The 115,343-nt window shown below is 48.7% G+C and carries 114 protein-coding genes, 3 pseudogenes and 1 riboswitch (2 of these 118 cut by a window edge); of the genes and pseudogenes, 87 read left to right on the top strand and 30 right to left on the bottom strand.

The genetic code is table 11. The features are described from left to right. The 4 genes from GOM71_RS02190 to GOM71_RS02175 all read right to left on the bottom strand — a co-directional run. On the bottom strand, nucleotides 1-1,509 hold the 5' portion of the coding sequence (locus tag GOM71_RS02190) for a preprotein translocase subunit SecA (RefSeq protein ID WP_156278102.1). Its footprint begins 774 nt before the window's first position; only the first 1,509 of its 2,283 coding nucleotides appear in the window; its start codon is at nucleotides 1,507-1,509; its stop codon lies off the left edge, out of view. A gap of 7 nt (nucleotides 1,510-1,516) precedes the next feature. After that, entirely contained in the window at nucleotides 1,517-2,227 is a 711-nt protein-coding gene (locus GOM71_RS02185; protein WP_156278024.1) for an ABC transporter permease, read from the bottom strand. Then, the gene (locus GOM71_RS02180; protein WP_156278022.1) at nucleotides 2,224-3,069 is read right to left on the bottom strand and encodes an ABC transporter ATP-binding protein; all 846 of its coding nucleotides are present in this window, start codon (nucleotides 3,067-3,069) and stop codon (nucleotides 2,224-2,226) included. The genes GOM71_RS02185 and GOM71_RS02180 overlap by 4 nt, the downstream gene beginning before the upstream one ends. Nucleotides 3,070-3,207: 138 nt before the next feature. Further along, nucleotides 3,208-4,143, bottom strand: a complete 936-nt coding sequence (locus tag GOM71_RS02175) for a LytTR family transcriptional regulator DNA-binding domain-containing protein (protein ID WP_156278018.1) — start codon at nucleotides 4,141-4,143, stop codon at nucleotides 3,208-3,210. A 159-nt stretch (nucleotides 4,144-4,302) separates the two neighbouring features. Here GOM71_RS02175 and GOM71_RS02170 point away from each other — a divergent pair, with 159 nt between their 5' ends. The 6 genes from GOM71_RS02170 (at nucleotide 4,303) to GOM71_RS02145 (ending at nucleotide 10,210) form a co-directional block, all read left to right on the top strand. Next, nucleotides 4,303-4,875: a histidine phosphatase family protein gene (locus GOM71_RS02170; RefSeq protein WP_156278016.1), complete on the top strand. Its 573-nt coding sequence runs from the start codon at nucleotides 4,303-4,305 to the stop codon at nucleotides 4,873-4,875. Nucleotides 4,876-5,102: 227 nt separating this feature from the next. Then, a complete protein-coding gene (locus GOM71_RS02165) occupies nucleotides 5,103-5,501 on the top strand; it encodes a GNAT family N-acetyltransferase (protein WP_156278014.1) in 399 nt (132 codons plus the stop codon). A gap of 288 nt (nucleotides 5,502-5,789) precedes the next feature. Further along, the gene (locus GOM71_RS02160; protein WP_156278012.1) at nucleotides 5,790-7,454 is read left to right on the top strand and encodes an alpha-amylase family glycosyl hydrolase; all 1,665 of its coding nucleotides are present in this window, start codon (nucleotides 5,790-5,792) and stop codon (nucleotides 7,452-7,454) included. A 50-nt stretch (nucleotides 7,455-7,504) separates the two neighbouring features. Next, on the top strand, nucleotides 7,505-7,639 hold the full coding sequence (locus GOM71_RS25085; protein WP_483311018.1) for an SDR family NAD(P)-dependent oxidoreductase: 135 nt from the start codon (nucleotides 7,505-7,507) through the stop codon (nucleotides 7,637-7,639). Nucleotides 7,640-7,804: 165 nt separating this feature from the next. Continuing rightward, nucleotides 7,805-8,686: a phosphotransferase family protein gene (locus GOM71_RS02150; protein WP_156278010.1), complete on the top strand. Its 882-nt coding sequence runs from the start codon at nucleotides 7,805-7,807 to the stop codon at nucleotides 8,684-8,686. A 108-nt stretch (nucleotides 8,687-8,794) separates the two neighbouring features. Continuing rightward, nucleotides 8,795-10,210: a family 43 glycosylhydrolase gene (locus GOM71_RS02145; RefSeq protein WP_156278009.1), complete on the top strand. Its 1,416-nt coding sequence runs from the start codon at nucleotides 8,795-8,797 to the stop codon at nucleotides 10,208-10,210. 138 nt (nucleotides 10,211-10,348) lie between these two features. Here the strand turns inward: GOM71_RS02145 and GOM71_RS02140 are convergent, their stop codons facing one another. Genes GOM71_RS02140 through GOM71_RS02130 form a run of 3 tightly spaced genes read right to left on the bottom strand, consistent with a single transcriptional unit; the run spans nucleotide 10,349 to nucleotide 12,973 of the window. Then, nucleotides 10,349-11,578, bottom strand: coding sequence for an MFS transporter (locus GOM71_RS02140; RefSeq protein WP_216651692.1), 1,230 nt, complete (start codon nucleotides 11,576-11,578; stop codon nucleotides 10,349-10,351). A gap of 32 nt (nucleotides 11,579-11,610) precedes the next feature. Continuing rightward, nucleotides 11,611-12,582, bottom strand: a complete 972-nt coding sequence (locus tag GOM71_RS02135; protein WP_156278004.1) for a metallophosphoesterase family protein — start codon at nucleotides 12,580-12,582, stop codon at nucleotides 11,611-11,613. After that, the gene (locus tag GOM71_RS02130) at nucleotides 12,560-12,973 is read right to left on the bottom strand and encodes a GNAT family N-acetyltransferase (RefSeq protein WP_156278100.1); all 414 of its coding nucleotides are present in this window, start codon (nucleotides 12,971-12,973) and stop codon (nucleotides 12,560-12,562) included. Before GOM71_RS02130 ends, GOM71_RS02135 begins: the two co-directional genes overlap by 23 nt. A 205-nt stretch (nucleotides 12,974-13,178) precedes the next feature. On the opposite strand from GOM71_RS02130, the gene GOM71_RS02125 reads away from it, so the two are divergent. Then, nucleotides 13,179-14,069 (top strand): LysR family transcriptional regulator, encoded by an 891-nt coding sequence (locus GOM71_RS02125; RefSeq protein ID WP_156278001.1) that lies wholly within the window; start codon nucleotides 13,179-13,181, stop codon nucleotides 14,067-14,069. Here the strand turns inward: GOM71_RS02125 and GOM71_RS24220 are convergent. From GOM71_RS24220 to GOM71_RS02115, 3 genes are read right to left on the bottom strand one after another with little or no spacing between them, the layout of a single operon-like run. Continuing rightward, nucleotides 14,023-14,409, bottom strand: coding sequence for a CPBP family intramembrane glutamic endopeptidase (locus GOM71_RS24220; protein ID WP_253944640.1), 387 nt, complete (start codon nucleotides 14,407-14,409; stop codon nucleotides 14,023-14,025). The genes GOM71_RS02125 and GOM71_RS24220 overlap by 47 nt on opposite strands. Beyond that, complete coding sequence (locus GOM71_RS24215) at nucleotides 14,355-14,762, bottom strand: hypothetical protein (protein ID WP_253944651.1); 408 nt, start codon at nucleotides 14,760-14,762, stop codon at nucleotides 14,355-14,357. The genes GOM71_RS24220 and GOM71_RS24215 overlap by 55 nt, the downstream gene beginning before the upstream one ends. Nucleotides 14,763-14,799: 37 nt before the next feature. Then, complete coding sequence (locus GOM71_RS02115; RefSeq protein WP_253944639.1) at nucleotides 14,800-16,185, bottom strand: MFS transporter; 1,386 nt, start codon at nucleotides 16,183-16,185, stop codon at nucleotides 14,800-14,802. 124 nt (nucleotides 16,186-16,309) lie between these two features. On the opposite strand from GOM71_RS02115, the gene GOM71_RS02110 reads away from it, so the two are divergent. The 6 genes from GOM71_RS02110 to GOM71_RS02085 all read left to right on the top strand — a co-directional run bounded on the left by GOM71_RS02110 (nucleotide 16,310) and on the right by GOM71_RS02085 (nucleotide 26,941). Next, the gene (locus tag GOM71_RS02110; protein WP_156277999.1) at nucleotides 16,310-17,164 is read left to right on the top strand and encodes a helix-turn-helix transcriptional regulator; all 855 of its coding nucleotides are present in this window, start codon (nucleotides 16,310-16,312) and stop codon (nucleotides 17,162-17,164) included. A gap of 150 nt (nucleotides 17,165-17,314) precedes the next feature. Beyond that, nucleotides 17,315-17,401, top strand: a riboswitch (cyclic di-GMP riboswitch). A gap of 87 nt (nucleotides 17,402-17,488) precedes the next feature. Next, the gene (locus tag GOM71_RS02105; protein WP_156277996.1) at nucleotides 17,489-22,363 is read left to right on the top strand and encodes an OmpL47-type beta-barrel domain-containing protein; all 4,875 of its coding nucleotides are present in this window, start codon (nucleotides 17,489-17,491) and stop codon (nucleotides 22,361-22,363) included. Between the two features lie 162 nt (nucleotides 22,364-22,525). Continuing rightward, complete coding sequence (locus tag GOM71_RS02100; protein WP_156277991.1) at nucleotides 22,526-23,047, top strand: RNA polymerase sigma factor; 522 nt, start codon at nucleotides 22,526-22,528, stop codon at nucleotides 23,045-23,047. Beyond that, nucleotides 23,044-24,693 (top strand): DUF4179 domain-containing protein, encoded by a 1,650-nt coding sequence (locus GOM71_RS02095; RefSeq protein WP_156277989.1) that lies wholly within the window; start codon nucleotides 23,044-23,046, stop codon nucleotides 24,691-24,693. Before GOM71_RS02100 ends, GOM71_RS02095 begins: the two co-directional genes overlap by 4 nt. Before the next feature lie 360 nt (nucleotides 24,694-25,053). Then, nucleotides 25,054-25,320, top strand: coding sequence for a CD3324 family protein (locus tag GOM71_RS02090; RefSeq protein WP_156277987.1), 267 nt, complete (start codon nucleotides 25,054-25,056; stop codon nucleotides 25,318-25,320). 154 nt (nucleotides 25,321-25,474) lie between these two features. After that, a complete protein-coding gene (locus GOM71_RS02085) occupies nucleotides 25,475-26,941 on the top strand; it encodes an amidase family protein (RefSeq protein ID WP_156277985.1) in 1,467 nt (488 codons plus the stop codon). A 90-nt stretch (nucleotides 26,942-27,031) separates the two neighbouring features. On the opposite strand, the gene GOM71_RS02080 is transcribed toward GOM71_RS02085, so the two are convergent. After that, nucleotides 27,032-29,266, bottom strand: coding sequence for an S-layer homology domain-containing protein (locus GOM71_RS02080; RefSeq protein WP_156277983.1), 2,235 nt, complete (start codon nucleotides 29,264-29,266; stop codon nucleotides 27,032-27,034). A gap of 460 nt (nucleotides 29,267-29,726) precedes the next feature. On the opposite strand from GOM71_RS02080, the gene trpB reads away from it, so the two are divergent. After that, complete coding sequence (gene trpB, locus GOM71_RS02070) at nucleotides 29,727-30,887, top strand: tryptophan synthase subunit beta (protein WP_156277981.1); 1,161 nt, start codon at nucleotides 29,727-29,729, stop codon at nucleotides 30,885-30,887. Between the two features lie 131 nt (nucleotides 30,888-31,018). Here trpB and GOM71_RS02065 read toward each other — a convergent pair whose 3' ends face one another. Then, nucleotides 31,019-31,195: a DUF6892 domain-containing protein gene (locus tag GOM71_RS02065; RefSeq protein WP_156277979.1), complete on the bottom strand. Its 177-nt coding sequence runs from the start codon at nucleotides 31,193-31,195 to the stop codon at nucleotides 31,019-31,021. Between the two features lie 167 nt (nucleotides 31,196-31,362). Here GOM71_RS02065 and GOM71_RS02060 point away from each other — a divergent pair, with 167 nt between their 5' ends. From GOM71_RS02060 to GOM71_RS02015, 10 genes and pseudogenes are all read left to right on the top strand, one after another. Then, nucleotides 31,363-32,073 carry an ABC transporter ATP-binding protein gene (locus GOM71_RS02060; protein ID WP_156277973.1) on the top strand — a complete coding sequence of 237 codons (711 nt, stop codon included), beginning with the start codon at nucleotides 31,363-31,365 and terminating at the stop codon, nucleotides 32,071-32,073. Continuing rightward, complete coding sequence (locus GOM71_RS02055; protein ID WP_216651691.1) at nucleotides 32,054-33,667, top strand: hypothetical protein; 1,614 nt, start codon at nucleotides 32,054-32,056, stop codon at nucleotides 33,665-33,667. Before GOM71_RS02060 ends, GOM71_RS02055 begins: the two co-directional genes overlap by 20 nt. Nucleotides 33,668-33,710: 43 nt before the next feature. Then, nucleotides 33,711-34,283: a nucleotidyltransferase family protein gene (locus GOM71_RS02050; protein WP_156277967.1), complete on the top strand. Its 573-nt coding sequence runs from the start codon at nucleotides 33,711-33,713 to the stop codon at nucleotides 34,281-34,283. Between the two features lie 305 nt (nucleotides 34,284-34,588). Next, complete coding sequence (locus GOM71_RS02045; RefSeq protein ID WP_156277965.1) at nucleotides 34,589-34,963, top strand: BlaI/MecI/CopY family transcriptional regulator; 375 nt, start codon at nucleotides 34,589-34,591, stop codon at nucleotides 34,961-34,963. 3 nt (nucleotides 34,964-34,966) lie between these two features. After that, nucleotides 34,967-36,496 (top strand): M23/M56 family metallopeptidase, encoded by a 1,530-nt coding sequence (locus GOM71_RS02040; RefSeq protein ID WP_156277963.1) that lies wholly within the window; start codon nucleotides 34,967-34,969, stop codon nucleotides 36,494-36,496. A 408-nt stretch (nucleotides 36,497-36,904) separates the two neighbouring features. Continuing rightward, nucleotides 36,905-37,726, top strand: a complete 822-nt coding sequence (locus tag GOM71_RS02035; protein WP_156277961.1) for a GNAT family N-acetyltransferase — start codon at nucleotides 36,905-36,907, stop codon at nucleotides 37,724-37,726. Nucleotides 37,727-37,801: 75 nt separating this feature from the next. Continuing rightward, nucleotides 37,802-37,906: pseudogene (locus GOM71_RS02030) on the top strand (MerR family DNA-binding transcriptional regulator); the annotation flags it as partial. A 19-nt stretch (nucleotides 37,907-37,925) separates the two neighbouring features. Next, a complete protein-coding gene (locus GOM71_RS24800) occupies nucleotides 37,926-38,156 on the top strand; it encodes an SRPBCC domain-containing protein (protein ID WP_367649430.1) in 231 nt (76 codons plus the stop codon). A 105-nt stretch (nucleotides 38,157-38,261) separates the two neighbouring features. Beyond that, nucleotides 38,262-39,068, top strand: a complete 807-nt coding sequence (locus GOM71_RS02020) for a TetR family transcriptional regulator (protein WP_367649429.1) — start codon at nucleotides 38,262-38,264, stop codon at nucleotides 39,066-39,068. Between the two features lie 82 nt (nucleotides 39,069-39,150). Continuing rightward, a complete protein-coding gene (locus tag GOM71_RS02015; protein ID WP_156277957.1) occupies nucleotides 39,151-40,077 on the top strand; it encodes an alpha/beta fold hydrolase in 927 nt (308 codons plus the stop codon). A gap of 81 nt (nucleotides 40,078-40,158) precedes the next feature. On the opposite strand, the gene GOM71_RS02010 is transcribed toward GOM71_RS02015, so the two are convergent. Together GOM71_RS02010 and GOM71_RS02005 are read right to left on the bottom strand one after the other, a co-directional pair. Next, on the bottom strand, nucleotides 40,159-41,109 hold the full coding sequence (locus GOM71_RS02010; protein ID WP_156277955.1) for an SDR family NAD(P)-dependent oxidoreductase: 951 nt from the start codon (nucleotides 41,107-41,109) through the stop codon (nucleotides 40,159-40,161). 99 nt (nucleotides 41,110-41,208) lie between these two features. Further along, nucleotides 41,209-41,814, bottom strand: coding sequence for a TetR/AcrR family transcriptional regulator (locus GOM71_RS02005; protein ID WP_156277953.1), 606 nt, complete (start codon nucleotides 41,812-41,814; stop codon nucleotides 41,209-41,211). A gap of 168 nt (nucleotides 41,815-41,982) precedes the next feature. On the opposite strand from GOM71_RS02005, the gene GOM71_RS02000 reads away from it, so the two are divergent. The 7 genes from GOM71_RS02000 (at nucleotide 41,983) to GOM71_RS01970 (ending at nucleotide 49,642) form a co-directional block, all read left to right on the top strand. Further along, entirely contained in the window at nucleotides 41,983-42,162 is a 180-nt protein-coding gene (locus GOM71_RS02000) for a hypothetical protein (protein ID WP_216651690.1), read from the top strand. An 18-nt stretch (nucleotides 42,163-42,180) separates the two neighbouring features. Continuing rightward, the gene (locus GOM71_RS01995) at nucleotides 42,181-43,278 is read left to right on the top strand and encodes a GerAB/ArcD/ProY family transporter (RefSeq protein WP_173275078.1); all 1,098 of its coding nucleotides are present in this window, start codon (nucleotides 42,181-42,183) and stop codon (nucleotides 43,276-43,278) included. A 15-nt stretch (nucleotides 43,279-43,293) separates the two neighbouring features. Further along, nucleotides 43,294-44,763: a spore germination protein gene (locus GOM71_RS01990; protein ID WP_156277947.1), complete on the top strand. Its 1,470-nt coding sequence runs from the start codon at nucleotides 43,294-43,296 to the stop codon at nucleotides 44,761-44,763. Further along, nucleotides 44,760-45,992 (top strand): Ger(x)C family spore germination protein, encoded by a 1,233-nt coding sequence (locus GOM71_RS01985; RefSeq protein ID WP_156277945.1) that lies wholly within the window; start codon nucleotides 44,760-44,762, stop codon nucleotides 45,990-45,992. The genes GOM71_RS01990 and GOM71_RS01985 overlap by 4 nt, the downstream gene beginning before the upstream one ends. A 138-nt stretch (nucleotides 45,993-46,130) precedes the next feature. Then, on the top strand, nucleotides 46,131-47,306 hold the full coding sequence (locus tag GOM71_RS01980; RefSeq protein ID WP_156277943.1) for a glycosyltransferase family 4 protein: 1,176 nt from the start codon (nucleotides 46,131-46,133) through the stop codon (nucleotides 47,304-47,306). After that, the gene (locus GOM71_RS01975) at nucleotides 47,303-48,640 is read left to right on the top strand and encodes a UDP-glucose dehydrogenase family protein (RefSeq protein ID WP_173275075.1); all 1,338 of its coding nucleotides are present in this window, start codon (nucleotides 47,303-47,305) and stop codon (nucleotides 48,638-48,640) included. The genes GOM71_RS01980 and GOM71_RS01975 overlap by 4 nt, the downstream gene beginning before the upstream one ends. Nucleotides 48,641-48,673: 33 nt before the next feature. Continuing rightward, nucleotides 48,674-49,642: a metal-dependent hydrolase gene (locus tag GOM71_RS01970; protein WP_156277936.1), complete on the top strand. Its 969-nt coding sequence runs from the start codon at nucleotides 48,674-48,676 to the stop codon at nucleotides 49,640-49,642. Nucleotides 49,643-50,000: 358 nt separating this feature from the next. Here the strand turns inward: GOM71_RS01970 and GOM71_RS01965 are convergent. The 4 genes and pseudogenes from GOM71_RS01965 to GOM71_RS01950 form a co-directional block, all read right to left on the bottom strand. Then, a pseudogene (locus GOM71_RS01965) lies at nucleotides 50,001-50,492 on the bottom strand (transposase); the annotation flags it as partial. Nucleotides 50,493-50,736: 244 nt separating this feature from the next. Beyond that, the gene (locus GOM71_RS01960; RefSeq protein WP_156277934.1) at nucleotides 50,737-51,726 is read right to left on the bottom strand and encodes a ferredoxin; all 990 of its coding nucleotides are present in this window, start codon (nucleotides 51,724-51,726) and stop codon (nucleotides 50,737-50,739) included. A 24-nt stretch (nucleotides 51,727-51,750) separates the two neighbouring features. Next, a complete protein-coding gene (locus GOM71_RS01955; RefSeq protein ID WP_156277932.1) occupies nucleotides 51,751-52,542 on the bottom strand; it encodes a hypothetical protein in 792 nt (263 codons plus the stop codon). Nucleotides 52,543-52,556: 14 nt separating this feature from the next. After that, complete coding sequence (locus tag GOM71_RS01950; RefSeq protein ID WP_156277930.1) at nucleotides 52,557-53,924, bottom strand: hypothetical protein; 1,368 nt, start codon at nucleotides 53,922-53,924, stop codon at nucleotides 52,557-52,559. 187 nt (nucleotides 53,925-54,111) lie between these two features. Here GOM71_RS01950 and GOM71_RS01945 point away from each other — a divergent pair, with 187 nt between their 5' ends. The 14 genes and pseudogenes from GOM71_RS01945 to GOM71_RS01885 all read left to right on the top strand — a co-directional run bounded on the left by GOM71_RS01945 (nucleotide 54,112) and on the right by GOM71_RS01885 (nucleotide 68,206). Continuing rightward, nucleotides 54,112-55,272 (top strand): response regulator transcription factor, encoded by a 1,161-nt coding sequence (locus tag GOM71_RS01945; protein ID WP_156277928.1) that lies wholly within the window; start codon nucleotides 54,112-54,114, stop codon nucleotides 55,270-55,272. Nucleotides 55,273-55,290: 18 nt separating this feature from the next. Next, entirely contained in the window at nucleotides 55,291-57,096 is a 1,806-nt protein-coding gene (locus GOM71_RS01940; RefSeq protein WP_156277926.1) for a sensor histidine kinase, read from the top strand. After that, nucleotides 57,071-58,147: a response regulator gene (locus GOM71_RS01935; RefSeq protein ID WP_173275069.1), complete on the top strand. Its 1,077-nt coding sequence runs from the start codon at nucleotides 57,071-57,073 to the stop codon at nucleotides 58,145-58,147. The genes GOM71_RS01940 and GOM71_RS01935 overlap by 26 nt, the downstream gene beginning before the upstream one ends. Before the next feature lie 152 nt (nucleotides 58,148-58,299). After that, complete coding sequence (locus GOM71_RS01930; RefSeq protein ID WP_156277922.1) at nucleotides 58,300-60,012, top strand: ABC transporter substrate-binding protein; 1,713 nt, start codon at nucleotides 58,300-58,302, stop codon at nucleotides 60,010-60,012. 70 nt (nucleotides 60,013-60,082) lie between these two features. After that, the gene (locus tag GOM71_RS01925) at nucleotides 60,083-61,057 is read left to right on the top strand and encodes an ABC transporter permease (RefSeq protein WP_156277920.1); all 975 of its coding nucleotides are present in this window, start codon (nucleotides 60,083-60,085) and stop codon (nucleotides 61,055-61,057) included. 12 nt (nucleotides 61,058-61,069) lie between these two features. Beyond that, entirely contained in the window at nucleotides 61,070-61,990 is a 921-nt protein-coding gene (locus GOM71_RS01920; RefSeq protein ID WP_156277918.1) for a carbohydrate ABC transporter permease, read from the top strand. Between the two features lie 173 nt (nucleotides 61,991-62,163). After that, nucleotides 62,164-62,397 (top strand): small acid-soluble spore protein H, encoded by a 234-nt coding sequence (locus GOM71_RS01915; RefSeq protein WP_156277916.1) that lies wholly within the window; start codon nucleotides 62,164-62,166, stop codon nucleotides 62,395-62,397. Nucleotides 62,398-62,433: 36 nt separating this feature from the next. Next, nucleotides 62,434-62,532: pseudogene (locus GOM71_RS24210) on the top strand (type I methionyl aminopeptidase); the annotation flags it as partial. Between the two features lie 117 nt (nucleotides 62,533-62,649). Further along, nucleotides 62,650-62,847, top strand: coding sequence for a YgaP family membrane protein (locus GOM71_RS01910; RefSeq protein ID WP_156277914.1), 198 nt, complete (start codon nucleotides 62,650-62,652; stop codon nucleotides 62,845-62,847). A 179-nt stretch (nucleotides 62,848-63,026) separates the two neighbouring features. Beyond that, complete coding sequence (locus GOM71_RS01905; RefSeq protein ID WP_156277912.1) at nucleotides 63,027-65,477, top strand: hypothetical protein; 2,451 nt, start codon at nucleotides 63,027-63,029, stop codon at nucleotides 65,475-65,477. A 179-nt stretch (nucleotides 65,478-65,656) separates the two neighbouring features. After that, nucleotides 65,657-66,091 carry a YciI family protein gene (locus GOM71_RS01900; RefSeq protein WP_156277910.1) on the top strand — a complete coding sequence of 145 codons (435 nt, stop codon included), beginning with the start codon at nucleotides 65,657-65,659 and terminating at the stop codon, nucleotides 66,089-66,091. Further along, nucleotides 66,088-67,344, top strand: a complete 1,257-nt coding sequence (locus tag GOM71_RS01895) for an RNA polymerase sigma factor (RefSeq protein ID WP_367649428.1) — start codon at nucleotides 66,088-66,090, stop codon at nucleotides 67,342-67,344. The genes GOM71_RS01900 and GOM71_RS01895 overlap by 4 nt, the downstream gene beginning before the upstream one ends. A 27-nt stretch (nucleotides 67,345-67,371) precedes the next feature. Beyond that, complete coding sequence (locus tag GOM71_RS01890; RefSeq protein WP_156277908.1) at nucleotides 67,372-67,713, top strand: DUF1801 domain-containing protein; 342 nt, start codon at nucleotides 67,372-67,374, stop codon at nucleotides 67,711-67,713. Nucleotides 67,714-67,810: 97 nt separating this feature from the next. Beyond that, nucleotides 67,811-68,206, top strand: a complete 396-nt coding sequence (locus tag GOM71_RS01885; RefSeq protein WP_156277906.1) for a VOC family protein — start codon at nucleotides 67,811-67,813, stop codon at nucleotides 68,204-68,206. Nucleotides 68,207-68,288: 82 nt separating this feature from the next. On the opposite strand, the gene GOM71_RS01880 is transcribed toward GOM71_RS01885, so the two are convergent. Further along, complete coding sequence (locus GOM71_RS01880; protein ID WP_156277904.1) at nucleotides 68,289-69,218, bottom strand: DMT family transporter; 930 nt, start codon at nucleotides 69,216-69,218, stop codon at nucleotides 68,289-68,291. Nucleotides 69,219-69,409: 191 nt separating this feature from the next. On the opposite strand from GOM71_RS01880, the gene GOM71_RS01875 reads away from it, so the two are divergent. The 4 genes from GOM71_RS01875 (at nucleotide 69,410) to GOM71_RS01860 (ending at nucleotide 73,189) form a co-directional block, all read left to right on the top strand. Then, a complete protein-coding gene (locus GOM71_RS01875; protein ID WP_367649427.1) occupies nucleotides 69,410-70,756 on the top strand; it encodes an aminotransferase-like domain-containing protein in 1,347 nt (448 codons plus the stop codon). A gap of 224 nt (nucleotides 70,757-70,980) precedes the next feature. Continuing rightward, a complete protein-coding gene (locus GOM71_RS01870; RefSeq protein WP_156277898.1) occupies nucleotides 70,981-72,165 on the top strand; it encodes a serine hydrolase domain-containing protein in 1,185 nt (394 codons plus the stop codon). Between the two features lie 32 nt (nucleotides 72,166-72,197). Next, nucleotides 72,198-72,737, top strand: coding sequence for a LytTR family DNA-binding domain-containing protein (locus tag GOM71_RS01865; RefSeq protein ID WP_156277896.1), 540 nt, complete (start codon nucleotides 72,198-72,200; stop codon nucleotides 72,735-72,737). 11 nt (nucleotides 72,738-72,748) lie between these two features. Then, nucleotides 72,749-73,189, top strand: coding sequence for a hypothetical protein (locus GOM71_RS01860; protein ID WP_156277894.1), 441 nt, complete (start codon nucleotides 72,749-72,751; stop codon nucleotides 73,187-73,189). A gap of 61 nt (nucleotides 73,190-73,250) precedes the next feature. On the opposite strand, the gene pdxR (GOM71_RS01855) is transcribed toward GOM71_RS01860, so the two are convergent. Continuing rightward, entirely contained in the window at nucleotides 73,251-74,621 is a 1,371-nt protein-coding gene (gene pdxR / locus GOM71_RS01855) for a MocR-like pyridoxine biosynthesis transcription factor PdxR (RefSeq protein WP_156277892.1), read from the bottom strand. Between the two features lie 175 nt (nucleotides 74,622-74,796). On the opposite strand from pdxR (GOM71_RS01855), the gene GOM71_RS01850 reads away from it, so the two are divergent. The 7 genes from GOM71_RS01850 to GOM71_RS01820 all read left to right on the top strand — a co-directional run bounded on the left by GOM71_RS01850 (nucleotide 74,797) and on the right by GOM71_RS01820 (nucleotide 80,842). Continuing rightward, the gene (locus GOM71_RS01850) at nucleotides 74,797-75,387 is read left to right on the top strand and encodes a DJ-1/PfpI family protein (RefSeq protein ID WP_156277888.1); all 591 of its coding nucleotides are present in this window, start codon (nucleotides 74,797-74,799) and stop codon (nucleotides 75,385-75,387) included. After that, nucleotides 75,384-75,842, top strand: a complete 459-nt coding sequence (locus tag GOM71_RS01845; protein WP_156277886.1) for a RidA family protein — start codon at nucleotides 75,384-75,386, stop codon at nucleotides 75,840-75,842. The genes GOM71_RS01850 and GOM71_RS01845 overlap by 4 nt, the downstream gene beginning before the upstream one ends. A 120-nt stretch (nucleotides 75,843-75,962) precedes the next feature. Beyond that, on the top strand, nucleotides 75,963-76,553 hold the full coding sequence (locus tag GOM71_RS01840) for a GNAT family N-acetyltransferase (RefSeq protein WP_173275066.1): 591 nt from the start codon (nucleotides 75,963-75,965) through the stop codon (nucleotides 76,551-76,553). Nucleotides 76,554-76,598: 45 nt separating this feature from the next. Further along, complete coding sequence (locus GOM71_RS01835) at nucleotides 76,599-77,408, top strand: effector binding domain-containing protein (protein WP_156277882.1); 810 nt, start codon at nucleotides 76,599-76,601, stop codon at nucleotides 77,406-77,408. Nucleotides 77,409-77,458: 50 nt separating this feature from the next. Beyond that, a complete protein-coding gene (locus GOM71_RS01830; RefSeq protein WP_367649426.1) occupies nucleotides 77,459-77,824 on the top strand; it encodes a VOC family protein in 366 nt (121 codons plus the stop codon). Nucleotides 77,825-78,042: 218 nt separating this feature from the next. After that, nucleotides 78,043-79,449: a hypothetical protein gene (locus tag GOM71_RS01825; protein WP_156277878.1), complete on the top strand. Its 1,407-nt coding sequence runs from the start codon at nucleotides 78,043-78,045 to the stop codon at nucleotides 79,447-79,449. A 19-nt stretch (nucleotides 79,450-79,468) separates the two neighbouring features. Next, a complete protein-coding gene (locus tag GOM71_RS01820) occupies nucleotides 79,469-80,842 on the top strand; it encodes a DUF2252 domain-containing protein (protein ID WP_253944636.1) in 1,374 nt (457 codons plus the stop codon). 46 nt (nucleotides 80,843-80,888) lie between these two features. Here GOM71_RS01820 and GOM71_RS01815 read toward each other — a convergent pair whose 3' ends face one another. Both GOM71_RS01815 and GOM71_RS01810 read right to left on the bottom strand, forming a co-directional pair. Then, the gene (locus GOM71_RS01815; protein WP_156277876.1) at nucleotides 80,889-81,380 is read right to left on the bottom strand and encodes a hypothetical protein; all 492 of its coding nucleotides are present in this window, start codon (nucleotides 81,378-81,380) and stop codon (nucleotides 80,889-80,891) included. A 12-nt stretch (nucleotides 81,381-81,392) separates the two neighbouring features. Further along, a complete protein-coding gene (locus GOM71_RS01810) occupies nucleotides 81,393-82,895 on the bottom strand; it encodes a hypothetical protein (RefSeq protein WP_216651689.1) in 1,503 nt (500 codons plus the stop codon). 41 nt (nucleotides 82,896-82,936) lie between these two features. Here GOM71_RS01810 and GOM71_RS24645 point away from each other — a divergent pair, with 41 nt between their 5' ends. Continuing rightward, nucleotides 82,937-83,071, top strand: a complete 135-nt coding sequence (locus GOM71_RS24645) for a hypothetical protein (RefSeq protein ID WP_301539594.1) — start codon at nucleotides 82,937-82,939, stop codon at nucleotides 83,069-83,071. Between the two features lie 106 nt (nucleotides 83,072-83,177). Here the strand turns inward: GOM71_RS24645 and GOM71_RS01805 are convergent, their stop codons facing one another. Continuing rightward, the gene (locus GOM71_RS01805) at nucleotides 83,178-83,561 is read right to left on the bottom strand and encodes a PH domain-containing protein (RefSeq protein ID WP_173275063.1); all 384 of its coding nucleotides are present in this window, start codon (nucleotides 83,559-83,561) and stop codon (nucleotides 83,178-83,180) included. A gap of 293 nt (nucleotides 83,562-83,854) precedes the next feature. On the opposite strand from GOM71_RS01805, the gene GOM71_RS01800 reads away from it, so the two are divergent. The 3 genes from GOM71_RS01800 (at nucleotide 83,855) to GOM71_RS01790 (ending at nucleotide 86,608) form a co-directional block, all read left to right on the top strand. Further along, nucleotides 83,855-84,982, top strand: coding sequence for an amidohydrolase family protein (locus GOM71_RS01800; RefSeq protein WP_156277866.1), 1,128 nt, complete (start codon nucleotides 83,855-83,857; stop codon nucleotides 84,980-84,982). Further along, entirely contained in the window at nucleotides 84,979-85,998 is a 1,020-nt protein-coding gene (locus GOM71_RS01795) for a LacI family DNA-binding transcriptional regulator (protein ID WP_367649425.1), read from the top strand. The genes GOM71_RS01800 and GOM71_RS01795 overlap by 4 nt, the downstream gene beginning before the upstream one ends. A gap of 82 nt (nucleotides 85,999-86,080) precedes the next feature. Next, nucleotides 86,081-86,608, top strand: coding sequence for a DinB family protein (locus tag GOM71_RS01790; RefSeq protein WP_156277864.1), 528 nt, complete (start codon nucleotides 86,081-86,083; stop codon nucleotides 86,606-86,608). A 7-nt stretch (nucleotides 86,609-86,615) separates the two neighbouring features. Here GOM71_RS01790 and GOM71_RS01785 read toward each other — a convergent pair whose 3' ends face one another. After that, nucleotides 86,616-86,981, bottom strand: a complete 366-nt coding sequence (locus GOM71_RS01785; protein WP_253944634.1) for a winged helix-turn-helix transcriptional regulator — start codon at nucleotides 86,979-86,981, stop codon at nucleotides 86,616-86,618. 124 nt (nucleotides 86,982-87,105) lie between these two features. Here GOM71_RS01785 and GOM71_RS01780 point away from each other — a divergent pair, with 124 nt between their 5' ends. The 5 genes from GOM71_RS01780 (at nucleotide 87,106) to GOM71_RS01760 (ending at nucleotide 90,716) form a co-directional block, all read left to right on the top strand. Continuing rightward, nucleotides 87,106-87,768 (top strand): NAD(P)H-dependent oxidoreductase, encoded by a 663-nt coding sequence (locus GOM71_RS01780; RefSeq protein ID WP_156277862.1) that lies wholly within the window; start codon nucleotides 87,106-87,108, stop codon nucleotides 87,766-87,768. 120 nt (nucleotides 87,769-87,888) lie between these two features. Further along, nucleotides 87,889-88,542, top strand: a complete 654-nt coding sequence (locus tag GOM71_RS01775; RefSeq protein ID WP_156277860.1) for a YfbR-like 5'-deoxynucleotidase — start codon at nucleotides 87,889-87,891, stop codon at nucleotides 88,540-88,542. A gap of 128 nt (nucleotides 88,543-88,670) precedes the next feature. Beyond that, entirely contained in the window at nucleotides 88,671-89,132 is a 462-nt protein-coding gene (locus GOM71_RS01770; RefSeq protein WP_156277858.1) for a DinB family protein, read from the top strand. A gap of 69 nt (nucleotides 89,133-89,201) precedes the next feature. Further along, nucleotides 89,202-89,780 (top strand): TetR/AcrR family transcriptional regulator, encoded by a 579-nt coding sequence (locus GOM71_RS01765; protein WP_173275060.1) that lies wholly within the window; start codon nucleotides 89,202-89,204, stop codon nucleotides 89,778-89,780. An 87-nt stretch (nucleotides 89,781-89,867) separates the two neighbouring features. Next, nucleotides 89,868-90,716, top strand: coding sequence for an SDR family NAD(P)-dependent oxidoreductase (locus tag GOM71_RS01760; protein ID WP_156277854.1), 849 nt, complete (start codon nucleotides 89,868-89,870; stop codon nucleotides 90,714-90,716). A 9-nt stretch (nucleotides 90,717-90,725) separates the two neighbouring features. On the opposite strand, the gene GOM71_RS01755 is transcribed toward GOM71_RS01760, so the two are convergent. Beyond that, complete coding sequence (locus GOM71_RS01755; RefSeq protein WP_156277852.1) at nucleotides 90,726-91,601, bottom strand: LysR family transcriptional regulator; 876 nt, start codon at nucleotides 91,599-91,601, stop codon at nucleotides 90,726-90,728. 112 nt (nucleotides 91,602-91,713) lie between these two features. Here GOM71_RS01755 and GOM71_RS01750 point away from each other — a divergent pair, with 112 nt between their 5' ends. The 4 genes from GOM71_RS01750 (at nucleotide 91,714) to GOM71_RS01735 (ending at nucleotide 96,371) form a co-directional block, all read left to right on the top strand. After that, the gene (locus tag GOM71_RS01750; protein ID WP_156277850.1) at nucleotides 91,714-92,223 is read left to right on the top strand and encodes a GNAT family N-acetyltransferase; all 510 of its coding nucleotides are present in this window, start codon (nucleotides 91,714-91,716) and stop codon (nucleotides 92,221-92,223) included. A gap of 83 nt (nucleotides 92,224-92,306) precedes the next feature. Beyond that, nucleotides 92,307-93,083 (top strand): RNA ligase family protein, encoded by a 777-nt coding sequence (locus tag GOM71_RS01745; protein WP_156278086.1) that lies wholly within the window; start codon nucleotides 92,307-92,309, stop codon nucleotides 93,081-93,083. 14 nt (nucleotides 93,084-93,097) lie between these two features. Then, a complete protein-coding gene (locus tag GOM71_RS01740) occupies nucleotides 93,098-94,114 on the top strand; it encodes an NAD(P)-dependent alcohol dehydrogenase (protein WP_253944633.1) in 1,017 nt (338 codons plus the stop codon). A 94-nt stretch (nucleotides 94,115-94,208) separates the two neighbouring features. Continuing rightward, nucleotides 94,209-96,371 carry a DUF7507 domain-containing protein gene (locus tag GOM71_RS01735; RefSeq protein WP_156277848.1) on the top strand — a complete coding sequence of 721 codons (2,163 nt, stop codon included), beginning with the start codon at nucleotides 94,209-94,211 and terminating at the stop codon, nucleotides 96,369-96,371. A gap of 252 nt (nucleotides 96,372-96,623) precedes the next feature. Here the strand turns inward: GOM71_RS01735 and GOM71_RS01730 are convergent, their stop codons facing one another. From GOM71_RS01730 to GOM71_RS01720, 3 genes are all read right to left on the bottom strand, one after another. Further along, nucleotides 96,624-98,744: a methyl-accepting chemotaxis protein gene (locus tag GOM71_RS01730; protein ID WP_156277846.1), complete on the bottom strand. Its 2,121-nt coding sequence runs from the start codon at nucleotides 98,742-98,744 to the stop codon at nucleotides 96,624-96,626. 127 nt (nucleotides 98,745-98,871) lie between these two features. Then, on the bottom strand, nucleotides 98,872-99,561 hold the full coding sequence (locus tag GOM71_RS01725) for an AIM24 family protein (protein WP_156277844.1): 690 nt from the start codon (nucleotides 99,559-99,561) through the stop codon (nucleotides 98,872-98,874). Next, nucleotides 99,558-100,019, bottom strand: coding sequence for a hypothetical protein (locus GOM71_RS01720; RefSeq protein WP_156277842.1), 462 nt, complete (start codon nucleotides 100,017-100,019; stop codon nucleotides 99,558-99,560). The genes GOM71_RS01725 and GOM71_RS01720 overlap by 4 nt, the downstream gene beginning before the upstream one ends. A 126-nt stretch (nucleotides 100,020-100,145) precedes the next feature. On the opposite strand from GOM71_RS01720, the gene GOM71_RS01715 reads away from it, so the two are divergent. The 4 genes from GOM71_RS01715 (at nucleotide 100,146) to GOM71_RS01700 (ending at nucleotide 103,796) form a co-directional block, all read left to right on the top strand. Continuing rightward, on the top strand, nucleotides 100,146-100,445 hold the full coding sequence (locus GOM71_RS01715; protein WP_156277840.1) for a hypothetical protein: 300 nt from the start codon (nucleotides 100,146-100,148) through the stop codon (nucleotides 100,443-100,445). Between the two features lie 136 nt (nucleotides 100,446-100,581). Then, entirely contained in the window at nucleotides 100,582-101,550 is a 969-nt protein-coding gene (locus GOM71_RS01710; protein WP_156277838.1) for an iron-hydroxamate ABC transporter substrate-binding protein, read from the top strand. A 228-nt stretch (nucleotides 101,551-101,778) separates the two neighbouring features. After that, the gene (locus GOM71_RS01705) at nucleotides 101,779-102,792 is read left to right on the top strand and encodes a FecCD family ABC transporter permease (RefSeq protein WP_483311017.1); all 1,014 of its coding nucleotides are present in this window, start codon (nucleotides 101,779-101,781) and stop codon (nucleotides 102,790-102,792) included. Beyond that, a complete protein-coding gene (locus GOM71_RS01700) occupies nucleotides 102,789-103,796 on the top strand; it encodes a FecCD family ABC transporter permease (protein ID WP_156277833.1) in 1,008 nt (335 codons plus the stop codon). The genes GOM71_RS01705 and GOM71_RS01700 overlap by 4 nt, the downstream gene beginning before the upstream one ends. 82 nt (nucleotides 103,797-103,878) lie before the next feature. Here GOM71_RS01700 and GOM71_RS01695 read toward each other — a convergent pair whose 3' ends face one another. Then, entirely contained in the window at nucleotides 103,879-104,520 is a 642-nt protein-coding gene (locus tag GOM71_RS01695) for a LysE family translocator (RefSeq protein WP_156277831.1), read from the bottom strand. A 150-nt stretch (nucleotides 104,521-104,670) separates the two neighbouring features. Between GOM71_RS01695 and pdxR (GOM71_RS01690) the strand changes: the two genes are divergently transcribed. The 3 genes from pdxR (GOM71_RS01690) to GOM71_RS01680 all read left to right on the top strand — a co-directional run bounded on the left by pdxR (GOM71_RS01690) (nucleotide 104,671) and on the right by GOM71_RS01680 (nucleotide 107,362). Further along, on the top strand, nucleotides 104,671-106,113 hold the full coding sequence (gene pdxR, locus GOM71_RS01690; RefSeq protein WP_253944646.1) for a MocR-like pyridoxine biosynthesis transcription factor PdxR: 1,443 nt from the start codon (nucleotides 104,671-104,673) through the stop codon (nucleotides 106,111-106,113). Between the two features lie 118 nt (nucleotides 106,114-106,231). After that, nucleotides 106,232-106,645: a VOC family protein gene (locus tag GOM71_RS01685; RefSeq protein ID WP_156277823.1), complete on the top strand. Its 414-nt coding sequence runs from the start codon at nucleotides 106,232-106,234 to the stop codon at nucleotides 106,643-106,645. Between the two features lie 357 nt (nucleotides 106,646-107,002). Beyond that, the gene (locus GOM71_RS01680) at nucleotides 107,003-107,362 is read left to right on the top strand and encodes an RHS repeat domain-containing protein (protein WP_156277821.1); all 360 of its coding nucleotides are present in this window, start codon (nucleotides 107,003-107,005) and stop codon (nucleotides 107,360-107,362) included. A gap of 155 nt (nucleotides 107,363-107,517) precedes the next feature. Here the strand turns inward: GOM71_RS01680 and GOM71_RS23680 are convergent, their stop codons facing one another. Beyond that, a complete protein-coding gene (locus tag GOM71_RS23680; protein ID WP_173275057.1) occupies nucleotides 107,518-107,907 on the bottom strand; it encodes a hypothetical protein in 390 nt (129 codons plus the stop codon). Between GOM71_RS23680 and GOM71_RS01675 the strand changes: the two genes are divergently transcribed. From GOM71_RS01675 to GOM71_RS01625, 11 genes are all read left to right on the top strand, one after another. Next, nucleotides 107,890-110,055, top strand: a complete 2,166-nt coding sequence (locus tag GOM71_RS01675) for an RHS repeat domain-containing protein (protein ID WP_173275054.1) — start codon at nucleotides 107,890-107,892, stop codon at nucleotides 110,053-110,055. The two genes, GOM71_RS23680 and GOM71_RS01675, sit on opposite strands and share 18 nt — an antisense overlap. 17 nt (nucleotides 110,056-110,072) lie before the next feature. Continuing rightward, a complete protein-coding gene (locus GOM71_RS01670; RefSeq protein WP_156277816.1) occupies nucleotides 110,073-110,414 on the top strand; it encodes a hypothetical protein in 342 nt (113 codons plus the stop codon). A gap of 359 nt (nucleotides 110,415-110,773) precedes the next feature. After that, on the top strand, nucleotides 110,774-110,962 hold the full coding sequence (locus tag GOM71_RS01665) for a hypothetical protein (protein WP_156277814.1): 189 nt from the start codon (nucleotides 110,774-110,776) through the stop codon (nucleotides 110,960-110,962). Continuing rightward, complete coding sequence (locus tag GOM71_RS01660; RefSeq protein ID WP_156277812.1) at nucleotides 110,959-111,309, top strand: VOC family protein; 351 nt, start codon at nucleotides 110,959-110,961, stop codon at nucleotides 111,307-111,309. Before GOM71_RS01665 ends, GOM71_RS01660 begins: the two co-directional genes overlap by 4 nt. A 14-nt stretch (nucleotides 111,310-111,323) precedes the next feature. Continuing rightward, nucleotides 111,324-112,379 (top strand): serine hydrolase domain-containing protein, encoded by a 1,056-nt coding sequence (locus GOM71_RS01655; protein WP_156277810.1) that lies wholly within the window; start codon nucleotides 111,324-111,326, stop codon nucleotides 112,377-112,379. 112 nt (nucleotides 112,380-112,491) lie between these two features. Continuing rightward, complete coding sequence (locus GOM71_RS01650; protein ID WP_156277808.1) at nucleotides 112,492-112,887, top strand: VOC family protein; 396 nt, start codon at nucleotides 112,492-112,494, stop codon at nucleotides 112,885-112,887. A gap of 30 nt (nucleotides 112,888-112,917) precedes the next feature. After that, the gene (locus GOM71_RS01645; RefSeq protein ID WP_156277802.1) at nucleotides 112,918-113,373 is read left to right on the top strand and encodes a GNAT family N-acetyltransferase; all 456 of its coding nucleotides are present in this window, start codon (nucleotides 112,918-112,920) and stop codon (nucleotides 113,371-113,373) included. 133 nt (nucleotides 113,374-113,506) lie between these two features. Next, the gene (locus tag GOM71_RS01640) at nucleotides 113,507-113,929 is read left to right on the top strand and encodes a VOC family protein (RefSeq protein ID WP_156277800.1); all 423 of its coding nucleotides are present in this window, start codon (nucleotides 113,507-113,509) and stop codon (nucleotides 113,927-113,929) included. Between the two features lie 5 nt (nucleotides 113,930-113,934). After that, on the top strand, nucleotides 113,935-114,699 hold the full coding sequence (locus GOM71_RS01635; protein WP_156277797.1) for an RNA polymerase sigma factor: 765 nt from the start codon (nucleotides 113,935-113,937) through the stop codon (nucleotides 114,697-114,699). Further along, nucleotides 114,696-114,914, top strand: a complete 219-nt coding sequence (locus GOM71_RS01630) for a VOC family protein (protein ID WP_156277794.1) — start codon at nucleotides 114,696-114,698, stop codon at nucleotides 114,912-114,914. Before GOM71_RS01635 ends, GOM71_RS01630 begins: the two co-directional genes overlap by 4 nt. Before the next feature lie 294 nt (nucleotides 114,915-115,208). Next, nucleotides 115,209-115,343, top strand: partial view of a pyridoxal-phosphate-dependent aminotransferase family protein gene (locus tag GOM71_RS01625; RefSeq protein WP_156277792.1) — the 5' portion only. It continues 1,098 nt past the right edge of the window; 135 of the gene's 1,233 nt are visible here — the first part of the coding sequence; it begins with the start codon at nucleotides 115,209-115,211; its stop codon lies beyond the right edge, outside the window.

The following is a 115,343-nucleotide window of genomic DNA, read 5'->3' as shown; positions in this document are numbered from 1 at the left end:
CGCGGGGTTGCCGCCGCCGAGGCGAATGTCGACGCCGCGTCCCGCCATATTCGTAGACACCGTCACGGCGCCGATTTCCCCCGCTTTGGCGATGATCTCGGCTTCTTTTGCGTCGTTTTTCGCATTCAGAACATGGCAAGGCACGTCGGCAACCGCTAGCGCCTCGGCCAGCATGTCAGACTCCTCAACGCTTGACGTACCAATGAGAATCGGACGTCCCGTCGCATGGACGGACGTGATTTCTTGTACAAGCGCCTTAAGTTTGGCTTCTTTATGGGTATAAATTCGGTGCGGATGGTCGATCCGCATGTTTGGCCGGTTTGGCGGAATTTGCACGACCTGCAACGCATAAATATGTTCGAATTCCATTGCGGAAACGTGCGCGGTAGCCGTCATACCACAAATCTTCGGATATAGGCTAAGGAAGTGTTGAAGGGTAATCGTCCCGAGAATTTTCCCGCCGGCTGTCGACTGCAGCCCTTCTTTGGCCGAAAGCGCGGCTTGCAGCCCTTCCGGCAAATGCCTGTTCTCCGCCACGCGGCCGGTATATTCGTCGATCAGCTCGATTTTGCCGTCCCGGACGATGTAATCGACGTCTCTTTTCAGTAACAATTCCGCATGCAGCGCGCAATTTAACGACATTAACAAATGACTGTTATCGTTTTCGTACAAATTGCCGCATCCCAGCAGCGATTCCGCTTTCGCTGAGCCCGCTTCGCTTAAATAAACGTTCCGCTTGAACTCATCGAAGTCGTAATGCTCCGCTTGCTCGAGCTGCCTAGCCACTGCTGCGAAACGAATGCCGTCGTTGCCGGAGGAGTCCGGCTCGCCGGCGATAACTAGCGGCACCCGCGCTTCGTCGAGAAGCAGCGAATCCGCTTCGTCGACGATGACGTAGTGGAAAGGACGATGCACGGTATCGGCTTTGTCTAGCGCGATCGTGTCGCGCAAATAATCGAATCCCGCCTCTTTAGCCGTCACATAGGTTATATCCGCGGCGTACGCTTTCCGTTTCTCGGACAAGCTCATGCCGGCTTGAACCGCGTTTACCGTTAAGCCGAGGAAACGATAGATCGGGCCCATCCACTCGGCATCCCGATTTGCCAAATAATCGTTGAAAGTCAACACATGAACGCCTTCGCCGGTCAGCGCATTCAGATAAGCAGGCATAACAGCAGAAAGCGTTTTTCCTTCGCCGGTATACTGCTCGATCAACAATCTCTCGTGCAGAGCGATGGCAGCCATGAGCTGGACATCGTAGGGCTGTAATCCGAGCGTTCTCTTTGCTGCCTCGCAGACAAGCGCATAAGCATCGACAAGCAGCTCATCCAAAGGGGTACCCGATTTTGCTTCTTTTGTTAGCCGAAGAGATTCCGCTTGCAGCGGCCCATCGTCCCATGCTTCCAAATTCCGTTTGCGGATGAGCTCCGCTTTGTCACGATAGCCTTTCAGCCTATGCCGGTTATCGCGGTCTTTGAATTCTCGCATCAACTTGACGGCTACATTCATCGGAATCCTACTCATCCTTTAACCGCCGTTGATACAAAACAACAGATACAATCGTTAATACAACCGTCCATGCCAAAATAATGAGGAGGGGTTTTAATAACTCTCCCGTCGTAAAGCCTGTATTGCTTACAGCCAGCAAATGCACAAGCTGACTGCTTGGCATATAATCCAGCACTTTGAAGATCGGATAATCATCCGCGAGAAACGCTCCCCCTGGTGCCGCAGTGAATACGATCGCCACAGGCAGTATTGATAATGATGCTTCAAGCAGCGTCTTGGAGAATAAACCGCATATCGTCCCGGCTGCGATGTAGAGAATAATCGAAAGTAGGATTGCTGCCGCAAACGCCCATAGACTAGCGGGCTCATAGCCCAAGATATACGTAGAAATAGCCAGAACAACAGCAGACATGACAAATACTAAAGCGCTTTTGCCGATTAATACATCCATGGTCGTGGCCGGAGTCATCATTAAGGATCGTAAAGTGTTGCGCTCCTTTTCTTCCGCAATCAAGCATGCTTGCACTAAACTCGTCAGGATTACAAACGAAGTATTTAGAAGAAAACCGATAGCTTCAGTCAAAGGCGGGCTTGCACTTTTAAAAAGAAGCGCGAACAGAATGGGAAAAATCAAAGTAATGGATATCGCATAATTGCGTGAGAACTCTTTGTAATCCTTCACCAATATCGCTTGCGTACGTTTTAATGAGATACTCATAGTAACTCACTTCCTGTCATTTTAATAAAAATATCGCCTAGACTTGGCTCTTTCGTTTCTAATCGATCAATTAGCCCTTGTTTCATCCAATCGGCTATTTGATCAGCCGTTCCCTCATCTATCGGGAGCTCGTGTGCTTCCCCATTCATTAAATCAACGCAAACGACGTTTTCCCGATGCTGTTTTTTAAGTTCCTTGGGTGAGCCGACGGCTTGGATTTGTCCTCGATACAAAATCGCTACACGGTTACATAACAATTCTGCCTCAGCCATATTATGCGTGGTTAAGAAAATCGTTGTTCCTCTCTCATTTAAGTAGCGCAGCCCTTTATAAATATGTGCGGAGTTTACGGGATCTAAGGCCGAAGTAGGCTCATCCAAAAATAACAATTCCGGCTCATGGATAATCGCGCATGCCAGCATGACACGCTGACGCATCCCTTTCGATAAGCGATTGACTTTCTTTTTGCGCTCTCCGCTTAAGTTTACAAACTGCAGCACCGTATCGATTGAAGTTCTGGGAAGATCATATAATTGGCGATACAGTTCCAGATTTTCCTCTATAGATAGCCTCTCATATAGACCGCTGTTATCCGTCAAAATGCCAAAGCGCATCTTCTGTGCAGACTGATGCATCATCTCCGCTGGCTGGTTCAATACACTTGCTTGTCCGCTTGTCGGATTTAATTGCGCCGTTAAAATTTTAATTAATGTTGTTTTTCCTGAACCGCTCGGACCGAGGAACCCAAAAATTTCTCCTTTCGGAATGGAAAAAGACACATCTGCCAATGCATCCTTATTTCCAAACTTCTTTCGAATATGGTCGACCGCAATAACAGCCATTAACATCACTTCCTTAGCGTTGATGGCTTAACTTTATACAGATTGCCTGCTTCCAGCCATCAAAACCCACCGAAATGTAGCTATTGCGGCCTGAATGGTACCACCAAATGCTTGATTGGTTCGGCATTGCTCCGGAATTTAAATGTTCAGAAGCGCTTTTAATTCCTGCAATTTTGAACGGGATAACGGAACGACGGCATCTTTACCTGTATTTAATCGCAAGCTGTAGCTATTCTTCGTCCATGTAATAATCTCTCTTGCCTTTTGCAGATTAACGATGTAGGATCGATGACATCTAAAAAATCCGAAGTTTAACAATCTCTGCTCGAGCTCGGTTAGCGTCAAAGCACAGTCATAATTTTCCCCGCCCACATGGACAAGGATGGATCCATCTATACTTTCGATATAATCGATTTCAGGCGGATTGAATAAAATCACTTTGTCATTTCTTTTTGTCGATATCTTCTGCAAGGTTATATTGGCCTCATCTTGTTTCTGTGCTTCCTGCTTATCTTCTTCTGAGTCCTGAATATCCAATTGATGAAGTCCGAATTCGTTCAATCGATAAATAGCATCACAGGAAATAAGGGCATCCTCTAAATTCGAAGTTAAAATTAATACTTGCTTTTCTTTCATAAGGTCATCTAGAATCCGTTTAAATTGACGACGATCTTGCTCTTCCAAGAAAAAATAGGGCTCTTCCAGTACAAGTGCAGGCTGATGCGCAAAAAAGACGCGCAGCAATGTCACATACATCCTTCGCGATGGGCTTAGATCCTTGATTTTGACCTTCTGCTCTTCTTTTAATGCAAAATAATCGATTAACGAAGCGACATGGTCATCCCTCTCTGTCACTTGGATTAGAAAAGTAATCAGCTCTTTCACCGTTAAACGCATATACTCGTTTTGCTGGGCGCGAAATAAATAATAGCGGGATTGATTCGCTAATTGATTCATTAAAAGCTGCTTTCGCTTCAAGTCCGTTATAATGCCAATCGATTGGTTCGATGTCATATTTAATTCAATCTTCGGTAGAAATAACTCCCCATCATCATACACCGGTTGAAATTGCATGCCGTCCTCCTGGTCAGTGCTGCTATAGGATATATATAACAATTATAAGGTTAGGGACCTTTTCTGTCAGTTTCTATTGAAACTTTTCTGTTGTGGCATCCGGAAAAGATATTGTAATATTCTAGTATCTTCGTGTATGGAGGTATAAGACAGAGGCCGATGAAAACTACAATATACATGGTCCGGCATGCGGAATCACCCTTTGAGTTTGGTCAAGAGAGAACAAGAGGGCTGTCCGAAGAAGGTTTTATCGCTGCGAAGCGGGTAGCCCAATTTTTCGAGACGATAAAAATCGATCACATTGCTTCAAGTTCCTATACAAGAGCTAAGCAGACCGTCCAGTACATTGCCGAACAGAAGTCTTTAGATATATTCGATTACGAGGGACTCATAGAGCGGCCAATTAAAGGTCTGGACTATAAGGCTTCTTGGGACGTTTTGGAGGAAGCCATCCGAAGATCTTTTGCAGATAAGGATTTTTCCTTAAAGGGCGGCGAGTCTACGCGGAAAGCACAAGAAAGGTCAATCCCCATAATTGAAAGTTTCTTAGAGAAACGGGAAGGGGAAAGCATCGTGATTGGGACACATGGAAATATTATGACGATCATTATGAATTATTATGATACTGCATATGGTTTTGATTTCTGGAAATCTACGTCAAAACCGGACATATATAAGTTGACATTCGACCGAAACCAATTAGAACTAGTAGAAAGAATATGGATCCAGTAAGCGCGCATTCAGTTCGACAGCTTGCAAACAAGTCATACGGTTTAACTTGGAATGGCTGAACGTGATGGTCTATCTTTACTTGCAAGGTCCCAGAAAGACGGTGCAGTTGGAAGTCGAATCGTAGGGGTCGAAAAAGTGGTCCGATAATAAATGCTAGAATTGGTACTTCAAGTCATGCCAAATTATGTATATTATTGTAGGTACTAATTTACATAAGAGGTGTTCCTATGACGATTGAATACAAAATTAACTTTCCGCTTCGTTCCAAAGAGGTCTCGGAAGTGTTTATTAGTTCTGGAATTAAGCGTCCTGTAGATGATCTCGATCGTATTCAAAGAATGATTGATAATGCCGCTATTAACATTTCTGCTTGGGATGGGGACAAAATGGTAGGAATCGCGAGAGCGATTACTGACTTCTCGTATTGTTGTTATTTATCGGACTTAGCGATAAGGAAGGAATATCAAAAGACCGGCATTGGGAAAGAACTGATTAAGTGTTTACGGGAACACTTAGGCGAAGAGGTTTCTTTATTATTGCTCTCTGCACCCGCTGCAATGGAGTATTACCCGCGTATCGGTTTTGAAAAAACAGAGAAAGCATTTCTGATGCCTAGAGTAAAGTAGTGGCATTATGAACCGTAATTCAGGGACGACGAGATAGTACGAAAGGTTAATACAGGGAAATGGCATGAATTGCCGTTGCTCTGTATTTTTTTATGGAACGATTATAACAGAATAGCATCATGATGGAGCAGTATCGGATATTGGAATCCTGTGTCAATACAGATACGATAGAAGAAGAGATCGATTAGATTACTGTTATCCAATGTAGAGTCAGATAGGATTGAACATTTAGTGGATGGCCATTTTCAGCCTTATGAGGCTAGAATCTATTTAAGGGAGGTCGCATCATTGCTGACTAAATTTCCAACAAAGGGATCAAAAGGCGTGCGCTTTGTTTATTATACGGATACTCCTGCTGATAGCGTTGCTCTAGCAGGGACCTTTAATAATTGGAATGACGATAGAAATTACATGAACAGAATGGAAGATGGGACAGGGTGGGAGATTGAGTTGCCTATTCTTAAGGGAAGACATCTCTATAAATTTGTGGTGGATGGGGAAGCGTGGATCGTAGACCCGTTGAATCCGAGTATTTCGGAAGATGGGCAGAATAACTCCGCGATTACGGTAACTGAGAATGGTGATGTCCTGATCCGAACAAATGAGATTTCAAAACATCATCCTGGATATATGTACGAGAACTTTACGGCCCTCTCTAGTCCGGAATGGCTTAAAAAATCGGTCATTTATGAGCTGCATCTTCGTGCGTTCACCGAAAACGGTTTTCGAGGACTGGCTGAGAAATTAAATTATTTTAAAAAAATGGGAATCAATACGTTGTGGCTGATGCCGTTTAACGAAGTGGGACATGAACGCAGGGTAGGGAAATACGGCGACCCCTATGCGGTAAAAGATTTTTATTCGATAGATCCGCAATTCGGAACCAAAGAGGATTTGTCGTTTTTTATGCGCGAAGCACACGCGAATGGAATCAGGGTCGTTTTGGATTGGGTGTTGAACCGCGCCAGCTTTGATCATATTCTGACAGAAACTCATCCGGAATATTTTACGCATAATGAACAAGGTGAAATTTACTATGATGTGCCTCATCGCGAATATTTTGCCGGTCTGGAATTTAGCAGCCGCGACATGAGGAAATATGTCATTGAAGCTATGAAATACTGGATTAGCGAGTTTGATTTTGACGGCATTCGGTTGGACGATTCCGACATTACGCCCTATGATTTTCTCACTGAAATCAAGCGGGCTCTACAGGAAGTCAAAACCGATCTCATCCTGATCTCTCAGTCATACGATGAATACCATCATCTTGAGTCCTGTGATTTGACCTACAACGGGAATCCCCGGATTCTTATTCGTCAGATGATCGATAGAACGATTACACAGACTGATTTTATTACGATATATAATTCTTACAAGTACAGCTTCCCTAAAAATGCTCTGAGGATGAATTGGCTAGAGGACAAAGAACAGTCCAGAATCGGGGAGTATTTGGGTATTGAGCATGCAGAACCTGCCGCTTCGATCTTACTCACGCTCGAAGGCGTTCCCCTCATCATGATGGGACAGGAATTCAATGAGCATACGATGGAAACATGGGCGTCATTATTCGATGAGTATAAGCTCAACTGGGATTCGTTTGATACAGGAATGTTCGAGCACTATAAATTCCTGACCCGTCTTCGAACCAGCCAGCCGGCATTTTGGGCGGGCGAATTAGAGTTCGTACGTAACTCGGAAAACATGGTGTTATCCTTCATCAGGCAGCACGAAGGCGTCAAATTTTTGATTATCGTTAATTTGTCAGAGGATTCTGTGCTCGTTCAGCTTGATCAGGCAGCAGACGAATTTATCAAAGATAGGAGCAATATGCTCTATCGTACCGGAAGGGACGATCTTCACGCCGAGAAAGATGGTTCAGCACTAGGGGTGAATAGCTATGAAACGATCCTATATAAAATGGGTGAATGCATGAAAGAGGAGGGCCTCTAGGATGTACCCGCAATTTGATTTAACTGGCAAGGTTGCCATGATCACAGGAGCTGGCAAAGGGATCGGGTTTCGCAGATCACGCTGTATATTGCGCCTCCAAGGGCGGGGTTAATCAATTGATGAAAGTGCCGGCATTGGAATGGTCTGCTAAGGGTGTCAATGTGAACGCAGTCGGACCAACCTGAGATGGGTGCCCTTATTTTCGCCGTTCGTATGATACGGTCAGCATATCGATGTCCTGCTGAGGCTTGGTACGGGGTCAAAAATATGATATATGTAATATATTGGATTCTATTCGGTTTTCAGAGAAATAAATCGGAAGAATCGCTCTCCAAAACAGGAGGTTACATATGCGTTCTATTCTAAAAGTTATAGAAAAGCTAAAGTTGAACGTCTTGAATGTTGAAGATGTTCCAGAGTCATTCAGCTCTGATGTATATAAACTTACTCTTGCCAGTGGAGAAAATGTTTACGTAAAAATTCCATTTAACAAGGATAAGCTATTCCGTGAATTTCAGATGCTTGAAACATTAAAGAGTATAATACCTGTTCCTAAGGTATTGGACATTTGGTACGGGGATGAAAGTACTACTGGAGCATTGCTTCTTTCAGCAATTCAAGGTATGCCTTGTACAGGGGACATTGATGAGAAACTCTCTTTTCAGATTGGGGTGTATCTTGCGATGCTCCATGAGGTTAAAACTGCTGGGTATGGTTACCATGTAACCGATGGTTTTAAGTTGCTTGACCACAATAATTGGAGATTGCATATCAAAAGTAATTTTGAAAAGTGGAAAGAGCCATGCGAAGAGATTCTCGACTCAAAATTGTATGAAAGATGTATGCTTCACTTTGATCGAGTTTTCTCTGCTTTACCAGATCCTGACGGACCATGCATTGTTCACATGGATTTTAGACCGGGAAATATATTGGTGAACGGTAACGAGGTTGCTGGCATTATTGATTTCGAGAGTGCCCGTGGTGGATCGTCGGAAATAGATTTTACAAAAGTAAATCGGTATATTTGGGAAGTCCATCCGAGAACAAAGATACCGTTCATTGAAGGTTATCAATCGATTCGACCTATGTTGGCTCTGGAAAGCGTGCTGCCATTTTATGATATTTACGATGCTTTCAGCGCAATTGTTTGGTGTAAAAACAGAGGAATTGAAAAAAATCAAACGTTCCTTCAGGAAAATATTATTACTTTAAGGAATTCGGTGGGTTATTGAGCATAGTTGTGACCAACCATCAGAGGCGCATACTTTGTTTACCAATTAAACAAAGCGTGATACGATGGGGATGAAGCTGTCACTCTTACCAATGAGGAGATCCGAATAATGAAAAAACAAGGTTTCAATCCTTATCTCCCTTCGTGGGAATACATTCCCGATGGAGAGCCGCATGTCTATCATGACCGTGTGTATGTCTACGGCTCACATGACCGGTTCAATGGGCATGTCTTCTGTCTGAACGACTATGTCTGCTGGTCGGCACCTGTGGATGACTTGGCAGACTGGCGGTATGAGGGCGTTATTTATCGGATAACGGACGATCCGCTCAATCCCGATGGCCGGATGTGCCTCTATGCGCCAGACGTTACACAGGGTTCCGATGGCCGTTATTATTTGTACTACGTACTGGACAAGGTCTCCGTCGTGTCTGTCGCAGTTTGCGATACGCCGGCCGGCAAATTCGAGTTTTACGGTTATGTGCAGTATTCCGACGGCACGCGTCTTGGCGAACGGGAAGGCGATCAACACCAGTTCGACCCGGCCGTCCTGACGGAGGGCGACCGAACGTACCTGTACACCGGATTTTGCGCCGTCGGCGACAAGACCCGCATGGGTCCTATGGCAACGGTGCTCGGTCCCGATATGCTTACCATTCTGGAAGAGCCTGTTTTCATCGCTCCAAGTGAACCGTACAGTCAGGGCAGCGGGTACGAGGGGCATGAGTTTTTCGAGGCGTCTTCCATTCGTAAAATAGGCGATACATACTATTTCATCTACTCATCGGTAGTCATGCATGAATTGTGTTATGCTACGAGTCAGCATCCGATTCAGGGCTTCGTCTACCAAGGCGTCATTGTCAGCAATAACGATCTCCATATTGATACCTACAAACCGTCGAACAAGCCGATGTATTACGGCGGCAACAACCATGGAGGCATCGTGGAGATTCTCGGGAAATGGTACATTTTCTATCACCGGCATACCCATGGTACGAGCTTTTGCAGGCAAGGCTGCATCGAACCGATTGAATTCCGGGCGGACGGGACGATTCCTCAAGTCGAGATGACTTCTTGCGGGTCTAATGGGGGGCCGCTGATCGGCCGCGGGGAATACCCGGCCTATTTGGCCTGTAATCTATTCTGCCAGGACGAAGAGTTATACACGGGCACACATGGGGCTTGGATGGACGGTCGGTTCCCGAAGATTACCCAGGACGGTAAGGACGGCGATGAAGAAATCGGGTACGTTGCCAACATGCGGGACTCCGCGACGGCAGGGTTCAAATATTTTGATTGCCAGGGTATCCGTCAGGTCAAAATCAAAGTTCGCGGCTACTGCCGCGGCTATTTTGCCGTGAAGACGGCGTGGGACGGACCGGAGCTCGGCAGAATTTCAGTTGACTTTACGAACGTATGGACCGAATATTCGGCGGATATCGTCATACCAGATGGCAAGCAAGCTTTATATTTCACTTATGCGGGCATGGGTAATGCAAGCCTGGCTTCATTTACATTAAATTAACGATTGTTTATTCAGAAGCTTCGCGGGTTCGTCATACTAGATCTTATGGTTTGACTAAACTAATAGAATCAACGAAGGAGCATGCTGCGGCAGCTCCTTTTTTATTTTTCGTCGATAGACCCGATAAGGTGAACTGTATCACAAGTGAGGCGGAAATTTCTTGCTCACCTGCTTACGGAGAGAGGATTTTTGCATCAGTAAACACCAATTGATGAGAAGTCCAATAAATACTGCAGAAGCTCCCCAATAAATGAGGATATATCCCGCTTGCTGCAAAGCCCAGAATGCTACAATAGGACCAATCGCTGCGCCTAAATCAAGAGTAATCGAATAGGCAGTCATTATGTTCCTTTCTTGTCCCGAATAAATAGTTGCTATTGAGGCAGCAATTGAATCCATTAAAGTACTCATACAAGTGGATGTTATTAAAATGCCGATCGTGACAAATATCCATATGAATGTTGGCACAGGCAGCGGAAACAAAAAGAACAAGATGCCAGCGAAGCTTAAAACAGCGATAACTAAGGATGCCGTACTGAATTTTTGGTCCGATAACTTGCCTATAAACGGCGATAGAAGAGGACCCCATCCCCACCGTAAAGCTTGAAGACCTCCTGCAAGGAATGCCGCGCTAAAAGAAAAACCTAGAAAGAAGAAGGAAGTAGATCGGCTCTGTGTAAAATTACTGAGTGTAGACGTAAATATTCCCTCATACATCATGGCTGACCCTAATGCAGTCACTAACAGCCCTATAATCTTTTTTGCTCTAAACAAAACAAAGATCGAGGCGACTCTTAACAGGGGTACGTTCAATGTTTGGGTAAGAGCCTTATCTTTGGGAAGATAGACATGAATATTCATTAGTAAAAAGGGACTTATGCAAATCGATAACGCTGTAAAGAGAAAGGATACGGGAAGAAGGCCGTATAAATCAGCCATGCTTCCTCCTAGTATCATTCCGAAGAGACTGCCTAACCGATAGTTACCATTATAAACGCCGAACAATCGGCCTCGATTGTCATCCGTTTGCAGTTCCAGAATGGCATAGTAAGCTCCGAGTCTCAATAAGGACCAAGCTAGTCCCCACAAACACCGTAGAATGACCCAAAGATGAAAGTTGTTCGCAAGACCGTAACCAGCGGTTGTAAATGTCGCTAGAACCACAGCCAATACGAGTCCCTGTCGTAAGCTGATATAGCGATACATCCAACTCACGAAAGGATTTAAGGGTAATCGGACCAATCGATTAATGGAGAGTATAAATCCAACTCCCACGAGAGAATCGAGTCCAGCTTCCTTCCAATGCAGCGGAAGAACGATATAAAGCATCGAATCTCCCATTAAACAAAGGGCAGTAATCCAACTCATTCTTAGAACCTGCTTCTTGTTGTAATTGTCCATTAATGTAATGAGAGCCGCTTTGTTAGCTGGACTGATATATCCCTAAACGATGGCGGGTGTACAGGCTGATCTTTCATAAGTACGCCTCCTTCAAGACGAAGCCACGTTTCAAAATCTCTGTTGGCTTCATACAGCTTAATGACTCGAGCGCCACGTGGAAAATCTTCTTTGCCATAAGTATTAAAGCCTGTAGCTCGACCATAGCATAGTCGAATCCCGTGCAAATTTCCCCAGAAATCATTGACATGGTCATGTCCTACAAAGACCCCGGTTACGTCGCCTCTCTCCAAGAAGGCATTAAATAATCCCGAATTTATTTTCGGACACCCCACACCTTCGTAGTTATATCCGAAAGAAGTGTGAAAATCCCATAGATCGTTAAACTCCGGTAGAGGGATGTGGAAAAATGAAAGCGAGGGGATCGGCCTGTTTTCGTTCTTAGCTTCAAGGTGTAAAGATTCTTGGATATACCAATCGATTTGATCCCGTCTTATCCAAGCGGATCCTCCTATTTGTTTAGGAGCATAGCTTCCTGAATCAAAGAGAAATAATGCAGTTTTAATCCGATCAATATCTGTGGAACTTTGAATTGTCAGGAAGTAATTCCCAATGCCTCCGATATAAGCCGGACCTTGTTGAGCTAAGCAGGCGGGAAGCTCTTTGGAGATGGCCATGATTTCATCGCGTGTTATGCCTTCTTCTGCATCATGGTTTCCGAAAACGAATGCCCACGGTATATTTCGAGCAGTTACAGCGGAAACAGCATGAATAAATGCGGTTTTGGGATCATCGGCAAGCTCGCTATGAATCATATCTCCCGTAAAGATAACAAGATCGGGCGTCTCATGATCAAGAATATTATTCATTAGATCAAGGCTGCATAAATCGGCAGGATTATTGTTTTGCCAATGGATGTCAGTGAACTGCACGATCTTGAATGTTCCGTCTTTATGAAATTGCAAAGGTTTCATCTTCAACACTCCTGCTTAATGGTTTGACGAAACGATAACCGGTAATGGTATAACCTAATTCCAGATAAAATTGATGCGCCTCGTCTTTTCGACCGAAACCGCTGATTAAATAGGTGCCTTTGCATCTGAGCTCCTTGGCTTTCTGTTCAGCGAAGGCCATTAATTCTCTACCGATCCCATTGCGTTTCGCTTGCGATTTGACAACGATAATACATACTTCACCATACCGGCTTACTTCCCGGATATTTTCGCGTATTTGGAAAACGAGTGTGCCTAGTACTTCGGATTCCTGTTCAAGTACGTAAATCGTCCCGTTCATGCTTTCTTTGATCGTTTGTAAGCGATCCAGCATGTCTGGGATCGATATACACTCTCCGCTTAACTCATACATAAGTTCGCAGAGAGAGGAGACATCGGATTCTTCTGCTTCCCTAATCACGGAATAATGACACACGATGGTTACCTCCAATCAGCATTTTGACTATGTCTGATCCTTGTCTCATGCTTACAAAATAATACAACGCGCCAGAAAGAACTAATATATAATAATACGTAATTGATAAGTTAAACTAATGAATTTCAAGGTGGGGGCGACTATGAACCTGCATGCGCTGAAAGTATTCTATTATGTAGCCCGGAACGGCAATGTCACCAAAGCGTCGGAAGAGCTGCGCATTAGTCAACCGGCAGTAACCCAGCATGTCAGAAACCTGGAGAAAGAATTGGGAATAAAGCTTGTGAAGCCGGAAGGGAGAGGTATCAGCCTAACTTACGCCGGGAATGAGCTTTATAGCTTATCCGGAAAATTATTCGCAGTGGAGCATGAAATTGAGATTAGGATGAATGATATAGCAGTAGGGAAATTGGGAGAGTTGACCATTTCGGCCACTTATCTGCCTGCAACGATTCTGCTTCCTAAATATATTGCAATGTTCAAAGCCAAGAATGAAGATGTAAAGATTAATGTCGTGACCGGAAATAGTAAGGAAGCTTTTGCGTTGTTGAATAGTCATAAAGCTGATGTGGCAATCATTGGGGGCGGCTGGGAGCTGCCGAATATTCATTGGGAGCACCTGTTTGATGATGAGCTATGGTTTGTTGTTCCTCCCCATCACCCACTTGCGAACCGTGAAGTTTCTTTGCACGAAATGATGGAAGAAACTTTCGTCATTAGAGAGGATGGAAGTTCAACAAGAGAAAGATTCCTCTCCATGTGTCGCACATTTAATGTAAGACAGCCGAAAATCGGTATGCAATTTAACGGACTATACGAAACAATCAAGGCTGTTAGCGCAGGATATGGAGCTAATCTAATATCGGCAATGGTTGTTAGGGAGTTTGTTGATCGGGGGGAAGTTGCCAGAGTTTTTGTTCAAAATATAGATCTGAGAAGACCAATCGCGATGTGTACGGTTGAGAATAACTTGTTGTCTCCTGTTGCTAGAGAGTTCGTTCAGTTGATTCGTGATAAGCTACGGGTTGAGTAATTGGATTTTGTGAAATGATGGAATTCGACGTTAGGATAAGGTAAACCATATCACAAATAGTGGTAAACAAACTGGAGCTTAATCTCGATGCATACAGTGAAGGCACCATCAACACGGGAATTAGATTTTTTAACCACCCACTCCATAGTGTTGCCCCTGTATTTACAAGATGGACAACGCCAAAAAAAAGTGAGGTCACAGCGAGTGCGAGCCAGTGTCCAGCCAATTTATTAATGGTTTGAAACATAAGCCCGCGAAAAATAAGCTCCTCAACGATGGCTGCACCTAAAGCTGAGCTAATGGAAGATGCCAGAATGGAACCTCCGGAGCACTGGCCCATTGAAAGAAGTAGCCTCCCGCAGCAGCAATAATTAAAGTGGACACTAAGATAAAGAGTGCGGGATGGAATACCGAATTCACATAATAAGAGCCGCCTAGCAATAGCTCCATTATGCAAAACCAGGCTTTGTTCATCCGCTGCCCAGGGAACCAGAATATCATGGGGACGATAAACGCCGCCAGCAACCAGATGACGTATAACCGTTCGTGGTTTGAAGACATGCCTTCAGCGAAAAGCCGGGACAAAAGCAAAATATAATGGTACGAACGAAGAGCGAATATGCCCCAATCCATGAAAGATAGTATTTTTTTCATACTGGCCACTTTCCTAATAAAATAAATCAGCGTTAACACACTCTATCATACGAAAAAATTCGTCATCAGAGTGTGATCAGCGGCCGCGGCGGCCAAGATACAACAGCGATAGCACGCCGCCGGCGAGCAGTACGGCCGAAGCAACAATCAGTGCGGTATGCAGGCCGTTGACGAACGATTCGCTAGAGTTGGCAATCGTGCCTAGAAGAGCAACGCCGAGTACGGCTCCAAGTTGCCGACTGGAGTTAAGCGCGCCTGAGGCGATGCCGGCTCGCTCTTTGGGAACGGAAGAGACGACAGCTGCGATCAGCGACGGAATGGTGAAGGAAACGCCGAAGCCGGCCAGAAGCTGCGCGATCAAGGCAATGACATACGAACTGTTCGCTTTCGCCCAAAGCAGAACCAGCGAGCCTGCGGTCAGAAGCGCAAAGCCGATTACCGCCGGCACTTTGGGGCCAATCCGGCCTACGAGCCTCCCAGTAAGTATCGGATTGAAGGTCGGTGGAAGCATGAACGGCAGAAACGCAAGACCAGCGGCGAACGCGGAATAGCCGAGTGTTTGCTGGAAGTAAAGCGACAGCAGAAACAACAGGCCGGAAAAGGCGAAATTAACGGCTAACCCGGCTGCCAGCCCTGTAGAGAAATTGGAGACGCGGAACAGATCGAGCGGCAGCATCGGTGACTTGCCGATTGTTTCGAACAGTACGAACAGCACCGCACACACCGCCGCAACGATAAAAGCGGCTGTGACCTGCGGAGCGGACCAACCGACCGCACCGCCTTGTACCAAGCCGAAAGTGAGCGAGCCAACGGCGACGGTGGCGGTTAGTTGTCCGCCTGTGTCGAAGCTCCTTTCAGGACGGCGAGACGTCTCATTCGTTCCCGCTGCGGTAATGGCGATACTTACGAGTGCAATGGGTATATTCAGCAGGAAAATACTGCGCCAGCCAAACGAATCTACGAGTACACCTCCGATGACGGGGCCGGCCGCCATTGCAATACCGGATAATGAAGCCCAGACGCCGAGCGCGCGAGCGCGGGAGGCCGGGTTCGGGTATGAATGAGTGAACAAGGCCATTGAAGCTGGCAATAACGCTGCGCCACCCACTCCGAGCAATGCCCTAGCGGCGATTAGCATGGCCAGCGAAGAGGCAGCAGCAGATAGAACAGAAGCACCGAGAAAGACGGTAAGGCCCACGATGAACAGCCGTTTGGCACCGAATCGGTCGGCCAGCGAGCCTGCCGCCAGCAGCAAGCAGGCGTATACGATTGTGTAAGCGTTGGAAGCCCATTGCATGCCTGCGAATCCACCGCCCAAATCGTGTCTAATTGCCGGGAGAGCCACGTTCAAGACGGTCATGTCGAGCAGAACGATAAAATAGCCAAGGGAAAGTCCAATCAACAGGAGAGTATGCGCTGCAGGCTTCGGCGCATAAGCTTGTGAAAGGGAAGATTGATTCAAGTGACGGCACCCCATTTTCCAAAATATGATTTCTAAACGTTCCATAGTGTACAATGGGAAAAAGCAGCTAACGAGAAGAGAGTTTATCCTGGGACAGAAACTCATAGGATAGGAGGGCGCTCAAATGGAACAAACGAAGTACGATCGCCATCTGGAGCTAGCCCAGTTTTTGCGCAGTCGCCGCGAACGCCTTGCTCCGGAGCACGTCGGCTTGCCGGAAGGCGGACGACGGCGCACGCCAGGGCTGCGCCGTGAAGAGGTCGCCTCTTTGGCCGGTGTCAGTATCGATTGGTATACGAGATTAGAACAGGGAAGAGACATCCAAGTATCCACACAGGTGCTGGACAGCATAGCGCGAGCGTTGCGGCTGAGCGTCAATGACCGTAGACATTTGTTTCATCTGGCGCTTAAGCAAGAGCCGCTTGAGTCACAATTGCCGCGGCCAGCCGTGTCTCCGGCGTTGCAGCGTTTCCTCGACATGCAGGAGGCAGCCCCCGCATTTGTCGTCGATCCCACAATTACGGTGATAGCCTGGAACAAGGCGGCATCTGTCATTTACGGCGATTATGCCGCGATGTCGGAGTTGGAGCGGAATTCGGTATGGCGCACGTTTATGTCTCCATACATGCGCGAGCTGCTTGGGGAAGGCTGGGAGGAGCATGCCAAACGGCAGCTGGCCCGTTTCCGTGCCGGGTACGGCCGGTTCATAGGCGATCCGTGGTGGACGGAGCGGATTGAAGAATTGACCCGGACCAGCCCAGAGTTTCGGCAGTGGTGGCCGGATCGGGACGTGCTTTACTCGCCGGAAGGGAAGAAGCTTATCTACCACCCGGCGGCGGGCAATCTGGCCTTTGAGAATGTGTCATTTCAAGTGAGTGAGAATCCGAATCTGCAAATTAAAGTGAGTACGCCTTTGGCTGATTACGACACGGCAAGCAAGATTCGCCGGATGATCGCGGAGCATGATTCGCCACAATAGAAGTTCAATACAGAGCACAGCGCGATGGACGCCGTTGCTCTTATTTTTTTTAAATTGATAGGCCGCTTTGCCTAATACAGGAAGAACGACCTATTCACACAACGGGATTTGACAATTTATTATGAAATTAGATTCAAAGTCACAAAAACCAAGTGAAAAGGGCAAATCGTGAGAAATCATGAGACGCAAAGCCAAGGGCCTGACCCGCTTTCGAGCGGAAGGCAGCCGGTTGCCACAAGGAGTCATAGCGATTCTACTATGAACCTTGCCGAGGTTTATTTTTTTTGCTCAAATTCCATTCGGAAGAAGAAAGGTAGGGTTCTTATGAAAAAACGCATATCCAAAAGTTTTTCTCTCTTGGTTTCGCTGCTCCTATTGACGCAGGTTTTGTTGCTTCCTGTCGGAAGCGTGTTCGCGGCTGAGACAGACAACGCGATACTGCCTCCAAGCAATCTTAGTTATCAATCTGTGACACCGACTGACATCAAGCTAACATGGAGCGCAGTATTTGGTGCAACCGGGTATACGGTATACGAGATCACGGATGGTCAGCTTATCGCCCGCGGCACGCCAAGCACGAACTCTTTCACGATCAATAGTTTGCCGGAAGGGCAGTATACGTACGTGGTATCCACCTTAAGTCCGAATGGCGAGTCAGGACCGTGCGCGCCGATTACGGTGAATATCGCTTATCCGGTCATGGCGGCGCCGGCATTGACAAATTCGGTCATTAACGGCAATGACATCGTATTGAGCTGGACAGCCTCCCAGTATGCTCAGAACTACAATCTATATCAAGTCCAACCTGACGGACAGAAGACGCTTATCAAAACGCAAACGGCTCGTACATATACAGTTACTAACGCGCCTGAGGGAAATTATACTTATTCAGTATCGGCATCGAATTCGGTATTTGGGGAATCGCCTCTTTCCAACCCTGTTGAAGTTAACATAGTAATTCCGACAATGGCAGCACCCGGTAACGCCACATTTACGGTTTCGAACGCTACCAACGTTACCTTGAAATGGAATGCTGTAAGCTATGCTGCAAACTATAGAGTCTATCAGATTGTTGACGGGCAGAAGGTGCTGAAAAGCACAGTGACCGGCACAACCGTTACTTATACGAACCAGCCTGCCGGTGAAAATATCTTTGAGATCTATTCCTACAGCGATCGGTTTGGGGAATCGCCCGAAGGCAGCCAACTAACGGTGACTATTGGTTCTGTTACTATGACTGCGCCGGAGAATCTAACTTACAAGGTGCAGAACGCCAATGACATTGTCCTGACTTGGAGCCCGGTTACGTATGCGAACAGCTACAAAATTTATCAAGTCATCGATGGCCAAAGTGTGTTGAAAAGCACGGTAACCGGCACAGCCGTTACCTATGCGAACCAGCCTGCAGGCGATTATATTTACGAGGTGCGCTCTTACAGCGACCGGTTCGGCGAATCGTCGGAAGGAGCTCAAGCAAATTTAACTTTGGAAGCTGTAACCTTAGCGCCTCCCGCTAATCTTGCCTACAAGCTGCAAAACGCCAACGATGTCGTTCTGACCTGGACGGCCGCTGCTAATGCAAACAGTTATAAAATTTATCAAGTCATCAACGGTCAGAAAGTATTGAAAAGCACGGTAACCGGCACCACCGCAACCTACACCAACCAGCCAGCAGGTGAATACATCTACGAGGTGCATTCCGTTAGCAGCCGTTTCGGTGAATCAATAGAAGGCAGCCAGGTGTCTTTCCCTCTGGTTCACCCTACGATGGAGCCGCCGGCCAATCTGGTGCAAACGATTAAAAACGCGACGGACTTCTCCCTTGCCTGGGATGCCTCCGCTTATGCGACAAGTTATAAAGTTTATCAGATCGTGAACGGTCAGAAAGTTCTTAAAAGCACAGTAACCGGTTTGACTGTAGCGTACACGGGCATGTCGCCGGGTGAATACACCTATGAAGTCCATTCCGTATCAACTCGATTCGGAGAGTCGGCGCAAGGGACTTTGCTGACGATGACGCTCAACGGGCAGACGATGCAAGCTCCGGCAAATCCGACGTACAGCATCGCAAACGGCAATGACATCACTTTAAAGTGGACAGCCGTGCCATATGCAACGAGTTACAAAATCTATCAACTAGTCGACGGACAAAAGGTATTAAAAAGTACGGCAACCGGCACTGCCGTGACCTATACAAACCAGCCGGAAGGCCAATACAATTACGAGATTCACTCCGTTTCGTCTATTTTGGGCGAGTCGCCGGAAGGCGCAGAAATCAATTTTGCGCTTGATTTTCCGACAGTGGCCGCACCGGGCAATTTTGCTTACAGAATTCAAAACGGAAACGATATCGTCCTGACTTGGACCGCTGTCACTTACGCCAATTCCTATCGAGTGTATGAATTGGTTGACGGTCAGAAGGTTCTGATGAGCTCGGTTACGACGCTTAGCTCGACACAAACGAACGTAAAATCCGGCGAGCACACTTATATCGTGAATGCCGTGAGCAACCGCTTCGGAGAATCGACGGAAGGCAGCCAGTTGACCTTAACGCTTGACAATACGGATATGCAGCCGCCTGCTAATTTCACGAAAAGCGTTGCCAACGGCAATGACCTGACCTTGAAATGGAATGCAGTTGCTTATGCAACGGCATACAAGCTGTATCAACTTGTTGACGGACAGGAAGTGCTGGTGAAAACACAGACCGGGACGACGGTAACGTTCACCAATATGCCTGAAGGCGATTACAGCTATGTAGTAAGATCCTACAGCGATCGTTTTGGCGAATCCGCGGGAAGCGAGCTTTCGTTTACTCTTGTATTCCCGATTATGCAGACGCCAGGCGGCTTTATAAAGACCATTTCGAACGGCAATGATATTACCTTGAAGTGGAATGCCGTCGCCTACGATACGGCTTATAACCTGTATCAAGTTGTTGACGGAGAGGAAGTGCTAGTGAAAACGCAGGCCGGGACGACGGTCACATTCACCAATCTGCCAGAAGGCGATTATAGCTATGTGGTGAGATCCTACAGCAATCGTTTCGGCGAATCGCCGGAAGGCGCCGAGCTCCAATTTACGTTGGACTGGCCGGTCATGCAGGCGCCGGGCAACTTGACGAAAACCGTTGCGAACGGGAACGACATTACGTTGAAATGGAATGCCGCAACCTATGCGACGGCCTATCGGGTCTATCAAGTAGTAGACGGGCAGAAAGTGTTGAAAAGCACGGTAACCGGCACGACCGCGACATACGTCAACATGCCGGCCGGCGACTACGGTTACGTGGTTCATTCGTACAGCAGCCGCTTTGGCGAATCTCCGATCGGAGCCGCCGCCGACTTTGAACTGGTATGGCCTGTCGTTCAGCCTCCTGTCGTGACAGGGACTGTATTTAACGCCAACAATATTACGCTGACTTGGCCATCGGTTGCTTGGGCCAATGAATATCGCGTATATGATGTTACGAGCGGAAACAGACAGCTGATTTATACAGGTACGGCTCTAAGCTTCAAAGTGTACAACTTGTCGGAAAAAGTACATTCATTCGAAGTAACGGCTTATAGCACGCGTTTTGGCGAATCGGCATCTTCGAATCGGGTGACCGAGAATATTGTATTCCCGATTATGGAGCCTCCGGTTGCCGCGATTAAGTTGTTAAGCGATACGAGCGCCCGGATTTCCTGGAATTTCGTCACCTATGCCAACGGGTATAATGTCTACGAAATAGTCGACGGGCAGCCGGTATTGCTGGCGGAGAATGTAAATAATTTGTCTTTCACGGTTTCGGATCTGTCCTATAGCGACCATGAATATTATGTTTCTTCTTACAGCAATTCGTTCGGCGAATCGAGTCCTTCCAATATCGTTATCGCCAAGCTGATTGTCGATACGGAAGCTCCGGTGACCATCGCGGAGAACACGCTGGCTGGTTGGACCAATCTAAGTCAGATCGTTACGTTGTCGGCAACGGATAACGAGACGGGAGTCGCAGGTACGTTCTATTCCTTGAACGGCGGAGAATATGCAGCGGGTACTTCCGTTGCGGTCGACCAAGAAGGCGTGAACAAGGTCTCGTTCTACTCGGTGGATAAAGTCGGCAACAAGGAAACGGCCCATACGATCGAGGTTAAGATCGATAAAACCGCACCGGTGACGACTTCGATTGCTCTTGAAGGTTGGAACCAGAATGAAGCGACTGTAAAGTTGACTGCAACAGACACACTTAGCGGGACAGCTAAAACATACTACGCCATCGATGCTTCCGATTACCGGGAAGGCAGCACGATCACAGTAAGCAGCGACGGCGTTCATCAAATCCGATTCTACTCGATGGATCAAGCGGGCAATAAAGAAGCCGAGCACACGATCGAAGTGAAAGTCGACGGCACGGCGCCGGTGACCGCTTCCAACGTTCCATCGACATGGTCGAAAGAGGATGTCGCCGTTACATTAACTGCAACGGATGCGCAAAGCGGCGTAGCGAAGACGTACTACTCGGTTGACGGAGCGCCTTATATAGAGGGCGCATCGTTCACGGTCCGCAATGAAGGCATCCACCAAATTGCATTTTACTCGGTGGATAAGGAGGGCAACATCGAAACGGTAAATACGGCCGTCGTCAAAATCGACAAGTCCGCGCCAGTCGTTACGATGGATCTCAATGAAGAGGTGAAGGCAGGAACGGCGCTGAAATTGACTTACACGGCGACCGATAAGCTTTCGGGAGTAGCCTACGAGAAAATGACCGTCTTGGGACCGGATTCGACGACGGAAACGACAGTCGCGAACGGCGGCGAATGGGTCGCGAATAAACCGGGAATCTACACCGTCACTGTCACCGTTACCGATGCTGCGGGCCATACCACGACCTTGAAAAAGCAGTTTGCGGTATTCCTGCAGGCTTCCATTACGGTAACTCCGATTGTCATCAAAGGCAATAAAGGAGTGTTCACCGTTCGTGTAGACTTGCCGAATGGGTATGACACTCAGGGCTTCGATCTGGATAGCGCTACGCTAAACGGCGTGAAAGCACTCAATAGTAATAATGGCTATTACAATCAGGCGAAGCTGGGCCAATTTAAGTTTGAGCGTTCCGACTTCAATTGGACGGGCTCCGAGGTTACGCTGCATTTCCGCGGATATGTCAACGGCATTCTGGTAGTCGGACAAACAACCGTCAAAATCCAAAAATAAAAAAAATAAAGATCCCTTCGAGCACCTTTGAAGGGATCTTTATTTTTTAGTGAAAAATGATTCTAAAATATGGTATTTTTAATTGCTGAGAGAAATGAACCCAAAAATGCAGTTGTTGGTCTTATATACGCAATCACAATTCAAGGATGGGGGGTGTAAGGGTTGAAAACGGACAGAGAGCTCTTCGAGGCATACCGGTTAGATGTGTACCGTCTTTGCTTCTATATGTTGCACGATAAGAATGATGCGGAAGATGTGTGCCAGGACGTTTTTATAACGGCATTACAAAGCGATCGGAGCGGGATATCGCAAGAAAAATCGTGGCTCTTGAAAATTGCAATGAACCGGTGCAAAACCTTTTTGGATCGACGAAACAGAGGTGCGCGAAAAGAAAAGCTTTCTTTTCTTAAATTTCGTCCCCGGTTCTCTGAAAGTACCGAAGAAATTATTGAGAGAAAAATACACATGACGGAGGTAGTTCAGTTACTAGAAAACTTACCGATCAAAATCAGGTGCGTCATGGTTCTTCGATTCGTCAATGACTTATCCTTGCAAGACATAGCCCAGGCGCTGAATATTCCGGTAGGAACGGTTAAATCACGTTTAAACAAAGGGATTTCATCGCTGAAGAAAGATACGGATTCGGCAACCTATTTTCAAGAGAAGGAGAGTCAAATGATATGAATAAATCCTTGGAGGAACAAATGAAACGCAAGGTAATCAGCGATCGTATCGATACGCCCGATTTCGAGGCCATGTGGAGCCGAATTCAACTGCAACTCACTGCTAACGCAGAGAAAAAGCCAGACAAACGTAATCTTTACGGGGCAACAATGCGTAAGAAAAAATTTATTACGGCCGCCGTTGCATGTTCATTCCTTATTGCGGTGCCTGTTATGGCTAGCATGAACTTGAACTGGGAACAGCTCTGGCGAGGCGAAAGCACGATGAATGCTTTGACGGTCGGATTGGGGGAACGGCTTAATCTTACGGCTACAAGTAATCATGCTTCCCTTACCTTAAAGGGGGTTGTTACGGATGATCAATTGATGAATGTTCCTTTTCAACTTGAAATGAAAAACGTTCCTGCCTATGATTTTATCGATTTCGGACAAGTGAAACTGACCGACGAAAGCGGAGTCGCTTATCACGTTGACACGCAGCTGGAAAGGGCGGCAGAAAACGATCAAATGATCGGCATACTGCGTACGGAAAATCAGTTGAAAGATCGTTCGTTGGACTATAAGCTCCATGTTCAAGATCTCGTTTTCTATAATTACAATTTTATTAAAGTAACGGCGAATCCGGCCGACATCGAAAAGAAAAGCTTTAGCCTTTCCGATCCCGAGTATTCTCGGTTAGCCGTTACTTCACTCATTCGAGAAGGCAGTGCTCTTACCATCCGTTACGAATTAGATGCCACGGATTCGTCCTTAACAAACGGTCCGCATTTGGTATTTGCTAACGATGGCACGACATTGAAGTCGAAATATTCAGCTGTTTTATCGTCTTCAGAAGATGGCCGAGCGGTGCTTCAAGAAACCTTTGAAATCTCGGACGAACAATTAAGCAAATCTACCTTGGGATTGTCGTATCTGGCTGAAGCGGAAAGACGGATCGGGACGTGGGATTTCGCTTTTGAAGCGGACGGGAAAAAAGCGAGTCAAGCCATTTATCGTAAAGACTTAGATCCATCTGTAGTAACGAATGATTCGGTAATGGCTTTCAAAGAGCTTGTTATAACGCCGTTGGAAATTCGTTTGACGTATGATGATAAGTCAAGTGGCAATTTTAATTTCCCGACGATCCGGTACGATAAAGCCGTCTTGCATATCAATGGGCAAGATATCGAGGGCGGCGGTTGGCTCGAGGATGACGGAAGCGGCGGGTACCTGAGTTTTGAATCCCCCGAATGGTATAAGGACTGGTCGAACGTGCCGATGAGCTTGACACTGTCAGAACCGAGAATTCAAGACAAGGCGCCGGCTGATCAGTTGCTGCAGCTAACATCGCCTAATTCCGCTGCTCAGCAGGTTAGCACAGAGCTTCAAGGCTTCCCTGTCACTTTTACCTATTATATGGAGGGTCAGGATCTGATTGTTGAATCATCATCGCCGGATACGAATTTCCGCGGCATTACCCAGTCGTATCTCGTGTCTGGAGAAGAACATATATTATCTGAAATGAACCCGAAACCGCCTGGCGGAAACGGAACAAACAAAACAATCGAACGGTATCAGGATGTGCCGGAGGGGGATCTCTTGTTGAGTCCATTCCTCTATGTTTGGACCGATCCGCTTAGAAAGGCAGAAATTCGTATTTCGGAGTAAGACGGTTGAGAGCTGAGCTTGAGCTTGAGGATATGGGGAACATGCGGCGGATGGAGTTCGCGGTATCAGATCCAGACGGTTTTGTCCTTGTATTTGGCGGCAGCAACTAACGAGAGTAAGAAGGAATGAATGGAAAACTATAGAATAATGATAGAAAGCATAATGAATGAAGTTAATTGTTAAAGCACGAAAGGGAGGTCGCAGAATGAGTCCAAAAATCGCAAATGGAAAGCTCCATGCAAAGTCTATATTATGACTATGGCGGTTGATTGCATGGAGCATAATAGTAACCGCTAGCTTTCGAATAGTATAGATTTTGCTGCCTTAAAATTCATTTTTATTTTAAGGAGTAGATCTATTTTGAACTATACAAGTGCTGAAGCTGTACTTCCAGAAGACCTGTTAAAGGAAATACAGAAGTATGTGCAAGGTCGAATGATATACATCCCCAACTCAGAAGGCTCGCGTAAAAAGTGGGGAGAAAAGTCGGGGAACAGAGCCTATTTGATCGTTAGAAACGGCCAAATCCGCCAACATTTCGATGAGGGATTGTCGATTGAACAGCTGTCACAATTGTTCAGTCTCTCGCCTGATAGCATCAAAAAAATCGTTTATTCAAAAAAGTGATAGCTCATAAGGCTTGTCGGACTTTTCCGGCAAGCCTTTTTATGTATAAAACGAGTAGTATTTATTTGTTATATATCATAATCAGAATTGAATTTTATAATTAAAGACATTGGATGTAGGATTACAATCCAGACAGCGAAAGTAGGTGCTCAATATGGAAAATGTTTTTGGCTTGCCAAATTGGAATAGCGAGGAAGCAACGATATTGGAGTTACAGGATGCATTCGACAAGGGAGAAGTTACATCGCGGGAGCTAGTGATGTATTACATGTATCGCATTGCTGTGTTCGACCAGGGAGGCCCTGTGATCAATTCGATCATGGAAATGAATCCGGATGCGATATTTATTGCGGAAGCATTAGATCAAGAAAGAAAAGTTACGGGAGCAAGAAGCCGTCTTCATGGTGTGCCTGTACTATTGAAGGGGAATATCGAAACAAAAGATAAAATGCGTACAAGTGCAGGAGCCTTAGCTCTGGAACACCATGTAAGCTCAAGGGATGCTTTCCTGGTCCAACAGCTAAGGAATGCAGGGGCTATTATTCTAGGAAAAACGAATTTAACCGAATGGGCCAATGGAATGTCGTCATCCATGTGGGCCGGATATAGTTCGATCGGGGGACAAACTAAAAATCCATATGGGGATCATTTTCCCGGTGGATCCAGTACGGGATCTGGCGCATCCGTAGCTGCGAATTTTACTGCTGTCGCAGTGGGGACGGAGACCTCTGCCTCTATTTTAAGCCCCGCGGTGCAGAATGCTATAGTTGGCATTAAGCCAACCGTAGGTTTGATCAGCCGTTCAGGAATTATTCCGTGGAGCTATTCCCAGGATACAGCTGGACCTATGGCAAAGACTGTGACAGATGCAGCTATCTTATTAAGCGCTCTTGCAGGAAAAGATAAGGATGACCCTGCTACGTGGAAGAATGCGCATTCTGATTTGGACTACACCGCATTTTTAGATGCAGATGGGTTATGTAAGGCAACTATAGGTGTTTTCAGAAGCGCTCCTCCAGAGAAATACTGTGATATCGGCGAATATGATGAAAAATTATTTAACGAAGCTGTGGACGTACTTAAAGCATCAGGAGCCAACGTAATCGAAAATATTGAAATCCCCTCGTTCAATAGAGAATGGGAATACAACAAAGTGAATTATGAATTTGCCCATTCCGTCGAACATTATTTGCAAAGTCTTCCCGCACATCTTCCTGTCCATAATCTGAATGAATTGATCCAATGGAATGAGCAGCATGCCGACAAGGCTTTGAAATACGGACAAGATGCATTGGAATATCGCTCGCAGCTAGCTCCTTCTTTAAAGAGTCAGACGTATATTTTAGAATCTATTACGGATTTATATGATTCACAAAACAAGGGTATTGATTATGCGTTGAAAAAGTATGGATTGGACGCGATTCTGTTTCCATCTTACGTCGGCGCTGATCTAAGCGCTAAAGCGGGTTACCCGTCCATTGCAGTGCCTGCGGGCTTCCAAGAGAATGGGAGAGCTTTCGGCATTACCTTCGCAGGAACGGCATTTAGCGAATCGACGCTTATTCGAATTGCATATGCGTTCGAACAAAAAACGAAACATAGAAGAATGCCGATGCTTTAGGATTCCCTTGCTTAAATATTCACCTGAGAGTGAAAAACAAAAAGGAAGGCACCCGCGAACGGGTGCCTTCCTTTTTGTCGTTTACGTGCCTTAAGATACGGCTATTTCGGCGAATGTCTGCGAGATTGGATTGTCATCATAGTCCAGAAGTGCGCCAGGCACGAAATTGACGCGGATGATGTCTCCGCTCTCGACCGTTACTTGGTTGAACATGAGGGATACAAAGCTGTTTGTAATATCGTCCCATGTGGCTGTGAGGCTTCCAACATCGACTGTAGTCTCATCTTGCATACCCGGATTAATGACGATGGAAGAGATAAAATCGCTGGCCGCAGGGTAAGGCGTGCCTAATGCATTTGATGCGTAATTAAGCATCAGCATGTTCAAGTCCCCGCTCGCTACAGGGGCGATGGAAATAATGTCGTCTGTCGGCATGGAAGGCGAATATAGCACCCAGGCAAATCTGACCACACGATTTGAAGCATCAAGAGCTGCAAGCGCAACCCATGTCTTGCTGCCGCTAATATCGATGTCGTCATTCACTGCATAGTTAATGCCGTTAAACACACTGCCGGCAGCCGGTGTCAAATCAGTCGTACTGTATGCTGCTACACGCCAGTTGGTCGCTCCGGCTGGCAGATCCAATCCGGTGAATTTAGCCGTATCCGGTGCAGAACCGGCTACAAGATCCGAATAATCGGTAAACAGCAACTCATCCGGCTCTGCTCCGATGTCTGAATCAGTCAGCGTAATATCGCTGAACTTGCTTACAATATCTGACGCATTTACTTCGTATAAGCCGATGTGGCTTCCTTCGGTTACGTTCAAGATGTCAGCTCCAGAAGTGTATGCTTCGCCGATGCTGCTGGCATTTTCCCCGACTTCCGGAGTGTCGATGGGAGAAGAATCTGTCACTATCCTTAAGCTGTTTCCGACTGCAGGAACATAGGTTATCTTCGTCGATCCAACAAAAGAGCCGCTAGAAACTGCATATCCTGTAATTTCTGGAGCAGGAGTCGGAGTCGCTGTTGGTGTCGCTGTTGGTGTAGCTGTTGGTGTAGCTGTTGGTGTAGCTGTTGGTGTAGCTGTTGGTGTTGATGTTGATGCCGGTGTAGAAGTTGGTACTGGCGTAGCTGTTGGTGTAGATGTAGATGTAGGTGTAGGTGTTGGCAATTTGCTATCGATTGTGAATATCTTGCTTACTGAAACACCACTGTTGGAAATAATACTCAGAGAAACACGGTCGTTCTGTTCCAAGCGTGACGTGTTCAGTATGGCCGCTTGCTGCCCTTCATCCCAGCTGGCAGCTTCATTGCTGGCCACTGTTATATCGGCCGAGGTGAGCTGCATGACTTCGCCGTATTGGTTGAAGCCCTCTGCCGGTATAGCCACGCGAGGAGCGATCGGAATATAATCCGATGCATATTTGAAGTTTAATTTGGTTAATTTCTCGTTCATTACATCCACATTAGCGGTTAAGGTCACTTCAGCGTTCGTGGTGATTCTTGCGGTTATCGTATATTTGCCTTCTTTCAATGGCTCCGAGAAGGTCAGCGTATAGCTGCTCGAAGAACTCGGAGCGGCCTGCGCGCTGACCGAGGCACCGTCCTTCTGAACGGTAATATTGACGGTTTCATTACCTGCAGACTTGTTGAAATCCACCTGTAGTTTTTTAGCGCCGATTGCCTTAGCGGACATGACGGTCGGATTATTCACATTTTGGAAAGCACCTAGTCCATTATATGCACCTACAACAAGGTCTTGGCGGGTAGCGGGCCTAGCTCCGTCAATGTCATCCGGCAAAACCTTATTGGCTATCGCTTGCTTCACCGCATCGGCGTACCAAGGAGTTTGTGTGATATCCGGCTTTTTGCCTAAACCCTTGACCAGCACTGTAGCGAATTGTCCGATCGTTACATTGTCTCGCGGCTCGAATTTATTATCTCCGACCCCATCAATGATCCCCGCCTTTCTAGCGGCTTCAATGAAAGGGATCGCCCAGCCGTTAGAGCCGTTCTCTCCGCCAACATCTGAGAAAGAAGATGTAGTATTGGTTGAATCAACCGGGAGGTTGTAGATTTTTGCAATGATTTTGGCCATTTGTGCGCGTGTCATGTTGCCATCGATATCAAAGTTGTCGCCGCTGCCACCGTCGAATATACCCTTGGCAAGCAAAGCATCGATTTTAGCCTTAAGCGTGTCGTCAACCCCGGCTAAATCTTTGAAATCGGCTGAGGTTTTGGTATTGGCATGGGTGACTAAACTTGGCATAAGCAAGCTTACGGCAAGAGGGAGAAGAAGCAATTTCGATAATAATTTTTTCAAAAGCAAGCGCCCCTTTGACTTAGATAGTTCCTCTACTATTACTTTCGGCGCATTTATGCGATTTAGTTAGTTCTTTTTTGCTAATTTTTGTCGATATTTTTGTTGTTGATTAAGCTTGAATACCTCGAAATATAATATCCAGCTGGCTGCGGAAGGCGTCTCGCAGCGGTGTGTTGAAATTCCCTCTTATCCGTTATCATCCCGCTTAATATCAATACTGACTTTCAATTAATTGAGGAGCTTGGCATCGGGCTGGCGTTTGCGATTTTGATTGATGCTATTCTAGTCCGCACGATTCTCGTACCCGTATTAGTGCAGTTACTGGGGAAAGCGAACTGGCGAAGCTTTCGGGAATGGCTGCGTATCCTAATCACTTTCCGATAGGGGAGTCATAGAAATCATAAATATGGTAATATAGCTTTGAAAGATTACCATTTTATAATAAATGGAGGCGCTTACTATGGACCAACCGTTGCAGCAAGAGGGATATTTCGGAGAATTCGGGGGCAGCTTCGTTCCGCCGGAATTGCAGGAAGTGCTGGACTATTTGAGCGAACAATTTAACAAGTTTAAGGATGACCCGGAATTTAAAGAAGAGCTTAGCTATTACCTGCGTGAGTACGTTGGCCGCAAGAGCCCGTTGACTTATGCGGAACGGCTGTCCAAAGCATGGGGCGGGCCTAAAATTTACTTAAAGCGCGAGGATCTGAATCATACCGGCGCTCATAAAATCAATAATGCGATTGGCCAGATTTTGCTCGCCAAGCGGATGGGCGCAAAGCGGATTATCGCTGAGACTGGCGCTGGACAGCACGGAGTCGCTACGGCAACGGCGTGCGCGATGTTTAATATGGAATGCGTCATCTACATGGGAGCTGAAGATACTCGCCGTCAGGCGCTTAATGTGTTCCGGATGGAACTGCTCGGCGCGACTGTCGTGCCGGTCGATAAAGGCCAGGGTCGTCTGAAGGACGCCGTGGATGAAGCGCTGGGCGATCTCGTTCGCAATTATAAAAATACGTTTTATTTGCTCGGTTCCGCAGTTGGCCCGCATCCGTTTCCGACGATGGTCAAGCATTTCCAAGCGGTTATCAGCGAAGAATCGAAGCAGCAGATTGTGGAGAAGGAAGGCCGTTTGCCGGATGCGGTGGTGGCATGCGCAGGCGGCGGAAGCAATGCAATCGGCGCATTCGCTCACTACATCGACGAGCCGAGCGTCCGCTTGATCGGTGTTGAGCCTGACCAAGCGCCAACCTTGACGGAAGGGGTGCCGAGCATCATTCATGGTTTCAAATGCCTAGTGCTGCTAGACGATCAGGGCGAGCCGCGGAAAACATATTCGATCGCTGCGGGACTCGACTATCCGGGCATCGGACCGGAGCACAGCTACTTGAAGGTAACGGGACGCGCTGAATATGCAACCGTTACGAACGAGGAAGTGCTCGCAGCTTTCCAGGAACTGTCCCGCACAGAGGGGATTATCCCGGCATTGGAAAGCGCGCATGCAGTTGCCTACGCGAAGAAGCTGGCGCCGACGATGAGTCAAGATCAGATTCTGATCGTCAACCTGTCCGGTCGCGGCGACAAGGACGTTGAGCAAGTGTTTCAGATGATCAAATAATGTATTCCGTACAGAGCACGGGAGAAGGTGTGCCGTTGCTCTGTATTTTTTTCTAATTGCTAATCAATCTGCACTTCGATTCCTTTCTGTTTCATCGGTTCGAGCACTGCGGGCTTAACCATGCTAATCCACTAAAAATACGCTTCATTGCCTCCGTCAAAGCATAATTCCGTAATTTTATCCAAGTCGGATTGCTCTATTATGAGATTTTCGATATAGGCGTACATTTCGTCAATCGGGCCTTTGCCGGAGTACCATTCGTAAATCCTCGTAAAAAACCATAAAGAACAGCCTCCTATTTTATACATGAACTGCATTCTTATTATAGCTGCAGGTCCAACAAGAGGGATAGATTAGTAGTACAAACACCAGTCCGGCGACGAGCGGCGAACGCAACTTTTATAAAGGGCGATTCGTATAAAATCCGTATGCATAAGGGACGAAATGGAAAATAAATCGTTCGGGAGGTTACGAATTGCAGCTTATTTTAGATCAGATCGTTAAAACCTTTGACGAGAAAAAGGTGCTTCAAGGAGCCGAGTATCGGTTCGAGAAGGGGAAAATTTACGGGCTGCTCGGCCGTAACGGCGCGGGTAAAACGACGCTGTTTAACGGCTTGAGCCGGGAAATTCCGCTGGACAGCGGCAAGGCGTGGCTGGAGCAAGACGGCGTTAAGAGGGAATTAACAGACACCGATGTCGGGTATGTCTATTCCATGCCCATTCTGCCGGAGTTTCTGACCGGTTATGAATTCGTGCAGTTCTTTCTGGAAGCGAATCCGAGCATGCAGCGGAAGGATGCGCCCATCGATGAATGGTTCGATCGGATGCGGATGAGCAAGGAGGATCGGCATCGTCTCATTAAGGGCTATTCCCATGGCATGAAGAACAAGCTGCAAATGCTGCTTTTCCTTATATCCAAGCCGCCGGTCATTTTGCTGGACGAGCCGCTCACGTCATTCGACGTCATTGTAGCGCTTGAAATGAAAAATATGCTGCGTGAAATGAAAAGCGATCATATCCTGATCTTTTCTACGCATATTTTGCAGCTGGCGACTGATTTGTGCGATGAATTGGTCGTGTTGAACAAGGGCCGGTTATCCTCGGTGCCCTCCGAGCTGCTGCACAGCCCGGAGTTCGAGCGCGAGGTGATCGAACTGCTGAAGGATGATCCGACCCATGCTTAAGGCGTATCGACTGCTGCTGGACGTATCGGTCTCTTCCTTTCTGAATAGGACGATCTATTATTTGCGCCGTTTGCCGCTTGTCGGCCGTACGATACCGGAGTCTCTGTATGGGGGCTCAGATTGGAAACGGGCAGCTGCCATTATCGTGTTGATCGTGCAATTGCTGTGGGCCGCAGCCAACAAAATGATTTATTTGGGGCTGATGCTGTTCCTGCCTACAATGGCTATGCATGAGGACGCGCCGGCTAAAGATCCGCTCCAGCTGTTTCTCGCCATGCTGCTGCCGCTTAGTTTTCTGACGGCATGCATCTGGAATGCGCGGGTGCTGGAGCCGAAACGAGACAAGTATGTCGCCGTGAAGCTGCTGCGCGTTCCGGCGACGATTTATATGAAAGCGACACTGTCTTATCGCTATATTACGTTTTTCTTGTCCTTTTTGGCCGCGCTGATGGTATTCTTGCCGCTGGTTGGCGGGACGGCGCTGGACGGCGCGCTTGCCGCTGCGGTTCTTACGGCATGGCGTCTGCTTGCGGAGTGGCTTCATCTGAAGCTGTTCGAACGCATCGGCAAAGCGATAACCCGGAATAACGCCATTGTCTGGCTGAGCATTCTCGGCGGCGGGGCGCTGGCTTACGTGCCGCCGCTGCTCGACATTTCACCGGCTTACGGATTGTTGCTGCTTTCATGGCCGATTGCGCTCCCGGTTATAGCGGCAGGCACTGTATCTGCAGTGCTGCTGGCGCAATATAAGCGTTACCCGGAAGCGGTAGAGTCGGCGACGAAACGGGATGATCCGCTGCTCAATATCGGTCAGTTCATTGCCGATTCGAAGAAAGCTCAAGTGGCGACAAAGGCTGAAGACTATAAGGAAGAAGAGCTCGATTCTGTTGGTCAGGCAACAGGATCGCACGGCTATGGCTATTTGAATCGTCTGTTCTTCCGCCGTCATCGCCGCCTTGTGCGAAAGCCGCTGCTGAACCGGCTGATGCTATGCGCTGGAGCGGGCGCTTTAGCTTGTGTTGTCCTTCTGCTTCTTGATTCGGGGAACGGCTGGTCGGTAGCTGATCTTGCACCGTTTCTGCCTTTCTTTGCCTACAACCTATATGTCGGCGAGAAGCTGTGCCGGGCGATGTTCTATAATTGCGACATGCCGCTCATGCGTTACGGCTTTTACCGGCAAGCGGCATGGAAGCATTTTGCGATAAGGCTTGTTAGACTGTCTGGCATGAACGTATTGCTTGCGGCAACGATTGGCGCCGTATTAACGCTGGCTGCAACGATTGCCGGAGTGCTGCCTGCTGCGGGCGATCTGGCTGCATTATGGACGGTGCTGCTCTCGCTGGCGATGTTGCTTTCGGTCCATCATTTATCGCTGTATTACTTGCTGCAGCCCTATACGACAGAAATGGATGCGAAAAACCCGCTGTTTTTTATCGTGAATATGATTCTGTCCGCATTGTGCGGGGTGGCGATCGTCATGCGACCGTCGCTTTCGACGCTGGCCTTCATTACGGTCGGTTTGCTGCTTTTTTATATGCTTGCGGCTTTTCTGCTCGTCCGCCGTTTCGGCGCGCTGACGTTCAAAATCAAATAATGGGAAGGCAAGAGGATGAATTTGAAGGAGTGGAACCGTCAAGTTGGATAATGATAGACATCAGCTGATTTTAATTATGGAACGCAGCGAATTTCTTAGGGAGACTCTTCATCGATCTAAAGCTTTGGAGCTTGGGACGTATTTTGTTGGGGCTGGATGTATTACGCAGACGGTATGGAACCATTTGACCGGACGGCCTTTAACGTACGGCATATCGGATATTGACCTTGTATATTTCGATGCAGCCAATCTCAGCTTTGAAGAGGAGGACAAATGGATAAAAAAAGCGTCCTTGAGCTTTAATGATATTCCGTTTCCTGTTGATGTTAAAAATCAAGCAAGGGTCCATCTTTGGTACGAATCCAAGTTTGGCATCAAGCTGAATCCATATCGGTCGCTTGAAGAGGCCATTTCAACATGGCCGACAACGGCTACTGCTTTGGGGGCGCGCGTCGAGCAAAATGGCGATTATCGCATTTACGCTCCCTTCGGGCTGGAGGATCTGTTCACCCTTACGTTGCGGCCAAACAAAAAGCTGATTACTGAGGATGTATATGATCAGAAAGTAGAGAAGTGGAGAAGCAAGTGGCCGGAGTTAAAGGTGATTGAATGGTGACAACTGTTTGTAAGCAATAGCAAGAGCCGCCGGTGCTGCCGGCGGCTCTTGCTATTGCGCCTTCGCTTTAATTAAGTCGTTGCCATTAATGTCGCTTCTGGCCCGAAGCTCTCTAATTTTCATCTGCGATGACTCTGTAAATCGGAATTCGGTAATTTTGTTCGTAATTTAATAGATTTAGCTGCGAGGAATATATTGACAATATAAGACTACAAGTGTAATCTTAGGAAGAGGATTACACTTGTAGTCGATTAAGTGTGTTTGAATCAAAGCAAAATAAAGCTTGGGTTTCGGGAGGCTATTGAATGAACAATCTGCCTAATATTTCGGATTCGGAATGGGACGTCATGAGGGTCGTATGGAATGCTTCGCCGCTGACCGCTGCGCAGATCATTGAGCGATTAAGCGGAAGCAAGACATGGAAGCCGAGAACGGTGAAGACGTTAATCAGCCGGCTTGTACAGAAGAAGGCACTAGGCAGCATCAAGGAAAACCGTGAATTTGCTTACTACCCGTTGGTCGGGGAAGCGGAGTGTCTGCGGGAGGAAAGCAGATCCTTTCTCAAGCGCATTTACGGCGGATCCCTTAAGCCGATGATGGCGCATTTTTTGGAGCATGAAAGCCTGTCCCCCGAGGATATCCAGGAACTTAAAGCTATGCTGCAAGAGAAGGAGAAGTAAGCGATGACGATCGGGGTCCAGTTATTCGAACGAACGCTGATCTCCTCTCTGGAAGCCGCTTTAATGGTCGGAGTATTATTGCTTCTGATCAGATTGCTGCGCGGTAAGCTGACTTCGGGGTGGCGGTACGCACTATGGATGCTGCTTATTGCGAAATTGATTCTCCCTTGGATGCCTGGCGATTTGGAGAAAGAGCTGCATTGGCTGCGGTTCCCCGAAAAAGTAGAAGTGCATATGCCTATCGTTGATCAATGGGACATCTCTATGAGCTCCGCCAACAAAGAAGCTCAATCTCAAGCATTCCAGTCCGGCGAGCTTGTTAATGCTGCGAATAAATGGCCTCAACAAGAAGCTGGCAACAAGATGTTCCTGCAGCTTGCGGCATGGGTATGGCTGATAGGTGTTGCAGCAGTTGTTGTTTCAATAGGATCAAGTTATTTAGCAGCCTTATTCGCAACACGCGTTCATGTCGAAGTTCAGGTTCCAAGCCATGTACAATCGTTGTATTTGCATGTCCGTAGTCAGATGGGGATTCGCAGAAGCATCGCTTTAAGGTTAACGGACTCGGTAAATACGCCGACGTTGTTCGGATTGTTCAGGCCGACCGTATTAATTCCGATGCATTTAGCGGGACGGTTGGACGAGTCGGATTGGGAATGTATCTTCAGGCATGAGCTGACGCATTTCAAAAGACGGGATGTTATCGTGAATACGGCATTTGCGCTGTTGGCCGCATTACATTGGTTCAATCCTGCGATCTGGTATGCGCTGCATCGCCTGCGTATTGATCAAGAAGAAGCTTGCGACGCTTCTGTGCTGACCCGGGCGGAGCTCAAAGAATCGTATGCGTCCTGTATCGTCAAAGTGTTGGAGATTAGCGTTTCGCGCAGGCAGGCGTCCGCGGGGGTAGGATTTTCCGGTTATAAAAATCAAATGGCGAGGAGAATTACAATGATCAAAGACTTTAAACCGGCAAAGTCTCGGATATCCATTCTGGGGCTGACCATCATAGTCATTGCTGCTTTGCTGCTTCTGCCTTCTGCATTCGCGGCTGGCAAGGAGGAGACTGGAAATTCCAATGAAGTGCCGCCATCTGAACAGGCATCGTCTGCTCCGCAAGTATTGGAAAAGCCAACTTCAGAGCCTCTTTCGTTTAGTATGCCGGCGGCCGGCAAAGTTACGGTACCTTTCGGAATCCGGATCCATCCCGTATCTGGGAAAGAGAAGCTTCATGACGGCATTGATCTGGTAAATAAAAAAGGAACGCCGGTTTATGCGGCGGCAGAGGGTGTTGTCATCAAAGCCGAATACGTCCCCGTTAATGGGATGACCGTCGTCATCAAGCATAATAATAGCTGGACGACCGAATATCGGCATCTTTCGGAGCTGAAGTCGGTTGAAGGACAACAGGTGAAATCCGGCGATCTGATCGGTTTAATGGGCAGCACGGGACAAGCAACGGGATCGCACCTCCATTTCTCCGTCATCAAGGAAGGAGTCTATATCGATCCGACAGAGGTCTTGCGTCCATAAAATATGAAGGGGCTGTTCCGACAGGGGCAGCCTCTTTTTCATAAGTGCAACGCTGTAAGGCAGAGCTATATATCGGATTTTAGGGACGGAAAGGAATCTTTCTATTAGATGCGCGGTGGCCCGTCGTATGTTGTGACAAGAACATCTTTGCAAACTTAATGCGCAATGGTAAAATAAAGGAAATTATCGAATGGGTGGTTGTTTAGTGTCTGTAGTTGTTCTTAACTAGTGAATTGAATAAAAGGGGTTTCCGATGCGATGGTAGCGTCAAAGCGGACGTTTATTTGTGTTGCATCAATGGCCTCTTATCTAGTTAAGAACCGAGTATATCATTATGCCTAGGCAAGGAATGGGGATATATGTCTCGTTCTTTGCCTTTTTTATTTGAGTAAATAAGGAGAGATTGATATGTTCAAACTAAACAGCCCTATCGTAAAGGATACCTCCCGTGAATCCATGATTCGCGCGATAGAAAACAGTTTGTGTGCTTACCCTCATTTTCTTTCCCGGTTGCCCGGCGCTGTTCTGCATGATCGTGAGGACTTGCTATGGATCGCGTCCGGCGTGCCGATTTATTTTTATAACGGTGTGTTTAGGAGCCGTTTTCCATCAAGTTCTGACTTACGCCGTCTCGTAGATCATGTTATTGCTGAATATGAAAAAAGAAAGCTGTCGTTTATTTGGCAGTTAGGCCCATCGTCGCATCCTGCCAATCTGGATCAGCATCTTGTTGCAGCCGGATTTCAGTTTGATGAAACCGAGCCCGGCATGGCGCTGGATATGGACGCTTTTGAAGCCGAAGACATGCCAATGCCTGCTGATTTTACGATAAAAAAAGCAGTCGACGAAGAGATGCTCAAAGACTGGGTAAGGGTATGGGCATTCGGAGCACCCGACTATATTGCTCTGACACAGCAAGTTCATTTGCAATTAGGCTGGGGAGAACCTTGCCACTATTTTATCGGGTACTTAAACGGCAAACCGGCAGCTACGGTTATGCTGTTTCTTGCAGCAGGGGTGGCGGCCATCCACCATGTAGTTACGCAGCCGGAAGCTAGAAATCGCGGAATAGGAACCGCGATGACAGCTTATGCGCTGAAAGAAGCTAAGCGAGCAGGATATCGCATTGCCATTCTAACAGCCTCTGAAGAAGGACTAGCTATTTATAAGAGACTTGGTTTTCAACCATACTGTTCGATCCACAAATATGTGTACCATGTTAAAGATTAAGAGAAAGGATATTGCACCTTACGTTACGTCATCTTTTATATTGATGGTACCGTTAGCGCTAACGAGGGAGTTGCTATGAAACGAGATTGGAAGGTAGGGGAGCTTTCGCATATTACGGGGCTTACCATACGAACGTTGCGATTTTACGATCAAATCGGTTTGTTCTCGCCATCCGGCCAGTGATTATCCGAATCGCATTGTGTTTGAGGAGATCATTCCTCAAGAGCGCATCGTACTTAACCATTTGGATACACCCGAATTTCAGGTAACGGCCACTTTTGAGGAGCTAGATGGAGGAACAAAAGTGACTTTTCGCCAGTTGTTCATGCAATCAGCAGTGTTCGAGCGGTCCAAAAGCTATTGTGTCGAAGCTAATGAGCAAAATTTCGATCGGCTTAATAATCTGCTTTTTGAATATAATCATATGTAAAAAAGGGGGGTGCCGGAAGGCACCCCATTTAAAATTGACAATATGATCCAAATTAAATATTATAATAGCATACCTATTAGTATGTAGATGACAGGCGGGGCTGCTGTGAAAAAAAACGATATCATAATGCAAGCTGCGTTAAAGCTAGTGTCGGAGCGGCCGACTGACCAAATTGGATATGTCGATATTGCAAAGCTGGCAGGCGTTCATTGGACGACGGTTCGAAGGCATCTTGGCAATAAGGAAAATATGAGGGAGCTGCTTGTTGAAAGGCGAGAAGAGCAAGGGCACAGCTACGCAGATACTCGTACTCGCGTTTTAGATGCCGCGATTCGGGTATTCGCCAAGCATGGATATGCGGGGGCGACAATGGATCAAGTAGCAGCCGAAGCGGGACAAACGAAAAGCGTGGTCTACTGGCATTTCAATAACAAGAGTGATTTATATTTGGCCATTTGCGAGAGAAATATGGCCATTCAAGCGCAAATGCTTCCTAGCCAGGTGGAGGCGATGATCCGCAAGGAAGATCGTGTGAAGGCTTTAATGGAATGGATGCAAGGCCAAGTGGAAGGGTGTCTTCCTTCGGATACACCGATGTTGTTTTTCGAGTTTTATGCAACCAGCCGCGATCCATTGATTAGAGAGCAAATAAGAAAGATTTTTGAAAATTTTTATAGCCAAGTATCAGAAATCTTTCGGATTTTACAGCAGCAAAAGGTTATTCGAAACGATATTGACCCTCATTCATTGGCCGTGTACATTCAAACGGTGATTAACGGTTTGCTGCTCTCATGGTCACTGGCACCTAAGGAACTGTCAATCGAGAGATTCTCTAGAGACGCCGCATTGCTGCTCTGGAATGGTCTGTCGGTAAGTGATAATAGTGTAATAAAGGCTTCATCGAACGAGTGAGATGGAGTCTTTTTTATAGCATTAACATACTCATTAGTATGTTAACAATGCCTAAATGATCTATTGAAAGGGTTGAGCGAAAATGGGATTCATCTATCTGTACGCTTGCTTAGCTGTTTTATTAGGGTTATACGTATACACGATAAGCGCGATTAAAAGAGTAAAAAGAATCTACCCTCCTGCAGGCAAGTTTGTAAGTGTAGAGGGGGTACGTCTTCATTATCATGACCGCGGCAAGGGCAGAGCCATCGTATTATTGCATGGCGGGGTGTTACAGGGGAGTGATTTTACCCAGGTCATGGATATTGCAGTGTCAAAGGGATACCGGGTATTAGCGTTTGACCGTCCCGGCTACGGCTATAGTGATCGCCCTAAGAAGCTTAGGCTTACTCCGGAACGGCAAGCTGAATTGCTCCATTTGGCGTTAAAGAAAATAGGGGTGGAGAAACCGATTCTTGTCGGCCATTCATGGAGCGGATTAATGGTGCTTTCTTATGCTATGCAGCACGCTGACGATCTGTCGGGAATTGTTGTTTTAGGCGGGGGGATGTATAAGGAAGGGTATCCTGCAGAGAAGGGGGATCCGATCTCAAAAATCGTTACCGCTCCTATTATCGGAGATATTGTGATGGCGACGCTATTGGCAACCGTAGGGAGAATGATGGCGCGCAGCATGCTGAAAGCAACGTTTGCGCCTGAGCAAGTTCCTCTGGACTACGAAAAAGAAGCGTTGTCTTTCTGGCTTAGGCCTTCTCAGTTTAGAGCGAATCGGGAGGATGTTCTCGCTTTTGTCCCGGCGGCCGATCGGCTCAGTGCTCATTATAAAAGCATTCAAACACCCGCTGTAATTGTGGTAGGGGAGAAGGATCCATTTCCAACTCAATTGCATAGTTATCAGCTGCATGCCGAGCTGCCCAATAGTACGCTTATCGTGTTGAAGGATGCAGCCCATATGATTCCCCACCATCATCCGAAAGCCGTCATTGATGCGGTGGAAACGTTGATGTGATTATGCAAAACGCATAGAGACAAAGAGACAAAGAGCCCTCCTGAGAAGGATGGCCCCTTGTTAAATTTGGAAGGAATTCAACTACAGATCAATCCCCATGTTGACTTTCGCGGAGCTCCAACGCCACAATTCCGCCGCGCGGTCCCGACTATACGATTCTTCGGACGAAGGGATCTCCTTGGAGCCGTCCCAGTAGGTGCCGCTGACAAGCGGGCTGCGCAGCGTCAAGTTGGCAAGATCGGCGCCGGATTGCTTGGTCGAGCGGATGCCTTCACGGAAAAAACGTGTAAGAGGCAGTACGTGGTTCCATACAAATCGAATAAGAGGGCTGTATTCTCTAGGAAGCGAGGAGTCTTTGCCCGGCATCATGCCAGGATTGAAAGCGTTGATAGCGATGGCGCGATTCGCTTGCTGTAAAAGGCGGGAGAGTTCGTAGGTGAAATAGAGGTTGGCGAGTTTTGACGTCGTATAGCGGATGCGGCCTTGCTCCAAAGGCGATAGGCCGGAGAGCGCTTTGTCGATCTGAGCCGGGTCGGCCATCGTTGAGGGATGAAAGTACCTTGGCGCTGGCATTCCGGTTTTCGTGCGGATATCGTGGGCGTCGCTGCTGACGACGATAATGCGTCCGTTTTCCGCAAGCTGATCGAGCAACAGTCTGACGAGCAAAAAATGGCCTAAATGATTGATGCCGAAAGTCGCCTCGATGCCGTCATCGGTCGTCTGAGTGCCTTGCACATTCTGAACGCCCGCATTGCAGACGATAGCATGCAAGGGCGGTAAGCCCGCAAGCGGCAGCCGAGCGGCAAATTGCCGAATGGATTCCAATGACGCCAGATCCAGCACCATCGCGCTGATATTGGCGTTCCCGGTTTTCTGAATAAGCTGCCGAACCGCAGTCTCTACTCGTTGTCGGTTCCTTGATGCGATAATTAGATGCAGATTTGAATCGGACGCCGCGATCGCCTGGGCACAAGCATAGCCTAACCCGGCATTGCCGCCGGTAATGAGGATGGATTTAGCCGCTTTGTTCATATCCATTATCTCCCTTGCTTTGGTTTATATACGATACGATACATCATCGTATCGTATATTGTCAATATAAAACCTCGCCGTCTTGCAGCGAGGTTTCGACTATTTGCGTTTTATTCCGTTCAACAGAATATTAATGCCGGGTTTTAATTGCTGTTCCAGATCGTTCGAATGCGATTTGAACAGCAATTGGTACATGACGAAGGCGATCATAAATTCAGAGACGAGATCCAGATCCGCGTCATCTCGAAGCTGTTCCGATTGGCGATAGCTCTCCAGCAGAGTCGATATTTCCTTCGTTGTCGGCAAGGAATGGTTTTCCCAATACGATTCCGAAATTTGTGTGCTGCCGGATAACGTAGACACTAGCAAGGACAGCATTTGTCTGCCGAGAGGGTTGTTCATTCGGTTGGCGAAGCTTCGGGCCAACTCGAGGATGGCGTCAGGAAGCTCTCCTTGAACAGCCGTATTCAAACTTGGCTTCAGCCGCTCGAGAGAATCGACAATCAAAGCTTCTTTATTGGCCCATCGCCGGTAGATGGATGTCTTGCCTACGCCCGCGCGCTGGGCGACCATTTCGATGCTGAGCTTCTCGACTCCGACTTCCGCGAGCGAGGCGAGCGTCGCATCAAGGATGCGGTCATGCACTTCCATGCTTCTCGGACGGCCGCGCGAGGCGCTTTGTTCGGGTGTCTGATTGGAATTCATGCGGACCCTTCTTTGCAAAAGTTTTGTTGATAGTATATCACATTCGAGACTCGGCATCGGCAAACCATATAAAAAATTGCATAAACGACGATCTGTTGAGGGACAATGTAGCGAACAACATTTTCCATGAAAGAGAGATGAAGCCATATGCTTACAGCTGTTTTTTTCATGATTACTTGTGTCTTGTACGCGCTCGTCTATCTGATTGATACGATCGGATTGGAGAAGAATGAGGCAACTGCATTTCCGGTAAACGGCACACATTTCCAAATCGCCATCTTTATCATTGGCTTGTCCTATTGCCTATGGATGGACTGGCGCCGTCACGCTTCACGCAAGCAAAACTAATCGATGGGAGACGGAAGAATGAGGGAGGCAAAATTTCAAGTCTCGCCCGTACAGCTGTTTGCTGTCATCCTATTGTTCGAACTGGGAAGCGCCATCGTCATGAATGTAGGATCGTCGGCCAGGCAAGACGCCTGGATTTCGATTGCAGCAGCTACTGTCATAGGTGCGGGGATATTTGTCTTTTATCGAAAGCTGCATGACAAACAGCCGTCGCATGACTTGTTCGAGCTTGTTCGATTATCGTTTGGGCGTTGGCTGGGAAGCTTTGTTATAGCGATGTACGTCATCTATTTTCTATATGACGCGGCGAGGGTCATGCGGGATTTTCTTGAGCTGTTAATGAGCGCCGTACTTGAAAATACACCGGTCGAAGTGCTTGCATTCTCAATCTCGATCATCATTGCTTACATGATCTGGCTAGGTTTCGGCGTTATCGTAAGAACGGCCGAATTCTTTTTCCCCGTTATCATAGGCATTACACTCGTCCTGTTCCTATTGATTCTGATCGACCGGGATTATCAGTTTTATTATTTGAAGCCGGTGCTGGGGGACGGACTGATGCCCAGCTTATCCGCTATCTTCCCGACACTGATTACGTTTCCTTTCGGCGAGTTGATTATTTGTCTCGTTTTTATGAAATATTTAGCGCCGGCTTTCCGACGGGGGAAAGCATCCATTTTCGCGATCGGCGTATCCGGCTTGATTCTGACCATTGCTGCAGTTATGGAGACGATATCGCTTGGCGTGCAGATGAAGGAGCGCGCGAATTTCCCGTTTCTCGTTACGGTGCGCGACGTTTCATTCGGTTATTTTTTCGAACGGATGGAGATGATCGTTGTCTTTGTCATGTTCATTACCATACTTGTGAAAGTGTCGCTGTTTCTGTTCGGCGCGCTTAAAGGCATTGAGCATTTGTTTCGGGTGAGCTATCGCACAGCGGCATTTCCTGTTGCATGCTTAACGGCTATTTTTTCGATCAAAATAGCAGATACATTTGCGGAGCATACACTTGAAGGACTAACGTTCACTCCGTTTTTCATCCATATTCCGATGCAGTTCATCATTCCGTTAGCCATGTTCGTCATTCTGAGCGTGAAAAGAGCCGGACAACGTTAAGAAAGGGGAATCGCGATGAAAGCAGGATGGAGGGAACGCAAGGAAGAGAGCGGCTTAACTGCCGCGCTCGGCACAGATTCTGAGCAAACCATGGTTCAATTGCGCGAGCTGTTCGGCAATCCGCCTGATTTTCAAGCCGCGGCAATTCGAATCGGTACGGCCAACGGATTTATATGCATGCTCAAAACGTTGAGCGATCACAAGACGATGTCGGATAAGCTGCTCATTCCGCTTATGGAAGAGAGTTCGGAAGGGAACATTCCTCTCCAATTTCAGCAACTGGAGCAGTTGAGGCAAGAAAGGCTGGGGGTACTGCCCTTTGTTTACGCAGCAACCGTTCGAGAAGCAGCCGAGCGAATGCTGGCTGGCGACGCGATTCTGCTGGCCGAGGGGGTAGATAAAGCGTTGTGCATCGAAATTGGCGGCGCGGCGGTTCGAGCGATTGAAGAATCGAAGTCGCAGCGCGTCAACCGCGGGTCCGACGATGCATTCACGGAAGCGATAGATACGAATATCTCACTGATTAGGCGGCGGCTGCGAAATCCGCTTCTTCGGATCGAGCCGTTCACAGCAGGAGATGAGACCGGAACTTCAATGAGTTTAGTGTACTTGGAGAATGCGGCTCCCCCGTCCCTGGTGGCCGAACTCCGATCGCGATTGAAGGCAATCCAAGTGAAAGCGATCTATGATTCCGGAAATGTGGAGGAGCTGATTAAAGACAAGGGCTCCTGGTTTTTCCCGACGGTGCTCGATATAGAAAGACCGGACGCGGTAGCTTCCTTGCTGGTGGAGGGCCACTGTGCTGTCATTGTGGACGGCAGTCCATTCGTGCTCATCGGACCGGCGGTATACGGAAATTTCTTCATATCTGCGGGCGACTATTATGTGCTGCCCGTTTTTGCCAATATGATTCGGCTGCTGCGGCATATTGCGTTTATGCTCTCTTTGTTTCTGCCCGCGTTATATCTTTGCGTTATCAATTATCACTCGCAGATCATTCCGACGGCCTTGCTTTACTCTATTAGCGGGCAAGAGCAGGGCTCGCCTTTTCCGACCGGCTTTATGCTTGTTGCGATGACGCTCATCTTTGAGGTGCTTAGGGAGGCAGGGACACGAGTGCCGAAAAATATCGGCCAAGCGGTTCCGCTCGCGGGTGCGATCATACTCGGCGAAGCGGCTGTCCAGGCCGGTATCGTATCAAGCATGATATTGATCGTGGTAGCTTCGACAGAGTTATGCGGGCTGGTCACGCCTCACTATGAATTCAGCAGTACGGCTCGAATCATCCGATTCGGCATGCTGTTGCTTAGCTCGATACTAGGCATATACGGCGTATTCTTAGGCACGGCTGCCCTAGTCATCCATTTGACGAGCTTGCACTCGTTTGGCGTTCCTTATCTTAAGCCGTTCGCTCCGTTTCGAGGGAAGCAGCAGAAGGATATGCTGATACGGCTTTCGCTTAATAACGAGGATCCGTCGAGATGAGCAGGAATTATGCTGGACAGGCCGTTCGAATGCTTATCGTTTGCATATTCAGTTTGTTTGTAACGGGCTGCTGGGACATGCGCTCGGCTAACGAGTACATTATTGTAAGCAGCATGTCCGTGACTCCCGGCGAGCAAGCCAATTATCATGTTTATTTGCAGGTCATTAATGCGCTGGAGTTTGCATCCTCTCGCGCCAAAGGAAACAGCCCAACCTATTCCATGGATGCGGAAGGAAATACGATGGATGAAGCTTTCAGCCGAATAGAGCGAAAAACTTCCCGCAAGCTCGAGCTAAGCCATATGATGCTGCTCATTCTGGATGCCAATCTGCTTGCGACGGACAAGGGGCTCCTCTTTTTCGAGTTTCTTGAATCGATGAAGGACATTCGCAACGATATTCAACTGGTTGCCGCTCATCGAGTAGGCGCAGCGGAATTTACGAAGCTCTATTTCCCGGAGAACCGAGTATCGGCGGTGAAAGTAAGAATGGGTCTCGACTCCGTTGAAGCGAACTGGGGAGGCTCGCCCAATACGAATTTGAAGCAATTCATTGCGGCAGTCACGTCGGAAGGCCGGCAGCCGGTAATGTCGTCCGTTACGATTGAGAATCCGTCGGAGCAGCAGCAGTCGTTGGACGCAGGGACGAACACGGACAGGTCCACTGAATTGATAATAGACGGGACAGCGGTCATGCGCGGAGCGAAGCTGCTCGGGTTTTTGAATACAGAAGAAACGCGGAATTTGCTATGGACCCAGGATCGGATCAAGAACACGTCCTTAACGTTACAGTGCGGCGACGACCAATATGCGCAAGTGCGAATCGGGAGGTCCAGGACGCGCCTGGACGTCAATTATGCCGATAATCGCCCCAAGATCAAAATCAGCATCCATGTCGAAGGGGCCGTAAGCGAGAACCAATGCAAATCGATCATGCTGAACAAAATGTCCGGATTTGAACAAATCCGGAAGCTGACGGAGAAGGATATCCAGAGCCATATCGAAGCAACGGTTGCCAAGGTTCAGAAGAAATACGCCGTCGATATATTCGGGTTCGGTGAGGAAATGAAGCGCAGCCGTTATCAAGCATTCAAGAAAGTGAAGTCGCATTGGGATGAAGAATTCGCCAAGGCAGACGTGTCTGTAAATGTGCAGGCTGCCATTATGCGAGACGGAATGATTTCCGAGAACTTATTCCAGGATATTCCTGAACAATCGGACTCGGAATAAGGGAAGAGGCAAAGGGGCTGGCGCATCGCCAGCGCCCTTTTTTTTGCATTGAAATTATCATAAACATTACTTGACGATAAATCAGCGTTAATGATGACGTGCTAATTTGGGGATAGATCTGAAAAAGGGAGTGAGTGGATGAGGATTGCTGTTTTTTCAGATACGTTCGTCCCCCAGGTTAATGGCGTCGCACTGACCTTGAAGCGTTGGACCGATTACCTGGCCCTTCAAGGGGCCGATTGCAAGCTGTTCGTTCCTACAGCACCGGAGCCTGTCTATGACAATCCTGTGTGCAGGCTGGCCAGCATTCCCTTCTGGGCTTACCCGGAGTATCGGTTCGCGATCCCTAACTTGCTGCGCATACGCCAAGAGCTTTCTCAATTCAAGCCTGATATCGTTCATATCGCCACGCCGTTTAACACTGGCCTCGCCGGTATGTCTGCCGCTCAGAAGCTTCATATCCCCATAGTTGCCTCCTATCACACCCATTTCGACCAGTATCTCGAGTCTTATAGGCTGCCGCTCGCGCATTCCTGGTACTGGTCTTATATGAAATGGTTTCATCGTAACTGCCGCGCCGTCTTTGCTCCTTCGCAAGAGACGATTCATCTATTGCAAACTAAAGGATTTAGCGGTCTTGAGCTATGGTCGCGAGGGGTTGACTGCGACAAGTTTACGCCTCTTAAACGTTCCGGCCGGGTTCGCGAGCTATATGGAATCAAGGAACGCTATGTTCTCCTGTTCGTCGGACGGCTTGCTCCGGAGAAAGATCTCGACGTGTTGTTGCAAGTGATGCATCGGCTGCCGGAGCGCATTCGCAGCCAAGTGCACTGGCTTGTCGTTGGCGACGGTCCGATGATGGAACAGGGCCGCAGGGACGCGCCGCAAAATGTCACCTTTACCGGTTACCGGAGCGGGGAAGAGCTGGCCGCCTTATATGCCTCCTCCGATTTGTTTGTTTTTCCTTCTGCTACGGAAACCTTTGGCAACGTTGTGCTGGAGGCGGCGGCCTCCGGTCTCCCTGCGATCGTAGCCGATAAAGGAGGCGTAACCGAGATTGTCCGGCATGACATAACCGGCGTACACGCTCAAGCGGGAAATGCCGAGAGCTTCCTTGCGGCTTTAACGGACTGGTTCGACAATGCTGACAAATGGCAATTGTTCGGCGGGAAGGCGAGAGAGCTTGCGCTATCCCGCACTTGGGAAAGGGCAATGGAGGCGATTTACACCCGCTGTCAGCAAATCGTGGACGCCGGGAAAAATCCGGAGGCGACAGGAAGTCCGCGCATACAAGAGGAGGAGGAATCCGCTTGAAAATTGCAGTCATCGGTACGGGATATGTCGGCTTGGTCACTGGGGCAGCTCTGGCTCATCTTGGACACCAGGTCGTATGCGTGGATGTGAATAAGGACAAAATCATGCTGCTTAAATCCGGCGTAATGCCGATTTGGGAGCCGGATCTGGAGGATATGATTCGCGGGGCGGAATTCGAGGGATTGCTGAATTACTCGACAGACGCTTCCGCGGCCGTATCTGACAGCGACGCTGTCTTCGTGACCATCGGCACTCCTTCATCCGAATCCGGTGAAGCTGATCTTTCCGCCTTATGGTCAGTCGTACATTCGATTGCGCCGATGCTGCCAGATGACGGACTTTTAATTATAAAAAGCACGGTTCCCGCAGGAACATGCGTACAAATCGAATGCTATTTGCGCCAAAGTCTGCCTGATTCCTCTCGTGTTGCGGTTGCCCATAATCCCGAGTTTTTGCGGCAGGGCTCTGCTGTCCAAGATTTTCTTGCCCCAGATCGGATCGTTTTCGGCGCTTCCAGTCCGGAAGCGCATGAGCGGCTTGAAGAAATTTACGCGCCCATTGAATCGCCTAAGATCAGATGCGGATTAAAAGAAGCTGAGCTGATAAAATGCGCTTCCAACGCGTTTCTGGCGATGAAAATATCATACGCCAACATGATGGCGGATTTATGCGATGCCCTTGGCGCTTCGATTGATGCGGTCGCGGAAGGAATGGGCCTTGACCGCCGAATCGGCCCCGCGAATTTGCGCGCCGGAGCCGGATATGGCGGCTCCTGCTTCCCCAAGGATATACGTGCGCTAATCGCGCTTGCAGCGAAAGAGCAGGTGGAGATGGAGCTGCTGAAAGCAACCGAAGCGATCAACCGGCAGCGTATCGCGGTCATTATGAAAAAGCTGGAGAGCGTCTTCGGAATGTTGGGCGATAAACGCTTTGCGATATACGGATTGGCGTTTAAGCCGAATACCGACGATACGCGTGAATCCCCGGCTCTTCAGCTTTGTTCGATGCTGCAGCAAGCGGGTGCCCGTGTCACGGCATACGATCCGGTTGTCTCCAGCATGCCGGAGCTGCAGGTTGAGCTTGCCCCGGATATGTATGCGGCGGCTGAAGGGAGCGATTGCGCGGTCATTGTTACCGATTGGGCGCAGTTCGGCCGCTTGGACTGGGGGAAATTGAAGCAAATGATGAGGTCGCCTTATATTTTTGACGCGAGAAATATGTTAGACGCTGCGTCAATGGCTGTAAACTGCGAGCGATATGGCTTGCGCTACATGTCGCTGGGCCGTCCTGCTATAACACCCGATGCGCCGTTGGCGATCGATCTGAACAGATGATAAGGTTCAAAATTCGGTGATGAGGTGATTGATATGGATAGCGCAAGCCATCTTCTTATCGGCGTGACGTTAGGCGGGCTGGCATTGGCCTTGTCCGATCCTGCGATCGGCAGCCATTCGTCAGTTATGTATGGACTATTCGCGGCGACGATCGTCGGCTCGAACGCTCCCGATTTCGATGTCGCCATTCGTATTCGCGGACATGAGTCCTATTTATTGCATCATCGGGGATTTAGCCATTCATTGCCGATGCTGGCGATGTGGCCCGTATTAATCGCTCCATTGCTGGCCTATCTTTTTCATGCCTGGGATTATGTGCTGCTGCTGTTCCTTTGGACAATGGCCGGAGTTATGCTTCATGTGTTTCTCGATTTTTTTAATGCGTACGGGGTGCAATGCTTTCGGCCCATCTCGAAAAAATGGTTTCATGGCGATGCCATTCCTATATTTGACCCGATTATTTTCGGGCTTCATTTGGCGGGGGTGTTGGTATGGCTGTTTGGCGTTATGGCGGCGACGGTTGTTTTCCCTCTTTTGTACGGTGTAACCTTCCTCTTTATCGGATATCGCATTGTGCTGCATCGCTTGATGCTGCGCAAGGTACGGAGACGTTATGGAACCTCAGGGCATTCCTTCTTAATTCCCAAGTGGCTGCCTCATCGTTGGGGATACGTTCACGAAGCCGACCATGTATATATTGCCGGATCGATCCGAGGCGCTCTTCTGAAGGAAGAAACCAGATTCCAGAAGGGAGAGCAGAATGATATCGTGCAAGCGGTTATGGGCAGCGACGGAGTCCGCAGCTTTCTTTCATTTGCGCATCGCGTGCATATTACGTGCCAACGGATTCAGAACGGCTATAAGGTGGAGCTGAGGGACGTCCGTTTCCGCCATGGCGAGAAGCTTGCTTTCGGTATGGATGTAACCTTGGATGACCATTTGCAGGTGACCGGGAACACGATCGGGTGGAAAAAGAAGCCGTGGGAGCCTCCCTTCGCTTAACAGCGTGGGCGGAGCAGGCGCTGATTTGCGGGAAATAGCGCTGTCCCGCAGCGTTATTTGACCGCGCAGGCGCGTAATCGGGGAAATAGCGCTGCCTCGCAGCGTTATTTCTTCAGAAAAGCATAGAAGGCGCTGATTTGCGGGAAATAGCGCTGTCCCGCAGCGTTATTTGACCGTGCAGGCGCGTAATCGGGGAAATAGCGCTGCCTCGCAGCGTTATTTCTTCAGAAAAGCATAGAAGGCGGTAGCGTCAAGTAGTTTGTGTAGTAAGATTATCCATCGGAACGTTGGATAAAGAATATGATGTTTGTTCGGTTGGAGGGCGTAGCCCAAGCGCAGGCGCGGGAGATTAAAGGTCTTAGTCTGCCCCTCTCGCATATCGCTCGTTGTACATCTGCTCAAACACGACCTTCGTATCAGGATCGACAAAGCCGCGAATGGCTCTGCCACACCACTTTTCGTTGTAATCTAGTGCTTGCAGGTAAATGATCTTTTCTGCCGCTTCAATATTAGTAAGACTATTCATCGGCTTTAATCGTTTGCGTAGTTCTTTATTCATACGCTCGATCGGATTTGTTGTGTAGATGGCACGCCTTGTTAGTTCGGGGTACTTGTAGAAGGTCAGAAGCGTTGGGAGCTGCTCTTCCCAGGACTTCACCTCCTTTGGGTACTGTTTGCGCCACTTGTCCTTGAAACCATCGAACACGGCTTTCGCGACGTCGCCATCGATAGCGGTATACACCTGTTTCAGGTCCTCGAGAAACTCCGTCTTATCCGAAACGCGGATTTTAGGGAATGTCGCGCGCACCTTATGGACCACGCAGTGCTGGACATCTGCCATTGGGTGTAACAGTATTTTCAAGTAGATCATTAAATGCATTTTCGGGTATATTAATCATCGAGTAGCGTCCTCCTCTTGGTGATGTCGCAATCCCGAGGATACCCTACTTTTTTATGTTCTGGATAGACTCCAGATCATGGTACACAGACTATTTTACGTCACCCCGAATTACGTCAAATAGCGCTGCCGCACAGCGTTGCACTTAATGAAAAAGGCGCTGTCCCAGAAGGGGCAGCGCCTTTGCGGTCGCGTCTTATTTTAAACAGCTGTCGATTGCTTTCACCATTTCATCGGCTGCCTCTTTCAACGCCTCTTTTAAATAGTGCGAGTATCTTGTGTAGATCTTATTGACATGATCTTCAATGATTTCATCATAATTGAAGGAGTCTTGGAGCGCGCTCGCAACATCCTCTTTAAACGTCTGGATAGCCTCGTTCAAATTGTAGCTGTACATGTCCTTGCCTCTGTAATCCTCCATATCATCCGTATTGATATAAAGATTATAAGAGGACAGAGAATCCAGCTTACGGACAACGTGGTCTGCGAAGATTTTCTCTATATTTTGAAGCTGATACAAGTAAAATTCGTCTTTTGCCTGCTTATAGTCCGGCCCGATTATGAAGCGGTTTGCATCGAGATTAACCTTTGCGGTTCCATCCGATTTCTCCTTTATTTCCTCCGCGACAGCAGTAACCCATTTGATCAGCGCTTCATTAGTGCTATGATAGAAATTTTCGTTGTTTTGCTCATACTTGATGTAATCGCCCAGCTGATCTACTTTGAATTGCACGAGCGCTTGCTGCACGACGGCTTTCCTTTGCGAATAGGCGACCCGGTCAAAATGGCTTAACCCGGCGGATTTCGCCTGACTGTCCGAGCGATAGTCATAACGGTTGTGGCCTTCGCTGCTAATATATGGAATCGAGGATGCCGAACCGCGATACCGATGCAAATGACTCGGAGGCTTAGGCACTTGAAAGCTGTCAACCTTGCTCGCAATAAGGGACTTAAGCTCCGCCAAGCCTTGTTTGCCGGAGGATGCAACCAATCCTGAATTTTTCAGAGATATAGCTTTGACCGGGCAATGATCGATAACCTCTTGAAATGTTTTCGCTTCCAGGTCCGATATTTGGCCGGAACCCGCCGGAACCGGTTTTCCATCGGGACCCTCGAGCAATAAGTCAGTTAACAGCGTACAACCTCCGGAAGCTGCGCACTTATTTGATATGACAATGCTTTTCATATAGTCTCATCCTTTTGCTATGACTTATTTATAACCGCCTATCACGTGGTGCATCCGGTTCAAATAGGCTTCGCCTGTCTGAATCGCTTCGGTGGATTGAATCGCAATTTCGCCGTTCTCATCGATCAGCTTGGTATCAATGATCGCTTTAATGGCTGTGGCAAAATTGATGCAGGTCATGATCTGCTCTTTATCCTGCCTGGTGTAGAGCGTTTTGTTGCCGCCTTTTTCCTGAATGGTTTGCGCGGTAGTGTCGATTGTTTTTCGGAAAAGAAGATTCAACTTTGCCAGCAATTCCGCCGTTTTGTCCGCTCTTGTCCGGATCGCTTCCAGCGCCGTGCAGATCGTCTCGATCTGCGATTCGATAATGTTTGCCTGCTGCCTTCGCATGGAGGCCACGCTTAGGTTGATCTCCGATTCTTTCTTGATAATTCCGGGGATGCCGCCAATGATAAAAGCTGCGATCGTCTGGCTGTTCGTCATGGTCATGCCGGCGACTGTACTCATCGAACGAATGTCTTGCAGGAGCTCCGGCAACAGACCGGTCCAATAGCTTAATTCCTGTATGCCGTCGGATTCTTGAAACTCAATTTTTTTGATCTTCTCGTAAGTAGCAATAAAATCATTCATCGATGTTAGCAGAATGCCTTTTTTCCGGTTCGCGAGCTTCTCAAGCGAATTTCTCGTCTCGTTTTCTTGCTTGATTTTCCGTTCTTCGGCTTGGGCTGTTTTCTCAAAAGCTTTTACATTGATCCGGTCTGCTTCTTTATCATTTTTGTCAGCCTTAAGCAGGCTGAACAGGAACAGCGGCGGCATAGTGCTCCATCCTCTCAAAAAGATAGTTTTGCATCATCATCCATGAAAAAGGCATCGAACTCCTCGTAGGACGAAAACGTGACGTTTTTCCCGAAAACGCCCAAGATGCTGTCCAATCCATTGGCGACCCCGTTGACGTCATTATGTACAGTCGCGTTGAATACGGCTGCGAATCCCGATTCCACTTGCTCGTCCCATTTCGCGAAGTGATCGCCGATCATCTGCCTCAGAACATCGCGCTGGCGTTCCATCTCGGCTAACGCTTGGGAGGCGACAGAAGAGACGCGGTCAAGCATATGCTTATGTTCCTGAAGGGAATTGCAGGCTTTATATATTTCTACACAAGCGGTTGAAACGATCATCGAGCCGATCAGCCCGCCGACATAAGGGATCGGGATTAAAGCCTGGCCGACCATAAATCCGATTGAACTGGAGACCAATCCAACCCCTTTCTCGCCCACTTCCCGAAAAAAGGCTTCGCCGTCGATTTCCCCGTTAACGTACCGGATGACGGAGTCCTTTACGATCAAAGCGACGGTGATGATCTGTGTGACTTGATTGGAGTTCGCGAGCTTGCTCAAAGCCTCGCTCGACGAACTCCTCAGCATATTGTTGATTCCTGTTGCGACGACTTTCCTTCCGCCGCCCGACAAAGCGACTTGGGTCGTGAGCTTTCCCATATCTTTGGTTGCTTCGTCAAACTTCTTCTCGCCGCTTGCTACCAAGCAAAGGTTGCGAACTCCCTCGACCATTATCGGAATAGCCGCATCGTTCAAAGAACGGAGTGCCCCTTCGGTAAAATTGCCGCTTGCATTTTTAGCGGTAAGGATGGTCGTTTTGGTCCATACGCCGGCTTCAGCTTTCAAGTTTTCTTGCAGAAGCCGCGCTTTGCCGCTTGCAGGGAGTCCGGCCATTTGCGAAAGATCGCTGTGCTCTCCCTTGCTGGCGTTATATTTTTTGGATACTTCCCGGAATGCGTACCGTTTATCGTTCAAAATTTCCTTTACGTCCTGGTCGGACAGAAAGGGGTTTTTCTTTAAACGGGCATGTCCTCTTCGCAGGGATATGATATGGTCCGTTTCAGACGCATATTTGGAAGATTGGCTTTTATATTTATGTTGGGCCGCCGTATGGCTCTTGTGGATCGTTTTACCGGTTATGCGGTCCTGAGTCGTCTTTTTGTCGGCGAATATCTCGTTCTTATATTCGGTTCTTGCCCCTTTATCATCGAATAAAGCGTTCCGGTTCTCCTTGTTGTACGCTTGTGTGACGCCTAAATTTCCGCTATCGCGATCTCTTAGCCCGTCTTTCATCTGCAACAACGTTGCATTTGCGAACACGTCATCGAAATGCGAGACCTTGTTCTTGTCGTCTGCGGCCATTTACTGCACCTCCGATGTCTGAATGCTGGGGTTGTCAACGAAAAAGAGACTACCACGTGAATGATTAGTCTCACTAGAATTTAGAATGGTTAATATTTCAAATTAATGATTATTATATCGGGCCCGAGTCCTAAAGACAATGAAGGTTCTCGATTAGGCTAAGTCCTTTGATGAAAGCGTATTTCGAATGTTTGTATATAAAAAAACATCCACTATCCGTATAATAAAGATAATTTTTAGAGAGGAGAGGGTCCCGATCTTTACCGTTCTGCTTGTCGATGACGAACCGCTCGTGCTTGAAGGTTTGTCGTTCATGGTTGACTGGGAAAAATACGGCTTCCGCGTATGCGGCGAAGCTTGCGATGGGGAAGAGGCGCTGGGTCGGATCAAGGAACTGAATCCCGATCTAGTTGTGACGGATATTAGCATGCCGATCATGGACGGGCTGCATTTGATCGAGCACTGCGCGAAGGTGTTGAAGGCGTCGAGTCGTTTCGTCATTCTGAGCGGACACGATGATTTCCCGTCTGCTCAGAAAGCGTTGACGAACGGAGTTCTCGATTATTGGTTGAAGCCGATCAACACCGAGGAAATTTATGCCACGCTCGAAAAACTTCATAGAGAATGGTCGCGTGCGGCCGTAGACGATACCGCAGGTCTGCCTTCTAAGGCTTCTGCGCTGGAGACAGTCTGGTCGGTCCCGGATGCCGACGATTCGCTGTTTGATGCGGAGGACCGCTTGCTGCTTGCGATCCAAACAGGCAACGAGGCCGCGGTTGTAGACGCGGCTTCCTCGCTGTGCCGCCAGCTGGAGCTATCGTTTGGCAGCAATGAGGAAGCCGGAAGAGCTTTCTTGTCGAACGTGCTGTTGGAATTGACATGGAAGGTGCATGAGGGGGAGACTGCGGATTCAAGCTTGGAGGGCGAAGAAGAGTTTGCGCCGCAGGTGCTGCCGTGCAGGGCAGACCGTTGGCCCAGTGTGCTGGCAGCGTTCGCGCTCAAGGCGTCAGGGCGGCTGGCGCGGCAGCGGTCTGTAACGGGTCCCGCAGGTGAGGCGGCCCGGTTCATCCGGGAACGCTACAGCGAGCCGCTTCAGCTGCAGACTATCGCGAGAATGCTCCATTTTCAGCCTGCCTATCTAGGCGAGCTGTTCAAGAAGCAGATGGGTATGCCCTTCCTTGACTATGTTCACCGCACGCGGGTCGAGGCAGCCCGCAAGCTATTGCGGCGAACTGATTTAAAAATCGCCGATATTTCCCGTTCGGTCGGCTATGACGATCCCGAGCAATTCACCGCCAAATTCAAGCATTGGATGGGTATGACCCCTTCCCAATACAAGAACGGCTAATTCGAAGGAGGCTTCCATATGCGCAGGCCGATCGGCTGGCTCAGCTTTGTCAACAACATCCCGCTTAACTGGAAGTTTACGCTTATTTACTTGCTTTGCGTCTTGGTGCCGATCTTGACGATCAACGTCCTCTTCTTCCAGCAGGTATCCGAAAACATTCAAACCCGGGAGCAGAACAACCGGCAGATGGCGATAGAACGGGCGGCCAAGAAGGCGATGGACATGATCGAGGGCGGCGTAACGCTAAGTCATTCCGTTGCGACAGATCGCACGTTATACGAAGCGCTGGATAAGGAATACGCGGATATCGTCGATTTTTATGAAACGTTTAATGGGGTGCTGAGCGGGAAGATGAGGCCGTTCATGTCCGCCTATACCTACGTTGAAAATATTTCGGTATATACGGAAAATCCGACGGTCATTAGCGGGAGCAACTTTTTCATGCTGGATGCTGCAGCAAAGCGCAGTCCATGGTATGAGGCGGTTACCGGCTCTTCGTCAGCTGTCCAGGTTCTCATGTATACCGATACGGACCCCATCAATTCAAAAACGAGAAAGGTGTATTTCAGCATTGTGCGCAAATTGAACGAATACCCGATGTACGGGCGCTTTGCCAAGTATTTGCGTATCGATCTGAAGCTCAGCAGTATGGAAGGCGCTTTGAAAGAGGAAAATCCTTATATGAAGATCAGCATGCTGAGTCCGCAGGACCAAGTGCTGTTTCCGTCATCCCAATACATGAAGCCGGCTGCTTCAACGGAAAGCGGCGAGGACGGTGAGCCGATTTTCCGCAGTCCGCTGGGCAATCCTTCTTACATTCAAGGCTGGACGATAGTGGGCGAAGCGGAAGCGGACCGTTTTCAGACGGCTGTCCAAAGCTCGAACCGCTTTATCTGGATGCTGGCCGCAATCAGCACTTTGCTGCCGACATCGCTCATTTTCATCATGCTGCAATCTTATAATTACAGGATTCGCCGCTTATCCAGGCATATGGAGAAAGCGAAAAACGAGAAGTTTGATTTGATCGTGCTGCGCGAAGGCAAAGACGAGATCGGCGGGCTGATCCGCACCTACAACCGGATGGTCGCGCAGATCGATTCCCTTATTAACGATGTTTATAAGCTTGAAATCCAGCAAAAAGATATGGAGCTTGAGCAGATTCGCGCTGAAATGAAGCTGCTGCAAAGCCAGGTTAATCCGCATTTTTTGTTTAACACGTTAAATGCTCTGCTTGTCGTCAGTGTGAAAAACGGGTATACGGAAGTGTCTGATATTATCCGCAACCTGTCCCAGTTGCTCCGTCGGATGCTTAGCTGGTCGGATGCCGCCGTTCCGCTGCAGGATGAGCTGCAATTTACGGAAATGTATTTGAAAATCGAGAAATTTCGGTTCGCGGACCGGTTCAACTACAGCTTCCATATTGAAGAAGAAGCCGCAACCTGCCTGGTTCCGAAAATGTGCATTCAGCCGCTGGTTGAGAATGCATGCAAGCACGGCCTTCAGGCAGTCAAGGGACAGCGCGTCATTCGGATTGAAGCCCGACGGACAGACACTTATTTATATGTGCAGGTAGAGGACAATGGGAAGGGCATGGATGAGGAGCGGGTTAATGAAATTCGGGCACTGATGAACGGCAGTCTCGATACGGACGAGAACGTCGGCATGCGCAATGTGTACAAACGGCTCCGGCTCCACTACGGGGAGCGGGTCGATTTCTATATCGACAGCAGTCCGAATGAAGGTGCGCGTATCAGCTTCCGAATTCCTGCCATGAATACAGACGATGGGGGGAAAACAAATGTACTCGGTGCTTCTGGTGGATGACGAGCCTTGGGCGATTGAAGGGCTCAAAATGTTTATCGAATGGGAGCAGCTCGGTTTCCGCGTAACCGGCGTATGCGAGAACGGCGTGGAAGCGCTGTCGGCTGTGCGCGAGTCGATGCCGGATGTTATTGTAACGGATATCCGGATGCCGCAGATGGACGGCTTGGAGCTGATCAGCCAATTGCAGGAAGAGCAGGGAAAGTCGGAAACCGAGTTCGTCGTTCTCAGCGCTTACGGCGAATTTGCATACGCCAAACGAGCCATGCAGCTCGGCGTTCATCACTATTTGCTGAAGCCGATTATCGGTGAAGAGGCGGCGGAGGTGCTGACACAGGTGCGCCAGCGGCTTGACAGCCGCCGCGAAGCCCGGCAGAAGATGGACAACGGAATCGAAGAAGCATCGCTCCCGGCTCTAGCCGCGCAGCGGATGAAGGATGTGCTGCAGGCGATTGAAGATGCGGACCGGAACCGGACGGCGGAGGTGATCGACGAATTATTCCAAGAATTGAAGGGCCGCTCCTTGGACTGGGCCGATCTGTTTGCCGGCTCCCTGATCGTTCAATGCGGCAAGCTGATTCGCGAATCGGGCGGCGATCCGGCTGTGCTGCTGCGCCCCCGTACAGACTCGGATTCGCATGGCCCCGAAGCCGGGCCGGCTTATGTGCGGGCGCGTATTCTTTCGTTTGCGGAGCAAGCGATCGCTGCTATGCAATCGATTCGGGAAAGCAGGCCCGGCAGCACAATGAGCGAGATTGACCGGTATGTCCGAGAGCATTACCGCAGCCCGCTTTCCATCCGGGACATAGCTTCGCGGTTTTATTTAAACCCCGTTTATTTGGGGAAAGCGTATCAGGACAAATTCGGCTGCGGCCTGCTCGATCGGATACATGACTTAAGAATCGCCGAAGCTTGCGAAAAGCTTCGCCGTTCAACCGAGCCGACAAGCGCCATCGCCGAGCAGGTCGGCTATGCGCATTACCGCCATTTTCTGCAGCATTTCGAACGGCGAACGGGCTGCAAGCCGGCGGAATATAGGGCTTCCCAAAAGTAAGCATCGAAAATGAAATCGGTAAGCAAAACCGATTTTTAAGGGGGGTACCCATTTAATTCGTGAATTGCAAGCGCATTCAAGAAAACGCTACCATAAATACAGCAAGACGAAAGCGCGCCGTCTTGCGTTACATCCGCTAAGGAGGATTTTACATGGGGGTTCGTACTAGGAAAACAGCTTTAGGACTGCTAATGCTTGTTCTAGCGTTTAGTATGGTCGCATCAGCGTGTTCCAAAAGCAATAACGGAGGCGCTTCGGAATCGCCGAAGGCATCGACGGGAACGAGCGAAGCATCGCCGGATGCAAACTCGACAGAGAAAGTGGATCCGTTCACGATCTCAATATTTCTGAATTCTGTGGGACCAATCCCGACGGAAGACAACAAAATTTATCAAGAGATTAAAGATCAGCTCGGCATTACGCTGAAGGAAGAATATCTGGTAGGCGATATCGAGCAGAAGCTTGGCGTTATGATCGCCGGCGGCGACTACCCGGATATGATCACAGCGCATACAAAGCTGACTGCGGCGAAAGCGGTCATTCCGTTGGAAGACCTGATCGAGCAGCACGCGCCGAACTTGAAGAAACATTTCGCAAATGTGTGGGAACAATTGAAAGATCCGGCGGACGGCCATATTTACTGGCTGCCAGGCTATGGGGTCTATCAAGGCGACTTTAAACCAACGGATTATATGGGACCTGCGTTCTACATCCAGAAAGCGGTTCTTAAAGAATTCGGCTATCCGACGCCTAAGACGCTGGACGAATACTTTAAGCTGATCGAAGATTATGCGGCTAAATATCCGGAAATCGACGGTCAACCGACGATCGGCTACACGTCGCTCGCTTTCGACTGGCGCGACTGGGGTCTGCGCAACGCGCCTCAGCATTTGGCCGGCCATCCGAACGACGGCGGCGTTCTCGTCGATCCGAATACGAATGTCGCAACACTATACTCGGCAAACGATATCTCGAAGCCGTACTACAAAAAGCTGAATGAAATCAATGCCAAAGGCTTGATGGATAAAGAAGCTTTCGCGCAAAACTATGATCAATTCTTAGCTAAAATTTCCAGCGGCCGCGTACTCGGCATGTTCGAGCAACGCTGGAACTTCGGGCAAGCCCATGATTCGCTCGTTTCGCAAGGCAAGTACGACCGTACTTACGTAGGGTTCCCTCTTGTCTACGACACGAACACGAAAGACCACTATCTTGATCGTCCGCCGTTGAACCTCGGCACTGGATTCGGCATCACAATCAACGCTGAGGAACCGGAAAAAATCATCAAGTTCTTGGATACAATGCTCTCGGAAAAATGGCAGAAGCGCCTCAACTGGGGCGAAGAAGGCGTCGACTATCTCGTTGGCGACAACGGACTTTACTACCGGACGCCGGAAATGCGCAAACAGCAGGATGACGTCACTTGGAAGCAGAAGTACAAGGCGGAATCGCTTTGGGGCAATATGCCTAAATTGGAAGGCAACTATCCGGACGGCAACGCCGACGGTCCGGGCAACCAGCCGGACGAGTTTTTCGCGAACCTGAAGGACATCGACAGAGAAGTGTTGACCGCCTATGGCTTCAAAACGTGGTCCGATTTCTTCTCGACTCCGCCGGAGAACCGCGTGTCGTACCCGGCATGGAACATCGACCTGATCGAAGGCTCCCCGGCGAAAGTAGCCAATCAGAAAATGAAGGATCTGGACTTCAAGCTCTTGCCGAAGGCGATCTTGAGCAAACCGGAAAAATTCGAAGAAGTATGGTCTGACTATGTCGCACAGATGGGCAAAGTGGATACGCAAGCTTATCTGGATCGCGTCAATGAAATGCTCAAATGGCGTGTAGATAATTGGACGAGTAAATAACAAGAAGGAGGGTAGAAGGTTGGAACGAATGTTCCGGCCTTCCCCTCGTTCGAGATAGGAGGCGGAACCGATGCCGCAGCATACGGTCCAAAAGGTTGAAATCGCACCTCAGTCCGCTCAGCGGACCGAATCGTTCTGGAGGAAGATGGTCCGCCAGCGACAATTGATCATTATGTCTTTCCCGATGGTGATATACGTTCTGCTCTTCGCCTATGCTCCTCTTTGGGGCTGGATGATGGCGTTCCAGGACTTTAAGCCAATGCCGGGAGTCAAGATTTTTGAACAGACCTGGGTCGGTCTGGATCAATTCAAGTTTCTGTTCCTGGATGAAAGCTTCACCCGGGTTCTGCGCAATACGATCGCGATGAGCTTCATCTCGCTCATCCTCGGGTTTGTCACGGCGATCGGCTTGGCATTGTTGTTAAACGAAATCAAGAAAACAGCCTTTAAACGGTTAATTCAGACTATCTCGTATCTTCCGCATTTTTTATCTTGGGTCATCGTGACCGGACTAGTCTCGATGTCGTTGTCCAGCGAAGGCGGCATTGTAAACATTGTGCTTATGAAGCTCCATCTCATCAATGAACCGATTCTCTGGCTTGGCGAAGGCAAGTACTTCTGGGGAATTGTGGGCATGACCAACGTCTGGAAAGAAGTCGGCTGGAACACAATCATTTATTTGGCGGCCATTGCATCTGTCGATCCGTCCTTATATGAAGCGGCGGAAGTAGACGGCGCGGGACGCTACCGCAAAATATGGAATGTTACGTTGCCTGGCATCCGGCCGGTTATCGTCATCCTGCTGATCATGAACGTTGGCTGGATTCTGAACGGCGGCGGCTTCGATATTCAATATTTCCTCGGCAACGGACAAGTGCTTGACTGGTCGGAGACGATCGACATCTTTGTTCTGAAGTACGGCCTTAGACTCGGGAACTACTCGCTCGGTGTCGCAGCTGGCATATTCAAAACCGTAGTCAGCATCCTGCTGCTCTACTGCGCGAATATAATCGCCAAGCGTCTCGGCGAAGAGCGACTTATATAAGGAGGGCTCCCTATGCAAACTGCAATGAAAAAATTCAAGACGGAGCCGTTCCTGTTTCATACGTTCAACACGTTGTTCATGGTATTCGTCGCGGTTGTCACACTATATCCGTTCCTCAATACGTTGGCGGTCTCGTTCAACTCGGGCATCGATACGACTCGCGGCGGCATCTACGTATGGCCTCGGGAATGGACGTTCAAAAATTATGAAGCGGTATTTGCAAGCGGTAATGTATATTCAGCTTTCGGGGTGTCCGTCGCCCGGACCGTAATCGGTACGGTCATCAGCGTCTTTCTGACGGCAATGCTGGCATATACGATCAGCCGCAAGGAGTACATGTTCCGCAAACCGATTACGCTCATCTTCGTACTTACCATGTATTTCGGCGCCGGACTTATTCCTTCGTACTTTCTGATTAAGGATCTGCATCTGCTAAACAATTTTCTTGTTTATATTCTGTTCCCTGGAGCCGGAGCGGGTCTGATCAGCGCGTTCAACATGCTCGTGGTCCGCACTTACATTCATACGTTGCCGGAGAGCTTGAACGAGTCAGCCAAGATTGATGGCGCGAGTGATTTCCGGGTATTCTTCAGCATCATCTTGCCGCTTTGTGCGCCAGTGCTTGCGACGATCTCGTTGTTCACGGCAGTCGGCCAATGGAACTCGTGGTTTGATACGTTTATATTCGCCTCGTCCAAACAGGAGCTAAGCACCCTCCAGTACGAGCTGATGAAATTGCTGTCCTCGACGGTCAATTCCAATGCAAACCCGAACTTGTCGTCTACGGCTGCGAAGGATACCGCAACGATGATTACGCCGTTGTCGATCCGAGCCGCAATCACGATCGTGGCATCGATGCCGATTTTGGTCGTATACCCGTTCTTGCAGCGACATTTCGTCGCAGGTATGCAGCTGGGCAGTGTGAAAGAGTAGTTGGATTGGATAAAAACAAACGAAGAGCTGTCCCAAATGGGAAGCTCTTCGTTTGTTTTTATTCATGTTTCAGCGACGGGCATTGTTGCATTTTTATAAGATCCCTGAATAGATATCTCCTCTATCGCGCACAATGTGATTGGCAACAACAAGAAACAGAGGGGGCTAATGCAATGGATGTCCAGCGAGCGAAGGAAATAGCGATTTCGCCGATTATGGAAAACGTGGAATACAACGGGGCTCGGATTTATATCCAGCATGTAAACGAGGAGAACGAAACAGCTAGAATCTATCCAATCGACCAACCTGAGCAAGAACAAGATGTTCCCTTGCGAAGCCTCATTGAACCTTCTTCCCGAACAGCAATGGAAGTCAGCCAAATGGACTGCAAGCTTCCTGAAAGCTAGGAGCCAGCGCCTAAATTAAACCGTATTTTCCTCCTTGACGGGTGGACGTTGTGCGTGCCTGGCAAAAGCTTTGCTGCGCAGCATGAGCACACCATCGTCATCACGAGAGGTCAGCCTATTATTTTGACGGCTTGAAAATAAATGGCGTGTGACTTAGTCACTGAACTTAGCAGCTTCGCTCCGCTATTCTAAAGCCAGAGTTAGTGATTCTAGCTAATGGATGGAATATAAAATGAGCGGAGGATATTGGCCATGAAAAATGTCGGCGGCGCTGATCGGGCTATGCGATGGGTGCTAGGAATCGGATTGCTATCGTTGTTTTACTTCCTTGACGGCTATTGGAAGCTGTTAGGCGTCATCGCGGTTATTCCGTTGATGACAGCGATCACGCAATTTTGTTTCATTAATAAGCTGCTAGGGAGAAATACGTGCGAGATTTCTAAACGCTAGATATATCGGGGAAGCGGTAAGAATGGGCCGTGTCTAAGCTAATAACTTAGACACGGCCCATTTGTGTCAAAAACTGTCGATTAAAATAAAAGATAATGTTAATATATAGAAAAAGCTTGTCTGCTAAAAAATAGAAGACTCTTAAATGACCGTTAATAGCAAAGGAGTTAGACCACGTTATGCGGATATTTCGTAGCTTTGTCCTGTTTCTTACTCTTATTCTTGTAACCCCATTTTTCTCATTACAGTTTGTTGAAGCAGAAGAAGTCGTGTTCGAAGATCCCGCTATTGAGCAAGCTGTTCGACAGCAGCTTGGGATCTCGGGTAGTATTTCGTTAACCGACTTAGATCTGTTGTATGCTCTTGAGGTGAAAGAAGGAACGGTAACGTCGTTAAATGGATTAGAGAAAGCGCTGAATCTGAGCCAGCTTTCGATTAACAACGCTAGTGTATCCGATTTAGCGCCGCTTTCTTCACTGTCCGAGCTCGTCTACGTAAGTTTGAAAAATAACCGCATTCAAAATATTCAACCTTTATCCGCTCTTTATAAATTGATGCATCTGGATTTGTCGGGAAATCAAATTTCGGATATCTCCCCATTGTCCAGCTTAAACTTAATGGAGCTGTATTTGGCAAGCAATCCGATCAGCAAGAATACCGCTAATAAAAATACATTGCTTTCCCTGCAGCAAAAAGGCGCACAAATCGATATAAAAATCGAGGATACGACTACGGAACAGCCCTCGACTCCGCCGAAAGCCGAAGAAGAAACGTCTCTGAAATGGACGAAACTTTATCCGGAGCTGAAAGATGCGGATTATCATTCCAGCGAATACGCTTATGGCAATAAAATCTATGTCTCAACGCAAGGTTATACCTCGAAAAACGGAATCAACTGGACGAAAAATCCGAAATTCGGTAATATTCGCATGAACGTTGTTGCGTGGGGGAAAGGGAAATTCGTCGGCCTCGGTTATAGGGATAATCAGGAGACTAAAGTATGGATCTCTAAGGATGGTCTCAACTGGACAGAGAACACGGAAAAAATTAAACATTCTACCGGTTTATCTGATATCGCATTCAACGGTACCCGGTTCGTGGCAGTTGGCGGCCATAATACTGCTGGTTACATTGTTACTTCCGAAGATGGAGTGAAGTGGACGGAACGTACGTCCAATATAAAGACAGATCTTAAAGGTATCGCTTGGGGTAACGGAACCTTTGTAGCACTAGGCTATAAAGGAACTGCATTCGTTGTGTCCAAGGATGGCCTGACCTGGAAGCGGGTTACGGTTCCTGTTAAAGACGATAACGGAATGTGGGATATTCATTTTGCCGGCGGCAGCTTTGTGGCGATTGGAGACTCTACTTTGCTTACATCTAAAGATGGAGCGAAATGGACGTCAGTAGCTTCCGATGGTATTTTTTGGGATCGAGTTATCTGGGTAAAGGATCGTTTCTTCATCGAAGGCTTCAAGTATGCAGATAATAAAAAAGAGACGATAGTCGTGTTTAAGACATCAAAAGACGGAAAGACATGGAAAGATATAACCGGCCTCGGTCCTCTGACGACTGAGCATTACGGGACATACGGAGCTTACTATCATCTCAATACCGTTCATGACGGGAAACAGTATGTCACTTATACCGACATCGGCATCTTTATTTCGACAGACGGCGTCAAATGGAAGCAAATTAAGAAAGTGGCGTTAAAGCCTCCTCATCTAATCAATTCAACGGTCGGCAATGGCAAATTGGTTTCCGTCGGCGGGGATGTGGATTACTTCTATCCAGCATTCGAGAAGCTTGCGTCTCGCGGCGTATGGTCGATCAATGCGAAGGGAGAGCATCAATCCAGCTATGAGCTAGGAAAGTTTCCGCTTTACGACGTCATATGGACAGGCAGCCAGTTTTTTGCCGTCGGGGCGCAAGGTCTGATGATGACGTCCAAGGATGGAGTTAAGTGGAATACATCAACGGCTTCGCCAACCAAGGAGTCGCTATTCCGAATTATTAAGGCGAACGGAATTTACTATGTAACGGGCTCTAACGGGCTCATTATGAGCTCAAAGGATTTGAAGACATGGAAAAAACAGAAGACGGGCATAGAGTCCGACATTAATTCGATTGCCTGGAGCGGCAAAAAGTTTGTCGCAGTCGGCGAGTATGGCGTAACATTAGTATCCGATAATGGAACTGCGTGGAAGACAGGCAGCAAGCTCAAAAGCGCAAACGGCGATTTCAGTTACAGCTTACCTGATGTCGTCTGGGGCAATGGAGTGTTCATTATAACAGCGGCACAATACAATAATTCGGATCGAGAATACACGATATTCAAATCGACAGACGGAACGAAATGGGCGAGAAAAAACCTCGAGTATACGTTTCCTGAAGATGATAACGGGCTGTTTCCGAGGCTGTACGGCGTTCGTTATTTCAATAACACATTCGTAGCGGTCGGCAATAACGGATCGGTATACTTGTCCAAGAACGGAGACAAATGGTCAAGAGAAGAAGTGCCTGACAGCGTGATTCTATTATCGGTACAATTATTTAACGGCAAGTTGTACGCAACGGGCAGCTATACGGACCAAATTTATATCGCCGAGTTTAAGACAAAGTCGAAATAGATGGGCAACAAAGCCGGAGTTCTCGAGCATGAGGAACTCCGGCTTTGTTTATCGGCAAAGGAAATCGCTGGAACATTGTAGAAAAATAGATTAGAAAATTTTTTTCAGTCCTGTCGATTTTGTTGTTCTTCGTTCGTTGTGCATATAGAGGCTAACTTCAACCAAGGAGGAGATTCGCAATGCGATTTATGATGATCGTCAAAGCAACACAAGATTCCGAGGCCGGTGTCTTGCCGAGCCCGGAGCTGTTCGACGCCATGGCAAGGTATAACGAGGAGCTGGCGAGGGCCGGCGTGCTGGTCGCTGCCGAAGGACTTCACGCAAGCTCAAGCGCGATTCGGATTTCTTATCCCGAGCCGGGCGGAAAGCCGAAGGTGATCGATGGACCTTTCACGGAAGCGAAGGAAATAATCGCGGGCTTCACGTTAATTGAAGTGAAGTCGAGAGAAGAGGCGGTCGAGTGGGCGATGCGGATGCCGGATCCTCATGGCTACGGACAAGGAGAGATCGAGCTGCGCCAAGTTTTCGAGGCGCCGGAGCTGACTCAGGATCCGGTTGCATTAGCTAAGGAAATTGAAATGCGGGAGACGGTCACAAGGAAGCCGAGAGCGTGAAGGATTCGACTGTACACCGCACGATCAATGGGATTTGGAGAATCGAGTCGTCCAAAATTATTGCCGGCCTGGCCCGAATGGTACGTGATGTCGGGCTTGCCGAGGATATGGCTCAAGAAGCGCTTATCGTCGCGCTTGAGAAGTGGCCAGAGACAGGCATACCCGACAATCCGGGGGCGTGGCTGATGACGACAGCGAAACGCAGAGCTATCGATCACTTGCGCAGGAACAAGCTGCGCGAGCGCAAATACGAGGAGCTAGGGTGGGAGATCGACTGGCAGCATGAGCCGGATTGGGATGAAGCGCTCGATGACCCCGTAGGCGACGATCTGCTCCGCCTTATTTTTACGACCTGCCATCCGATCCTTTCCGCTGAGGCGCGAGTGGCGCTTACGCTTCGGCTGCTTGGGGGACTGACCACGGAAGAAATCGCAAGCGCGTACCTCATTCCGGAGCCGACGGTTGCTCAGCGGATCGTGAGGGCAAAACGGACGCTTGCCGCTGCGCGCGTTCCTTTCGAATTGCCCCCCAAAGCAGAGCTTGCGGCGCGATTGTCGTCTGTGCTTGAGGTCATCTACCTCATGTTCAACGAAGGGTATGCCGCTTCTTCAGGCGCAAGCTGGATTAGGCCGATGCTTTGCAGTGAAGCGCTGCGGCTTGGTCGGATACTGGCACAGATTTCTCCCGCAGAGCCGGAAGTGCATGGTCTTGTGGCGCTGATGGAAATTCAGTCGTCCCGATTCAGGGCGCGGGTGAGCGCGGCAGGAGAGCCAATTTTGCTTATGGATCAGAACCGTGCGCAATGGGATCATCTGCTCATCCGCCGGGGTCTGGCTGCGATCGAACGGGCGGAGCGTCTCGGCAGAGCATTTGGCCCCTACCTGATACAAGCTTCAATCGCGGCCTGCCACGCCCGTGCACGAACGGCTTCAGAGACGGACTGGATTCGCATTGCCGCGCTCTACGACGCCCTTTCCCAAACGGTGCCGTCACCCGTCGTTGAGCTGAACCGCGCTGTCGCGCTGTCGATGGCGTTCGGCCCGGAAGTCGGCTTAGAAGTCATTGATTCGCTGGTGCAAGAGCCGTCCATGAAAAACTATCATCTTTTGCCTAGTGTGCGAGGGGACTTCCTCATGAAGCTGGGCTGCAAGAAAGAAGCGGGTGAAGAGTTTAAGCGCGCTGCAGCGCTGGCCCGTAATGAGAAGGAGCGCGATCTGCTCTTAAGGCGCGCTTCCGAGTGCATGGCCGAATAGTACAACAATACGAGAGGGGAATTTCAAATGAGCGAAGAGGTTATTGCATTTATCGAGAAGGTTAAAGAGCCGTGGCAAGCCCAGCTGTGCCAAGTGCTGCGTCAAGTTGTGCATCACGCGATTCCTGACGTGCAGGAACGCATTCAGTATAACAAGCCCCACTTTCTGAAAAATAAAAAGTATGCAGCAGTGATCTCGACTTCGAAGGATGCGGTCAGCTTTACGATCTTTAATGCAGCTGAGCTGGAATTGCCCGAAGGGTTGTTCGACGGCCCTCCGGAACGGAAGACGATCAAGTTCCGCAATGGTCAGCAAGCAGATAGCGAAATGCTGTCCAGACTAGTAGGACAAGCGTCCAGCACGCTATAAAAAGTTTTTTCGTTTTTTTTCGGAGCTGTCGATTTTGCTGTCTGCCGTTCGTCGCCTTAATAGAAAGACAAATAACGATTAAGGAAGGATGTTGAACATGACAGCACAACTTAACGCTTATATTCATTCGGAGGATGCGAGAGCGCAAGCTGCGTTTTACGCGCAAGCATTGGGAGGGGAAATCCTTTCCGCCATGACTTACGGGCAAACACCCGGGACACCGGAAGCCGTCAAGGATAAAGTGATGCATATGGTACTGTCCGTCGCTGGCGGGAACCTATTGTTTTTCTCCGATGCGATGGAGCCTTTTCAGAGAGGACGATTCATTTCGCTTGCGCTCACGTATGGAGATGAAGCGGAAGCCCGCCGAGCCTTCGAACAGCTTGCTGCTGACGGAACCGTAAAGTATCCGTTCGAGCTGCAGCCTTGGGGCGCTTACTATGGTGAGATTGAAGATAAATTCGGAGTTAATTGGCAAATCGTGGAACAGTAAATTGGTCCGCTCCACGGAGCAGCTGAGCCTATCGCTCAGCTGCTCTTTTTTATGCACATGTTCACACCTCATAAAAGCCGCCTTAACGGTAAACGTTCTCCACCGCTTTTTTTCTCCCCAATCGGTTCGTGCCAATTACCCCGGCGATAATGAGCATCGAGCCGATCAGGTGATACACCGTCACTTCTTCCCCGAGAAATAGAGCTCCGGCTGCCATAGAGACGATTGTAGCGAGATTGGCGAACACGCTCATTCTCGACGCTTCTATTTTGGACAGGATGTAGTTTGCAGTTAACGCTGTGAGCAGCGAAGATATGACGCCTAAATAAAGGACGGATAGAATAAAGGTTCCGCTGGAGAGCGGTGTGAGAAAGTGCGGAAGCGTTCCGGCGGACGCATGACTCGCGAACGAAACAGCCAGAAAAACAATGAATCCGATTCCGAGCATGAGATAAGTGATTTCCGCCGGGCTGAACTGCTTTGACAGCGATCGCGCCATAACGGTATATCCGGCAAAAGCGAAGCATGTCAACAAGAGCAAGAAGATCCCCGTCATGTTTGACAGGTCTATGCCGCTGCCCTTCATCATGAAGATGAACACGACGCCGAACACCGACAGGAAGATCGATAGCTTCTGCAAGGCGGTAGTCCCTTCCTTCAGAAATAGAGAGGCGACGATCATCGTGACGACCGGAGTGAACGCGTACAGAATGCCTCCCTCGGCAGAAGTGGCGTGCTGCAGTCCGAATGCTTGAAGCGTGAAGAAGCTAAGCGGGTACATGAGCGACAGCAACAGCAATTTGTATAAAGGCTTGCCGCGGTACGTCAGCCTAACCCAGCCCAACGCCACAGGAACGGACATGACCAGAAACGAAGCGGCAAAACGGTAAGTTAGCGTGTCGAGCGGTCCGGTGTATTCGAGCGCTATTTTGACAAACAAAAATGACAATCCGAGAATGATCGCATTAAGCACGGCTAAGAAATAAGGAAGTTTCGATTCGTTGCTATTCATGGTAGGTGCAGCATCCTTTCTAAATTAACGGTAACGCGCTCATGAAATTTCCAGTTGCTGATTTAAAGGATATGGCAAAATCGGGGTTGGAACAATGTCATTTTACTTAAACTGTATCGATACAGTAGAGCTATATCGTGTATTATGAATAGTAAAAAATGAGCGATAATACATACGGGAGGGAGACCGGCGTGAAAAAGTATTTTGCAATTTTATCGGATATGGAGCATAAAGTTCGGCAGGGGACATATCCTCCCGGGCGCAAGCTGCCCTCCGTACGAAGCGCTGCAGAAGTCTATGGATGCAGTATCAGCACAGTAACGCGGGCATACGCGGAATTAGAGAAGCGCCACGTCATTTATTCGGTCCCGCAGAGCGGCTTTTACGTGGTCGAGAAGCCGGGGGATTGGCGTGACAACCGAGATAGCCGAATCATTAACTTCGGAACCGTATTGCCCGATTTGGACGCGTTTCCATATATGGACTTTCAGCATTGTCTTAATAAAGCAATTGATATCTATAAGTACGACCTGTTTACCTACGGCAATCCGTTGGGTCTGGAGTCTCTGCGGCATACGCTTGTTTCCCATTTAGCCGGCGATCAAGTGTTTACTAAGGCAGAGCGGATTATCATCACCTCAGGAGCTCAGCAGGCACTGGAGATATTAGCGAAAATGCCGTTTCCAAACCGAAAAAAAGCGGTATTGGTTGAACAGCCGAGCTATGACCGGTATTTACGGTTTCTGGAAACGGAGGGCGTACCGGTGTATGGCATTGCTCGTACGGCGGCAGGCATTGACCTGACCGAATTGGAGAAGCGGTTCAAAAGCGGTGAAATCAAATTTTTCTATACGATGTCCAAATATCATAATCCGCTTGGCACCACCTTTAGCTTAGAGGAAAGACGGGCAATCGCTAAACTGGCGGTTAAGCACGATGTCTGCATTTTAGAGGACGATTATATGGCAGACTTGGGCGCTGAACGGCAATTTGACCCTATTTACGCCTTTGATGGGGGTTCGCATGTCATTTACTTGAAGAGCTTTTCCAAAATTATATTTCCGGGCCTCAGGGTAGGAGCCATTGTATTGCCGGAACGGCTGCTTGAAACGTTTCATGCATACAAAGCTTACCCGGACACTTCGCTATTGTCCCAGGCTGCGCTCGAAGTGTATATCAAGAACGGCATGTACGAGCGGCATAAGCATAAGATAAGCAGCCTGTACGCGTTGAGAATGCGGGCTTTGAGAGATTCGGCGGAACGGTATAACGAGCCGGGGCTAATGGAGGTTCCCGATATTCGTTCAGGCATCTATTCGCATTTCAAGCTAAAACCGACGGTCAATTTGGAGCGCCTGATCAAGCGGCTTGCGGATCGAAATATTAGTGTCGTGTCCGGTAAAGCGTTCTATCTTGCGGATTATTTGGAGCGAGAGAAGTTTCTGAGGATCAGCATTTCCCAATCGCAGCCCGAGCAGATTGACGAGGGCATTCAAGCGATCGTTGAGGAAGTAAAGCGGGAAAGCAAGGTTCGCTGACTCTTTGCAGGGGAGGCTGGTGCCCATCAACAGATTTCTGCAAAAGTGCAAGCTTTTCAGCCGATTGGATCTGCAAGGCGCCCGCCGGGGTGCCTTATTTTATTTGGATCTCGAAAAAGTCATCTTACCCCTCAATTGCGACCGCTTAGCGCAAAAGCATTTCAAAAGGATAAAACGCCGATTAGATTAAGGTATGTAAATACAGGAGTCGAAAGGTGGTTCATATGCGATTAGCAATTAAAATCTTGATTGGCGTAATCATTGCCGCTGCCATTGGATTAGGTGTCTTAGCCTTTATAAACCGGCCGATTTCGAAAGAAGCCGTTCATGCAAAAATTGAACAGCACTTAACGAAAGTCGTAGAAGAAAACGATTCGCTATCGAGCGCTTTACTAACCATTTACTCGAAGAAAACGGGCAACCTTGAACAGTTTGCAGTCGGCACTGCACATAAAAACTCAGAGCAGCCAGTCGGCATAGACAGCCCGTATCATTCAGCCAGCATCGGCAAAACGATGTTGGCCGCTGTCTGCGGCATTCTAGTCGACGAAGGGAAAATCAGCTACGACGATAAAATCGGCGACTGGCTGAATGCTGACATCCTTAAAGGCTTATTTGTAATAGACGGCGCAGACTATTCCGATCAGGTCACGATCAGGCAGTTGCTAAGCCATACATCGGGAGTTGGCGACTATTTTGAAGGTCCGGTCAAAAAGGGCAGGCCGATGCTGGAGATGATTACAGCTGAGCCGGATCATCGGTTTACGCCAGAAGAGCTGCTTGCGTTTACTAGAGAAAACCAGGAGGCTGCCGGCAAGCCGGGACAGCAATTTTACTATTCGGACACGGGCTATATTTTGCTGGGGCTAATGTTGGAAGCAATTGAGGGGAAATCGTATTCGGCTATTTTGGACGAAAACCTATTCGAGCCGCTGGGCATGAACGACAGTTATTTCATGTTCGATAACGATGATGAACCATCCGATATCATTGGGATATACGCGAATGGCATGGACTTAAGCGGCAAAAAAGCATTGTCGGTGGACTGGGCGGGCGGCGGCGTTGTGACGACGATGAATGACCTGTTAACGTTCATTACCGCCTTAGAAAATGGGTCTTTGCTGTCGGACGAAGTATACAGCCAGATGACCGATTTTTCGCACCGCTATGAAAAAGGCATCTATTACGGCATGGGCATGATGAAGTTTGACTTTAGCGAGCTGTCCTTTCTGCTCGGCTCGATGACAGACGTCTATGGCGCAGTCGGGGCTACAGGGACGTATGCACTATACGATAAAAAAACGGAAACCGTCTTTATTGCGAACTTTGGATCGCTGGATTTTACCGAAAAAAGTATAGAAGAACTGGTAAAAATAAGGATGATCTATGATAGGATGATAATAGAATAAATATTTCATAAGTTGTCATTAGGAGACACCGGATGGTTCATTTATTGTGTTCAACGAAGGTTTATGAAAAATTGAAGCATGAATTGTCCAAACACCAGATCGACGTTCATCCGGACAGCGGTCTGGCACTCGTCGAGAGAGGCTATGATCTGCCAAACGATAAGCTCTGTATCGTATTCGATGCCATTGATTATATGGATGTCATTAAGCTGCTCGTCTCTGGCGTCCGGGAAGATATGCATTGGATGAATACACTTACAGGATTAAGCGACAATAAATTCGCGGTCATTGAACCGGGGGATGTTATATATATTGAAGCGGGCTCTGACGGCATGATGGCATATACCAAGTCCAATCGTTACAGCATCAAAGAAACGCTGCAATACTATGAGAGTTTGTGGGCAGCCAAGGGGTTTATACGTATCAACAAATCACAACTCGTGAATTTGCTGCGCGTCAAGGAAATTATCCCTTGGTTTAACTCCCGGTATGTACTGCGGATGGATAATAACGCCGAGCTTGAAGTATCCAAAATGTTCTCAAAAAAACTTAGAAACACACTCAAAATATAGGGGAACCATCCATGGAAAAAATCAATTTTGAAAATATAATAAAGTCCTTTTTCCTTGGCCTCTTCATTGGCGTAGTGCTGCAGTTTAATGGAAGTGCGGCGGACATTCAATTCTCGTATCGCGTTCTGTCGGTATTAGCCAGCGGAAGCATAGGCTTTATTATCGGTTTTTTGACCGAATGGATAACAGCTATACTGCCGATTACGATTGCGAAAGCCCGGACGTACTTTTTTATAAACAACTTCATCGCATTAATCGTTACGGCATTTATTATGACTGTTTTAATTCTAGTTACGAATGGTGAAACGGAAAGCAGAGGCGGACTAGTGCCGGTATTTTTAATCGTGCTAAGTATCGTATGCGCCGCAAATCTGTTCGATTATTTGATGTATCGGCGCGCTCAAAGCAGGCTGAAAACCTATAAGGAATGGATGAAAGACAAGGTGCAGTAGTCGACGTGCTTCATTAGGAAAGTTACTGAAAAAAACTAATATAGAGCCCCGAAATGGGGCTCTATGTCAGAACGGCCGACCAAGCTTTTTGTAACAATTGAATGCCAAGCTTCATTTCCTTTTCTGTAATCCCCCCAAAACCCAAATAAATTTTAGGGTTGCTCCGATCCAACCGCGATTGCGCATCTTGGCTGCCGTATACAAGCACGCCTGCTTGCCGTGCTAATTCGATTAATTCATCGGCACTGACAGGGGCAGCAATAGATAATTCGATATGCAGTCCCGATCCGCTGCTGCTGACTTGGACAGATTCGGGCATATGACTGCGCATAAGCTGAACGAATGCGTCATGCTTTGAACGGTATATTTTTCGCATCCGCCTTAAATGACGGTACCAATGACCGCGGGAAATAAAAAGCTGCATCGCCCATTGATTCATTCTGGAAGGACAAGAGTAGACTTGATCCAAGGATTGAAGTTGCTTCAGCAGATGCAGCGGCAAAACCATATAGTTCATACGCAATGCTGGCGTAAACACTTTCGAGAATGACCCGATATAGATAACCGAGCCTTTAGTGTCCAGCCCTTGAAGCGAAGGTAATGGCCTGCCCGACAGGCGAAGCTCCCCGTCATAATCATCTTCAATAATGTAGCCTTTATTTTGATAAGCCCATTGAAGCATTTGTTGTCTGGTCACGTAAGGCAAAGGTTCGCCTGTTGGACGATGTGAGGGTGTTACGTAAAGCAACCGATTGTTGCTGCATCCAAACTCGTGCTCCGGCTCGCCGTTATGGCGGATTGTAAATGGGGAAATGTGAAAGCCGTTTTGAGTAAATATCGTTCTGACTTGAGCGATCCCGGATTTCTCGATGCCTACGCTGGCATTTTCCTCAAAAAGTCTGGAGAGCAGATGAACACTGTAGGAAATTCCAGTTCCAATTACAATCTGTTCGGGCGTGCATACAACGCCTCGCGAGTTTCGAAGATATTGCGCCAAGCTTTCTCGCAATGCGTATTCGCCTTGTGGATCGCCGTACTCATGAAGCGATTGGCTATTGAGCGCGAGGGACTCGCCTAATAGAAATTTCCATATCCGAATGGGGAATGAATCTCTATCCACCGTTAGAAGGCTAAAATCAATGTATCCTTCCCTCCCCGTTTGTCCGTTTGCAACGAGCGTTGGTTCCGTTTTTCTATGAATGAAGGAAGCAGAAGAAATGGACGAGCTTGCCAGGTGCAGATTCACAACAATTAACCCCGCTCTTTCTTTACTGAGAACATATCCTTCTTCCAGCAGCATATGATAGGCGGTTTCGATAGTCGTTTTACTGATGTTGTATTGTCGTCCAAGCGAGCGGATGGAGGGCAATTTCGTGCCGTCTCTTAATACGCCATCTTGAATCAATGCTCGAATCTGTTTATATAGCTGCATATACAGCGGTCCATCTGAATGAAATGAAAGGTTAAGATCGATGATATTCTCCTCCTTATCTGACCTTTAATTATTGTGCTCAACTGACACTTTATTCAGGGTCATAATCAGTATAGACTTTGTAACAAGTTCCCATCAAGATTGATTGTTAATAATGCTGAGGAGAGATATGCAGATGAAAATGGCTTTTGTTTTATTTGACGATATGACGACTTTGGATTTTTCTGGGTTCCATAATGCGGTGACTTGGCTGAAACGACGCAATATTATGGAGGACTTATCATGGGAGTTTTGCTCGAACAAAAAAGAAATCAAAGATGATAGAGGGATGGTTATTCAAGCGGATCGAGTGCTTCCGAATTTATCCGAATACGATTTGATTTTTATACCTGGCGGAGCAGCGACAAGGCAACTCATCCATGATCATAACTTTGTGGATTGGATTCGAACAGCAAAGGAAGTTAAATATAAAGTTTCTGTATGTACGGGGGCGCTTGTGCTCGGAGCGGCGGGCTTTACGAAGGATAAAACAGTAACGACAAACCCGTTGGCCTTAGATGAACTGGAGCCGTATTGCAAGGAAGTAGTCAAAGCTCGGGTAATGCGTGATGGAGATTTATTTACAGGCGGGGGTATTACAGCATCAATCGACCTCGGTTTGTATTTTATCGAGGCCTTAGCAAGCAAAGAGGCTGCGCAAGAGATTCAGCTGTATATGGACTACCCCTATTACAAATCTTTGAGTATACAGGGGGAACAAGCATGACCGGTCTAACAGTATACGAGCGTTTGAACAGGCTGGGGATCACACTGCCAAGCGCGAGCGAGCCTGCTGCTAAATACGCTAATTATGTTAAAGTGAATAATCTGTTGTTTGTTTCAGGAAAAGGGCCTGCCGGCAATCCTGATGGCAAGCTTGGAGAGGATTTTACAACAATAGCGGGCTATCAGTTTGCCAGGCAGGCCGGGATTGAAGTTCTAGCTGTATTGCAATCGGCGGCAGGCTCCTTGGACAACGTGAAAAGAGTCGTTAAAATTCAAGGCTTCGTAAATGCAACTCCGCATTTCAAGGAACATCATAAGGTGCTGGATGGATGCTCGGATTTGATGCTCGACGTTTTTGGCGATAAAGGAGCGCATGCGCGCTCTGTTTTTGGAGCTGTTTCCTTAAGAGATAATCTTCCGATTATTATTGATTCCCTTTTTGAGATTGAACAATAATCTGCTCCGGTTAGCCGTCGTCCATGTACAAAAAAGTCCATGTAATGCAAATTATTTGCATCTCCCTTTATTCATCCGGTTAGAAATTGTTGATAGGATGAAGAAAAAGGAGAGATGGCGATGAATTTCAATCCGAATCTTAAGCTCGAAAACGAGAGGACCGCTCTTTTGCCCCTTCAGTCCGAGCATGTGAATCTGTTAGCGACGCAGCTTAGCGATCCGAGAATATGGGAGTACACCTGGAGAAGGAACATGACGGAGGCTTCCGTCAGGCAGGCGCTTGAGACGGCTTTGTTGCATAAAGAGGCAGGAACGCAGCTGCCGTTTGCGATTATGGACAAAATGACAGGGCGGCTTGCGGGGACGACGCGGCTTGGCGATTTAGATCCGTTGAACCGCAGCGTCGAAATCGGCTGGACTTGGACCTCGCCGGAATTTTGGGGAACAGGATTAAATGCGGCCTGCAAAAGTCTTCTGCTGCAGTATTGCTTTGAAGAGCTCGGCGTTATTCGCGTTCAATTCTCGGCAAGCGGACGCAATGAACGGTCGCAAAGGGCGTTGGAGAAAATCGGTGCTGTCCGGGAGGGCGTTTTGCGCCGGCATCGAATCGATACAACAGACGGAGGCGCTGTGCATGATAATGTTTTTTTCAGTATATTGGACAGCGAGTGGAGTCAAGTGAAAGAAGCCATTGACCTTACCCTAAGGTAAACGTTGTAGCATGAATATACCGGCCATGCAAGAGGAGGAATCGAGTTGCTAACGGTAGGTTTAGTAGCCAGACTATACGGGATTACTGCAAAGACGCTTCGGCATTATGATGCTGTCGGGTTGTTCACGCCCGCCCGAATCGGGGAGGGCAATCTGTATCGTCTGTACGCGCCTGAGCAGCTGCCCGAGCTGAGGCGAATACTGTTTTTGCGATCCTTGGGACTGGGTGTGGAGTCCATTCTTGAGCTGAAGCGCAATGGCACGTTGAATGATGCGGCGAGGATTAAGAGGCTGTTGGAGGAGAAGGCGGCTGGCATCCGGGATGAAATTTCATTGCGAAACACGCAGCTCGAAGAAATCTATCGCATGGTCGAGTATATGACGAATACCGGAGGTATACCGATGGAAGCGAACATTGTGGAGAAAGAAGCGTTTACGGCTGTCGGCATGTCGTGGGACAGCCAATCCAGCGAAGGAGATATTCCGTCGATGTGGCAGCGATTCATCTCGCGAGAGCATGAGGTTGAAGGGAAGCAGCAGCCCGCTGTCAGTTACGGCATTTGTATTCCCGGCGAAAATGAACAATTTATTTACGTTGCCGGTTTTGAGACGGATGGCAGCCGCATTCCCGAGGGGATGGAGCTCGTGAACGTGCCTGCCCAGCGTTATGCTGTGTTCACACATAAGGGGACTACGGAAAAATTGGGCGAGACTTACGAGCTCATTTACAGCAAATGGCTGTCTCTTCAAGGCTTGCAGCTCGTAAAGGGAATCGATTTTGAAAGCTACGACGAACGGTTTATTGGACCGATGGATGAGCAGTCAGAGATAGATATTTATATCCCGATCGCTTGATCTAAAGGGGGCATTTGTTCCTTTTTTAATTATAGAAGGAGATGGATCAAGTGTTTAAGAAATTAGATTGCGTATGTATTCATACAAAAGAAATTGAGAAATCACTTTTGTTTTATATATCAATGGGCTTAACAGAAAACTGGAAGATAGAACGCAACTTAGAGAACGGTTCGACCTGGACAGTGATAGGTTTAAAGTTTCCTTTAAAAGATAGTTCTGAACTTGTGTTGAGCAATCATCCTGAAATTAACTTTACAGAAATTGAAATCTATGTTGAAGATGTTCGACAAGCCTATGATGAGTTGAATAGGAACGAAGAAATCCAATGGATTAGGACTCCTTTTGCAACCGAATCTGGACATATTGCCGTAATGGAAGCTCCTGATGGGAATGTATTTGTATTAGTTGGCAAGTAACCCATCAGTATTCCGTAATAAGTAATCCATCAAATCGGTAAAGGCCGAGACTCCGCATAAGGAGTCTCGGCCTTTGCATGTTAGATATTGGAATTGTTAGCTTAATTCATATATTCAATCGCATATTTAACATGGTATAGTAAATTAGAAGATGTTGGTATATTACCCAGTAGAATTGAGGCGTGGAAGTGAAGAAGGGTGGGTTAGAGAGCGAAGCGATGAGACTATTTAATCAAGTGAAGTGTGTTAGCATGATCGCTTTGTGTGCGATTTTCCTATTTAGTGCCATTGCAGGATCGCCTAGCGCGTACGCAGAGAAGGTTTCGGCGATTCAAGCCTTTATAGACGGCAAGCTTCTGGAGACGAACAAACCGGTCATCGTAGAAGGCAGAAAACGATACCTGCCGATGAGAGCGGCGCTTGAGCAGATGGGCTGGAAGGTAGATTGGTCGCCGGATCTAATTAGGATTACATACGAAACGCCAGGAGACAGCACTACACATTATTTGTACCTGGAGGAAGAGAGCGAGATTCGCTTTGTGGAGCATACGGCTTACATTGAGATGTATTATTTAGGCGATCTCACGGAAAGCGAACTGACTTGGAATGATGAGTCCTTTTCGATTCATATCCGTACAACCGAGCAAGGGGCCAAAGATTTAGAGGAAGGGTCGGAAGAAGATTTGGAAGAGACGGCGCATCAGAAGCTTTCGGCCGAAGAGCGAGTGAAAGCGAATTACGGAAAGTATGAAGCGTCGCCAACGCTGCAATCATTGATTGAGCTTTATGGAGAGTTAGAGAAAGAGGGCTATAATGCAGACAATGCGCTCGGGTTCTATCCGTCGACGGATCAATTAGGCTATTTCAATACGCCGCTTGATGTCATCCCCTTCGGCTGGACGGGAATGGACGGCGACCATTACGGATTTTTAACGGAATTCGGCACCGTCTCTAATTTGGAGGAAGCTCCAATCGTCATGGTCTCCCCGATGAGCTTTGATCAGCCTGCTTTCGTCGTTGCGAACAATATTCGGGAGTTTCTCCGCATCGTCATGCTAGATTCCAGCTTGCTTGTTGCAGAGTATGACAACGAGGAGCAGTATCTTGAGGAAATGGCGGCATTTGAAGAGGAGTATGATTACGAGGAAACGGATGCGGAGCGTAAAAATAATCGCATGGTGCGAGAGAGCCTTGAGGCGAAGCTGCATCCTCCGGCAATTGGCGATCCGTACACCTATTCCAAAAAGGTAAGAGCGGAACGGGCCAAGCGGATTATCGTTCCGACACAAGATCAGCTCGGCGTTACGAACGTACACCCGGATGATGCAGGGAAGAAGCATACGTCAATCGTACTTGACGAGTATATTGGACGGAAAGAATTGGAGTCGTTTTTGAGTACAGCCACCTACGCTTCTAAGCTTGCTCTATTCCGGGACTATCATTTCAATTTGGATGATTTCATTTACAGAGAAGACGGCATTGACGATATGATTGTAAATGAGATGAAACGTATGGCGCTGAACGATGAATTAGTGCGAATGAACGTTAACCGCTTTAGCGACGACGAATATGAGGAAGAAGCAGAAGGTGAAGCGGAAACTAGCGTCGTTATCTGGAGTGAATAAATAGCGGAGGTGCTTTGAAATGGAAATGGACAACGAGTTGACGGGAAAGGTTAGACATACGCAGCTCAAGCTGCGCGGGCTGACCATTGCGCAAGTGCTGGAAGAGTTCGACGGCCGTATCATGGGGCTGGATCATGAGAAGCGCATGGCGAAATATCGTAAAATGCGGACAAGCCCTTACTTGTTTTTCCGGGGAAGCGCCTATTTGTTCTACTTTGATGTCGGCAGAGAATGGTTCCCGTATCATAGCGATCCCGAACGGTTGACCTGGATTCAGGGTGACTTGCATTTCGAAAACTTCGGTTCCTTCCGCAGCGAGAAGGGACGTATCGTTTTCGACGTCAATGATTTTGATGAGGGATGCATGGGCTCTTATTTATACGATGTGCTGCGCATGTCCGTCAGTCTCTTTCTGGCTATGTCCGAGAAGGAGTTGCCGGCCGAAGAACAGCGTCAGGTCGTATACGAATATTTGCACGCTTATGTGAAACAGATTCGCAAATATGCCGAGCGCGAGGAAGATCCGCGTTTTCTGGTCTTCGACGAGCAGTCGACGAAAGGGCCGGTTCGCAAGCTGTTGCGGAAAATGGAGAAGCTTGCGGCGAGCAATTTGATTGCCGGCATTACGACTTTGGACGACAAAGGACGGCGCGTATTCCAATGGTCGGAGGAAATTCAGCGTCCGACAAAAGCAGAAAAGAAAATGGTCATGAACGGCTGGGCTGCGTACACGGAGCAGCGTTCCATACAGACGGGAATGCCGGAGTCTTATTATCGGGTGAAGGATATTGCGGTTAAACACGGATCGGGCACAGCCTCCATCGGTTTGGACCGGTTTTATGTATTGATCGAAGGCGATACGGGACACGAGGGACTCGATGATATTGTAATCGAGATCAAAGAGGTGAGAGCGCCGGTTCCGGCTTATTTCATGCCTTACAATGAGGCGTTCTGGGACAGCTTCGCGCATCAAGGGAAGCGGGCTATTACGACACAGCAGGCGATGCATCATGAAGCGGATCCGTTCCTCGGTTATATGACGCTGAACGGCCGGCATTTTTACGCAAGGGAACGGTCGCCGTATAAGAAGAAGCTGAAGACTCGCAAGTTCGAGCAGCTGAAGGATTGGATCAAGACGGTGGAATGCATGGGGCAGATTACGGCCAAAATGCATGCCCGGGCGGATGCCGATGTGCAAGGCGGGCTGTTGCCGTACCACAGCGAGGATGAGATCGTGCGGGCGATTGGCAAGGATGCGGATGCGTTTTGCGATTATTTGACGAACAGAGCGTTTTCTTACGCCAAGCAGGTCGTTGAGGATCACTTGCTGTTCAAAGAATGGAGCGAAGCGTTGGAGCAGGAGCAAGCTGCACCCGTGATTGTGGAATCTTAAGAAAAGGAAAGCCAGGCTTCCTCACAAGAAGCCTGGCTTTATTGTTTTACGCCTCAGCTGTAAGCTGATCCATGAATTGATGGAATTGATGCAGCACAAGACCGTTCGTCCGGTCCAGATGCAGCAAGCCCTGGTCATTCTCCAGCCAGCCGCTTCTCAGCATTGCGTTATGCTTGAAATAAAGCGCACCGCCTGGCTCGGTTACGCCGAAGGTGCCGAGAGGAAGCGTAAGGTTAAGACTCGCGCACGTATGGAGCAGCGCTTCGTATTGGGCAGGCGCCGTTTTATCCCTTAGCACCGCGAACGTCTGAAGCAGATAAACGCCTTCCTCTTCAAATTCATCCAAACCCGGAACGAAGCTCATTTCGAGAAGCAGCGAGTCGTTGCTTGCACCGATTTCTTCGAACCCGATTAAGAGCGAAGCATAAGGGGCAGCTTCATCCGGCTCGGCGAGCTTCACCGCAATCTGATGGCTCTCGTAATAAGCGAGCAGCCTTGTCAGCACGGAGTAAGCGAATGTAGATGATGAGTCTGTCATGGCAATGCTCCTTTAGGTATGCAGTTTTTTGGCGATCAAGTCTTTGCCCGGCTTTTGCTTCGCCTTGTCGATCTTCAAGCCGATGCCTTCGATAATTTGACGGCTTTCCGGATCATCGCCCTTAACGCCGCTGTCGAACAGCATGCCGGCAAGGTCCGTGACCAGCTGCGCGTAGCATTGGCCGACGCTGTTGAAGCCATGCTTCTCGAGCAGAGACTGCCGGATTTTGCTCTTTTCGATCCCTTTGTTCTCAGGCAGCGCCGCCGATTCATCAACCTTAAGCGCCTTGTCGACGAATGCTTCTTTCCGCTTATACTTCTTGTAGAACTTCACGATTGCTGCAACGCCGCCAAGAATAGCGGCGAGCGCAATAAGAATCGGCCCCGCCGGGGAAGCGGCTGCGGCAATGAGCATTGCTCCGCCTGCAACCATCATCGCGCCTTTGACCGCCGTCATGCCGCTCTTGGATTTGTTCATCTCTTGCGTCGATTTGCCCAGACTGGCGGCAAGCATTTGCTGATCGGCGAGAGCGTCGCCTTTACGCGCGGCAAGCTGCTCTTCGACTTTGCCGAGCTTCTTGGCGTTGCGGCCGCCCTCGATATAACCGGCAGCGCCTCCGACCATATAAGCAGCGCCGCCAACGATTGCGCCTGCCCCTGCCGCGACCGTAGCCGCGCCGTTAAGCGCCATGCCGGACACTTCCCGAACGCCGTTGACCGAACCGGCGGAAAATCTCGCAAGGTCGGCTGCGCCGCTCATGCCTTCGCCAGCGACAAGCTGCGCTTTGCCGGCTGCGCTGAGCGCGCCGTCATAGTTCTGGGTAGCGTTATAAATTTGCGATACCGATGCGATGCCGCTAAGACCGCCGGCTATCGGCGCTGCGGTCAAAGCCGTTCCGGTAGCGCCGGTGGCTCCCAGCGTCTTGCTGATTGTCGCGGAGCCGGAAACGCCGCCCGCTGCGCCGGATGTGCCGATCGCCGTGTAGCTGGCGTAATCGCGGTCCTGATCGGCGTTGTAGTTGGTCGTATCCATTTTCTTCGCGTCCCGGACGATTACGGAGAACTTGTCCCAATCGACGGACTTGGTAAAGATGCCGGTCATCATCGATTTCTTTACGGCGCTGATCGTAATGGTCCGGGCATTGTTCGCCATTGAGCGGATCGCACTCATTTTTTGCTCAGGCTCGAGGGCGTCGAAGAAGCCGAATAAATCGGATTTTTTGGAGGCCTGCGCTTGCTCCTTCAGCCAGCTGTATACGTCTGCATAGCCGCCCTTGCCCTTTAAGTCCGAAGGAGTCTTGATTACGGGAATTTCGGCTGGGCTAGATGGCTGAGACGATGCTGCTCCCGCGCTTGAAGGTCCCGCAGGAGATGTTCGCGGAGCTCCGGTCGTTGATTGAAACATATTGCCTGGACGCATCGGCTGCATCTGGACAGGGGGCTTCGAGCCTGAAGCAGATCCGCCCCGGCTGCCAAGCATTTGATTAACCGCCTGGTTGCCTACAGCCCTTTGCAATTGAACGATCCCGGCAGGCGACATGTTTCCCTTTCTGAGGTTTGAAGCAGCTAGTCCCGGCGACAAAGCAGGCGCGCTGGACACGCGCTGAGCCGGGGCGGGAGAAGCGGAAGATTTGGGCTGCTGTGAATGATTGGCTGATTCAGGCATCGGTATCCCCTTCTGCTTATAGGTAATTACATTCCGTACGAAATAGGCAAAAATATCGTACCATATTCCTGATTCTTTGGCACCATACTTTGGCAAGCTTCGCTATGCTGATCCAGGTGTCATTCCAGCCGATTAAGCGTACATATCGGCTAATTTAGTCAAATTCGCCTTGTGATTGGACAGCCCGATACAAATATTGTTGGGATTGAACTTAATAATAGTTCCATCCGATAGATTCAATGTAATTTTTGTTTTGAAAAATCCCTTTTTGAGGCTCAGGCCGGATACTTCACTTATCGGAAGTTCGACCACGTTTAATGTTGGATTGCCCGTAACAGGGTCTAGCGGGATCAAAATTAATCTTAGGTTTGAAAAGCATACAATAAAGTGCTTGTTCAAGAAGGGAGCAAACGATCCATATAAAAGATATTTCGTTACGGATGCAAACGACATGGTGTAAAAGTAATACTGATAGGTTTCTTCCGGAAATTTAATGCCGGCAAATAATTGATCCAATTTCGAATTGCTCACCATGCGAATCATCCTTTTGTATTCATATTTTTATAGGTCATTCACAGTATAACGCAGAATGCAAAAAACGACATCAATATCCTTTTTTACTAATATTTTGACAGCGAATGCTATGAACCCGTTTACATTTTATAGTCATTTATCATATACTAGATTCAATTTAGGGAACGTTCCCGAAAACAGGCGAAATGATTAAATTGAAGTGCCAATATGATTTATGGTTCATTTCGTCCAATTTAGGGAACGTTCCCGAAAAACAGAGAGAGGAAGAAACAGCAATGAAACTGAAAACCGTAAGAATAACGCTGCTGGCATTAGGCTGTATCGTTGTCATCGGCGCTGCCCTGCTGATCAGCAGCGGCAATTGGCCTTTTAAGGGGGCTGGAAACCCTGAAATAAATGCCGTAAATGAGGTGGCTGAACGCGTAGAAAAGCTGAAGCAGGCGGAAGCTACCCCGACGCTGGAACAGCTGGCCGACGCATTTGAGCCTTTGGGATTAATCGATGTACATAATCACGATGCTTCCGCTTCGCGTTATTCCAATATGATGAGCGTATGGGAAAAGAACAACGTCGACAAGGTCGTTCTCTTCGGCGACGTATCCGAGCCGAGCGCGATCGACTCGGATGCGGCTTCTTGGTCCGCTTATCAACTCTCGCCGGATCAGTTCCTCCCGTTCTTCTCGGGCTTTGATCTGCATGACGAAGGCAGTCTGGATGTTATCCGCGACAATCTGGAGAAGGGCTACTTCGGCCTCGGCGAGATTGCCGCTGCTTCGTCCTTTTCGCCGATCGTATCGAAAGTGGCTTGGAAGGCAAATGATCCGATGGATGGGTTCCTGCCGCAAATTTATGACCTTATTGCAACTTACAAAGCGCCGATACTCGTTCATATCGATCCGCCGAATGGAGATCCAATCGTTAAGCTGGAAGAGGCGCTTGCCGCTCATCCGAACACAACTTTTATTTTCGGGCATATGAACGTTTACAACTCGCCGGAGGAGCTGGATCGTCTGCTTGGGAAGTATCCGAATTTGTACGCAGACTTCTTTGCCGGATTCGCTGTCTATAGCGCCGAGAGCGGACGCAATCCTGAGCCTTTTATCTCCATTATGAAAAAGTATCCGGATCGATTCATGCTCGGCACCGACTCCGGCTATGGCATCGGCAGCGAGCTGCAAGCGATTGATGCCATGTATCGGATCTTGTACCTGCTGGATGATCCTGCTCTCGCCAAGAAGATTGCGCATGACAATATGATGGCTCTTATTGAAGCCCAGCCGGCTACGAAGACGCAATTGGAAGCTATTCAGAAACTGGCGTCCGAGAACGGCAAATCTTATAATAGTGAAGAACTGACAAAGCTGGAGGCTGGCAAAATATTAGCAGAAGCTAGGAAAGGGTGATACCACTGGATGCTACGATACAAGACATCGCAGATAAGGTAGGATTGTCGACAAGCACGGTGTCTCGGGCACTCAATGGAAGCTATGGCGTCCACCCTCGCACGATCGCTAAAGTTCAACAAGCCGCGATGGAGCTCGGTTACGTGCCGAATCTTGGCGCGAAGCAGCTGGTCACCCGCAAAAGCAATCTGATCGGGCTGTTCATGCCCGAGCTTGAAAAGGAATTCGTACGCGAGTACGACGTGCTGTTCGCGTCGCTTCGCAAAGCGCTTCGACTGGTCGGCAAGGATATGCTCATTTTCTCCGTGCCGGTTTATGACTATAAGCCTAACAGTCTGTCTCAATGGGTTCGTATGCGCAATCTTGAGGGCTGCATATTTATGCAGCCTTTCGGAAAGGAGCACCCGCTCATGAAGGAGGCGCTGCAGCTGAAGGTGCCTGCTGTCTCCATGGGGGAGAGCGTGGGCATCCATTGCTCGCTGGTGAGATCGGACGGCTGCGAGGGCGGAAGGCTTATCGGGCGATATTTGATTAGCCAAGGGCACAGGAAGATCGGCTATGTGAACGGGCCGGTTGAGCTGCCGATCTCCCAGGAACGGTACAGCGGTTTCTGCGACGCGCTTCGGGAGGCAGGGATCACACATGATGCGAATCTTCTTGCAGCCGGTGATTTCAGCGGCGCAAGCGGAGTGGATGCAGTTCAATTGCTGCTGGAGCGTGAACCGGAACTGACTGCCATTTGCTGCGCGAACGACCTGATGGCAATGGGGGTGCTGCAAGAATTGCACCGCATCGGCATTGCAGTGCCTGGCCGCATATCGGTGACAGGCTATGACGGCGCGTTCTATACCGCGTATACAAGCCCGCCGCTTACAACGATCCGCCACCGTGCCGGTCAAATCGGACTTCTGGCGGCTGAGCTGCTTATCGAGCTGCTTCATGGCGGGACGGCCCGTACGGTGCTTATGGCGCCTGAGCTGGTCGTTCGCAACTCCGTTGCTGCGTTGAATAGCTAGCAAGAAAGGCCGGGAGCCTCCTCATAGGGGAAGCTTCCGGTCTTTTAGGATAAGTCAGTTAACTTGAGGGAGACGATCGAGGATGCTTTTTGACTTGCAAGGGGAACGCAATATGTCGCCTATTGTTGGGATGTTATTTGCCGCTGTGAAAGGGAATAACGAGCGTCTGCAATCCATTACGGAGGGCATGCCGCAAGAAGAAGTCGATTACAAAGGGCCGGATAATAAGTTTAATAGCGCCGCTCAATTAATAAGACATGTGATGTATGTGGATCTGAACTGGGTTTATCGCATAAAGGGGGAGCCGCTTCCTGCATCTTTAAAGGAGAAGTACGGCCCCATGATTGACGAAAACAATAGGCTTCCTATGGTCAAAGGAATACCGCTCGAGACACTGGTCTCCAGCTATAAGGACGTAATCGAAACGTTGAATGATGTATGCTCGCAATTAACGGACGCGGATTTGGAGCGGATTGTCACCTTCGGGCATGAAAATGAAAAGCAAGCAACGATACGCTGGGGCCTGTGGCATATGGCGGATCATAGCCGTTACCACCAAGCTCACCTTAATCAGTTGAGAAAATGGTATAAAGCAAAAAGTTCGCGTTAGGCGAAGCTCACAGATTTTCCGATCGGATCGTTTGTTCGTCGCGGTTCAAGTCGCCCCATTGCTTCATCGCTTCAATAATCGGCGCGAGCGTCCGGCCCTTGTCGGTGAGCGAATACTCGACTTTCGGCGGAACCTGAGGGTAAACCTCGCGATGAATGATGCCGTCATCTTCCAGCTCGCGGAGCTGGTGAGTGAGCATTCGCTGCGTAACCGCCGGGCAAAGCCTCCGGAATTCATTAAACCGCATGATCGGATTTTTTAACAGATGGTACAGAATGACGCCTTTCCACTTTCCTCCGATCACGCCAAGCGTAAATTCTACTGGACAGCCGTGCTCGCTAGGTCCCATGCCAAAGTTTCTCTGATTCGCCAAAGCGCTTGCCTCCTTATAGTATACAAATAGATACTACGTGAAAAAATTGTGCGTACTGCTCAAATTTTTGTATACCCATTATAATCGAATTGCACCGACTTCGTATCGAAAGGAGAGCAAGAAAATGAATAAATCAGAAATTTTGGAGGCCTACTCGTTCAGACATGCTTGCAAGCGATTTGATCCGGCGAAGGAGGTATCCCGCGAGGATATTGAATTTATATTGGAAACGGGGAGATTGTCCCCGAGCTCATTTGGCTTAGAACCGTGGAAGTTTGTCGTCTTGCAAAACAAGGAAATCCGGGAAAAGCTGCTGCCCGTCAGCTGGGGCGCGCAAGGACAGCTGCCAACAGCCAGCTATTTCGTTATCGCGCTGGCTCGCAAGCCGGCCGAGATGACGGCGAATTCGGACTATATTCAATCGTTATGGAAAGATACTCGCAAGCTTCCTCCGGAAGTTCTGGAGAAGCTTACGGCTAATTATCATCGCTTCTTGGAGTCCGATTTCGAGCTGCTCGGCAACGAGCGCGCCATGTTCGAATGGGCCAGCCGTCAAGTCTATATTGCGCTGGGAAATATGATGACGTCCGCCGCGCTGATCGGCATCGATTCTTGCCCGATCGAAGGGTTCGATAAAAACAAAGCGGAGGCGATTCTTCGGGAAGAGGGCGTATTGAAGGGCGATTCGTTCGGTATTGCCTGCATGGTCGCATTTGGCTATCGCGAATCCGAGCCGCGCGCCAAAACGCGCAGGGCAGCGGATGACGTGATTGAATGGGTTCATTAATTGGTCCAGGCGCATTTTACGTAATCAGGGATTGAAGTTAATGTGAAATTGACATCTCTTCGTTATACTGAGGGCGTTGCCGAACTTGGCAATAGACCACGAGGACGAAAGAGGGCGCGCATGGGGATACACTATTATTTTCGCTCATTAAACGATTTGGAACGGATCATACGCTGCCCCGGCAAATTCAAATTCGAACAGCACAGCGTTGCGGCGCATTCCTGGAAAGTGGTGCAGTACGCCAAAACGCTTGCCGATATCGAAGAGCGCAACGGTGTCGCCATTGACTGGAAGAAGCTGTATGAAATTACGAGCAGCCATGATTACGGTGAAATTTTTATCGGCGATATTAAAACTCCCGTCAAGCATGCTTCTCCGGAGCTTCGCCTGCTGATCCAGCAAGTGGAGGAAGGAATGGTTTATCAGTTTGTCGAGGAGCATATTCCCGAGGCATTTAAAGATACGTTCCACCGCCAGCTGAGAGAGGGAAAGGACAACACGGTCGAAGGCTTGATCCTGGAGGTTGCGGATAAAATGGATCAGGTATACGAGGCGTTCGCGGAGCTGCAGCGCGGCAATTCGGAGAAAGAGTTCATCGTGATGTATCGGAATGCGCTCACGAAAATCAGCAGCATTCCGCTGTACTGCGTTGACTATTTCATGAATGACATTTTGCCGGATATGGTAAACGACGAAGTGCTCTCCCCGATTGATATTAAAAAAATTACCGAAGAAGCGCTGGCTATCGGAAAAAGCCGCTCTCTAAAGTCGTAACGGACGAGGAGAGCGGTTTTTTTATGTATAAGGCTTATTCGTGGCTGAGCGGAATCTCTTTATCAAAGGTATCGGATTGGATAATATTGGTTTAATATAGAGGGTAGTACATATCGGGAGGGAAAACGATGCAAACGATAAAACGGATGATCGATCATCAGGTATGGGCGAACAGACAGCTATTAACCGCTGTGCGGGAAAGCGGTGGGGATAATCCGGGGGCGCTGCGGCTATTTCGCCACCTCGCCATTGCCGAGCAAGTGTGGATGACTAGGTTGAACGGGAAGAGCAGCGCGCATCTGCAGATCTGGACCGATAATGCAGAGCTTGCATCGATTGAAGAGCTTCTTGCCGAAAATGAACGAAGCTATTTGGCCTATGTCGAGGCAATAACGGAGGAGAGGCTGGACGATAATGTTACGTATGCGAATCAAAGCGGTACGCTGTTTCATACTTCGATCCGGGATATTCTGACGCACGTCGCCCTGCACGGCCAATATCACCGCGGACAAATCAACCGGGCGTTGCGGGAAGCGTCAGGCGAGCCGGCAGCGCTGGATTTTATTCTTTTTTCGAGATTGTCCGAGTAGATAAGGAAAATACCATTCTTGAACGATCGTTCCAAGTATGTTAATCTGATGCCAAGGAGGGATAGGAGCATGGTACGCGCTAAGGCATTTGATCCCGCCGCGGCATTAGATAAAGCGCTGCGCGTGTTTTGGAAACACGGCTATGAGAAGACATCAGTCAGTGATCTCATTGAAGCGTTAGGAATTAACCGAGGCAGCCTGTATGATACGTTCGGCGATAAACGGTCATTGTTTCTCGCCTGTTTATCCCGATATTCAGATGTATATATATCCCGGGTTATCGAGACGCTATCGCAGCCGACTCCCGTATATTCTACTTTGGAGCGACTGTTTCATAACGTAAAGGATCTCGTGCATGAGGATCGAGCCAACTGGGGCTGTCTGATGGTGAATACGGCGAATGAGATGGGCATTCATGATGCAATCGTTAATGAAGCGGTGACGATAAACTTTGTGCGGCTGGAGCAAGCCTTCGCTGGATTTCTGGAGGCGGGCAAGGCGCGGGGGGAAGTTCGGCCAGAGACGGATACGGCGGCCTCGGCAAAATATTTGGTCAGTTCGTTCGCGGGCATCGCGACTCTTGCGAAAACGAATCTGCCTGCTTCTTTTGTGAAGGATGCGGTAGCCGTTATGTTGAAAGGGATTTGAGAGTTTCGCCTGTCGTTAGTTGAAGACAGGCTGCTCTTTTGTCTATATTGGAATGATCGTTCAAATATGAGAGGAGAATGATGAAACATGAATGAAGCGCGAGGTTTACGCCGTCCTTTGGCGGTCATTACGGCGTCCTATTCAGGAATCGGTGCGGAATTGAGCAAGCGGCTGGCCCAAGCGGGCTATGATTTGGTTTTGATCAATCGGGATCAGGATCGAACGAACAAGCAGCTTCGAGAACTGGAAGCTTTGGCGCCTTCGATTTCTGTTATCGGGGTTGCGGCGGATTTATCGGATCATCAAGCCATGCGTTTTGCCGCATCGCAAATTGCTGAAAGGCACTCGCAAGTAGACGTACTCATTCATAATGCAGGCGCTCTGACCGATCGTCTGGTGCTCTCTTCTCAAGGCAATGATGTCCATTATGAAGTAAACACGGTTGCACCGTTCTTGTTGACCGAGATGCTGAGAACGCAGTTGGCCGCTTCTGAAGGCGCGGTTGTCGTGGCTGTCGGCTCCAGCGCGATGAAGATGGCGCGCCGATTGGATTTGACGGGACTGCGCAAACCCGTGCGGTTTAAGAAGTTCGCGCCGTATGCCCAGTCCAAGCTTGCGACAGCAGCCGCATTCCGCGCGCTTGCTGCCGACTACGCGAATGATGGGATTTCACTGCGCGTTGTCGATCCGGGACCCGCCAAAACGTCGATGTCCAACAGTCCGGCGCTGCCGGGATGGTTTCGACTGTTCCGGCGTTTCTTCGCGCTTCCCGAAGCAGGAGCAGCACGCATTTACGAAGCCGCCACAGCTCCTCGTTTCGCCGGCAAATCCGGAATCTATATCGAACGAGGCAAAATTGCCAGGCTGCCGGCCTCCGCATCAGACCCCGAGACGCAGAAAAGGCTGCTAGCACTGCTGCGTGAGACTACGATGTAGACCAATCATCTAATTAGACGCATATGGTGAATTGAGCGATAGCCCAAGCAGGTCTAGCCCAAGCTTCACGCTGTCATGCTCACATTTTTCGGTTAAATAGCTTGCGTACAGTCTGACGGTCGGGGGGCGCACGTCGTAGTGAAGCTCAAAAAGCTTCCGCTCATCCAGAAAAGGCTGTGCGACAGAACGGGGCAAAAAGCCAAAGACAGATCCTTGCAGCAACATGGTGAGCATAATTGTGGAGTGATCCGTTTGCAGCGCTGGAATATAGCCGGGGCCGACGATTTTGGCAAACCATTCGGGAAAGGGTGCGCCCCACTCGATATGACAATAGTTTTGCGAGAAAAAATCGCTTCGGCTTACCGGCTCCCGTTCTTTGGCGGATACAAGCAAAATATCATCTTCAAATAAGAGCGCTTTGGAAACTTTAGGATGATCCGGCGGCTCATGCCGAATTGCGACATGAACGGCGCCGTCGAGCAGCAGATCGCGGATCATATACCCTGAATCGATATCACTAAGAAACTTGATCGCCACTTCCGGATGGTCTCGCCTGAACGAAAGAATATGGTTCAAATATTGATAGTGCCATACGGCCCCCGGTCCGCTCAGCACGACATACCTTTCAAACTGCTCCGATAAGGTCAGCTTGCTTTCATCAAATAGACGGAGCATCCGCTCAGCGTATGGAAGAAAAGCGATGCCTGCCTGTGTCAGGCTTACATTGCGGTTATCGCGTGCAAACAGCGTTTTGCCGATCGAGTTTTCCAAGGCTTTGATTCTCGCGGTTACAGCGGATTGGGAAATGTGCAAATGCTCGGACGCCTTAGTGAAATTCAAAGTATGGCATACGGCCAAAAAAGCTTCAAGCTGAGAAAAATCCATCCTGCACCTCAATGATTTGAAATATTGATTATTCTAATATGAAAGATTCGTTATACAAATTATACTTTTGTATTTATGATCTTTCTATACATGAATAAAGGTGAGGGATAACATGAACACTGATATGACAATTACAAAAGAAGATGCGATTGGCGCTTATAGGGACGAACTTTCAGAGCTTCTGGTTGAAGTCGTTAATGACGGCGCGTCGATCGGTTTTTTACCGCCGTTATGCCAAGCGGACGCTGCTGAATATTGGTCAAGTGCAATCGGGCCGGATGTTCTTTTGTTTAATGCGAGGCTGGACGGACGGATCGTCGGAACCGTGCAAGTACATTTAAGCACGAAACAAAACGGCAGCCATCGAGCAGAAATCGCCAAGCTGATGACTCATCCTGGGTATCGGCGCAGAGGGATTGGCCGAGCGCTCATGGAGCGGGCAGAGGAAAGCGCGAAGCAGGCGGGAAGGTCTTTGTTAGTTCTGGATACGAGGGACGGGGATCCGTCGAACGGCTTGTATACGTCCATAGGTTATATTCCGGCTGGAAGCGTGCCTTACTATGCGCAATCAGCGAACGGAGAGCTTCATGCTACTAATTTTTATTACAAGGTGATTGATTAAGTTTTCGGTTGCAAAAATTTCCTATATACTGTAAGGGATATCCACTACGGGAATAGGCGGGGATGCTGTTGCTGGTAGAATTAATGGATCTTAAAAAATTGAACTCGTTGACGAAGTATCCAAGCATTCTTACTTATCATAAGCTAGGCGAACGAGGAAGATTAACGGAAGAACTGACTGATGAGAGAGGGCTTCTAAACGGCTCGGATAAGCTGTATGTTTATGAGAAAGTGAACGGAGAAAATGCGCGAATTATTTTGTTTAAAAATCAATATGATGAGATGGATTACTTAATTGGTTCCCGAGAGGAATTGCTTTATGCAAAGGGAGATCGCATTGGCAACCCTTATGGAAATATCGCTGAATTTTTAAAGCCGATTGCGGAAAAGTTTATCGAAAATCATACCCCTCAAGATGATTGGGCGTTAACCGTTATTTATCAAGAATCTTATGGCGGAAAAACGAAGGCCGCTAAAAACTATACAGAGGATAAGACGCAATCGTACAAAGTTTTTGACGTGTTTTCCTTATCGAGAGGTGAATTGGATAGCCTGCTCAGTTTGCCACACGAAAAGATCGCGGAATGGCGGGAGCATGGCAATCAGCCGTTTTATAACGAAGAGGAGAAAACGACGTTTATTCAAACAAACAACCTTGAGTACGCTCCGCTTGTTGCCGAGTTGAACGGCGCCCAGCTGCCTCGTCTAATTGAAGAAACATTTAACTTTTTAAAAGGCTTTGAACAGACGAAAGTCGGCATTAATGCAACAGGTAAATCAGAAGGAATCATTGTTCGTTCAGTAGACCGAAAACAAATCAGGAAGATTCGATTTGAGGATTACGAAAGAACACTCCGATAAAGGAGACTGAGACGATGAGCACTGAGACCGTGCAAACTGCAGGACGTACGATGAAGGCGCTTGTTTATGAGAAATACGGGACGCCTGACGTTCTTCGTATTGAGGATGCGAATATTCCCGTGCCGAAGGAACATGAAGTGCTCATTGCGGTTCATGCCGCATCGGTGAACTCGTGGGACTGGGATCTTCTGCGCGGAAAACCGTACCTAACGAGGCTTGGGGCATTCCGTAAACCCCGTTATCGTATTCTGGGCGCGGACGTTGCGGGGCGGGTTGCAGCTGTGGGAAGCGCCGTTCGGCGGTTCCAGCCGGGGGATGAGGTATTCGGAGATCTGTCCGGCTGCGGCTGGGGCGGGTTTGCCGAGTATGTATGCGCGAGCGAAGAGGCTCTGACGCTGAAGCCTGACGGATTAAGCTTTGAGCAAACAGCTGCTATTCCACAAGCTGCCGTTCTTGCTTTGCAGGGGCTGCGCGATCAAGGAAAGCTGCAGAAGGGCCAGCGGATGTTGATCAATGGAGCGGGCGGCGGAGTGGGCACGTTCGCGATTCAATATGCCAAATGGCTGGGCGCGGAAGTGACCGCAGTGGACCAAGCGGGGAAGCTGGAATTGCTGCGCACCGTCGGCGCGGATCAAGCCATCGATTATCGTAAAGAAGACTTCACTGCAAGCGGACCGCAATACGACCTCATTCTCGATGTCGTCGGTACACGCTCGGTTTTCGAAATCAAGCGTGCGCTCAAGTCCGGCGGAACGTATGTGATGGTCGGAGGCACTATGCCGCGGCTCCTGCAGGCGCTGCTCTCGTCCCCGTTTATCGCATGGCTTGAAAGGAAAAATGTGAAAATTCTTGTCCATAAGCCGAACCACAACGATCAGCTGGCTTGGAAGGAGCTTGCCGAAGCGGGTCAAGTCATGCCTGTCATTGATAAGAGCTATTCATTAGACGATGCGGTCCAGGCGCTTCGCTATTTTGGCGAAGGGCAGTTTAAAGGGAAAGTTGTCGTACGCATGGAGCCGCAGGCACGTTAACGTTTGTTGCAGCCGTTATTTTTTTGATGTCACCAGTACACGCCTATAAACATACTGTGATGCATAATAAAATAACGAAATGGGGCAGTAAGACATGCCATTTATTGTTCGCTTCAGCGGAAATGACACAGGGGCCGTTACATTTACCGGGAATACGCTGGGACTTAGCCGCTCGTCGACGGACGGCGTGCCTGGGACCCGCGATTATATCGGAGCGTTCACTACGATAGATACATCCATGCAGTTTGGAAGCTACCCGGCGGGTACGACCTCCGATTATAACCTCAACAGCGCTAGCGCCGTTTTGCGTATGCCTGCCGAAAGCGAGGTTATCTATGCGGAGCTTGTGTGGGCAGGAACGTATGCCGTAACCGGCGGAACGAACAATTACTTCGCTTTTATTGATAAATCGGTCACATTAACAACACCTGCAGGGATCACTTACAACATCGCTCCCGATCCATCTACCGCGCAAATCTCCCATCGCAACGCGACAGACAATTACTTTCGTTCCGCGAACGTAACGTCTCAAATTCAAACCGGCGGCGCCGGCGTCTATACCGTCGGAAGCGTGGTCGGCAATATTGATTTAGGCAACAGCACGGCAAACAGCTGCGGATGGACATTATGCGTCATCTTTCGAGACCCTGATATGCCATTCCGCAATTTAAGCCTTAATGTTGGCATCGTCGAAATCGCTTTTGGCAGCGATCCGTCCGTCACGACAACGTTGTCCGGCTTTGTCACTCCGGTTGAAGGCGCCGTCCACGGCCGTATGGCGCTTTGCGCGCAGGACGGGGATGCCAATAAAGTGGGGGACCAAGTGCTGTTTGGCCCGGATGCGGCGAACTTGACGCTTCTGTCGGGACCAAACAACTTCTCGAACAATTTTTTTGCCTCCCAAATTAATGATGACAGCGGCAATCTGGATACGTCGGGCACTTTCGGGGAGCGGAATCAGATTAATGGGGAGCCCGGCACCCAAATCGTAGGCGGCAGACAGAGCTGGGATATTACGAATGTAGACGTTTCGGCTTCGCTGCTGAACAATCAGACATCCGCCGAATTTCAGCTCCGTACAACGAATGACGGTTATTCGGTTATCGCGGTAGGCATTTTTATCGATATAAATTCACCCCGTGTTACGGTTGGCAAAGAGGTTGACGCTGACATTGCCGAACTTGGGCAAGTGCTCACCTATACGGTCGTCATCAGCAATACGGGAACGGTATCTGCGGAAACGGTATTTCTGCTCGACATCCTGCCGAACGATACGGTATTTCTGCCTGGAAGCATTACGGTAGATGGCGAACCGACGCCGGGTGATCCGGTTGCCGGCATCAGCCTGGGTACTTTGGCGCCCGATGATACGATCATCGTGACTTATCAGGCGATAGTCGTATCGTTTCCGGAGGATGGGCTGATCCGAAATGAAGCGCTCGTACATTTCGAGTACCAGAGCGTAGCCGGAGGGGAAATCAATACAGGCGAAATTCCGTCCAACGAAGTGATTACGGCCATTACACCGCCGGTTCCAAGAGTGGAAATCGATAAAACGGTGAATCGGACGACTGCAGCCCCAGGTGATACGGTAGTGTATACGATTCGAGTTGCCAATACAGGGCTTGTTACCGTTACAGGTATTGAAGTTTCCGATCCGCTGCTAGGCTTCGTCGAGACGATTGCCGTGCTGGAGCCGGGACAGACGGTTGTAATTACACGCTCGTTCACAATACCGCTCGACGCGGCTAACGGTTCGGTTATTTCTAACGTCGCGACCGTTGTTTCCGTTGAAGCGCCGGAAGAGAGCGATTCTTCGGAGGTCATTGTCGTTGTTCCGCCAGTTATTCCGCCCGTTGTTCCGCCGCCTGTGACGGTTGGCAAATCGGCTTCGCTCAACGAGGCGGCAGTCGGAGAAACGATTACGTATACCATCGTTATCGTGAACAGAGGAACTGTGCCGATTATCGATTTGCGGCTATCCGACGTGTTGCAGCAGCCGCTGGTCTTTGTGCCGGGAAGTGTAAAGGTGAACGGGCGATCGCAGCCTGGCGCGCGGCCGGAGCAGATTTTGCTCGGTACGATTGGGCCCGGCGAGGAAATCACAGTTTCATTCTCTGCTCGCCCGGCTAGCCTTAACGAAGGAGAGAAAGTAACGAACCAAGCTGTCGCATCGTTCCGGGTGGAAGTGAACGGACCGGTCTTTCAGGTGGAGTCTAATCCGGTGGAAGTGGAGTTGACGGAAGACGAGGAGTAAAGCTGTTACAGCGCCATTCAAGCTGGAATAACGGAACTTACTTCCGTTATTTCAGCCAAATGTGCTGCATGATGCGAAATAGCGGAAGTTATTTCCGCTATATTTCGATTCGGCCAGAGGACGCCGGTTGCGAGGCTGCATCTGAATTGTTACTTATCAATCGAGCAGCGCGCATAAAAAAGCCTGACAAGATCACGCTTGTCAGGCTTTGCCGAACAGCCAGCCTCTCAGGCGGATGTTCCGGCCAACTCTTTACTTCTTGCGCAAAATGAACTTGCCAAGCTCGTCTTGCAGCTGCTGCGCGCTGGAACTGAGCATCTCGGAGGAGGAGCTGACCTCCTCCATCGAAGACAGCTGCTCTTCAGCGGCAGCGGCCATCGTTCTTGTCTCATCCGCAGCTTGCTTCGAAATCTTAACCATTTCGGAGTAGGCCGCCGTCACTTGCTCGGTGCTCGCCGATGCTTGCTCGGCAGCAGCGGAAACCTCTTGAATTTGTTCGGCGACTAGCTTCATAGCGTTTAGAACTGAGCCTAATGTTTGAACCGCCGCTTGGTTCGTCTCCAGCCCTTGCTCGGTTACGAGCGTCGTTTCCTTCATTGAGCCGACGACCTCGTCCACAACATTGCGGATGTCCTCGATGAGCGCAGCGATCGACTTGGTCGAGCTCGTCGTTTGCTCCGCAAGCTTGCCGACTTCTTTTGCCACCACCATAAATCCGCGGCCTTGTTCTCCGGCTTTTGCCGCTTCGATATTGGCATTCAATGAAAGAATGTGGGTTTGCGACGAGATGCTCATAATGACAGAGAGGATCGTCTGGATTTCATTCGAATGCTCATTCAGCTTCAACACAAGCTCATTGGATTGCTGAACGGCTTCCTGGATCCGATTCATTTGGCTGTTTGACAGTTGAAGCTTTTCCTCGCCTAGCTTTGCATCGTTAGAAGCGTCCGAAGCAGCATCCGAAACATCCGAAGCAGCATCCGCGATTTTCGTAATAACTGTTGCCATCTCATTCATGGTTATCGCGTTTTCTTCCAATGTCCGCTGCTGCATGTCCGCGCCCTCGGAAATGGTGTTTACCGAATGCGCAATTTGCTCCATCACGGTTGTCGATTCCTCAGAGACCGCCGACAATTGTTGCGACGAAGCGGCTACTTGCTCGGAAATCTCCTGGTTGCGGCGAAGCAGAGCGTTCAACGCATCAGCCATCTCATTAAAGGAGGAGCCGACGTGACGCAGCTCATCTTTCGTTTGCAGGTTCAAACGATCCGACAAATCGCCTGCCGCAAACCGTGCCGCTCCCGTCTGCAGAACTTGAATCGTCGATCTGACATTGCGATAAAATGCGAGATAGAATAATAGAACCAACAGCAGGATGATGCCGATGACGGTCATCATTTGACTCCGTTCAGAAGAAACCGCAGCCTTCCGTTCATCGAGCAGCCGGTCTAATTCGGCGGTTACACCGTTAAAGAGCTGAGTTGAAATCTCGATCGTCTTCGTGCCTTCCGCGAAATATTGGGATGCGTCGGCAGAGAGAGAAGGAGTGTTGAGAATCGTATTCTCCAGCGTATTTAAATAGAGTTTGATCGAGTCAACGTTCTGCTGACCGAGACTTTCCAATGGCTTCACTAGAGAAGCATTGGTTTCGCTAACGGTTGCCAATGATCTCTCAAGTCCCCGCAATGATTCCTCGATCCGGTTCTTTTCCACGGTTAATTCGATTTTCTCATCCGGAGTCATGAACTGTTTGATCAAAATCCCGTTTCCTTGCCCCCGGGCCTTCCCGCTTAGCTCGACGATCAATGGAAGACGGTTTACCATGATGTCCATTAAATAAAAGGAATCGATCTCCGGGTCCAGAGACAGGCCGGATTGATCCGCCGCATTAGTTGCAAGATTCAACACGTTTTGAATGAGGGCGGAATGCTGATCAAAGCTTTCTTTGACCTTCAAGCTTTTTGTCGATGCTTGCAGATCATTCCAATCTTTCACGATTTGGGACCATAATTCGTCATTATTCAGCGTGCCGGAAGCCGCTGCATTGGCTTTTTTAATTTGCTCGATATCGGCAGCAATCTTTTGTTCGGTTTCCGAGAGCTTTGCTTCCGAGGCTGAATTGCCGTTCAGCAATCCGTTCGCATGGCCGCGATGCTCCTGAATATGTATGATTAACGGCATGAGGGAGTGAATGTATGCAACGCCGACTTGTTCTTCTTCCGCAATCGTAATTTCTTCTTGCAGCTCCGAGAGCCAGATGCTCAACAGCATTGCCAGGGGAATTAAGAAAAGCACCGAAAGCAGCAAAAACTTTTGCGCGTATTTGAGCCGAGAAATAATGGCTGTAAACGGCTTTAATACTAATGTCATCATGTCTATTTTCCACCTTATAACAAAATGAAATAAAGGCTGAACATTTTTATGTGAGCCTTTATTACATATACTACTTTAAAATTGTTGAATTGCATATAAAAAGTTTAAATAATTAAACTTATGTCGGCTATTTAATGTAAACACTTCCAAATGGCAACACTTCGCGAAGCAAACGCTTGATGAAGCCTCCGTTTTGCAATTGAGCTTCCAGCACGGCGTCATGCGAGCCGGTTTGAATAAGTACGGGACCGCTGCCTGTAATCTCCCATTGAACGTTCATATGCTGGCTGGCCAGTTTATTGCCGTATACAGACAGCCGTATCGACGCCGTACCCGGATAGGCGACAAGCGCTCCGGCCTCTACAAACAATGGCCTGTCCGGGTGCAGCGGAATGGCTTTAATGTCTCCGGCTGTTATTAGGCCAAGCGTCCCCGGTCCGGAAAAGCGCATGCGCACAAACTCCTTCGTAATCCAGGCGTTTTTCAGCTTTTGAATGACGGATTTCAGCTTCATGCCGTCCGAGAAAAAAATAACATGGCGAAAATCGAATAACAGATCGCTGTGTTCGTCGATCTCCATCGTTTCCAGCGAGCAGCCTGGAGGCAGTCCAATGACGAGCTCGGACGGACCGTGAAACAAGGAGCGAATCATTTTTCGCTTGCGGTACATGCCGGCAAGATCCATGACGCGATCCTCGCGGTTTTGCGGCATGCCTTGAAAGGCGATGACCGATTTCGGATGCAGCACATGCAGCTTGTCCGTTTCTTCAAGCGTTACCTGCACATGGCCGAGCCGGGCTGGGGCGGTAATGTTCATCCGCTAATCCCTCTTTCTCCTAATCTTCTATGCCTGCGCCATGACGCATACCGCCAAACGCGGACAGCTATTACATACAAGAGAATCAATGCAGTCACAACGGACACGGACAAGGTAAGCTTGTCCAGAAGCGATGATTTATCCTTGCGCATCTGTTCGAGCTCTGCCTGCAGTGAAGCGTTCTGCTCAATAAGCTGATTGTTTTGCGCCAGCAGTTCTTCCTGTTTGAGGGCAAGCTGTTCGGCAGCTTGCTGCGAGGTTTCCAGCTGCTTCTGCAGCTGCTCGCTCTTCTCTATATATTGCTGCTCAATCTGATCGATTTTTTTCGGCGCATTGTAGATGTCCTGAACCCGGTCAAAGAAGCCGGCATGGGCGGAATTCGCTGGTAATGCGAAAATAACGAGAAAAATGGCTATCATCGCGGTTATTTGAGCTGCAATACGCATTTGCATTTGCATCTAGCAGCCTCCTCTCTTCATACGACAAAAAACGCTAGTTTTGTATATATTACTGCAAATAATTGAAAAGGTTGCAACCCGGCAACTCGATTTCGAAGGAAATGTTCGGACAACGGAGATCCATACTTGCTTGTCGTTGACCAGTACTTTGGCAAATCGGCAGCTGTCGAGAATAGTTATCTTCATATTTATAATGGGGCACCGCTAGATGACACGGATGCCGATATCATGAAACAAATCGCACTTAAGCGCGAAGGCGTTACGATTACAGGTAAGAATACAGTCGAGGCGTTCCGAGACGGAGAAAAGTCTTCCATAACTTTCTATAAGATCGACGATGGCAAACAAATCGAATGGTTATCCGGCGATTCTGCCCAGTTCATAACGACTTATTTGGATGCATATAACTTTTTAGTTCATTATTAGTTGAAACAGAGCGAATGGTATAGCAGCCATCGCTCTGTTTTTTTCATGCTGTTGACAACTTCATTGAAAATGGTTATCATCATAAACGTGATTATGATAATCAATATCAATTAACAAATAAAGGGGTTACTTCAATATGAGTAAAAAACTGCTTCTCCCATTAATCGTTGTATTATCCATAGTACTTAGCGCTTGCGGAGCCAATAAAGCGAATAATGGTTCGAGTGCTGCTGAGAATGCTAGTCCGAGCGCCAGCCCAGCTGCGAGTGAGCCAGCGGCTTCCGAGCCGGCAGCTGCTGGCACGATTACGTATCAATCTGAGCTTGGTCCGATTGAAGTGCCGGCTAACCCGCAGCGTATCGTCGCTCTTTCGAGTGCGCCGAACGTGATTTCCCTGGGCGGAACGGTTGTCGGTGTAGACGAATGGACTGAAAAAAGTCCTCACTTTAAAGATAAACTGAGCGGCGTGGCCGTCGTATCGGAAGACAAACTGGAAGATATCATTGCGCTCGAGCCGGATTTGATTATTGCTGGTTCGTACAACAAAAACCTCGATAAAATGAAAGAAATCGCTCCTACCGTTGTTTATACATGGGGCAAACTGGATTACTTGGCGCAACAGCTCGAAATTGGCAAATTGCTGAACAAAGAGCAAGAAGCGCAAGCTTGGATCGACGATTTCAAGAAGCGCGCTGCTGAGGCAGGCGCGGAAATTAAAGCGAAAATCGGCGAAGATGCAACGATATCGGTTCTTGAAACCGATTCGAAAAGCTTCTACGTATTCGGCAACAACTGGGCGCGGGGAACAGAGATTCTGTATCAAGCCATGGGTCTGAACATGCCTGAGAAAGTTAAAGCTGACGCTCTTGGACCTGGCTACTATCAGCTTTCCAATGAAGTTGTTGCCGATTATGCCGGCGATTATATTGTATTGAGCAGAAGCGGAACAGGCGACAATTCCTTTATGGAGACAGATGCTTGGAAAAACATCCCTGCAGTGAAAAACAACCATGTCATCGAGATCGATACGGAAGCTTCGACTTACAGCGACCCAACGACGCTCGAATACTTGCTCAACATCTTCAAGGAAGGTTTCTTGAAATAATCGTTCGTTACTTGCGAACTGATGAAGAAGACCGAGATGCCTCTAGCAAATGAGAGGCAGTCTCGGTCTTCTTCGCGCCCTTTATTGACACTGAAGCTGAGTGACTTTGAAGATGCTGAGTGACTTTAAGCTCCGCTTAAAGGTCCTGATGTCCTGTTCAAAGATCCTGATGCAGCTAATGAGTGACTTTGAACTCCGTTCAAAGATCCTGATGTAAGGAGGAATGGAATGATGAGCGGTAGTCGGAAGCCCATATCTTTTGCCCTTAAAATTGTAATCAGCTTTGCGGCGCTTGCAGCCGCATTCGGTCTCGCTATGTTTCTCGGCGCTAAGGACGTAACGCTGCATGAGCTTTGGCTCATCTTAACCAATCAAGGCGCAGATAACGATAAAGTCGCGATGCTGCGCGAAACCCGTTATCCTCGCGAAGTAGGCGCAGCGCTTGTCGGCGCCGCTCTTGGAGTAGCCGGAGCGATTATGCAAGGATTGACGCGGAATCCGCTTGCCGACCCTGGACTGCTCGGGTTAACGGCAGGAGCAAATGCAGCGCTTGCCGCAGCTGTTGCCTTGTTCTCTGAGTTGAACTATTTCGGTATTATGACAGTCTGCTTCGTCGGAGCTGCGTTTGGGATGTTTCTTGTTATCGGTATTAGCGCGGTAAAAAAGGGCGGCTTGTCTCCGTTTCGAATCGTTTTAGCCGGCTCGGCAATATCCGCTTTTCTGTACGCTCTTGCCAGCGGCATCGGCCTTTATTTCAAAACGTCGAAAGATGTGACGATGTGGACGGCAGCCGGCTTGGTCGGCACAACTTGGGGGCAAATACAAGCGGTTAGCCCCGTTATTCTCGCGGCGCTGCTCGTTACGATTTTATTTTCCAAATCGCTGACGATTCTTAGCTTGAATGAAGAAGCCGCAGTCGGCTTAGGACTTCGAACGGTTTATGTAAAAACAGTTTTGTACATTGTCATTGTATTGCTTGCCGGTGCGGCCGTTGCGCTGGTCGGCAACATGGCGTTCATCGGCCTAATGATTCCACATATGGTGAGAGCCATGTTCGGAACCGATTATCGCGCCGTTATTCCAATGTCGGCGATTTGGGGAGCGGCGTTTATGCTGCTCGCCGATACTTTAGGGCGGACGCTTAATGCGCCGTTTGAAACGCCGGTCGTAGCGATTATCGCGATCCTTGGCCTGCCATTCTTCTTGTTCGTTGTGCGTAAAGGGGTGAAGGCGATATCATGATCAGGTTCTCCTATACTCGAATGCTAATGCTTGTCTGCGTAATCCTATTGCTGCTTCTGGCAGCGACGATCGTAATCGGGTTCAGCATTGGCACCGGAGGGCTTTCGTTGAACCGTCTCATTCAGACCCTAATGGGGAACGGCAGCATGAAGGAAGAACTCATTCTGTTCTCCATCCGAATGCCGCGCGTAGTCGTGACGCTGCTTGCCGGCATGGCCTTGGCATTGTCCGGCGCTATTTTGCAGGGGATTACGCGCAATGACCTGGCTGACCCCGGCATCATCGGTATTAACGCGGGAGCGGGCGCAGCGATTGCTGTCTTTTTTCTGTATGCTCCGCTGGATCCGAAAAATTTTGCATTTATGCTCCCTGTTATGGCATTCGCAGGCGCAGTCGCGACGGTTGCTTTCATTTATTTGTTCTCCTATTCCAGAGGAAAAGGATTGCAGCCGGTTAAACTTGTGCTCGTCGGTGTCGGCTTTGCGCTCGCGTTAAACGGCCTGATGGTCGTCCTTATCTCTTCTGCTGATTACAAAAAGGTTGATTTTATCGCGCAGTGGCTGGCAGGCAACATATGGGGAGCCGATTGGCCGTACGTATGGGCGCTGCTGCCTTGGCTCGTTATTCTGCTTCCTTTCGCGCTGTATAAATCGAAAGTTCTCAACTTGCTGGCTTTGGACGAATCGGTTGCGACCGGGGCAGGCGTCTCGATCAACCGGGAACGGCTGCTGCTGCTCGGTGCGGCTGTTGCGCTTGCCGCTGCTGCGGTATCGGTTACCGGCGGCATTGCATTTATCGGCCTAATGGCTCCGCATATCGCCAAAGCGATTGTCGGCCGCCGCCACCAATACATCATCCCTGTTGCCGTACTGATGGGCGGATGGCTGCTCGTGTTTGCGGATACCGTCGGCCGCCATCTCGTCGATCCGGCCGGGGTTCCGGCGGGTATTATGGTCGCGCTTATCGGCGGACCTTACTTCCTATACCTTCTGCTCAAGAAGTAGCAAAAACTTAAATTTATGGAAGCTGGGAAGCTGCCTGTGAGGGCCGCTTCCCGAAGCGCCGGGGTAATCCCCGGCGTTTTCATTAGAACAGGTCGTGCAGACCGTTCATGAATACTTTGACCGCAAAGTAGAAGAAGAGCACTGCCGACGCATAAGAAAGCCATTTGACGATCGCTTGGCTCATCATTTTGCCCGACCACGCGCTAATGAGCGCAACCCCGAACGACCACACAAGCCCCGCAGTGAAAAATCCGATAATAAAATAAATAAGGGAATAGTTATCGGTAATCTTCATTCCTCCAATAATAGGGCCTGCCACTAGAGCGAACCACGCGATTACTGTCGGCGAGGAAACCGCCAGTCCGGCGCCCGTCAAAAAATCAGCCAGCGGAGATTTCGCGGCAACGGTCTCGCTGCCGGTATCGAAACTTTTCGACCGGAACGCTTCTCGCAGCATTTTGAACGTTAAATAAGTAAGGAAAGCCGACCCCGCGATCCACAATGCCCATTTGACAATGACAATGTCCAATATGACGCTTACCCCGATCAATGCCAGGGTCAAATAGAACAGATCGCCGAAGCAGGAGCCGAACCCCATCAAGAACGACGGCTTAAAGCCGCGCTGCATTCCGGTCCGCATCAGAGCTACATTGACCATACCTAAATCGAAACAGAGCGATAACGAAAATAAAAAGCCTTGTAAAAATAAATGTACAGCTTCCATTCTACTAATCCTCCTATGTCATGGTTCCAACAATCCGATTGTAAGAGAAGAGTGGCGCGTTGAGACCAACCAATTGGTTTGCAATTTAGCAGTCCAATTTATGACAAGTAATGGTATAATCGCTGCAAAAAGAGAAATTTGGTGAAGCCAATGCATGTTTTGCTGGACCCCGCATTGAAAAAGCCGATCTTTCAACAGATTGCAGATCATATCGAAAATCAGATCGTAAGCGGCGAGCTTGCGGCAGGCTCGAAGCTGCCTACGGAGCGGTTTCTGGCTTCGTCACTCCGCGTGCACCGCACTACGGTAACGAAAGCCTACGACGAGCTCCGGGCGAACGGCTTTATTGTTTCGAAACAAGGCAGCGGCAACTATGTGCGCGGCGATCTGTGGGAAATGCCCGGCAGCTCAAGTTGGCGGCAATATATTCAATCGGGCGCGCTGCGGCCGACACTGCCGATGATGCAGCAACTGCGGGATTTTTCTCAAGATCCCCATTATATTAATTTTGCGGACGGAGAGCTTGCCGAGGAGCTGCTCCCCAACACAATGCTGAGTGAACTGCTGAGGCAGTACCCGCTGAACCGATGGCTGGGCTATTCCAATCATCTGGGCGAGCTCTATTTGCGGCAAACATTGTCCAAGCATCTGCAAGATGAGTACGGAATTAAAGCGGCCCCGGATCAGATTCTCGTTACCTCGGGCTCCCAGCAGTCCTTGCATCTCATTACGCAAAGCTTGCTCTCCTACGGAGACTGCGTCGGAATCGAGGGGCCGTCTTATTTCTATGCGCAGCCGCTCTTTCAGAGCGCAGGCATCCGATTAATTCGGCTGCCGTCTGACGAGGAGGGGATATTGCCGGAAGCAGTTTCTGATCTGCATAAACGGTACAGGCTTAAAATGCTGATTTTGACGCCGACGTACCACAATCCCACAGGAACCGTGCTGCCTTTATCCCGCAGGCTGCGTTTGCTCGAGCTAAGCCGGGCGCTCAACATTCCGATTGTGGAGGATGATGTATACGGCCCCATCCGGTTAGATGGCGCGCCTCCGCCTCCCCCGCTTAACGTATTAAGCAGTGCAGACAATGTGACGCTCTACCTTGGCAGTTTGTCCAAAACGGCTGCCTCCGGCATTCGCCTGGGCTGGATCGTCGGAGCAGTTCCCGTTATTGAACGGCTGGCAGATGTGAAACAGCAGGTCGATTTCGGCGCGAGCACGCTGCTGCAGCAAATTGCAGACGTCTTTTTCACATCGGGCGCTTGGGGCGAGCATTTGTCCCGCATTCGAAGCGAGGTCACACGCAATCGGGATACGATGGCAGAGGCTCTCCGCACCTATTGCGGCGATGATCTGGAGTGGAATCTTCCGCAAGGCGGCTTCCACTTCTGGTGCAAAGTGAAAGGGGAGGTCCGCGACTCGGAGCTGTTCGAACAAGCGATCAGGCAGCAGGTCATCTATGTGCCGGGAAGTTTGTACGGGGCGGAGCAAGGCCATATTCGGTTGTCCTACTCCCGTGTCAATCGCGATGAGATCGTTGAGGGAATCCGCAGACTTGGCGAAACGCTGCGCAAGCTCGCGAAAAATAGTTGACGACTGGATGATAGATTTGTTTGGTTTAAGTTGAGGGCTATTACTTGGAAAAATGGATATATTAGTTTGTTAGCGAGATCAATCAAATTCAAAATTATGTACCGCGATGGGGGTCTTTATGGATAAGCCGTGGTCGAAGCAAATGCCTGCTACTCAATTTCGTGTTGCGAGGCCAACGCATCAACTGAGGAAAATAGTCGATTTCTATTCAACCGGACTTGGTCTGGAAATTGTAGGGTCATTCGAAAATCATGACGGTTACGATGGCATTATGCTGGGTCTGCCTAGCGTAAGCTATCATTTGGAGTTTACACAGCATGAGGATGCCACGCCGATCTTACCGCCGTCTGACGACAATCTGCTCGTATTTTATATTCCGGATTTGGAAGCCAGAAATGCAATTGTGTCTCGGCTGAGCGCAATGGGATATCCGGAAGTCGAGCCGGAAAACCCTTATTGGAAGCAGAATGGGGTAACGATTTGCGATCCGGATGGATGGCGGATTGTATTGCAGAACACAAGCGGAATTTAATAGGGTTCTATGACGGTGTGGCGGCAATGGCGGTTAGGTGTGCAAACCTGCAAAAGTACATCTATTACATGCCAGTTCCTCTCTACGGAAGCTTATTCCTGCAAAAGTACAGTTATCGCAGCTCAAATCGGGCTGTTTAGCGTTTTCCACGAGAAAAGCCTGCACATTTGCAGGCTTTTTGTTATTTTTATAGAGTTAGATGGCAGAAAACTGCACTTTTGCAGGTTTGGAGTGACATGAGATGAGGTGGTGCAGGTAGTTACAGCAAACGAAGCATTCTTTTGACGGTCACTAGGTAATATTACCGACAGCAAGGGCTATAAGTACGAGTACGAATATGATGCGGACGGATATGTTATGTCGGTGAAATACCCTAACGGTACCGTCACGACAACGGATTACAAGCCAGGGCATCTAATTGAAGAGCGAAAAACGACAAGCGCAAGCGAATCGCTGCATGCCAGTGAATACGAGCATAACGCGCGTGAATTTATTACCGGCATTCAGGAGCAAGATGACACGAGTGGCTATGCGTATAACGACAGGGAGCAGCTGCAGCGGGTAGAGACGGCTGACGGCGACGTTATTCTGTACGAATACGACGGCGCAGGCAACCGCACGGTGCGCAAGGCGATACTCCAAGGCACCGTCGAGGACAAAAACAAGTCATTACAACCGACGAGCTCGTACAGATGGTGCTTGAATCGTTCGGTATGAAGCCGGGCAAGCCGACCGAGCCTTCCGATCCGGAGACAGGCAATCCAGCCGTTTGCGAGCCGAAGGACAATGGCAACGGAAACGGTAATGGCAATGGCAATGGCAATGGTGGAGGAAACGGTAACAGCGGCGGCAACGGGAAAGGGAATGGAAAATCAAAAAGCCTGACTTCGGGCAAAGAAACCGTTATGACCAACGTCACCGTAACTTCGGCCGCGAAGGACAAAGACAATTCCGGCGGCAACGGCAACGGAAATGGTAATAACGGCAATAACGGTAACGGCAATAACGGTAACGGTAATAACGGAAATGGTAATGGCAACGGAAACAACGGTAATAATGGCAATAACGGAAACGGTAACGGAAACGGCAATGCAAACGGAAATGATAAAGAAAAAGGAAACAACGGCGGCGGCTGCGGTTGGATGAACGCCCTTGAGAAAGGCAACGGCAAGAAGCTGGGTCTTTACAAGAAGCTTGGCGCTGCATTCGGCGGTTCGGAAGGAACGAGCCCGGAAATAGCCGAAATGTTTGAAACAGGACAAATCGAGCATCTTCTAGCAGCCATCGACAACATCGTCAACGGCGAGGTGAACTTGCCTCCTGGCGAGCAGAAGAAGCTTTTTGAACGGATTCGGGAGGTCGGCAAAGGATATACGGTTATCGGCACGAACTATACGTACAACGCCCGCAATCAGCTTGTCCATCGCGAGAATCTGATTCGCTATGAAGAATACGATTATACGTATGACGATGCAGGCAACCTGCTGACGGACGGACGCAGTAAGTACGAGTGGAACGCGCTCGGACAGCTGACGAAAGTGACGTTCCCGGACGGTTTTGGCGAGAAATATGCCTACGACATGCTGGGTCGGCGCATCAGCAAGACACAATTCAATCACCGCGAAGAACCGCAGGAAGTAACCCGTTACACCTATAAGGGCGATACGTGGGCAATTACGGAAGAGCGAAGCGGCAGCGGCGAAGTGACGAAGTCCTATACGTTCGATGCCAATGACCGTCCGCTGACGATTACAATGAAAGGCCAAACGTATTGGTATGTTTACAACGGCCATGGCGATGTTGTTGCGCTGACGGACAAAGAAGGAAGAGTCGCTGCTCGCTACGAGTACGACGCTTGGGGTCTTGTCACTCGCATGTACAACGGCTTAGGCGAGCGCGTCCGCGAGGGCATCGGCTGGATTGGCGATCTTGGCACCGGCAACGGAAGTCCGGGCTCTGTTCAAGGGCCGGAAGACGAGAGCGGAAACACGGTGCCGGACTATCATCCGGGCAACGGTAATAACAACGGTAACGGGAAAGGTGCTTCGAAGAAAGATAAGGGTGCTCAAGAAACGGAAGCTTCTTCAACAACATCTGCTGATGTTGCTGCAGTTGAAGTGGAGTCCGAAGAAGCTGCCGCCGTATCAACTGAGAGCGTGGATCTTTCTGCTCTTCTATCCGAGGATGAGACCGAGCCGACTGATGATATTACAACGGAGCTTGTCAAAGAGAATCCGTATCGTTATGCGGGCTACTATTGGGATCGGAAGACACAATATTACTACTTGCAAGCACGGTACTATGATCCACGTCCGGCTCGGTTTATTTCAGAGGATACATATGAGGGTGAGATTGATACACCGCTGAGTTTGAATATGTATATGTACGTGCAGAACAACCCTTTAAGTTATCTGGATCCAACAGGACACTTTTGTGTATCATTAGATGGAAATTGGACGAAAGCAGGAGCATGTAAGTCGACATCTTCAATATTTCTCGGCCCTGATTCAGCTTATACAGGGAAAGCTATTATTAATGATGGGACTGTAATCGGAACATTAAAATCGAACGGTGGAACGGAAGGTGCTTCGGTTCGTGAAAAAGGCAACTATTGGAAGAGATATGGTCTAGAGAACGGATTTGCAGGTGCATGGTACGCAAATGCCAAGACAGTTATACAAGTATTAGAATTTTTAAAGGCTGATATTAAGAGGAATGGAAGTATTGACACGCATAAATATGCGAATTCGGGCTCGATTTATATTCAAGCTATTGTTGTGGCTATTTCAACAGGGAAAGGAAGGGAGTTTGGCAATGAGGTAATATCAGGTATTGAAAATATTCAAGCAATGTATGATCTTGAAGATAGAGAAAAAGGCGTCGTCGATCTAGATACCATAAATGCCTTAATCGACAATTATAAGAAGAAACCTGAATGGTTGCATGGATTAAACGGTGCTGCATACAAATTAGATTGGAACTTTGGAGAGGAGTTCTATCAAGCTGTTGTTTATGGAATTAGTGGAGGCTCAGCTACCAAGGGGACTGGTCAAGCTGCAGGTCAATCAGCCGTTAATGTATTCGAGCTAGGAAAAAAGGCACTCAAAAACTTTAAAATATCTAAAGTGTGGGTAAAGCGAAAACACTTGTCAAATGCAACAGGAGGTCATGCGAAATTTAATGTTGCAACAGAAGAAGAAGCCATAAAGATAGTTGCAAACACAATACAAAAAGGGAAAATAGTAAAAATCACAGATAACAAGGGACAAATAGGCTCTGAAGGTCAAAAGTCATTTGAAATCATCATTGATGCAGGAAAAGTTATCGGAACTAGTAATAACAAATCAGTTACGACGATAAAGATAGTTATTGATGAACTTGGGAACATGTGGTCTGCTTATCCTTATTAATCTCGGAGGCAAAATTAATGGGTACGTTTAATTATGGGACATTTATTGAGAAGTATAATCGTATCGCGCTTGAAATGTTATTATCATTTTTAGATGTAGAAATTAATGATGATGACTTCAACAAAGAAATAAAATATTTTCTTAATGATTCAAAAATTGGAGAGAAAAAAGAGTTGGGTGACCATTTTATAGAAAAAATAAATCTGCAGGAAGTTTTAATTTATAACGAGACAGCGGAAATGTTTGCACAAAATCCAAGTCAATATAGATTTGTAATAGACATTGCTCAATTAGTATTTTTAATTAATCAGAAAATGGTGCTTGGTATTGAGGATTTAAGAGCAAAATTATGCAACTAACATCCTGCTTATTTACCGCCACATGTGAGTGTAACAACTTCATGTGGTTTTCTTTTTTAAGAGTCCTGCCACCTGTTTGCACATGAACCTTTAAATTGGAAAACTGCACTTTTGCAGGTTTGATTGTGAAGAAGCATCGCCGCATTCGTTGGAATGAATAGGCGATGTTTTTTTGCGACCGTTCTATGCAGATAGTTAATGGCATGTTAAAGTAGATTTCAATAAGTAGAAAATTTATCCAAGAAAGAGCTTGGGGGCGCATAGATGAAGTTGCTGGCCGGAAAGAAAGAGGCGGCTATCGCGGTCTTGAGCTGCAATTGTCGTCGTACTGGCGATTGGGCTGGCCATGCGATCCGGGGTTGCGGAAGATTGAATCCTATGGCGAGCGCACGAACGTAACTGCGGGCGGAGACTATGGATGGCTCGGGGAAGGCAAGCTGCGCGTCGCTTTTCGCTGGTCGGGAGCGGATGATGCGAGGTTTGAGGGCACGTATACGTTTAACGTAGCGGCTGGAGCGATAGATGATGTAAGGAGGGATACCCGTTGATCATTAAAGAAACCGGCTTTATTTTATTTTTGGAAAATTATGAAGAGCATATTCAATTTTATACGGAGAAGCTTGGCCTTAAAGTCCGGGAAAAGGATGAAGGGCTTTCCAAGCTTGAATTTGGCGGCAGCTACTTGATGGTTGAGCATCAAGGTGTTTCCAGCAGGACAGAGAAGAGCAGGAGCCAGAACCCGACGGTCATCCGGATTGAAGTTGAAGATTTTGACGCGGCGGTCACAGAGCTTGAGCAGCGTGGGGTTGCTGTTGAAGTTCAGCCTCACAGCTGGGGGACGATCGGGATTATTGTTGATCCTGAGGGGAACCGAATCGAACTAAAGAAGTTTTGAAAGCAGGGGTATATATGAACAAAAAAATCGTTTCATTATTTGAAGATTATTACGAGCAGCATCATTTTTCGGGGACAGGCTTGATCAAAAGCCGAGAGGAAGTTATTTTCGCAGGAGCGTATGGCTGGGCGCACAGAGGGTTCAAGGTGCCGAACCAAATGGATACGATGTTTGACACGGCTTCTGTGACCAAACTGTTTACAGCGGTAGCGATTTTGCAGCTTGTCGACAAGGGAAAGCTAAAGTTAGAAGACCGGATTGCAGATCTAATCGACTTGTCGGGAACAAAAATTTCAGCAGACATAACGCTGGCCCATCTGCTCACGCATACATCGGGTATTGCGGACGATGCCGATGAGGAGCTGGGAGAGAGCTACGAGGCGCTGTTTGTTGACAAGCCTAATTACTCGATCCGTAATTGCATCGATTTCATTCCTCAATTTGCCTACAAGGAGCCAAAGTTCAAAGCTGGCACGAATGTCAGCTATAATAACTGCGCCTATGTGCTGCTTGGACTGGCTATTGAGAAAGTGACCGATCAAGCCTATCGCGACTATGTCGTACAAAACATTTTTCAGCCGATCGGAATGCGGAATACTTCATTTGCCGCTAAGGATGAGGGCGATGTTGCTGTAGCCGAAGGATATTCCGCCGTGCATAACGAGAACAACGAAGTCGTATGGAAAAAGAACATTTATTCGTTTCCACCAATAGGCACTGCGGATGGAGGAGCTTTCACAACAGTAGGCGATCTGGATTTATTCGTGCGAGCGCTTGTGGACGGAAAGCTGTTGTCCAGCGAACTGACTAAGGAAATATTGAAGCCGCAAACGGAACAAGAACAGAAATTTGATTGGGGAAAGATCGTTAACGGATATGGATTCCATTTCACGTACGGCCAATCGGGCGAGCTGATTCGAATGTACAAGGAAGGCAGTAATGCGGGTGTAGCGGTCATGTTTGCCTATTACTTCGAGACCGAAACGACGATCATCACATTGGCGAATCAATCCTGCAATGTGTGGGATTTGCACTGGAAAGCGGAGCAGCTCGCATTTGCCGGAAATTAAAGATGGAAAATGGGGTATTATCGCCGGTCGTATAGACGGCCTTGAAGAAGTGAAATCGGCAGCTTAATCGCAGTTCGACCCGGTTTGAAAGCTTAGGATGGGGTGAAAAATAATGAAGGTTCGTTTAGAGGGCATTACGGTGTTGGCGAATGATGTAGCTGCGCTGGCAAACTTTTACCGCTCGGTCATTGGATTTAAAACGGTGATCGAAGAAGACCATTATGTTGAGTTTGAGAACAGCGGAGTTCGTCTGGCGATCTGTTCCAAGTCATTGATGGCGGAAAATACCACTCAGCATCATTCGTTTATCGAACAACGCAAGGGTCAAGCTTTCGAGCTTAACTTTGAATGTGATTCGCCTGAGGCTGTCCGCGAGCTGTTCGAGACCTTTGTCTCGAGGGGGGCAGTTGCGATAACGGAACCGCAGAGCAAGTCTTGGGGGCATACGACAGGTTTTTTTGCCGACCCGGAGGGGAATATTCATTCCATTTTTGCGTTGAATCCGTGAACATGACAACAGATGCAGGGAGTGATCGTATTGCATATTCAAGTTGATGATTTGACTGGGGAGAAAGTACAAGCGCTCATTAGCGTTCACCTGCAGGGCATGTCGGCAGACTCCCCTCCGGAAAGCGTACACGCGCTCGATTTAGAGGGATTGCGAAAGCCGGAAGTGACCTTCTGGAGCGTATGGGAAGGCGACGATCTGATGGGCATCGGGGCGCTTAAGGAGCTGGATGGAACGCATGGCGAGATCAAATCGATGCGCACTTCCTCGGCCCATTTGCGGAAAGGCGTCGGGCGTTATTTGCTCGAGCATATCATTGCGGTCGCGAAGGAGCGGGGATATGATCGGCTTAGCCTGGAGACGGGCACTCCGAAATCGTTTGAGCCTGCGAGGATCTTGTATGAAAACCTCGGGTTCCGCTACTGCGGGCCGTTCGCGGACTATGTTGAAGATCCATACAGCGCGTATATGACCAAACAATTGTAAGACGGCTTACTCGTAAGAGCCGGGAAGAATCCTTCTATGGAACTTTCCGGTTTTTTGTGCTGGCCCCCGTATCTCCGCATCATTTTTTGTCGTTATACTAGCGTCAACCTAATTTAAGCGAGGAGGAATAACAATGGGGAAAGTCGCAAGCAAAGTAAGCGGTATTTTTATTCCGGTAACCGACCTGTTGCGTTCGACGGATTGGTACATAAGGATGTTTGAGCTTGTGGTCATTGAGCAATCCGAAATATGTACAGGACTTGCTTTTCCGGGGGAGGCAACCTACATCAATCTGTGGAAAGTGGAGCGTCCGCAGCCTGTTCAATTTGATGCGGGAGGGAACAAAATTCCGTACTACAATTTCGAATCATTCGATATTGAGTACTCACATGCAGCGTTGAGAGAAAAAGGTGTTGAAGTGCTGCCGATAGTGGATCACGGCGGTGTCCGTTTTTTCGATTGCCTCGATCCGGACGGCAATCGTATCGGAATTGTAGAGGAAATGCCAAGCTCTACTGCTTTTTATGCGCATAAGCAGAAGTATCGGAGGGATTAACGGCAATGACTTCTCAGCCGGTGGACGCTGCCTTCGAGCAGTTGGTAAAGCCGTACGAGCTGGAGCTTCGCAGATATTGCGGAAGGCTGGCCGGCTCGGGATGGGATGGAGAGGATTTGTTCCAGGAAACGATGATCAAGGCATTCCGCCGCTTCCAGAAATGGCCGGAGCGGGCGCTCAGCAGAGCTTATATGTATCGCATCGCGGCGAACGCTTGGTTTGACATTTGCCGCAGGCGAAAAATTGCTTTTTTGCCGGAGGTGCTGGCGGACCAAGCTGAGCTGTCCTATGTCTCCGACTGGAATCGCGATGATGTTCGCGATTCGCTGGAGATGCTGATGGATCGGCTCGAACCGCGGCAAGCTGCGCTAATTGTGCTGACGGACGTGTTCGGTTTTACGCCTGCGGAAACGGCAAGCGTGCTTGGCCAGCCTGCCACAGCGATCAAATCGGCGCTGCATCGGGCGCGGACCCGGCTCAAGAAAGCGGCTGACCGGCAGCTTCACCTTTGGAAGGATGCTGACGACAATCGGGAAGCGCAGGCCGATAAGGCGGATGCGGCTCTATTAGAAGCATTCCTGAAAGCGTTTCGAAGCGCAGATGCGCCAGCGATGTTTCGTTCTTATCGAGAATTGGCCGGAGCGGGCATCAAAATTAATCGTGTACGTTTCATGGCAGGACGAGCATGGTTCAGCTTCAAAGACCCTGATGGCAACGTGCTTACAGTGGCATCCCCATTAATACGGGAAAGAGGAGGAAATTTAGAATGAGCAAACCGAACTTATACGGCGTAGGAATATTTGTACCAGTAAGCGATTTGGAACGATCCACCAAGTGGTATTCGGAAATGCTGGGTTTCGAGATAACGCATCGCATTTTGAAAGAAAAGGGCGCTAATATCGGACCGATCATAAACTATGACGGGGGCATTCGCGGCTTCGCGCTGTACGATCCTGACGGCAACAAATATGGCGTCGTGCATTAATTAGGAAAGAAGACAAGGTGGATTTTGTCCCCTTTGGCTTCTTTTTTTTTGGATTTACGGCTTGTTGCTAAAAGACTGGAAATATCGTTTGGAGTCCTGCTTATACTCTTCTGTATAGGTCTATGCAGCGACAGTTCGTCTTCAAGCACAATATTTTCACTGTTATGTTGCACGGCACACAATAATAGCGTGAAGGTTAGACAGACACAGGGGCACAGTATATGATGTTTATAACTATCCGGGAGCTTGCGGACGGTGTGCATTGCATAAGCGGGCTAGGAGGAGGAACATTTAATGAAGCGGTATAAAGATTTGTCGCCATCCCCGCGGATAATTATGACACCCGGTCCCGTAGAAGCGGACCCAAGAGTGCTGCGGGCGATGTCTTTTCCCATTTTGGGGCAATTCGATCCCGAGTTTACCGAGCTA

The organism is Paenibacillus sp. NEAU-GSW1 (genome assembly GCF_009737085.1).
Lineage (GTDB): Bacteria > Bacillota > Bacilli > Paenibacillales > Paenibacillaceae > Pristimantibacillus.
The sequence above is the reverse complement of the archived record's forward strand: the minus strand, read 5'-3'. Positions and strand labels throughout refer to the sequence as shown.

Coding starts and splice junctions, on each gene's coding strand:
- GOM71_RS02000 (WP_216651690.1), top strand. CDS start 41,983: ATGATTACTTGTGTCTTGTACGCGCTCGTCTATCTGATTGATACGATC.
- GOM71_RS01930 (WP_156277922.1), top strand. CDS start 58,300: ATGGGGGTTCGTACTAGGAAAACAGCTTTAGGACTGCTAATGCTTGTT.
- GOM71_RS01745 (WP_156278086.1), top strand. CDS start 92,307: ATGGATCTTAAAAAATTGAACTCGTTGACGAAGTATCCAAGCATTCTT.
- GOM71_RS01635 (WP_156277797.1), top strand. CDS start 113,935: ATGACTTCTCAGCCGGTGGACGCTGCCTTCGAGCAGTTGGTAAAGCCG.
- GOM71_RS02010 (WP_156277955.1), bottom strand. CDS start 41,109: ATGAACAAAGCGGCTAAATCCATCCTCATTACCGGCGGCAATGCCGGG.
- GOM71_RS01850 (WP_156277888.1), top strand. CDS start 74,797: ATGAAAATGGCTTTTGTTTTATTTGACGATATGACGACTTTGGATTTT.
- GOM71_RS01790 (WP_156277864.1), top strand. CDS start 86,081: ATGCTTTTTGACTTGCAAGGGGAACGCAATATGTCGCCTATTGTTGGG.
- GOM71_RS01710 (WP_156277838.1), top strand. CDS start 100,582: ATGAGTAAAAAACTGCTTCTCCCATTAATCGTTGTATTATCCATAGTA.
- GOM71_RS02185 (WP_156278024.1), bottom strand. CDS start 2,227: ATGAGTATCTCATTAAAACGTACGCAAGCGATATTGGTGAAGGATTAC.
- GOM71_RS01755 (WP_156277852.1), bottom strand. CDS start 91,601: ATGGATTTTTCTCAGCTTGAAGCTTTTTTGGCCGTATGCCATACTTTG.
- pdxR (WP_253944646.1), top strand. CDS start 104,671: ATGCATGTTTTGCTGGACCCCGCATTGAAAAAGCCGATCTTTCAACAG.
- GOM71_RS02170 (WP_156278016.1), top strand. CDS start 4,303: ATGAAAACTACAATATACATGGTCCGGCATGCGGAATCACCCTTTGAG.
- GOM71_RS02145 (WP_156278009.1), top strand. CDS start 8,795: ATGAAAAAACAAGGTTTCAATCCTTATCTCCCTTCGTGGGAATACATT.
- GOM71_RS01630 (WP_156277794.1), top strand. CDS start 114,696: ATGAGCAAACCGAACTTATACGGCGTAGGAATATTTGTACCAGTAAGC.
- GOM71_RS01815 (WP_156277876.1), bottom strand. CDS start 81,380: ATGACAGACTCATCATCTACATTCGCTTACTCCGTGCTGACAAGGCTG.
- GOM71_RS02150 (WP_156278010.1), top strand. CDS start 7,805: ATGCGTTCTATTCTAAAAGTTATAGAAAAGCTAAAGTTGAACGTCTTG.
- GOM71_RS01865 (WP_156277896.1), top strand. CDS start 72,198: ATGGTTCATTTATTGTGTTCAACGAAGGTTTATGAAAAATTGAAGCAT.
- GOM71_RS01845 (WP_156277886.1), top strand. CDS start 75,384: ATGACCGGTCTAACAGTATACGAGCGTTTGAACAGGCTGGGGATCACA.
- GOM71_RS01775 (WP_156277860.1), top strand. CDS start 87,889: ATGGGGATACACTATTATTTTCGCTCATTAAACGATTTGGAACGGATC.
- GOM71_RS01670 (WP_156277816.1), top strand. CDS start 110,073: ATGGGTACGTTTAATTATGGGACATTTATTGAGAAGTATAATCGTATC.
- GOM71_RS01900 (WP_156277910.1), top strand. CDS start 65,657: ATGCGATTTATGATGATCGTCAAAGCAACACAAGATTCCGAGGCCGGT.
- GOM71_RS01705 (WP_483311017.1), top strand. CDS start 101,779: ATGATGAGCGGTAGTCGGAAGCCCATATCTTTTGCCCTTAAAATTGTA.
- GOM71_RS02130 (WP_156278100.1), bottom strand. CDS start 12,973: ATGTATGAGTTAAGCGGAGAGTGTATATCGATCCCAGACATGCTGGAT.
- GOM71_RS01860 (WP_156277894.1), top strand. CDS start 72,749: ATGGAAAAAATCAATTTTGAAAATATAATAAAGTCCTTTTTCCTTGGC.
- GOM71_RS01970 (WP_156277936.1), top strand. CDS start 48,674: ATGGATAGCGCAAGCCATCTTCTTATCGGCGTGACGTTAGGCGGGCTG.
- GOM71_RS01655 (WP_156277810.1), top strand. CDS start 111,324: ATGAACAAAAAAATCGTTTCATTATTTGAAGATTATTACGAGCAGCAT.
- GOM71_RS01735 (WP_156277848.1), top strand. CDS start 94,209: ATGCCATTTATTGTTCGCTTCAGCGGAAATGACACAGGGGCCGTTACA.
- GOM71_RS01940 (WP_156277926.1), top strand. CDS start 55,291: ATGCGCAGGCCGATCGGCTGGCTCAGCTTTGTCAACAACATCCCGCTT.
- GOM71_RS01725 (WP_156277844.1), bottom strand. CDS start 99,561: ATGAACATTACCGCCCCAGCCCGGCTCGGCCATGTGCAGGTAACGCTT.
- GOM71_RS02005 (WP_156277953.1), bottom strand. CDS start 41,814: ATGAATTCCAATCAGACACCCGAACAAAGCGCCTCGCGCGGCCGTCCG.
- GOM71_RS02180 (WP_156278022.1), bottom strand. CDS start 3,069: ATGGCTGTTATTGCGGTCGACCATATTCGAAAGAAGTTTGGAAATAAG.
- GOM71_RS02065 (WP_156277979.1), bottom strand. CDS start 31,195: ATGTATAAAATAGGAGGCTGTTCTTTATGGTTTTTTACGAGGATTTAC.
- GOM71_RS01700 (WP_156277833.1), top strand. CDS start 102,789: ATGATCAGGTTCTCCTATACTCGAATGCTAATGCTTGTCTGCGTAATC.
- GOM71_RS01780 (WP_156277862.1), top strand. CDS start 87,106: ATGAATAAATCAGAAATTTTGGAGGCCTACTCGTTCAGACATGCTTGC.
- GOM71_RS01880 (WP_156277904.1), bottom strand. CDS start 69,218: ATGAATAGCAACGAATCGAAACTTCCTTATTTCTTAGCCGTGCTTAAT.
- GOM71_RS01995 (WP_173275078.1), top strand. CDS start 42,181: ATGAGGGAGGCAAAATTTCAAGTCTCGCCCGTACAGCTGTTTGCTGTC.
- GOM71_RS01675 (WP_173275054.1), top strand. CDS start 107,890: ATGTTTGAAACAGGACAAATCGAGCATCTTCTAGCAGCCATCGACAAC.
- GOM71_RS01640 (WP_156277800.1), top strand. CDS start 113,507: ATGGGGAAAGTCGCAAGCAAAGTAAGCGGTATTTTTATTCCGGTAACC.
- GOM71_RS02015 (WP_156277957.1), top strand. CDS start 39,151: ATGGGATTCATCTATCTGTACGCTTGCTTAGCTGTTTTATTAGGGTTA.
- GOM71_RS01740 (WP_253944633.1), top strand. CDS start 93,098: ATGAGCACTGAGACCGTGCAAACTGCAGGACGTACGATGAAGGCGCTT.
- GOM71_RS02035 (WP_156277961.1), top strand. CDS start 36,905: ATGTTCAAACTAAACAGCCCTATCGTAAAGGATACCTCCCGTGAATCC.
- GOM71_RS01695 (WP_156277831.1), bottom strand. CDS start 104,520: ATGGAAGCTGTACATTTATTTTTACAAGGCTTTTTATTTTCGTTATCG.
- GOM71_RS02165 (WP_156278014.1), top strand. CDS start 5,103: ATGACGATTGAATACAAAATTAACTTTCCGCTTCGTTCCAAAGAGGTC.
- GOM71_RS02110 (WP_156277999.1), top strand. CDS start 16,310: ATGGAACAAACGAAGTACGATCGCCATCTGGAGCTAGCCCAGTTTTTG.
- GOM71_RS02045 (WP_156277965.1), top strand. CDS start 34,589: ATGAACAATCTGCCTAATATTTCGGATTCGGAATGGGACGTCATGAGG.
- GOM71_RS01720 (WP_156277842.1), bottom strand. CDS start 100,019: ATGCAAATGCAAATGCGTATTGCAGCTCAAATAACCGCGATGATAGCC.
- GOM71_RS01905 (WP_156277912.1), top strand. CDS start 63,027: ATGCGGATATTTCGTAGCTTTGTCCTGTTTCTTACTCTTATTCTTGTA.
- GOM71_RS24220 (WP_253944640.1), bottom strand. CDS start 14,409: ATGGGCCAGTGCTCCGGAGGTTCCATTCTGGCATCTTCCATTAGCTCA.
- trpB (WP_156277981.1), top strand. CDS start 29,727: ATGGACCAACCGTTGCAGCAAGAGGGATATTTCGGAGAATTCGGGGGC.
- GOM71_RS01770 (WP_156277858.1), top strand. CDS start 88,671: ATGCAAACGATAAAACGGATGATCGATCATCAGGTATGGGCGAACAGA.
- GOM71_RS01685 (WP_156277823.1), top strand. CDS start 106,232: ATGGATAAGCCGTGGTCGAAGCAAATGCCTGCTACTCAATTTCGTGTT.
- GOM71_RS01925 (WP_156277920.1), top strand. CDS start 60,083: ATGCCGCAGCATACGGTCCAAAAGGTTGAAATCGCACCTCAGTCCGCT.
- GOM71_RS01955 (WP_156277932.1), bottom strand. CDS start 52,542: ATGCCGCCGCTGTTCCTGTTCAGCCTGCTTAAGGCTGACAAAAATGAT.
- GOM71_RS01920 (WP_156277918.1), top strand. CDS start 61,070: ATGCAAACTGCAATGAAAAAATTCAAGACGGAGCCGTTCCTGTTTCAT.
- GOM71_RS01750 (WP_156277850.1), top strand. CDS start 91,714: ATGAACACTGATATGACAATTACAAAAGAAGATGCGATTGGCGCTTAT.
- GOM71_RS01960 (WP_156277934.1), bottom strand. CDS start 51,726: ATGAAAAGCATTGTCATATCAAATAAGTGCGCAGCTTCCGGAGGTTGT.
- GOM71_RS01985 (WP_156277945.1), top strand. CDS start 44,760: ATGAGCAGGAATTATGCTGGACAGGCCGTTCGAATGCTTATCGTTTGC.
- GOM71_RS02105 (WP_156277996.1), top strand. CDS start 17,489: ATGAAAAAACGCATATCCAAAAGTTTTTCTCTCTTGGTTTCGCTGCTC.
- pdxR (WP_156277892.1), bottom strand. CDS start 74,621: ATGCAGCTATATAAACAGATTCGAGCATTGATTCAAGATGGCGTATTA.
- GOM71_RS02085 (WP_156277985.1), top strand. CDS start 25,475: ATGGAAAATGTTTTTGGCTTGCCAAATTGGAATAGCGAGGAAGCAACG.
- GOM71_RS01915 (WP_156277916.1), top strand. CDS start 62,164: ATGGATGTCCAGCGAGCGAAGGAAATAGCGATTTCGCCGATTATGGAA.
- GOM71_RS01840 (WP_173275066.1), top strand. CDS start 75,963: ATGAATTTCAATCCGAATCTTAAGCTCGAAAACGAGAGGACCGCTCTT.
- GOM71_RS02095 (WP_156277989.1), top strand. CDS start 23,044: ATGAATAAATCCTTGGAGGAACAAATGAAACGCAAGGTAATCAGCGAT.
- GOM71_RS01820 (WP_253944636.1), top strand. CDS start 79,469: ATGGAAATGGACAACGAGTTGACGGGAAAGGTTAGACATACGCAGCTC.
- GOM71_RS02055 (WP_216651691.1), top strand. CDS start 32,054: ATGATCCGACCCATGCTTAAGGCGTATCGACTGCTGCTGGACGTATCG.
- GOM71_RS02135 (WP_156278004.1), bottom strand. CDS start 12,582: ATGAAACCTTTGCAATTTCATAAAGACGGAACATTCAAGATCGTGCAG.
- GOM71_RS01950 (WP_156277930.1), bottom strand. CDS start 53,924: ATGGCCGCAGACGACAAGAACAAGGTCTCGCATTTCGATGACGTGTTC.
- GOM71_RS01980 (WP_156277943.1), top strand. CDS start 46,131: ATGAGGATTGCTGTTTTTTCAGATACGTTCGTCCCCCAGGTTAATGGC.
- GOM71_RS01730 (WP_156277846.1), bottom strand. CDS start 98,744: ATGATGACATTAGTATTAAAGCCGTTTACAGCCATTATTTCTCGGCTC.
- GOM71_RS01870 (WP_156277898.1), top strand. CDS start 70,981: ATGCGATTAGCAATTAAAATCTTGATTGGCGTAATCATTGCCGCTGCC.
- GOM71_RS01885 (WP_156277906.1), top strand. CDS start 67,811: ATGACAGCACAACTTAACGCTTATATTCATTCGGAGGATGCGAGAGCG.
- GOM71_RS01890 (WP_156277908.1), top strand. CDS start 67,372: ATGAGCGAAGAGGTTATTGCATTTATCGAGAAGGTTAAAGAGCCGTGG.
- GOM71_RS02140 (WP_216651692.1), bottom strand. CDS start 11,578: ATGAGTTGGATTACTGCCCTTTGTTTAATGGGAGATTCGATGCTTTAT.
- GOM71_RS01825 (WP_156277878.1), top strand. CDS start 78,043: ATGAGACTATTTAATCAAGTGAAGTGTGTTAGCATGATCGCTTTGTGT.
- GOM71_RS01990 (WP_156277947.1), top strand. CDS start 43,294: ATGAAAGCAGGATGGAGGGAACGCAAGGAAGAGAGCGGCTTAACTGCC.
- GOM71_RS01800 (WP_156277866.1), top strand. CDS start 83,855: ATGAAACTGAAAACCGTAAGAATAACGCTGCTGGCATTAGGCTGTATC.
- GOM71_RS01945 (WP_156277928.1), top strand. CDS start 54,112: ATGTTTGTATATAAAAAAACATCCACTATCCGTATAATAAAGATAATT.
- GOM71_RS02175 (WP_156278018.1), bottom strand. CDS start 4,143: ATGCAATTTCAACCGGTGTATGATGATGGGGAGTTATTTCTACCGAAG.
- GOM71_RS01650 (WP_156277808.1), top strand. CDS start 112,492: ATGAAGGTTCGTTTAGAGGGCATTACGGTGTTGGCGAATGATGTAGCT.
- GOM71_RS02040 (WP_156277963.1), top strand. CDS start 34,967: ATGACGATCGGGGTCCAGTTATTCGAACGAACGCTGATCTCCTCTCTG.
- GOM71_RS01765 (WP_173275060.1), top strand. CDS start 89,202: ATGGTACGCGCTAAGGCATTTGATCCCGCCGCGGCATTAGATAAAGCG.
- GOM71_RS01910 (WP_156277914.1), top strand. CDS start 62,650: ATGAAAAATGTCGGCGGCGCTGATCGGGCTATGCGATGGGTGCTAGGA.
- GOM71_RS01935 (WP_173275069.1), top strand. CDS start 57,071: ATGTACTCGGTGCTTCTGGTGGATGACGAGCCTTGGGCGATTGAAGGG.
- GOM71_RS02125 (WP_156278001.1), top strand. CDS start 13,179: ATGAACCTGCATGCGCTGAAAGTATTCTATTATGTAGCCCGGAACGGC.
- GOM71_RS01680 (WP_156277821.1), top strand. CDS start 107,003: ATGTCGGTGAAATACCCTAACGGTACCGTCACGACAACGGATTACAAG.
- GOM71_RS01760 (WP_156277854.1), top strand. CDS start 89,868: ATGAATGAAGCGCGAGGTTTACGCCGTCCTTTGGCGGTCATTACGGCG.